This window comes from Streptomyces sp. NPDC047886 (assembly GCF_043204435.1).
Taxonomy (GTDB): domain Bacteria; phylum Actinomycetota; class Actinomycetes; order Streptomycetales; family Streptomycetaceae; genus Streptomyces.
In genome coordinates this window covers 715225-830567 of the sequence record NZ_JBIDCF010000002.1, presented here as the reverse complement: position 1 = coordinate 830567, position 115343 = coordinate 715225, and the positions used below count along the sequence as shown (strand labels likewise).

General features: G+C 72.0%; 103 protein-coding genes and 3 pseudogenes (1 of these 106 running past the window's edge). 65 read left to right on the top strand and 41 right to left on the bottom strand.

Annotation, left to right across the window (positions count from 1 at the left end):
* Positions 1-1112: the 3' portion of a diguanylate cyclase domain-containing protein gene (locus tag ACGF5U_RS09425; protein ID WP_392712237.1), read on the top strand. It extends 28 nt beyond the left edge of the window; the window shows 1112 of its 1140 coding nt (coding positions 29-1140); the start codon falls outside the window, past its left edge; the stop codon is at positions 1110-1112.
* A gap of 107 nt (positions 1113-1219) precedes the next feature.
* Positions 1220-2797: a histidine ammonia-lyase gene (hutH, locus tag ACGF5U_RS09420; RefSeq protein WP_392712638.1), complete on the top strand. Its 1578-nt coding sequence runs from the start codon at positions 1220-1222 to the stop codon at positions 2795-2797.
* 37 nt (positions 2798-2834) lie between these two features.
* Here hutH and ACGF5U_RS09415 read toward each other — a convergent pair whose 3' ends face one another.
* Complete coding sequence (locus ACGF5U_RS09415) at positions 2835-3164, bottom strand: hypothetical protein (RefSeq protein ID WP_392712238.1); 330 nt, start codon at positions 3162-3164, stop codon at positions 2835-2837.
* A 106-nt stretch (positions 3165-3270) separates the two neighbouring features.
* On the opposite strand from ACGF5U_RS09415, the gene ACGF5U_RS09410 reads away from it, so the two are divergent.
* Both ACGF5U_RS09410 and ACGF5U_RS09405 read left to right on the top strand, forming a co-directional pair.
* Positions 3271-3615, top strand: a complete 345-nt coding sequence (locus ACGF5U_RS09410) for a hypothetical protein (RefSeq protein ID WP_392712239.1) — start codon at positions 3271-3273, stop codon at positions 3613-3615.
* Between the two features lie 245 nt (positions 3616-3860).
* On the top strand, positions 3861-5135 hold the full coding sequence (locus tag ACGF5U_RS09405) for an Ig-like domain-containing protein (RefSeq protein WP_392712240.1): 1275 nt from the start codon (positions 3861-3863) through the stop codon (positions 5133-5135).
* 141 nt (positions 5136-5276) lie between these two features.
* Here ACGF5U_RS09405 and ACGF5U_RS09400 read toward each other — a convergent pair whose 3' ends face one another.
* Positions 5277-5807, bottom strand: coding sequence for a hypothetical protein (locus tag ACGF5U_RS09400; RefSeq protein ID WP_392712242.1), 531 nt, complete (start codon positions 5805-5807; stop codon positions 5277-5279).
* Between the two features lie 257 nt (positions 5808-6064).
* Here ACGF5U_RS09400 and ACGF5U_RS09395 point away from each other — a divergent pair, with 257 nt between their 5' ends.
* Positions 6065-6553, top strand: a complete 489-nt coding sequence (locus ACGF5U_RS09395) for a hypothetical protein (protein ID WP_392712244.1) — start codon at positions 6065-6067, stop codon at positions 6551-6553.
* A 217-nt stretch (positions 6554-6770) separates the two neighbouring features.
* On the opposite strand, the gene msrA is transcribed toward ACGF5U_RS09395, so the two are convergent.
* Positions 6771-7436, bottom strand: coding sequence for a peptide-methionine (S)-S-oxide reductase MsrA (msrA, locus tag ACGF5U_RS09390; protein WP_392712640.1), 666 nt, complete (start codon positions 7434-7436; stop codon positions 6771-6773).
* Positions 7437-7511: 75 nt separating this feature from the next.
* Complete coding sequence (locus tag ACGF5U_RS09385) at positions 7512-8645, bottom strand: hypothetical protein (RefSeq protein ID WP_392712246.1); 1134 nt, start codon at positions 8643-8645, stop codon at positions 7512-7514.
* 56 nt (positions 8646-8701) lie between these two features.
* Here ACGF5U_RS09385 and ACGF5U_RS09380 point away from each other — a divergent pair, with 56 nt between their 5' ends.
* Positions 8702-9856: a cystathionine gamma-synthase gene (locus ACGF5U_RS09380; RefSeq protein ID WP_392712248.1), complete on the top strand. Its 1155-nt coding sequence runs from the start codon at positions 8702-8704 to the stop codon at positions 9854-9856.
* A gap of 97 nt (positions 9857-9953) precedes the next feature.
* On the opposite strand, the gene ACGF5U_RS09375 is transcribed toward ACGF5U_RS09380, so the two are convergent.
* From ACGF5U_RS09375 to ACGF5U_RS09365, 3 genes are all read right to left on the bottom strand, one after another.
* A complete protein-coding gene (locus ACGF5U_RS09375; RefSeq protein ID WP_392712250.1) occupies positions 9954-10208 on the bottom strand; it encodes a hypothetical protein in 255 nt (84 codons plus the stop codon).
* On the bottom strand, positions 10205-10810 hold the full coding sequence (locus ACGF5U_RS09370) for a sigma factor-like helix-turn-helix DNA-binding protein (protein WP_392712252.1): 606 nt from the start codon (positions 10808-10810) through the stop codon (positions 10205-10207). The genes ACGF5U_RS09375 and ACGF5U_RS09370 overlap by 4 nt, the downstream gene beginning before the upstream one ends.
* 65 nt (positions 10811-10875) lie before the next feature.
* A complete protein-coding gene (locus ACGF5U_RS09365; protein ID WP_392712254.1) occupies positions 10876-11424 on the bottom strand; it encodes a MarR family winged helix-turn-helix transcriptional regulator in 549 nt (182 codons plus the stop codon).
* A gap of 123 nt (positions 11425-11547) precedes the next feature.
* Between ACGF5U_RS09365 and ilvA the strand changes: the two genes are divergently transcribed.
* The 3 genes from ilvA (at position 11548) to ACGF5U_RS09350 (ending at position 15011) form a co-directional block, all read left to right on the top strand.
* Entirely contained in the window at positions 11548-12786 is a 1239-nt protein-coding gene (ilvA, locus tag ACGF5U_RS09360; protein WP_392712255.1) for a threonine ammonia-lyase, read from the top strand.
* Between the two features lie 366 nt (positions 12787-13152).
* Entirely contained in the window at positions 13153-14151 is a 999-nt protein-coding gene (locus ACGF5U_RS09355; RefSeq protein WP_392712257.1) for an ATP-binding cassette domain-containing protein, read from the top strand.
* Between the two features lie 35 nt (positions 14152-14186).
* The gene (locus tag ACGF5U_RS09350) at positions 14187-15011 is read left to right on the top strand and encodes an ABC transporter permease (protein ID WP_392712642.1); all 825 of its coding nucleotides are present in this window, start codon (positions 14187-14189) and stop codon (positions 15009-15011) included.
* A gap of 153 nt (positions 15012-15164) precedes the next feature.
* Here ACGF5U_RS09350 and greA read toward each other — a convergent pair whose 3' ends face one another.
* Complete coding sequence (gene greA / locus ACGF5U_RS09345; RefSeq protein ID WP_392712259.1) at positions 15165-15662, bottom strand: transcription elongation factor GreA; 498 nt, start codon at positions 15660-15662, stop codon at positions 15165-15167.
* A gap of 250 nt (positions 15663-15912) precedes the next feature.
* Positions 15913-16320: a DUF4307 domain-containing protein gene (locus ACGF5U_RS09340; protein WP_392712644.1), complete on the bottom strand. Its 408-nt coding sequence runs from the start codon at positions 16318-16320 to the stop codon at positions 15913-15915.
* Positions 16321-16573: 253 nt separating this feature from the next.
* Between ACGF5U_RS09340 and mca the strand changes: the two genes are divergently transcribed.
* The 8 genes from mca to ACGF5U_RS09300 all read left to right on the top strand — a co-directional run bounded on the left by mca (position 16574) and on the right by ACGF5U_RS09300 (position 27816).
* Positions 16574-17434 (top strand): mycothiol conjugate amidase Mca, encoded by an 861-nt coding sequence (gene mca / locus ACGF5U_RS09335; protein ID WP_392712646.1) that lies wholly within the window; start codon positions 16574-16576, stop codon positions 17432-17434.
* Entirely contained in the window at positions 17427-17660 is a 234-nt protein-coding gene (locus ACGF5U_RS09330) for a hypothetical protein (RefSeq protein ID WP_392712261.1), read from the top strand. Before mca ends, ACGF5U_RS09330 begins: the two co-directional genes overlap by 8 nt.
* 149 nt (positions 17661-17809) lie before the next feature.
* A complete protein-coding gene (locus ACGF5U_RS09325; RefSeq protein ID WP_392712263.1) occupies positions 17810-19849 on the top strand; it encodes a thioredoxin domain-containing protein in 2040 nt (679 codons plus the stop codon).
* A gap of 306 nt (positions 19850-20155) precedes the next feature.
* The gene (locus ACGF5U_RS09320) at positions 20156-21364 is read left to right on the top strand and encodes a glycosyltransferase (protein ID WP_392712648.1); all 1209 of its coding nucleotides are present in this window, start codon (positions 20156-20158) and stop codon (positions 21362-21364) included.
* Positions 21361-22998, top strand: coding sequence for an ArnT family glycosyltransferase (locus ACGF5U_RS09315; RefSeq protein ID WP_392712264.1), 1638 nt, complete (start codon positions 21361-21363; stop codon positions 22996-22998). The genes ACGF5U_RS09320 and ACGF5U_RS09315 overlap by 4 nt, the downstream gene beginning before the upstream one ends.
* The gene (locus ACGF5U_RS09310) at positions 22995-24158 is read left to right on the top strand and encodes a glycosyltransferase (protein WP_392712265.1); all 1164 of its coding nucleotides are present in this window, start codon (positions 22995-22997) and stop codon (positions 24156-24158) included. The genes ACGF5U_RS09315 and ACGF5U_RS09310 overlap by 4 nt, the downstream gene beginning before the upstream one ends.
* A gap of 74 nt (positions 24159-24232) precedes the next feature.
* On the top strand, positions 24233-26614 hold the full coding sequence (locus ACGF5U_RS09305; RefSeq protein ID WP_392712649.1) for a galactose oxidase-like domain-containing protein: 2382 nt from the start codon (positions 24233-24235) through the stop codon (positions 26612-26614).
* 260 nt (positions 26615-26874) lie between these two features.
* Complete coding sequence (locus ACGF5U_RS09300; RefSeq protein WP_392818355.1) at positions 26875-27816, top strand: glycosyl hydrolase; 942 nt, start codon at positions 26875-26877, stop codon at positions 27814-27816.
* A gap of 11 nt (positions 27817-27827) precedes the next feature.
* Here the strand turns inward: ACGF5U_RS09300 and ACGF5U_RS09295 are convergent, their stop codons facing one another.
* Positions 27828-28406, bottom strand: a complete 579-nt coding sequence (locus ACGF5U_RS09295) for a TetR/AcrR family transcriptional regulator (protein WP_392712267.1) — start codon at positions 28404-28406, stop codon at positions 27828-27830.
* A gap of 42 nt (positions 28407-28448) precedes the next feature.
* Positions 28449-29138, bottom strand: coding sequence for a hemolysin III family protein (locus ACGF5U_RS09290; RefSeq protein WP_392712268.1), 690 nt, complete (start codon positions 29136-29138; stop codon positions 28449-28451).
* 195 nt (positions 29139-29333) lie between these two features.
* On the opposite strand from ACGF5U_RS09290, the gene ACGF5U_RS09285 reads away from it, so the two are divergent.
* On the top strand, positions 29334-31160 hold the full coding sequence (locus ACGF5U_RS09285; protein ID WP_392712269.1) for a phosphoenolpyruvate carboxykinase (GTP): 1827 nt from the start codon (positions 29334-29336) through the stop codon (positions 31158-31160).
* Positions 31161-31440: 280 nt separating this feature from the next.
* On the opposite strand, the gene ACGF5U_RS09280 is transcribed toward ACGF5U_RS09285, so the two are convergent.
* Complete coding sequence (locus ACGF5U_RS09280) at positions 31441-31833, bottom strand: hypothetical protein (RefSeq protein WP_392712270.1); 393 nt, start codon at positions 31831-31833, stop codon at positions 31441-31443.
* Positions 31834-31922: 89 nt separating this feature from the next.
* Positions 31923-33134, bottom strand: a complete 1212-nt coding sequence (locus tag ACGF5U_RS09275; RefSeq protein WP_392712272.1) for a pyridoxal phosphate-dependent aminotransferase — start codon at positions 33132-33134, stop codon at positions 31923-31925.
* A 109-nt stretch (positions 33135-33243) separates the two neighbouring features.
* Here ACGF5U_RS09275 and mptB point away from each other — a divergent pair, with 109 nt between their 5' ends.
* Positions 33244-34752: a polyprenol phosphomannose-dependent alpha 1,6 mannosyltransferase MptB gene (gene mptB, locus ACGF5U_RS09270; RefSeq protein WP_392712274.1), complete on the top strand. Its 1509-nt coding sequence runs from the start codon at positions 33244-33246 to the stop codon at positions 34750-34752.
* Positions 34753-34762: 10 nt separating this feature from the next.
* Here mptB and ACGF5U_RS09265 read toward each other — a convergent pair whose 3' ends face one another.
* Together ACGF5U_RS09265 and ACGF5U_RS09260 are read right to left on the bottom strand one after the other, a co-directional pair.
* On the bottom strand, positions 34763-36376 hold the full coding sequence (locus ACGF5U_RS09265) for an amidohydrolase family protein (RefSeq protein ID WP_392712276.1): 1614 nt from the start codon (positions 36374-36376) through the stop codon (positions 34763-34765).
* Positions 36377-36390: 14 nt separating this feature from the next.
* Positions 36391-37806 (bottom strand): amino acid deaminase, encoded by a 1416-nt coding sequence (locus ACGF5U_RS09260; protein WP_392712278.1) that lies wholly within the window; start codon positions 37804-37806, stop codon positions 36391-36393.
* A 122-nt stretch (positions 37807-37928) separates the two neighbouring features.
* On the opposite strand from ACGF5U_RS09260, the gene ACGF5U_RS09255 reads away from it, so the two are divergent.
* From ACGF5U_RS09255 to ACGF5U_RS09240, 4 genes are all read left to right on the top strand, one after another.
* Positions 37929-39011: a sugar kinase gene (locus tag ACGF5U_RS09255; protein ID WP_392712280.1), complete on the top strand. Its 1083-nt coding sequence runs from the start codon at positions 37929-37931 to the stop codon at positions 39009-39011.
* Positions 39008-39769, top strand: coding sequence for an IclR family transcriptional regulator (locus tag ACGF5U_RS09250; protein ID WP_392712282.1), 762 nt, complete (start codon positions 39008-39010; stop codon positions 39767-39769). Before ACGF5U_RS09255 ends, ACGF5U_RS09250 begins: the two co-directional genes overlap by 4 nt.
* Positions 39766-40254, top strand: coding sequence for a RidA family protein (locus ACGF5U_RS09245; RefSeq protein WP_392712284.1), 489 nt, complete (start codon positions 39766-39768; stop codon positions 40252-40254). The genes ACGF5U_RS09250 and ACGF5U_RS09245 overlap by 4 nt, the downstream gene beginning before the upstream one ends.
* A 177-nt stretch (positions 40255-40431) precedes the next feature.
* A complete protein-coding gene (locus ACGF5U_RS09240) occupies positions 40432-41646 on the top strand; it encodes a hypothetical protein (protein ID WP_392712285.1) in 1215 nt (404 codons plus the stop codon).
* 148 nt (positions 41647-41794) lie between these two features.
* Here the strand turns inward: ACGF5U_RS09240 and ACGF5U_RS09235 are convergent, their stop codons facing one another.
* The gene (locus tag ACGF5U_RS09235; RefSeq protein WP_392712286.1) at positions 41795-43138 is read right to left on the bottom strand and encodes a M14 family metallopeptidase; all 1344 of its coding nucleotides are present in this window, start codon (positions 43136-43138) and stop codon (positions 41795-41797) included.
* A 199-nt stretch (positions 43139-43337) separates the two neighbouring features.
* Here ACGF5U_RS09235 and ACGF5U_RS09230 point away from each other — a divergent pair, with 199 nt between their 5' ends.
* Positions 43338-44642, top strand: coding sequence for an Nramp family divalent metal transporter (locus tag ACGF5U_RS09230; RefSeq protein WP_392712289.1), 1305 nt, complete (start codon positions 43338-43340; stop codon positions 44640-44642).
* 40 nt (positions 44643-44682) lie between these two features.
* Here the strand turns inward: ACGF5U_RS09230 and ACGF5U_RS09225 are convergent, their stop codons facing one another.
* Complete coding sequence (locus tag ACGF5U_RS09225; RefSeq protein WP_392712290.1) at positions 44683-46398, bottom strand: chitinase; 1716 nt, start codon at positions 46396-46398, stop codon at positions 44683-44685.
* Between the two features lie 430 nt (positions 46399-46828).
* Between ACGF5U_RS09225 and ACGF5U_RS09220 the strand changes: the two genes are divergently transcribed.
* The 18 genes from ACGF5U_RS09220 (at position 46829) to ACGF5U_RS09135 (ending at position 64285) form a co-directional block, all read left to right on the top strand.
* Positions 46829-47698, top strand: coding sequence for a hypothetical protein (locus ACGF5U_RS09220; RefSeq protein WP_392712291.1), 870 nt, complete (start codon positions 46829-46831; stop codon positions 47696-47698).
* A 211-nt stretch (positions 47699-47909) separates the two neighbouring features.
* Positions 47910-48632 (top strand): Flp pilus assembly protein CpaB, encoded by a 723-nt coding sequence (gene cpaB, locus ACGF5U_RS09215; RefSeq protein WP_392712293.1) that lies wholly within the window; start codon positions 47910-47912, stop codon positions 48630-48632.
* Between the two features lie 7 nt (positions 48633-48639).
* Entirely contained in the window at positions 48640-49908 is a 1269-nt protein-coding gene (locus tag ACGF5U_RS09210) for a CpaE family protein (RefSeq protein WP_392712294.1), read from the top strand.
* 103 nt (positions 49909-50011) lie between these two features.
* The gene (locus ACGF5U_RS09205) at positions 50012-50374 is read left to right on the top strand and encodes a TadE/TadG family type IV pilus assembly protein (protein WP_392712297.1); all 363 of its coding nucleotides are present in this window, start codon (positions 50012-50014) and stop codon (positions 50372-50374) included.
* A gap of 2 nt (positions 50375-50376) precedes the next feature.
* Positions 50377-50853, top strand: a complete 477-nt coding sequence (locus ACGF5U_RS09200) for a TadE/TadG family type IV pilus assembly protein (RefSeq protein ID WP_392712298.1) — start codon at positions 50377-50379, stop codon at positions 50851-50853.
* Positions 50854-50906: 53 nt separating this feature from the next.
* A complete protein-coding gene (locus ACGF5U_RS09195) occupies positions 50907-52247 on the top strand; it encodes a CpaF family protein (RefSeq protein ID WP_392712300.1) in 1341 nt (446 codons plus the stop codon).
* Positions 52248-52454: 207 nt separating this feature from the next.
* Complete coding sequence (locus ACGF5U_RS09190) at positions 52455-53393, top strand: type II secretion system F family protein (RefSeq protein ID WP_392712302.1); 939 nt, start codon at positions 52455-52457, stop codon at positions 53391-53393.
* Between the two features lie 88 nt (positions 53394-53481).
* On the top strand, positions 53482-54369 hold the full coding sequence (locus tag ACGF5U_RS09185; protein WP_392712303.1) for a DUF5936 domain-containing protein: 888 nt from the start codon (positions 53482-53484) through the stop codon (positions 54367-54369).
* Between the two features lie 25 nt (positions 54370-54394).
* A complete protein-coding gene (locus tag ACGF5U_RS09180) occupies positions 54395-55864 on the top strand; it encodes a sensor histidine kinase (protein ID WP_392712650.1) in 1470 nt (489 codons plus the stop codon).
* Between the two features lie 52 nt (positions 55865-55916).
* Positions 55917-56816 carry a response regulator gene (locus ACGF5U_RS09175; RefSeq protein ID WP_392712305.1) on the top strand — a complete coding sequence of 300 codons (900 nt, stop codon included), beginning with the start codon at positions 55917-55919 and terminating at the stop codon, positions 56814-56816.
* Between the two features lie 182 nt (positions 56817-56998).
* On the top strand, positions 56999-57235 hold the full coding sequence (locus tag ACGF5U_RS09170) for a hypothetical protein (protein WP_392712652.1): 237 nt from the start codon (positions 56999-57001) through the stop codon (positions 57233-57235).
* Entirely contained in the window at positions 57232-57819 is a 588-nt protein-coding gene (locus ACGF5U_RS09165) for a pilus assembly protein TadG-related protein (RefSeq protein WP_392712654.1), read from the top strand. Before ACGF5U_RS09170 ends, ACGF5U_RS09165 begins: the two co-directional genes overlap by 4 nt.
* Positions 57820-57849: 30 nt before the next feature.
* On the top strand, positions 57850-58452 hold the full coding sequence (locus tag ACGF5U_RS09160) for a hypothetical protein (protein ID WP_392712306.1): 603 nt from the start codon (positions 57850-57852) through the stop codon (positions 58450-58452).
* Positions 58452-59126, top strand: a complete 675-nt coding sequence (locus ACGF5U_RS09155; protein WP_392712307.1) for an OmpA family protein — start codon at positions 58452-58454, stop codon at positions 59124-59126. The genes ACGF5U_RS09160 and ACGF5U_RS09155 overlap by 1 nt, the downstream gene beginning before the upstream one ends.
* Before the next feature lie 189 nt (positions 59127-59315).
* Positions 59316-61517: a Tox-REase-5 domain-containing protein gene (locus ACGF5U_RS09150; protein WP_392712308.1), complete on the top strand. Its 2202-nt coding sequence runs from the start codon at positions 59316-59318 to the stop codon at positions 61515-61517.
* Between the two features lie 31 nt (positions 61518-61548).
* Entirely contained in the window at positions 61549-62412 is an 864-nt protein-coding gene (locus ACGF5U_RS09145; protein ID WP_392712310.1) for a hypothetical protein, read from the top strand.
* Complete coding sequence (locus ACGF5U_RS09140) at positions 62409-62924, top strand: hypothetical protein (protein ID WP_392712312.1); 516 nt, start codon at positions 62409-62411, stop codon at positions 62922-62924. Before ACGF5U_RS09145 ends, ACGF5U_RS09140 begins: the two co-directional genes overlap by 4 nt.
* Positions 62925-62941: 17 nt before the next feature.
* On the top strand, positions 62942-64285 hold the full coding sequence (locus ACGF5U_RS09135; RefSeq protein WP_392712314.1) for a glycosyltransferase family 39 protein: 1344 nt from the start codon (positions 62942-62944) through the stop codon (positions 64283-64285).
* Positions 64286-64326: 41 nt separating this feature from the next.
* Here ACGF5U_RS09135 and ACGF5U_RS09130 read toward each other — a convergent pair whose 3' ends face one another.
* Positions 64327-65250 carry an ArsR/SmtB family transcription factor gene (locus ACGF5U_RS09130; protein WP_392712315.1) on the bottom strand — a complete coding sequence of 308 codons (924 nt, stop codon included), beginning with the start codon at positions 65248-65250 and terminating at the stop codon, positions 64327-64329.
* 288 nt (positions 65251-65538) lie between these two features.
* Between ACGF5U_RS09130 and ACGF5U_RS09125 the strand changes: the two genes are divergently transcribed.
* Positions 65539-65991, top strand: a complete 453-nt coding sequence (locus ACGF5U_RS09125; RefSeq protein ID WP_392712317.1) for a hypothetical protein — start codon at positions 65539-65541, stop codon at positions 65989-65991.
* A 153-nt stretch (positions 65992-66144) separates the two neighbouring features.
* On the opposite strand, the gene ACGF5U_RS09120 is transcribed toward ACGF5U_RS09125, so the two are convergent.
* The gene (locus tag ACGF5U_RS09120) at positions 66145-66597 is read right to left on the bottom strand and encodes a DUF192 domain-containing protein (RefSeq protein WP_392712319.1); all 453 of its coding nucleotides are present in this window, start codon (positions 66595-66597) and stop codon (positions 66145-66147) included.
* A 93-nt stretch (positions 66598-66690) separates the two neighbouring features.
* On the opposite strand from ACGF5U_RS09120, the gene ACGF5U_RS09115 reads away from it, so the two are divergent.
* Complete coding sequence (locus ACGF5U_RS09115) at positions 66691-67437, top strand: prepilin peptidase (protein WP_392712321.1); 747 nt, start codon at positions 66691-66693, stop codon at positions 67435-67437.
* Between the two features lie 253 nt (positions 67438-67690).
* On the top strand, positions 67691-69118 hold the full coding sequence (locus ACGF5U_RS09110) for a DUF2079 domain-containing protein (RefSeq protein WP_392712323.1): 1428 nt from the start codon (positions 67691-67693) through the stop codon (positions 69116-69118).
* Between the two features lie 361 nt (positions 69119-69479).
* Here ACGF5U_RS09110 and mgrA read toward each other — a convergent pair whose 3' ends face one another.
* Entirely contained in the window at positions 69480-70505 is a 1026-nt protein-coding gene (mgrA, locus tag ACGF5U_RS09105; RefSeq protein WP_392712655.1) for an L-glyceraldehyde 3-phosphate reductase, read from the bottom strand.
* A 200-nt stretch (positions 70506-70705) separates the two neighbouring features.
* Between mgrA and ACGF5U_RS09100 the strand changes: the two genes are divergently transcribed.
* The 5 genes from ACGF5U_RS09100 (at position 70706) to ACGF5U_RS09080 (ending at position 76488) form a co-directional block, all read left to right on the top strand.
* Complete coding sequence (locus ACGF5U_RS09100; protein ID WP_392712324.1) at positions 70706-71467, top strand: isoprenyl transferase; 762 nt, start codon at positions 70706-70708, stop codon at positions 71465-71467.
* Between the two features lie 381 nt (positions 71468-71848).
* Complete coding sequence (locus ACGF5U_RS09095; protein ID WP_392712326.1) at positions 71849-73171, top strand: PhoH family protein; 1323 nt, start codon at positions 71849-71851, stop codon at positions 73169-73171.
* 407 nt (positions 73172-73578) lie between these two features.
* A complete protein-coding gene (locus tag ACGF5U_RS09090) occupies positions 73579-74274 on the top strand; it encodes a transglycosylase SLT domain-containing protein (RefSeq protein WP_392712328.1) in 696 nt (231 codons plus the stop codon).
* A 109-nt stretch (positions 74275-74383) separates the two neighbouring features.
* Positions 74384-75751, top strand: a complete 1368-nt coding sequence (locus ACGF5U_RS09085; protein ID WP_392712330.1) for an AI-2E family transporter — start codon at positions 74384-74386, stop codon at positions 75749-75751.
* Positions 75748-76488 carry a hypothetical protein gene (locus ACGF5U_RS09080; RefSeq protein WP_392712332.1) on the top strand — a complete coding sequence of 247 codons (741 nt, stop codon included), beginning with the start codon at positions 75748-75750 and terminating at the stop codon, positions 76486-76488. The genes ACGF5U_RS09085 and ACGF5U_RS09080 overlap by 4 nt, the downstream gene beginning before the upstream one ends.
* 116 nt (positions 76489-76604) lie before the next feature.
* Here ACGF5U_RS09080 and ACGF5U_RS09075 read toward each other — a convergent pair whose 3' ends face one another.
* Positions 76605-77138, bottom strand: a complete 534-nt coding sequence (locus ACGF5U_RS09075; protein WP_392712333.1) for an alkyl hydroperoxide reductase — start codon at positions 77136-77138, stop codon at positions 76605-76607.
* A gap of 5 nt (positions 77139-77143) precedes the next feature.
* Positions 77144-77698 (bottom strand): peroxiredoxin, encoded by a 555-nt coding sequence (locus ACGF5U_RS09070; RefSeq protein ID WP_392712335.1) that lies wholly within the window; start codon positions 77696-77698, stop codon positions 77144-77146.
* Positions 77699-77828: 130 nt separating this feature from the next.
* Here ACGF5U_RS09070 and ACGF5U_RS09065 point away from each other — a divergent pair, with 130 nt between their 5' ends.
* Entirely contained in the window at positions 77829-78782 is a 954-nt protein-coding gene (locus ACGF5U_RS09065; protein ID WP_392712337.1) for a hydrogen peroxide-inducible genes activator, read from the top strand.
* A gap of 61 nt (positions 78783-78843) precedes the next feature.
* Here the strand turns inward: ACGF5U_RS09065 and ACGF5U_RS09060 are convergent, their stop codons facing one another.
* The 6 genes and pseudogenes from ACGF5U_RS09060 to ACGF5U_RS09035 form a co-directional block, all read right to left on the bottom strand.
* Entirely contained in the window at positions 78844-81177 is a 2334-nt protein-coding gene (locus tag ACGF5U_RS09060) for an FtsX-like permease family protein (RefSeq protein ID WP_392712339.1), read from the bottom strand.
* Positions 81174-81866, bottom strand: coding sequence for an ABC transporter ATP-binding protein (locus tag ACGF5U_RS09055; protein WP_392712341.1), 693 nt, complete (start codon positions 81864-81866; stop codon positions 81174-81176). The genes ACGF5U_RS09060 and ACGF5U_RS09055 overlap by 4 nt, the downstream gene beginning before the upstream one ends.
* Before the next feature lie 131 nt (positions 81867-81997).
* Positions 81998-82519: pseudogene (locus ACGF5U_RS09050) on the bottom strand (PadR family transcriptional regulator); the annotation flags it as partial.
* Between the two features lie 143 nt (positions 82520-82662).
* A complete protein-coding gene (locus ACGF5U_RS09045) occupies positions 82663-83622 on the bottom strand; it encodes an endonuclease/exonuclease/phosphatase family protein (RefSeq protein ID WP_392712342.1) in 960 nt (319 codons plus the stop codon).
* A gap of 200 nt (positions 83623-83822) precedes the next feature.
* Complete coding sequence (locus ACGF5U_RS09040) at positions 83823-84137, bottom strand: hypothetical protein (RefSeq protein WP_392712344.1); 315 nt, start codon at positions 84135-84137, stop codon at positions 83823-83825.
* On the bottom strand, positions 84083-85027 hold the full coding sequence (locus ACGF5U_RS09035; RefSeq protein ID WP_392712346.1) for an SPFH domain-containing protein: 945 nt from the start codon (positions 85025-85027) through the stop codon (positions 84083-84085). The genes ACGF5U_RS09040 and ACGF5U_RS09035 overlap by 55 nt, the downstream gene beginning before the upstream one ends.
* A 283-nt stretch (positions 85028-85310) precedes the next feature.
* On the opposite strand from ACGF5U_RS09035, the gene ACGF5U_RS09030 reads away from it, so the two are divergent.
* Positions 85311-87563 carry a transglycosylase domain-containing protein gene (locus tag ACGF5U_RS09030; RefSeq protein WP_392712347.1) on the top strand — a complete coding sequence of 751 codons (2253 nt, stop codon included), beginning with the start codon at positions 85311-85313 and terminating at the stop codon, positions 87561-87563.
* Positions 87564-87869: 306 nt separating this feature from the next.
* On the opposite strand, the gene ACGF5U_RS09025 is transcribed toward ACGF5U_RS09030, so the two are convergent.
* The 3 genes from ACGF5U_RS09025 to ACGF5U_RS09015 form a co-directional block, all read right to left on the bottom strand.
* A complete protein-coding gene (locus ACGF5U_RS09025; RefSeq protein ID WP_392712349.1) occupies positions 87870-89990 on the bottom strand; it encodes a SpoIIE family protein phosphatase in 2121 nt (706 codons plus the stop codon).
* A 236-nt stretch (positions 89991-90226) separates the two neighbouring features.
* A complete protein-coding gene (locus ACGF5U_RS09020) occupies positions 90227-91042 on the bottom strand; it encodes a DUF402 domain-containing protein (RefSeq protein ID WP_392712351.1) in 816 nt (271 codons plus the stop codon).
* A gap of 82 nt (positions 91043-91124) precedes the next feature.
* A complete protein-coding gene (locus ACGF5U_RS09015; protein ID WP_392712353.1) occupies positions 91125-92555 on the bottom strand; it encodes a class II fumarate hydratase in 1431 nt (476 codons plus the stop codon).
* 106 nt (positions 92556-92661) lie between these two features.
* Between ACGF5U_RS09015 and ACGF5U_RS09010 the strand changes: the two genes are divergently transcribed.
* On the top strand, positions 92662-94221 hold the full coding sequence (locus ACGF5U_RS09010; RefSeq protein ID WP_392712355.1) for a ricin-type beta-trefoil lectin domain protein: 1560 nt from the start codon (positions 92662-92664) through the stop codon (positions 94219-94221).
* Between the two features lie 142 nt (positions 94222-94363).
* Complete coding sequence (locus ACGF5U_RS09005; RefSeq protein WP_392712356.1) at positions 94364-94858, top strand: hypothetical protein; 495 nt, start codon at positions 94364-94366, stop codon at positions 94856-94858.
* A gap of 250 nt (positions 94859-95108) precedes the next feature.
* Here the strand turns inward: ACGF5U_RS09005 and ACGF5U_RS09000 are convergent, their stop codons facing one another.
* On the bottom strand, positions 95109-96785 hold the full coding sequence (locus ACGF5U_RS09000) for a fumarate hydratase (protein ID WP_392712358.1): 1677 nt from the start codon (positions 96783-96785) through the stop codon (positions 95109-95111).
* A gap of 302 nt (positions 96786-97087) precedes the next feature.
* On the opposite strand from ACGF5U_RS09000, the gene ACGF5U_RS08995 reads away from it, so the two are divergent.
* Both ACGF5U_RS08995 and ACGF5U_RS08990 read left to right on the top strand, forming a co-directional pair.
* A complete protein-coding gene (locus ACGF5U_RS08995; protein WP_392712360.1) occupies positions 97088-97777 on the top strand; it encodes a DUF1707 domain-containing protein in 690 nt (229 codons plus the stop codon).
* 224 nt (positions 97778-98001) lie between these two features.
* Complete coding sequence (locus ACGF5U_RS08990; RefSeq protein ID WP_392712362.1) at positions 98002-98376, top strand: WhiB family transcriptional regulator; 375 nt, start codon at positions 98002-98004, stop codon at positions 98374-98376.
* Positions 98377-98486: 110 nt separating this feature from the next.
* Here the strand turns inward: ACGF5U_RS08990 and glpX are convergent, their stop codons facing one another.
* Positions 98487-99518, bottom strand: coding sequence for a class II fructose-bisphosphatase (glpX, locus tag ACGF5U_RS08985; protein WP_392712364.1), 1032 nt, complete (start codon positions 99516-99518; stop codon positions 98487-98489).
* Between the two features lie 126 nt (positions 99519-99644).
* Here glpX and ACGF5U_RS08980 point away from each other — a divergent pair, with 126 nt between their 5' ends.
* Complete coding sequence (locus ACGF5U_RS08980) at positions 99645-100181, top strand: DUF4245 domain-containing protein (RefSeq protein ID WP_392712366.1); 537 nt, start codon at positions 99645-99647, stop codon at positions 100179-100181.
* A 158-nt stretch (positions 100182-100339) separates the two neighbouring features.
* On the opposite strand, the gene ACGF5U_RS08975 is transcribed toward ACGF5U_RS08980, so the two are convergent.
* On the bottom strand, positions 100340-101002 hold the full coding sequence (locus tag ACGF5U_RS08975) for a hypothetical protein (RefSeq protein ID WP_392712368.1): 663 nt from the start codon (positions 101000-101002) through the stop codon (positions 100340-100342).
* A 77-nt stretch (positions 101003-101079) separates the two neighbouring features.
* On the opposite strand from ACGF5U_RS08975, the gene ACGF5U_RS08970 reads away from it, so the two are divergent.
* Positions 101080-101370 carry a hypothetical protein gene (locus tag ACGF5U_RS08970; protein ID WP_392818352.1) on the top strand — a complete coding sequence of 97 codons (291 nt, stop codon included), beginning with the start codon at positions 101080-101082 and terminating at the stop codon, positions 101368-101370.
* A 97-nt stretch (positions 101371-101467) separates the two neighbouring features.
* On the opposite strand, the gene ACGF5U_RS08965 is transcribed toward ACGF5U_RS08970, so the two are convergent.
* The 4 genes and pseudogenes from ACGF5U_RS08965 to ACGF5U_RS08950 all read right to left on the bottom strand — a co-directional run.
* Positions 101468-102058, bottom strand: coding sequence for a malonic semialdehyde reductase (locus ACGF5U_RS08965; protein WP_392712372.1), 591 nt, complete (start codon positions 102056-102058; stop codon positions 101468-101470).
* A gap of 436 nt (positions 102059-102494) precedes the next feature.
* Entirely contained in the window at positions 102495-102752 is a 258-nt protein-coding gene (locus tag ACGF5U_RS08960; protein WP_392712374.1) for an exodeoxyribonuclease VII small subunit, read from the bottom strand.
* Positions 102753-102762: 10 nt separating this feature from the next.
* On the bottom strand, positions 102763-103992 hold the full coding sequence (gene xseA, locus ACGF5U_RS08955) for an exodeoxyribonuclease VII large subunit (protein WP_392712376.1): 1230 nt from the start codon (positions 103990-103992) through the stop codon (positions 102763-102765).
* Positions 103993-104039: 47 nt separating this feature from the next.
* A pseudogene (locus ACGF5U_RS08950) lies at positions 104040-104333 on the bottom strand (amino acid permease); the annotation flags it as partial.
* Between the two features lie 104 nt (positions 104334-104437).
* On the opposite strand from ACGF5U_RS08950, the gene ACGF5U_RS08945 reads away from it, so the two are divergent.
* Together ACGF5U_RS08945 and ppgK are read left to right on the top strand one after the other, a co-directional pair.
* Entirely contained in the window at positions 104438-105430 is a 993-nt protein-coding gene (locus ACGF5U_RS08945) for a 4-hydroxy-3-methylbut-2-enyl diphosphate reductase (RefSeq protein WP_392712378.1), read from the top strand.
* A 59-nt stretch (positions 105431-105489) separates the two neighbouring features.
* The gene (ppgK, locus tag ACGF5U_RS08940; protein ID WP_392712379.1) at positions 105490-106236 is read left to right on the top strand and encodes a polyphosphate--glucose phosphotransferase; all 747 of its coding nucleotides are present in this window, start codon (positions 105490-105492) and stop codon (positions 106234-106236) included.
* Between the two features lie 14 nt (positions 106237-106250).
* On the opposite strand, the gene ACGF5U_RS08935 is transcribed toward ppgK, so the two are convergent.
* Positions 106251-106937, bottom strand: a complete 687-nt coding sequence (locus ACGF5U_RS08935) for a DUF6542 domain-containing protein (RefSeq protein WP_392712380.1) — start codon at positions 106935-106937, stop codon at positions 106251-106253.
* A 163-nt stretch (positions 106938-107100) separates the two neighbouring features.
* On the opposite strand from ACGF5U_RS08935, the gene ychF reads away from it, so the two are divergent.
* Positions 107101-108189, top strand: coding sequence for a redox-regulated ATPase YchF (gene ychF / locus ACGF5U_RS08930; RefSeq protein WP_392712381.1), 1089 nt, complete (start codon positions 107101-107103; stop codon positions 108187-108189).
* A 108-nt stretch (positions 108190-108297) separates the two neighbouring features.
* Here the strand turns inward: ychF and ACGF5U_RS08925 are convergent, their stop codons facing one another.
* Both ACGF5U_RS08925 and ACGF5U_RS08920 read right to left on the bottom strand, forming a co-directional pair.
* The gene (locus ACGF5U_RS08925) at positions 108298-109416 is read right to left on the bottom strand and encodes a tyrosine-type recombinase/integrase (RefSeq protein WP_392712382.1); all 1119 of its coding nucleotides are present in this window, start codon (positions 109414-109416) and stop codon (positions 108298-108300) included.
* 24 nt (positions 109417-109440) lie between these two features.
* On the bottom strand, positions 109441-109941 hold the full coding sequence (locus tag ACGF5U_RS08920) for a helix-turn-helix transcriptional regulator (RefSeq protein ID WP_392712384.1): 501 nt from the start codon (positions 109939-109941) through the stop codon (positions 109441-109443).
* A 121-nt stretch (positions 109942-110062) separates the two neighbouring features.
* On the opposite strand from ACGF5U_RS08920, the gene ACGF5U_RS08915 reads away from it, so the two are divergent.
* The 4 genes and pseudogenes from ACGF5U_RS08915 to ACGF5U_RS08900 all read left to right on the top strand — a co-directional run bounded on the left by ACGF5U_RS08915 (position 110063) and on the right by ACGF5U_RS08900 (position 114323).
* Entirely contained in the window at positions 110063-110257 is a 195-nt protein-coding gene (locus tag ACGF5U_RS08915; protein ID WP_392712387.1) for a helix-turn-helix transcriptional regulator, read from the top strand.
* Positions 110258-110774: 517 nt separating this feature from the next.
* Entirely contained in the window at positions 110775-112028 is a 1254-nt protein-coding gene (locus ACGF5U_RS08910; protein ID WP_392712389.1) for a DUF3631 domain-containing protein, read from the top strand.
* A 315-nt stretch (positions 112029-112343) separates the two neighbouring features.
* A complete protein-coding gene (locus ACGF5U_RS08905; RefSeq protein WP_392712656.1) occupies positions 112344-112919 on the top strand; it encodes a hypothetical protein in 576 nt (191 codons plus the stop codon).
* Positions 112909-114323 (top strand): annotated as a pseudogene (locus ACGF5U_RS08900) (relaxase/mobilization nuclease domain-containing protein). The gene ACGF5U_RS08905 and the pseudogene ACGF5U_RS08900 overlap by 11 nt, the downstream one beginning before the upstream one ends.
* Positions 114324-115343 lie beyond the last annotated feature (1020 nt).

The window sequence follows — 115343 nt, the reverse complement described above, 5'->3', positions numbered from 1 at the left end:
TAGTGGCGTTGGCGCAGGCGATGGCCGCCGCGCACACGCCGCGTGAGTGCTGGCGCGCCGCCGCGCTGGGTGCGTGCGAGGCGCTCGGCGGCACGTTCGCGGCGCTGTCGGTCTGGCAGCGGGATCACGGCCGGCTCAAGGTCCTCGTGAACGCGGGCGCGCGGGCGCCGGACGAGGAGGAGTTCCCGGACTCCGAGACGTACCCCGTCCACCAGTTCTCCGAGATCACCGAGTTCCTGCACGAGCGGTGGGCCGGTGGCGGCGAGCCCAACGCCTGGGTCGAGACCGCCGAGGGGCCGGGCCCTGGCGACCACGGCTACAGCCACCGCCGCGCCGCCGCGCTGCGCCGGCGCGGGCGCGGCTGCTGTGTCGTCGCGCCGATCGTGCTGCACGGGCGGGCGTGGGGCGAGCTGTACGTCGCGCGCGCCGCCGGGGCGCCCGTCTTCGACCGGGGCGACGCGGACTTCGCGACCGTGCTCGCCTCGGTCGTCGCCGCCGGGATCGCCCAGACGGAACGGCTGGAGGAGGTGCGCAAGCTCGCCTTCACCGATCCGCTGACCGGCCTCGCCAACCGCAGGGCCGTCGACACCCGGCTGGACGAGGCCGTCGAACGGTTCCTGGCGGACGGGTCCGTCGTCAGCCTCGTCGTCTGCGACCTGAACGGCCTCAAGGAGGTCAACGACACGCACGGCCACGCCGTCGGCGACCGGCTCCTCGAACGGTTCGGCTCGGTGCTCTCCTGCTGCGGCGCGCGGCTGCCGGGCGCGCTCGCGGCGCGGCTCGGCGGCGACGAGTTCTGTCTCGTGTCGGTCGGCCCGGTCGCGGACGAGGTGGTGGCGGTCGCCGACGAACTGTGCGTACGGGCGGGAGAGCTGGAGCTGGGCGCGGGCGTGGCCTGCGGGGTCGCGTCGACCGGCGACCCGATCGGGCCGGTGCGGTCGGCCAGGCGGCTGTTCCGGCTCGCGGACGCGGCGCAGTACCGGGCGAAGGCGGCGCGGTCGGCGAAGCCCGTGGTGGCGGGGCGGGACGGGGCGGTGATCCGGCTGGCCGACGCCCCGCCGACGGCGTCGAGGGACCGCCGCCGGTTCCGGGACGCCCACCCGGGGGTGTGAGGCGTGGGGCGTGGGACGGGGTCACAGGGTGACCGGTCGGTAAGGGGCGCTTGTCCGGCGGGGTAGTGACACGTTGGGATTCAGTCCGTAGGGTGCTGAATATGGATATGCACACTGTCGTGGTGGGGACGTCCGGCACCTCCGCCCAGGACGTCATCGCCGTCGCCCGCGGCAACGCCCGCGTCGAGCTGTCCCAGGACGCCGTCGACGCCCTCACCCGCGCCCGCGAGATCGTCGACGCCCTCGCCGCCAAGCCCGAGCCGGTGTACGGCGTCTCCACCGGATTCGGGGCGCTCGCCACCCGGCACATCGGCCACGACCTGCGCGCCCAGCTTCAGCGCAACATCGTGCGGTCGCACGCCGCCGGCATGGGCCCGCGCGTCGAGCGCGAGGTCGTCCGCGCGCTGATGTTCCTGCGGCTCAAGACCGTCGCGTCCGGCCACACCGGCGTACGCCCCCAAGTCGCGCAGACCATGGCCGACGTACTCAACGCGGGCATCACGCCCGTCGTCCACGAGTACGGGTCGCTCGGCTGCTCCGGCGACCTGGCGCCGCTCTCGCACTGCGCGCTCGCCCTCATGGGCGAGGGCGACGCCGAGGGCCCCGACGGCACCGTCCGGCCCGCCGCCGAACTGCTCGCCGAGCACGGCATCGCCCCCGTCGAGCTCCGCGAGAAGGAGGGCCTCGCCCTCCTCAACGGCACCGACGGCATGCTCGGCATGCTGATCATGGCCCTGGACGACCTGGAGCAGCTGTACAAGTCGGCCGACATCACCGCCGCCCTCTCCCTGGAGGCCCTCCTCGGCACCGAGAAGGTCCTCGCCCCCGAACTCCACGCCATCCGCCCGCACCCCGGCCAGGCGGCGGCGGCCGCGAACATGCTCGCCGTGCTGAAGGGCTCCGAGCTGACCGGCCACTACCAGGAGGAGGCGGCGCCGCGCGTCCAGGACGCCTACTCGGTGCGCTGCGCCCCGCAGGTCGCGGGCGCGGGCCGTGACACGCTCGCCCACGCCCGGCTGGTCGCGGAGCGCGAACTCGCCGCCGCCGTGGACAACCCGGTGGTCCTTCCCGGCGGCACCTCCCACCCGGGCGAAGCCGGGAGCGCGGGAGGCCGGGTCGAGTCCAACGGCAACTTCCACGGCGCGCCCGTCGCGTACGCGCTGGACTTCCTCGCCATCGCCGCCGCCGACCTGGGCTCCATCGCCGAGCGCCGCACCGACCGGCTCCTCGACAAGCACCGCTCCCACGGCCTGCCGGCGTTCCTCGCCGACGACCCGGGCGTCGACTCCGGCCTGATGATCGCCCAGTACACGCAGGCCGCCCTGGTCAGCGAGCTGAAGCGACTGGCCGTCCCCGCGTCCGTCGACTCCATCCCGTCCTCCGCCATGCAGGAGGACCATGTCTCCATGGGCTGGTCGGCCGCGCGCAAGCTGCGCACCGCCGTCGGCAACCTGAACCGGATCATCGCGGTCGAGCTGTACGCCGCGACCCGCGCGATCGAACTGCGCCACGGCCTCACGCCGGCGCCCGCGTCCCGCGCCGCCGTCGACGCCCTGCGCGCCGCCGGCGTCCAGGGCCCCGGGCCGGACCGCTTCCTCGCACCCGACCTGGAGGCAGCGGACGCCTTCGTCCGCGAGGGCGGGCTCGTCGCGGCGGTCGAGCGGGTCACCGGCCCGCTGGCCTAGGCCACCTCCCGGGCGCCGACGACCGGGGCGCGTGCCGTCAGAGCGCGGCGCGCGCCCCGCGGCGTACCGCGAACGTCACCAGGCCCGCACCGAGGCCCAGGAGCGCCGTCCCGCCGACGAGATACGGGGTGGTGTCCATGCTGCCGGTGTCGGCGAGGACCAGGCCGCCCTGGCTCCCACCCCGGCCGCCATGGCTCCGGGTGTCGTTCGCCGGAGTCACGGTCGACGCGCTCGCCGACCCCTCCCGCGCTTCCTGAGGTACGGCCGGCTGATCACCGGTGGCGTTCGCCGATGGGACGAACCACAGCGCACACAGGAGCGTCCCGGCGGCGGTGGCGGTCAGCAGAGGGCGACGGGCGACGGACACAGATTCAGATCCCCTTGCGGAACCGAGAATTGGTGGCTGCGCCGATGCTAATGAACACAGCGGGTCGTGGGAAAGTCGCGCGGGCGAGGAGCTTACGCTCCGTCATATGAGCCCTTCTGAGACATCACGGTATGTACGGCTTCGCGTGGACGTGGTCGTGGAGGTGAGCGACAGGGACGAGCTGGCCGACGCCGCTCTGCGACGGATCGACGACGACGAGTTCATGCCCGACGAGGAGCGCGCGCACGCCAGGTCCGCCGTGCGCGAGGACGAAGCGGAAGCGCTGGCGTACCTCGTGGAGCCCGTCGACCTGCTCGGCGAGCTGCCCGGCGTCGAGCTGGTCCAGGCCTCCTGGACCAGCGAGCGCGGGGACTACCGCCCCGGCGTCGACGGCTGGGACCTGGAGGAGGACGAGGACCTGGAGGAGGAGGCGGCGGAAGCGGAGGACTGAGGTACGGCGGCAGGGCCGGGCGCACCGCGCCCGGCCGGAGTGTGACACCCTGCAGACCAGACCCAGGAGCGCCCGCGCGCCCGCGCGCGCGAGCGCTCCGGGGTCACCCCTGTGCCCGCCGCCCGACGGGAACCGGCGAAGCGTCCCAAGCGTCGATCAGTGGTGTTCCCCACATCCGGGTCCGTTATGGAACCGGACGGGGTGTCATGGGTGTTGTTGAGAGAGTTGGCAGGGAATCCGCGACCATGGAGAAGCGTGTGATGACGGACAGCAAGCGGCGCAGAGGTCTGATGGCCGCGTCCGCACTGCTCGGCGGCGTGCTGGTGCTCACAGCCTGCAACGACGGCGAGGCCAAGGGCGCCGGCGACAGCAGCGCCGACAGCTCGAAGCAGTCACAGGCCCAGGTCGACGAGGCGGCGGCGAAGGACGCCTCGGAGGCCCGAATAGAGATCTCGCCGAAGAACGGCGCCATCAACGCCAGCATCAACAACGACGCCAAGGTCACCGTCAGCGAGGGCACCCTCACGCAGGTCACCATGGCGTCGGCGGACGGCGCGGCCGTCAAGGGCGAGCTGGCCGCCGACGGCAAGAGCTGGCAGCCGACCGAGCAGCTGAAGCGCGCGACCACGTACAAGATCGCCGCGTCGGCCAAGGACTCCCAGGGCCGCGAGGCGCACGAGAACGCGTCCTTCACGACCGTCTCCCCGGCCAACAGCTTCATCGGCAACTTCACGCCCGAGGACGGCTCCACCGTCGGCGTCGGCATGCCGGTCTCGATCAACTTCAACAAGCCGATCACCGACCGCAAGGCCGTCCAGTCCGGCATCACGGTGTCGTCGAGCAGCGGCCAGGAGGTCGTCGGCCACTGGTTCAACTCGCAGCGCCTCGACTTCCGGCCCGACCAGTACTGGACCGAGGGCTCCACGGTCACGCTGAAGCTGGCGCTCGACGGCGTGGAGGGCACGAAGGGCGTCTTCGGCGTCCAGCAGAAGACCGTCACCTTCAAGATCGGCCGTAACCAGGTCTCCACCGTCGACGTCGCCACCAAGATGATGACGGTGACCCAGGACGGCAAGACGGTCAAGACGATCCCGATCTCCGCCGGCTCCCCGGAGAACCCGACCTACAACGGTCAGATGGTGATCTCCGAGAAGTTCAAGGAGACCCGGATGAACGGGGCGACCGTCGGCTTCACCGACGACGACGGCAAGGGCGAGTACGACATCAAGGACGTGCCGCACGCCATGCGGCTGTCCACGTCGGGCACCTTCATCCACGGCAACTACTGGGGCGCCGACTCCGTCTTCGGCAACGTCAACACCAGCCACGGCTGCGTGGGCCTCAACGACGTCAAGGGCGCCGGCGACCCGAACCAGGCCGCGGCCTGGTTCTACAACAACTCGCTGATCGGCGACGTGGTCATCGTCAAGAACTCCAAGGACAAGACCATCAAGCCGGACAACGGCCTCAACGGCTGGAACATGAACTGGTCGGAGTGGAAGGCCGGATCCGCGGTCTGACCCGCACCGCTCCGCCCGTACGCCCTGGACGGGAACAGCCGGCCCCCGAGCGAAACCGCTCGGGGGCCGGCTGCTTCACCGCGTCGCTGGTTCACCGCGTCGCTGTACACCGGGCGCCGTGCGCCCGCGGACGGGCGTCCGTCACTTGTACTCGATGCCCCACAGGTTGCTGCTCTTCTTGACCGGGGCGACGATGTTGGCCTTGTAGATCGTCTCGCTCTTGCAGCTGCCGCCCGCACCCGTGAAGACGCGGTACTTGTGGGCCGTGAAGCTCTTGGCCTCGTGCTGCATCATCAGCCGGCCACGGGTCTTGCCCGACTTGTTCTTCACGGTGGCCGAGTACGTCCAGGTGTCGGACTTCGACCAGCTCTTGCCGACCGCGACGCTGAACGACGCGGACGCCTTGGCGAAAATGACCCCGGCGTCGGCTCCCACGGTGGCGGTGCCGGTGGCGGTCCACGTACCGGTCTTGTTCTTCGAATAGCTGATGGTGACGCCCGGCTTGGCCCAGTCGCTGTGGACGTTGGTGTTCTTCCACACCGTCTTCTTGTTGGTGATCGAGTAGTACGTCCCCGTCTGGTCGCAGGCGGCGAACGCGGGCGCCGCCGTGCCGACGACGATGCCACCACTGACCACGACAGTCGCGAGCCCAGCACTGAGAGCGCGTCTCATGAATCGGTTTCCCCTCGTTGTTGGACAGCCGTTCGGCTGACCGGTCGAGCGGAAGACTGTCAGTCAGGTAGCCGGGTGTGCTAGGCAATTGAGGATCAATTGAGGCGGAAGCACCCCGTCCGGTGGGAGAAACGCGGGCACGCCGGGGCTCTTGGGACAATCGGCCGGACCCCACGAGCATGCCGGGAAGGCTCTCCCGGAGCGGCCGCCGGAAACGAGGATGCGCCGGCAGGCGGGTGACGGCTACAACGGCAGGCATGACCGTCTTCTTCTGCCGCGAGTGCGGCGGCGAACTGACGCCGGACCTGACGCCGCTGCCCACTGTTCCCGACCTGCCGGACGCCGTGGAACGGGACCAGGAGACACGCAGGGCGCCGTCCACCGTGCCGCGAGGGCGTTACGCGATCGAGCCCGACCCGTGGGGAGCGCCCTACGTGCCCCATCCGGATCAGGAGGACGGCGGGCCCGCCCAGTCGCGTGGCCCGTGGAGGTCTGATGAGGGGGTTCTCATGATCTCGGCGGGACCGCGCGACAACATCGTCATCGACCCCGAGGACGCGTCCGGCCTCGAACCGCTGCCCGGCTGGGAGAACAGCGACGGCTGCTGCGGTCCTTCCGGTGACCGCGGCCCCAACCGGGCCTGCCCTTGCGGAGCACGCGTCGCGACGCTCGCCGCGGACTGCTACGGCCCGTACGAACTGCATCTCGACGCGGTACGGGTATACGCGGTCGATCCGCACGCATGACGAGGCGGACAGGCTGGACGCCGTGCGCCGGGGCCGGTGGCACCGCCGTGCGGTCCACCGTCACGTCGACCGTCGCGCGACCGCAGCCGCAGCCGCAGCCGCAGCCGCTGCGGTCCGTCACTCGCGCAGGCGGGATCTGGGCGCGGAGGGCGCTGCTCACCGGATCGGGGCCGGCGAGCAGCGCGCTCAGCGCCGGCCTCGCGTCCGGCGAGAGGGCTCAGCCATCGGCCTTCGCGACGCCGATCGGGCAGGCCACGCCCGTGCCGCCGATGCCGCAGTAGCCGGCCGGGTTCTTGTCCAGGTACTGCTGGTGGTACGCCTCGGCCGGGTAGAACGGGCGGCCGTCCGCGGGGAGGATCTCGGTGGTGATCGTCCCGTACCCGGAGCCCGTCAGGACCTGCTGGTAGGCGCCGCGGGAGTCCTCGGCGGTGGCGGCCTGGGCGGGGGAGTGGGTGTAGACCGCCGAGCGGTACTGGGTGCCCACGTCGTTGCCCTGGCGGAAGCCCTGCGTAGGGTCGTGGGACTCCCAGAAGAGCTTGAGGAGCTTCTCGTACGAGACGGCCGCCGGGTCGAAGACCACCCGGACGACCTCCGTGTGACCCGTCAGGCCCGAGCAGACCTCCTCGTACGACGGGTTCTCGGTGTGGCCGCCCTGGTAGCCGACCAGGGTCGTCCAGACACCGTCGGTCTGCCAGAACTTCCGCTCGGCGCCCCAGAAGCAGCCGAGGCCGAAGTCGGCGACCTCCATGCCGTCCGGGTACGGGCCGGTGAGCGGGGTGCCGAGGACCGTGTGGCGGTCGGGCACGGTGAATCCGGGCTCCGGGCGGCCCTTCAGCGCCTGCTCGGGGGTGGGCAGCACGGGCGTACGGCCGAACAGCATGATCCGGTCTCCTTCGACGTGGCGGCACCGGGAACAACGTCCCGGCGCCCCCGCGCATTCCGGGTCACCTCGGCGGCGTCACCTCGGCAGCGTCGCCGGGTTCCCGCCGTTCGCCTCGTACCCGGCGACGGCCAGCGCACGGAACACCGCGTACTCGGCCGCCGGGTCCTCGCTCATCGTCCAGGGCAGCGCGCCGACGTGGCCGTCGACGTGCACGATCTGGTCCATCGCCTCGGACCAGCGCTGGGCGCCCACCAGGAAGTGCAGCAGCAGGTGCCGCACGTGCGCCAGCATCGGGTCGTCCGGGCGCGCGGCGTGCACCGCGAACAGGGCGCCCTCCATCGCCTTGGACACCACCTCGGTGCCGAAGAAGTCCCGAACCAGCGCCATGTCCGGCAGGTGCTCCCAGACCGCGAACAGCGGCAGCGCGGCGAGCAGCGAGCCCTGCGGCGCCCGCGCCGCGGCCGACGTCGCGAACCGGTCGGCGTCCGCCCGCGAACCGTGCCACTTCTCGCACCAGTAGTGCAGCGCCGCCAGGTGCGCGCCCATGTGCTGCGGCGCCCGGTCGATGATCTTCGCCCAGACCTGGTCGAACTGCTCGGGGCTGTAGCCCAGTCCCCGGGCGACGGCCAGCTCCACGATGTACGGCACGGGGTCGCCGGGGGCGAGCAGCGCCGCCTCGCCGCACACCGTACGGGCCTCCTCCAGGATGATCCGGAAGTCGTCGGCGCCGGCCGCCGACGAGCGCCACGCCTGCTGCACCAGGAACTCGGCGTGCACGGCCGCGCCGCCCGCGTCCTTCGGGGCCTCCGCCCGCCAGGCCCGCAGCCACGCGCCCGCCGGCCGCCCGCCCCCGGACCCGTCCTCCGCGGGCGCGCCCCGCTGCTGGAGCTCCAGCGACGCCGCGCCCGCGAACGCCTGCACCCGCTGCCAGCGGACCTCGCCGTCCTTGGGCGTTCCGGCCAGCAGCTGCGAGGCGGCCCGCCAGTCCTGGGTGCGCTGCACCACGTCCAGGACGTCCATCAGGTCCTGGTCGGGGCCGGGCATCCGGACGTCGAGCTGTTCCTGCCGTACGAATCCGTACGCCAGCGGGTCGGCGGCGTCCGGGGCACCCGGCTGGGCCAGCCGGATGCCCGAGCGGCGGCGCCGCATCCAGGGCGACAGGGCCATGGCGATCAGACCCACCGCGAACAGGAACACGAGAATCTCCATACCGCCATTGTTCCGGACGGCCCGGGGAACCCGTCGGCCGGACTACGCTCGCCCTCATGAGCGACCAGCACAGCCACCAGAATTTCGAGACCCGCGCCATCCACGCGGGCAACACCGCCGACCCGCTGACCGGCGCGGTCGTCCCGCCCATCTACCAGGTGTCCACGTACAAGCAGGACGGTGTGGGCGGCCTGCGCGGCGGTTACGAGTACAGCCGCAGCGCCAACCCGACGCGTACCGCGCTGGAGGAGAACCTCGCGGCGCTGGAGGGCGGCCGGCGCGGCCTCGCCTTCGCCTCCGGCCTCGCGGCCGAGGACTGCCTGCTGCGGGCGCTTCTCGCGCCCGGCGACCACGTCGTCATCCCGAACGACGCCTACGGAGGCACGTTCCGGCTGTTCGCGAAGGTCGTCGCCCGCTGGGGTGTGGAGTGGTCGGTCGCCGACACCTCCGACCCGGCGGCGGTCCGGGCGGCCCTCACCGACCGTACGAAGGTGATCTGGGTCGAGACGCCGTCGAACCCGCTCCTCGGCATCACCGACATCGCGGCGGTCGCCGATGTGGCGCGGACGGCGGGCGCGAAGCTGGTCGTCGACAACACCTTCGCGTCGCCGTACCTCCAGCAGCCGCTGGCGCTGGGCGCGGACGTGGTCGTGCACTCGCTGACCAAGTACATGGGCGGCCACTCCGATGTCGTCGGCGGCGCGCTGGTCACGGCCGACGAGGCGCTCGGCGAGGAACTGGCGTACCACCAGAACGCGATGGGCGCGGTGGCCGGTCCCTTCGACTCGTGGATCGTGCTGCGGGGCATCAAGACGCTCGCCGTCCGCATGGACCGGCACAGCGAGAACGCCTCCCGGGTGGCCGAGATGCTCACCTCGCACCCGAAGGTCACCCACGTCCTGTACCCGGGCCTCCCCGACCACCCGGGCCACGAGATCGCCGCGAAGCAGATGCGCGGTTTCGGCGGCATGATCTCCTTCCGGGTCGCGGGCGGCGAGGAGGCGGCGGTCGAGGTGTGCAACCGCGCCAAGCTGTTCACGCTGGGCGAGTCCCTCGGCGGCGTCGAGTCGCTCATCGAGCACCCGGGCCGGATGACGCACGCCAGCGTGGCGGGTTCGCTGCTGGAGGTCCCGGCGGACCTGGTGCGGCTGTCGGTCGGCATCGAGAACGTCGAGGACCTGCTGACGGACCTGCGCGAGGCACTCGGCTGACACCGCTCGGGCCGGTACGGGCCGGTACGGGCCGGTCGGAGCCGGCGGGGCCGGTCGGGCCGTACCGGTCGGCCGGTACCGCACGGCGGCGGGTCCCTCAGAACTCCTCGAAGCGCGGCGTCGTGGGTGGTGCGGGCTCCGGCCACGGGTCGGTGAGCGCCGCCCACACCACGAACGCCACCATCGACACGGTCAGCAGCGCCCACAGCACCAGGTGCCGGAGCCTGGCCCGGCGCAGGGCGCGCACGCCGTCGGCGACCGCCCGGGGCAGCAGGTCCGGCGGCACCCGTGGACGCGGGGCGTCCGCCAGCAGCCGCCGGACCTCGGCCGCCTTGCGGTCCTCGCCGTTCACGGCGTCACCGTCCGGGCGGCGGGCGCCGTCGGCGGGGCCGGCCGCGCGGGGGCGCTGCGCAGGGTGCTGACCGCCCGGGTGCACAGGGCGCGGACCCGGTCGGGCGGCAGCCCGAGCAGCGCCCCGACGTGCTCGTCGGGCAGTCCCTCGTACAGCCGGAGCACGACGATCAGCCGTTCCCGCGGCGGCAGCCGGGACAGCGGGCCGCCCCGGCCCCGGTGGTGGCGCCAGGCGGACCGGGCGAACCGGGCGGCCAGCTCCCGGCGGGCCATGGCGTACGGGTCGTCGGCGTTCCTCGCGTACCAGTGGGCGTATGTCGCGGCGAGGGCGGCGACCAGGAGCCGCTGGGCCCGCGGGTTGGCGCCGGGCGGCCTGGCCGGCTCGGTCGTCAGCAGCGTCGCGGCATGCAGCAGGCGGCCGCCGGTGCCCGCGACGAACGCCTCGAACTCGCGGACGTGGGCGCGGCCGGACGCGCGGGCGTGTTCCCGGTGGGGCGTGCGGTCGCCCTGGTACGCGCGGGCGTGTTCCCGGTGGGGCGTGCGGTCGCCCTGGTACGCGCGGTCGCTGCCGGCCGCTCGTCCACCTTCCCCGTGTGAGGCCACGTCCTCATATGAGGCCAGGGCCCGCGACCGGGTCAAGGGTCGTGACACCGGCCACGCTCACGCGGTCAGGAACCGGGCGCCGGCTCCGGGTGCGCGGGCGGCAGCAGGCCCTGCCGGGCGGACAGCGCCGAGTTGAAACGGGTCAGCAGCGTGCAGAACGACTCGCGCTCCTGCGGGGTCCAGCCCTCGGTCACCTCGGCCATCAGGTGGCGCCGCGACAGGCGGACCTCCTCAAGCCGGGCAAGGCCGCGCGGCGACAGCTGGAGCACGACCGCCCGGCCGTCCTCCGGATGCGACGTGCGCTTCACGAGGCCGGTGTCGACGAGCGGCGCGACCTGGCGTGTGACCGTGGACGAGTCGATGCCCATCCCGGCCGCCAGTGCCTTCACGCCCATCGGGCCTTCCTGGTCGAGCCGGTTGAGCAGCAGGTAGGCGGCCCGGTCCATGGAGTTGCGGAGCTGGCCGGTACCCCCGAGGCGGGTCTGTTCGGCGCGCCGCGCGAAGACGGCCACCTCGTGCTGGAGGGCGTCGAGGAGACCGGTGTCACCCGGGGGCTCGGGGGTCGCCCCCATGGAGACAGACGCAGTGGTCGTCATGTCCTGGGAAGTGGGCATGGCTGCGGGGCTCTCTCGTGCGGCGGTCGGTTGGTGGGGGACAGAGTACGCGGACTGTCCCGGGTCCGTACCGGCGCTGCGGGAACCGGATGGCACACATCATGAGCTGCGAGACTGGGTGTCATGAGCTTCCCCAGGCATGACCCCTTGCACCCCCTCATGCTGGACGACGTCAAGGGCGCGCAGAAGATGCTGTCCGGTGTCGCCCGCGCGACGCCGATGGAGGGCAGCAGGTTCCTGTCGCGGCTGGTGGGGGCGCCCGTGCTGTTCAAGTGCGAGAACCTGCAGCGCACCGGGTCCTTCAAGCTGCGCGGCGCGTACGTGCGGATCGCCGGGCTGCGGCCCGAGGAGCGGGCCGCCGGGGTCGTCGCCGCGTCCGCGGGCAACCACGCGCAGGGCGTCGCGCTCGCCTCGTCGCTGCTCGGGGTGCGCTCCACGGTGTTCATGCCGGTCGGCGCCCCGCTGCCGAAGGTGGCGGCGACGCGCGAGTACGGCGCCGAGGTGCGGCTGCACGGGCAGGTGGTGGACGAGGCGCTCGCCGCGGCGCAGAGCTACGCCCGCGAGACCGGCGCGGTGTTCATCCACCCCTTCGACCACCCGGACGTCATCGCGGGCCAGGGCACGGTCGGTCTGGAGATCCTCGAACAGTGCCCGGAGGTGCGGACGATCGTCGTCGGCATGGGCGGCGGCGGGCTGGCCGCGGGCATCGGGCTCGCGGTGAAGGCCCTTCGCCCGGACGTCAAGGTGGTCGGGGTGCAGGCGGAAGGCGCCGCCGCGTACCCGCCGTCGCTGGCCAACGGCCGCCCCATGTCCGTGGAGTGCGCGCCCACCATGGCGGACGGCATCAAGGTGGGCCGCCCGGGGGACGTGCCGTTCCGGATCGTCGCGGAGGTGGTGGACGAGGTCCACACCGTCTCGGAAGACGCCCTGTCGTCGGCGCTGCTGCTGTGCCTGGAGCGGGCCAAGCTGGTCGTGGAACCGGCGGGCGCCAGCCCCGTCGCCGCGCTGCTCAGCGCACCCGAGCGGTTCCAGGGGCCCGTCGTCGCCGTACTGTCCGGCGGCAACGTCGACCCGCTGCTGCTCCAGCGCATCCTGCGGCACGGCATGGCCGCGGCGGGCCGGTACCTGAGCCTGCGGCTGCGGCTGGCCGACCGGCCGGGGGCGCTCGCCGATCTGCTGGGCGTGCTGACCGTGGTGGACGCGAACGTCCTGGACGTGGGTCACGTCCGTACCGACCCGAGGCTGGGGCTCACGGAGGTGGAGGTGGACCTCCAGCTGGAGACCAAGGGCCCGGAACACTGCGACGAGGTCCGGGCGGCCCTGCGCGAGGCCGGCTACATGGTGATGCCGGCGGCCCCCTGACGGCCGGTGAGGCACCGGGGGGAGGGGGTGGGCGGCCGCGTCCGGGACGTGGAGGGCCGCCCGGCGCGGGGCTTGCGGGCTGCCAGACTGGCCGTCTGGCCGTCTGGCCGTCTGGCCGTCTGGCCGTCTGGCCGTCGGGCCGTCGGGCCGTCGGGCCGACGGGGCGTCTGGTCGTCTGGGCGTCTGGTCGTGCGTAATTCCCTTGAGAGTCGCGATGTATCGCGTTAGTCTGTGCGGTGTGTCACGTGCGTTGTCACGCTCGCCGAGCCCCTCGACAGCGGCGTCCCTAAGCTGTGGACAGCGAGCTTCGGGGAGCGAAACACGCAAAGTGACCCCAAGTCGCACTGTCAACCTGGGAGACCCCATATGCCAGGCGCCATTCACGCCGAAGGTCTGGTGAAGACCTTCGGCAAAGTAAGAGCTCTGGACGGCGTGGACCTCGATGTTCCCGAGGGCACGGTCCTGGGACTGCTCGGCCCGAACGGCGCCGGCAAGACCACCACCGTCCGCGTCCTCACCACGCTGCTCCAGCCCGACAGCGGCAGGGCGTTCGTCGCGGGCATCGACGTACTCAAGCACCCCAACGAGGTCCGCAGGTCCATCGGCCTGTCCGGCCAGTTCGCCGCCGTCGACGAGTACCTCACCGGCCGCGAGAACCTCCAGATGGTCGGCCAGCTGTACCAGATGTCCGGCAAGGCCGCGAAGATACGCGCGGGCGAACTGCTCGACCGGTTCAACCTCGCCGACGCCGCCGACCGCACCGCCAAGACGTACTCCGGCGGCATGCGCCGCCGTCTCGACCTGGCGGCCGCCCTCGTCGTCTCCCCGCCCGTGATGTTCATGGACGAGCCGACCACCGGCCTCGACCCGCGCAACCGGCAGCAGCTGTGGGACGTCATCCAGGAACTCGTCGCCGGCGGCACGACGCTGCTGCTGACCACGCAGTACCTGGAGGAGGCCGACCACCTGGCCCACGACATCTGCGTCGTCGACCACGGCAAGGTCATCGCCCGCGGCACGTCCGACGAGCTCAAGGCCCGCACCGGCGGCGAGCGCGTCGAGGTCGTGGTCCACGCCCCCGACGAGATCGCCCACGGGCGCGAGGTCCTCGCCGGGTTCGGCAAGGGCGAGGTCACCGTCGAAGAGCACATGCGCAAGCTGACCGTGCCGGTCACCGGCGGCGCCAAGCTGCTCGCCGAGGTGATCCGCGAACTGGACGCCAGGGGCGTCGAGATCGACGACATCGGCCTGCGCCGCCCGACCCTGGACGACGTCTTCATCTCGCTCACCGGCCACGCCGCCGAGATCGCCGATGAAGAGGACGGGGAGACCGGCCGTACGCCGCGCAAGGAGGCCGCGAAGTGAGTTCCACGAGCACCACCGTCAGCGAGGCCGCCCGGATCGCCGGGCCCAGACCGCGCGGCGGTGTCACCCAGTCGATCGCCGACTCGCTCGTCGTCGCCCGGCGCAACCTGATCCGGATGAGCCGGATCCCCGAAATGGTGATCTTCGGACTGATCCAGCCGATCATGTTCGTGGTGCTGTTCAGCTACGTCTTCGGCGGCTCCATGAACATCGGCGGGACCACGGACCCGTCCGTCTACCGGAACTTCCTCATGGCGGGCATCTTCGCCCAGACCGTCACCTTCGCCACGGCAGGCGCGGGCGCGGGCATCGCCGACGACATGCACAAGGGCCTCATCGACCGGTTCCGGTCGCTGCCCATGGCCCGGGGCGCGGTCCTCACCGGCCGTACGCTGGCCGACCTCGTACAGACCGCGCTGACGGTCGTCGTCCTCACGGTCGTCGCCCTGCTCGTCGGCTGGCGTATCCACGAGGGCATCCCCAAGGCGCTCGGCGCGTTCGCGCTGCTGCTCCTCCTCGGGTACGCGTTCTCCTGGATCGGCGCGCTGATCGGCCTGTCCGTGCGGACGCCGGAGGCCGCCACGTCCGGCGGGCTGATCTGGCTCTTCCCGGTGACGTTCATCTCGAACGCGTTCGTCGACTCCGGACGGATGACGCCCTGGCTGCGGCACATCGCCGAATGGAACCCGTTCAGCGCCACCGTGCAGGCGTGCCGCGAGCTCTTCGGGAACCCGGGCGTCTCGCAGTCCGACGCCTGGCCCATGCAGCACCCGGTGCTGGCCTCGATCATCTGGTCCCTGGTGATCATCGCGGTGTTCCGCACGCTGGCCGTGCGCAAGTACCGCTCGGCCGCCGCCTGAGCCGTCACCCGACCGCCAACCGACCGCCACCAGGGCGACCGCTCCGGCAGGAGAACCGCCGGCACGAGACCCCGGAGCACCGGCAGGAGGCACACGAAGGGCCGGGTCCGCGTTCACCGCGGCCCGGCCCTCCGCATGCGTACGTCGCGGGGCTCAGCCCTGGTACGGCTTGGCGTCGAGGATCTTGACCGAGGCCGTCTTGCCGTTCGGCAGCTCGTACGCGGCGTCCTCGCCGACCTTCTTGCCGTTCACACCGGAGCCGAGCGGCGACTGCGGCGAATAGGTCTCGATCGCCGAGCTCGCGTACTCGCGGGAGGCGAGCAGGAACGTCAGGGTGTCGTCCTCGTCGCCGTCGAAGGCGATCGTGACGACCATGCCGGGGGCCACCACACCGCTCGCCGCGGGCGCCTCGCCCACCTTCGCGTGTTCCAGGAGCTGGGTGAGCTGGCGGACGCGCAGCTCCTGCTTGCCCTGCTCCTCCTTGGCCGCGTGGTACCCGCCGTTCTCGCGCAGGTCGCCCTCCTCGCGCGCCGCCGCGATCTTGGCAGCGATCTCGGTTCGCGCGGGACCAGACAGGTACTCCAGCTCGGCCTTGAGCTGGTTGTACGCCTCCTGGGTGAGCCAGGTGACGTTGTCGCTGGTCTGGGTCACAGGTGCTCCTCGTCGGTGCTGGGAATACAAAGCATCGCCCTATCCAGAAGGATGCTGCCTTACTGGAAGGGCGAAACCACGAGCCTAACAATTCCGGGCGGGAAGGGGGAGGACGAATGTCACGGAACTTACGACTCCGCAGGTCAGCCGTTACCGGTAGGGCCGCGCACCGGACGTGTCGGCCGTCCGGGTGCCGGGGGCGCGGTCCCGGCGCGCGGTCCGGTGCGCGGTCCCGGCGGCGCCGGACGCGTCAGTCGGCGGTGCAGCCGAGCAGCTCGGCGGCGGTCGCCTTCTCGGTCGTACGGACCGTGACGACCTGGTCGATACGGTCCTGCCGCTGGTCGAACCTGACGTCCTTGCGGCCCACCTCGGCACCGCTCTCCGCGAGAGCGCGCAGGGTGCAGTACCCGGTGGCGGCGGTCTCCTTGCGGACCTCCAGATGCACCTGCACATGATCGGCGGCCGACACATCGAACTTGATCATCTCGGCGCTGATCCGCTGCCCGGCGATGTAGTCGTAGCCGAACCAGCCGACGAGGGCGATCAGCCCGGTACCCAGCACCGCGCCGACGACCTTGAGCCCGCGGTCGGTGCGCTCCTCCGCCGGCCGGCCGTAACGGCCCTCGGGCAGCCGCACGCCGCCCTCGGGGGCCCGCATGCCGCCCTCGGGAAGCGGCGCGTCGCCCTCCGGGAGCCGCGCGTCGGAGCCGTCGATGCCGCGGCCGCCTGCCCCGCTCATGCCCGTTCCTCTCGTACGCCGGACGACGGAATTTTCCGCGCGCCGATTCCGTCACTATAGAAGCCGCCCTCCAGCCCCCAGCCCTCCAGCCCCCAGATCTACGTCCTTCGGGACGGCCCGGATACATCGACCAATCAATGAGGACCGAGTCTTGACTGAGCAGCTGCGACTGATGGCCGTGCACGCCCACCCCGACGACGAGTCGAGCAAGGGCGCGGCGACGATGGCCAAGTATGTGTCCGAGGGGGTGGACGTGCTGGTCGTGACGTGCACGGGAGGCGAGCGCGGCTCCATCCTGAACCCCAAGCTCCAGGGCGACGCGTACATCGAGGAGAACATCCACGAGGTACGGCGCAAGGAGATGGACGAGGCCCGCGAGATCCTCGGCGTGCGCCAGGAGTGGCTCGGGTTCGTGGACTCCGGCCTGCCGGAGGGCGACCCGCTGCCGCCGCTTCCCCAGGGCTGCTTCGCCCTGGAGGACGTCGACAAGGCCGCCGGGCGCCTGGTGAAGGCGATCCGCGAGTTCCGTCCCCAGGTCATCACGACCTACGACGAGAACGGCGGCTACCCGCACCCGGACCACATCATGACCCACAAGATCACGATGGTGGCCTTCGATGGCGCGGCCGACGCCGAGAAGTACCCGGAGTCCGAGTTCGGCCCGGTCTGGCAGCCCCTGAAGGTCTACTACAACCAGGGCTTCAACCGTCCGCGCACCGTCGCCCTGCACGAGGCGCTGCTGGCGCGGGGCCTGGAGTCCCCGTACGGGGAGTGGCTGGAGCGCTGGAAGGAGTTCGAGCGCGCCCCGCGCACGCTGACCACGCACGTTCCGTGCGCCGACTTCTTCGAGACCCGTGACAAGGCGCTGATCGCGCACCGTACGCAGATCGATCCGGACGGTGGCTGGTTCCGCGTGCCGATGGAGATCCAGCAGGAGGTCTGGCCGACCGAGGACTACGAGCTCGCCAAGTCCCTGGTCGATACCTCCCTCCCCGAGAACGACCTCTTCGCGGGCATCCGCGACAATGCCTGACATGAGCGCACACCTGGCACTGACCCACCTCGTCCCGCTGGCCAAGGAGCTGGACGAGAACAAGGTGACCCCCGGCGTCCTCGGTTTCATCGTCTTCGCGGTCATGGCCGGGGCCGTCTGGCTGCTGATGAAGTCGATGAACCGGCATATGAACAAGGTCGACTTCGAGGAGGCCCCGGAGCCGTCCGCCGCGGCCGCCGCACCGGCGGCCCCCGCCAAGGAGTGACGGCCGATGACGCGGCCGCGCCGGTGACCGGCCGACTCCCGCGTCGGTGACCCACCGGCGGCCCGGTGACCCACCCGGTCACCGGACCGCCGGGCGGTACCGCTGTGTGCTGTCCGGCGCGCCAGGGGTACTGCGGCAGGATGGGCACCATGCCGAACCGACTCGCTCAGGCCACGTCCCCGTACCTCGCCCAGCACGCGGACAACCCCGTCGACTGGTGGCCATGGGAGGCCGGCGCGTTCGAAGAAGCCCGGCGGCGCGATGTCCCCGTGTTCCTGAGCGTCGGCTACAGCGCGTGCCACTGGTGCCACGTCATGGCACATGAGTCCTTCGAGGACGACGACACCGCCGCCTACATGAACGAGCACTTCGTGTCCGTCAAGGTGGACCGCGAGGAGCGGCCCGACGTGGACGCGGTCTACATGGAGGCCGTGCAGGCCGCCACGGGGCAGGGCGGCTGGCCGATGTCCGTCTTCATGACGCCGGACGGGGAGCCGTTCTACTTCGGCACGTACTTCCCGCCGGAGCCCCGCCATGGGATGCCGTCGTTCCGCCAGGTGCTCGAAGGCGTCGCCGCCGCCTGGTCCGACCGGCGCGACGAGGTCGGACAGGTCGCCGGGAACATCGTGCGGGAGCTGTCGGGACGGTCCCTCACACTGGACGCCATCGGGCCGGCCGCCGGGACCCCTGGCGAACAGGAGCTCGCGCAGGCGCTGCTCGGCCTGACCCGCGAGTACGACGAGCGGCACGGCGGCTTCGGCGGGGCGCCGAAGTTCCCGCCGTCCATGGCGGTCGAGTTCCTGCTGCGCCACCACGCCCGCACCGGCGCCGACGGCGCCCTCCAGATGGCCGCCGACACCTGTGAGGCGATGGCCCGCGGCGGCATCTACGACCAGCTCGGCGGCGGTTTCGCGCGCTACTCGGTGGACCGCGAGTGGGTGGTACCCCACTTCGAGAAGATGCTGTACGACAACGCGCTGCTGTGCCGGGTGTACGCCCGTCTGTGGCGGGCCACCGGCAGTGGGCTCGCGCGGCGCGTCGCCCTGGAGACGGCCGACTTCATGGTGCGTGAACTGCGTACTCCCGAGGGCGGGTTCGCCTCGGCGCTGGACGCCGACTCCGACGACGGTACGGGCAGGCACGTCGAGGGCGCGTACTACGTGTGGACGCCGGAGCAACTGCGCCTCGTCCTCGGGGACGACGACGCCTCGTACGCCGCGCAGTACTTCGGGGTCACCGACGAGGGCACTTTCGAGGAAGGCGCCTCCGTGCTGCAACTCCCGCAGGGCGCGGGCGTCGTGGACGCGGAGCGCGTCGGGCGCATTCGGGAGCGGCTGCTCGCCGCGCGCGACCTCCGGCCGAGGCCGGGCCGCGATGACAAGATCGTCGCCGCCTGGAACGGGCTCGCGATCGCCGCGCTGGCCGAGACCGGCGCCTACTTCGACCGTCCGGACCTCGTCGAACGGGCCACGGACGCCGCCGACCTGCTCGTACGGCTCCACATGGACGAGGGCGCGCGGCTGACGCGGACCTCCAAGGACGGCCGGGCGGGCGCCAACGCGGGGGTCCTGGAGGACTACGGCGATGTCGCCGAGGGGTTCCTCGCGCTGGCCGCTGTCACGGGCGAGGGTGCCTGGCTGGAGTTCGCCGGGTTCCTGCTCGACATCGTGCTGGACCAGTTCGCCGGGGCCGACGGTGCCCTGTACGACACGGCCCATGACGCCGAGCCGCTGATCCGCCGCCCGCAGGACCCCACGGACAACGCCGCGCCCTCCGGCTGGACCGCCGCCGCCGGGGCCCTGCTGTCGTACGCCGCCCACACCGGCTCCGAGGCCCACCGCACCGCGGCCGAGCGTGCCCTCGGGGTGGTGAAGGCGCTCGGGCCGCGCGCCCCCCGGTTCATCGGCTGGGGTCTCGCCACCGCCGAGGCGCTGCTCGACGGGCCCCGGGAGGTCGCCGTCGTGGGGGCGCGCGAGGACGCGGCGGCCCGTGAGCTGCACCGGACGGCGCTGCTCGGGACGGCGCCGGGAGCGGTCGTCGCGTTCGGGGAGCCGGACGGCGACGAGTTTCCGCTGCTCAGGGACCGGTCGTTGATCGACGGGCGCCCTGCGGCCTATGTCTGCCGCCACTTCGTGTGCGACGCTCCTACCACGGACGCGGAGGATCTTGCCGGGAAACTGTCCAACTGACCCCGGAAACAAGGTTTTTATCGGGACAGCTCCTGACTGTCACGATCTCCCTCTATTCTCATCGATCGAGGAGGGGACTTCCGGCCGCCATGGGGAGGCGGGCGCGGAGGCCGTTCGAAGGCGTCACCGGCCAGGGGGGTCCTGCCGCGAACGACCCGGACCCCGCCTCAGGGGAATGATCCGTGCCGCGGCTGGGCACGACCACGCGCTCGACCGGGTGCGGGCGCCGCCGCGGCGACAGGTCCGAGGGGGGACTTCGTGCTGTTATCGCTGCTCATCGCTGCCATATCGCTGGCTCTGTTCTGGATGGCCGCGTTCACGCTCTGGTGGCAGATGCATGCCTGGCGGACGCCGGAGACGCTCGCCGCCACCCGTTTCGAGAGCCCGCGCGGCGCCCAGGGGCTGTCGTTCTCGCTCCTGCTGCCGGCCCGCCATGAGCAACTCGTCCTGGAGCACACGATCGAGCGGCTCAGGGAGTCCGGCCACCGCGACTACGAGATCATCGTGATCGTCGGGCACGACGATCCGGAGACCGCCGAGGTCGCCGAACGGGCCGCGGCCCGCGACCCCGACCGGGTGCGGGTCGTCGTCGACACCCATGAGACGAAGAACAAGCCCAAGGCGCTGAACACGGCCCTGCCGTACTGCCGCGGCGACATCGTGGGCGTCTTCGACGCCGAGGACCAGGTCCACCCCGAGCTGCTCGCCCATGTCGACCACGCCTTCACCTCCACCGGCGCCGACGTCGTCCAGGGCGGCGTGCAGCTCATCAACTTCCACTCCAACTGGTACGCGCTGCGCAACTGCCTGGAGTACTTCTTCTGGTTCCGCAGCCGCCTCCACCTGCACGCCGCCAAGGGCTTCATCCCGCTCGGCGGCAACACCGTCTTCGTCCGCACGGACGTGCTGCGCGACGCGGGCGGCTGGGACCCGAACTGCCTCGCCGAGGACTGCGACCTCGGCGTCCGGCTGTCGTCGGCCGGCAAGCGGGTCGTCGTCGCCTACGACGCCGACATGGTCACCCGCGAGGAGACGCCCGGCTCCCTGATGGCCCTCCTCAAGCAGCGCACCCGCTGGAACCAGGGCTTCCTGCAGGTCTACCGGAAGGGAGACTGGCGGCGGCTGCCCACGCTGGGGCAGCGGATGCTGGCCCGCTACACCCTGATGACCCCGTTCATGCAGGCGTTCACCGGCGTCGTCATCCCGCTCAACGTGGCGGTCGCGCTGTTCCTCGACGTACCGATCGGGATCGCCGTCGTCACCTTCCTGCCGATGCTCACCGCCCTGGTCACCTTCGTCTTCGAGGTGGTCGGGCTGCACGACTTCGGCACGCAGTACGGGCTGCGGGTCCGGTTCGGCCACTACGTGAAGCTCATCGTGGGCGGGCCGTTCTACCAGCTGCTGCTGGCGGGCGCCGCCGTCCGCGCGGTGTGGCGGGAGCAGCGCGGCCGCAGCGACTGGGAGCTCACCAGCCATGTCGGCGCCCACCTCGTACGGGAGGAAGCCACCCCATGACGTCCACCCTCACCCCGCCCCGCGGCACCGCCACGGTCGCCGCGGCCGGGCGGCCCACCATCGTCGTGGGCGCCGCACCCGCGCCGTTCCGGTTCCGCTCCTCCCACCCCGACCAGCTCCTGTGCCTGGCGCTCCTCCTGGTCATCGCCGTCGTCCAGGCGGTCAACATCTCTGGCTTCCCGTCGTTCAGCGACGACGAGGGCACCTACCTCGCCCAGGCGTGGGCCGTGCAGCAGGGCGAGGGCCTCGCCCACTACGAGTACTGGTACGACCATCCGCCGCTCGGCTGGATACAGATAGCCCTGCTGAGCTGGCTGCCCGCTCTCCTCGCACCCGAGGCGATGACCGTGGGCGCCGTGCGCTCGGTGATGCTGAGCATCACGCTCGTCACCGCCGCCCTGCTGTACGTCCTGGCGCGCCGCCTCGCGCTGCCGCGCTGGACCGCCGCCCTCGCCGTCGTCCTGTTCGGGCTGTCGCCGCTCGCCGTCGAACTGCACCGGCAGATCTTCCTCGACAACATCGCCGTCGCCTGGATCATCGGTGCGTTCGTGCTCGCCGCCTCGCCCAGCCGTCATCTGTGGCACCACTTCGCGGCCGGTATCTGCGCGGCCGTCGCCGTGCTGTCGAAGGAGACGATGCTGCTGGCGCTGCCCGCGCTGCTGTTCACGATGTGGCGGCACAGCCACCGCGCCACCCGTAAGTTCGCCGTGACCGGGGCGCTGACCTCCTGCGTACTGATCGGCCTGCTGTACCCGCTGTTCGCGCTGCTCAACAATGAACTCCTGCCCGGCAGGGGGCATGTGTCGCTCTGGGACGGCGTCGTCTACCAGCTGTCGCGGCCCGGCTCCGGGTCGATCTTCACCGACGGCAGCGGCGCCAACAAGGTCCTCGACTCCTGGCTGTACTACGACCGGGTGCTGCCGCTCGCCGGACTGGCCGCCGCGCTGCTCCTCGCGGCCACCTACCGCTGGTCGGTGACGGCACGGGCGACGGCCGGGCCCGCGTTCGTCGTCGTGCTGCTCGGCTCCGTCGCCGCGTTCCGCACCTCCGGCTATCTGCCCGACATGTACATCATCCAGGCGCTGCCGTTCCTGGCCCTGTGCCTGGCCGCCGTCGCCGCGTCCGTCTGGGGCCTGCTCCAGCGGCGGCTGCACCGGGGCGTGGCCGTGCCCCTGTTCGGCGCCCTGCTGCTCGCGGGCGCCGCGTACACCGTGCCGCACTGGTACGAGGGCACGCGCGCCGCCATGACCGACGACCCCAACGCCCGGTTCCGCGCGGCCGCCGCCTGGCTCGACCCGGCCGCGGGGAACGTCACCGACCCGGCGAGCAAGCGCGTCCTCGTCGACGACTCCCTCTGGATGGACCTCGTCCACCAGGGCTACCGGCCCGGCACCGGCGCCATCTGGTTCTACAAGGCCGACCTCGACCCGGCCGTGTCCAGGGTCCTGGACGACGGCTGGCGCGACATCGACTACATCGTCTCCACCCCCACCGTCCGCCGTGACGCGAAGGACCTGCCCACCGTGGCCGACGTGCTGGAGCACTCCGAACCCGTCGCCACGTTCGGCGAGGGCGAGCAGCGCGTCGAGATCCGCCGCACGGTCCCCGACCGGACCGGCGGTGACGCCCGGTGACCAGCCCCCTCATCCGGGAGAGCGACCTCCATGTCGCCGCGCCGGCCGCCGTCACCGTCGTCGTGCCGACCTTCAACGAGGCCGGCAACGTACGCGAGCTGCTGGGCCGGCTCGCCGCGTCCACCGTCGGCCACCTGCCGTACGAGGTGGTCTTCGTGGACGACTCCACCGACGACACCCCCGACATCGTCCGCGAGGCCGCCCCCGACTTCCCGTTTCCCGTCACGCTCATCCACCGCGACGAACCCGTCGGCGGGCTCGGCGGCGCCGTCGTGGAGGGCCTGCGGGCCGCCGCGGCCGACTGGGTCGTCGTCATGGACGGCGACCTCCAGCACCCGCCCGAGCTGATCCCCGAGCTGATCGCCCGGGGCGAGGGCACCGGCGCCGACCTGGTCGTCGCCAGCCGCTACGCCAGGGGCGGCAGCCGCGCCGGACTCGCGGGCGGCTACCGCGTCCTCGTGTCCCGCGTGTCGACGCTGCTCACCAAGGCCCTGTTCCCGCGCCGCCTGGGCGGGGTCAGCGACCCGATGAGCGGCTTCTTCGCCGTCCGCAGGGCGGCCGTCGAGGCGGACGGGCTGCGGCCCCTCGGCTACAAGATCCTGCTGGAACTGGCGGTCCGCCGCCGCCCGGAGTCCATCACGGGCGTCGCCGAGGTCCCGTTCGCGTTCCAGGAGCGGTTCACCGGCCTGTCGAAGTCCTCACCCCGCGAAGGGCTCAGGTTCCTGCAGCACCTCGCGGGCCTGCGCACCGGCTCCGCCATGTCCCGGATGGTCGTCTTCGGGCTGATCGGACTGACCGGGTTCCTGCCCAACCTGGCCGCCCTGTACCTGCTGACCGGCGCCGGGCTGCACTACCTGCCTGCGGAGATCATCGCCAACCAGTTCGGCGTCACCTGGAACCTGCTGCTCACCGAGGCGCTGCTCTTCCACCGCGAACGCGGGCACCGCCACTGGGCGGACCGCTGGACCCGGTTCGCGCTGCTCGCCAACGCCGATCTGCTGCTGCGCATACCGCTGATCGCGCTGCTCGTGGCGTACCTCGGCATGACCGCCGTGCCCGCCACCGCCCTCGCACTCGTCGCGACGTTCGTCCTGCGCTTCGCCGCGACGCAGGCCCTGATCTACGTACCACGTCCACGCAAGAGGAGGCCCGCACCGTGACACCACAACCACGACACCGGCGCGTACGCACCCGGTGGCGGCGAGCGATCGCCGGCACCGCCCTCCTCGCGCTGATAAGCGGCGGCCTGTCGCTCACCACCGCCGAACGGGCCGAGGCCGGGGTGAACCTGCTGGTCAACCCGGGGTTCGAAACCCTCAAGCCGGAGGGCACGCCGCGCTGCTGGGACATCTACGGCTGGGGCGACAACGACCACGCCTTCCGTCTCACCGATGACGCGCACAGCGGTGGGAAGGCCATGGAGCTGACGCTGACCCGCAGGGCGGACGGCGACCACAAGGCCATGATGTACGAGACGCCGTCCTGCGCCCCCAACGTGACGCCGGGTCATCAGTACGACCTGTCCGTCTGGTACAAGTCGACCAGCCCCGACATCGCGGTGACGCTGTTCCGCCGGGACGCCCGGCAGGGCTGGGTGTACTGGACCGATGTGATGACGCCGCCGATGAGCGCCGGCTACCGGCGGGCCGAGGTGCGCACCCCGCCCGTACCACCGGGCACCGACCAGATCAGCTGGGGTGTCTCCCTGTACGGCACGGGCACGCTCACCACCGACGACTACACGATGGAGGACGCGACGCTGCCGGCGGCGGGGGAGGCGTGCACGGCCGGCAAGGCGTGCACGGAGGGCGCCTGGGAGGTGCTGCCGTTCCAGAACCCGGTCCGGTCCATGCACGCGGTCGTCCTCAGGACCGGGAAAGTGCTGCTGGTGGCCGGCTCGGGCAACGACCCCGAGCAGTTCGCCGCGGGTACGTTCGAGACCGCCGTGTACAACCCCGCCGACGGTTCGTTCAAGCGGATCCGTACGCCCATCGACCTGTTCTGCTCCGGCCATGTGCAGCTCGCCGACGGCAAGGTGCTGATCATGGGCGGCAACAAGGGCTACCCGTCCGACGACGGGAAGATCGGCTACCAGGGCTACAAGGACTCGTACCTGTTCGACCCGGAGACCGAGACCTACACCCGCACCAACGACATGAACGACGGCCACTGGTACCCGTCGGCGACCGTCCTCGGCAACGGTGACGTGATCTCGTTCGGCGGGCTCCGGGAGGACTCCACCGGCTCGGTCACCGCCGAGAGGTGGTCGGCCGCGCAGAACAAGTGGCTGCCGCTCGGCGAGGTCAACCAGACCTGGTCGTACTGGGGCCTGTACCCGTCGATGATCCTCATGCAGGACGGCCGGCTGTTCTACTCCGGCAGCCATGTCTTCGGCAACGGCACCCCCGGCACCGGCGCCTCGATCTACGACTACGGGGCCAACACCGTCACCGACGTCCCCGGTCTCCAGAACAAGGACGAGCGGGACCAGTCGGCGAGCGTGCTGCTGCCGCCGGCCCAGGACCAGCGCGTCCTGACCATCGGAGGCGGCAACAACGAGACCAACCCGGACGCCAACCGGCTCACCGACATCATCGACCTCAAGCAGCCCGACCCGTCCTACAAGCCGGGGCCGCTGCTGCCGCAGGGCACCCAGTCCGTGGGCGGGGCGCCCCGGGCGCCGCAGACCGGCGCGCAGGGCAAGATGTACGTCTCCGCGGTGCTGCTGCCCGACGGGAAGGTCTTCGAGACGGGCGGCGCCCTGCACAACCGGGCCGATCCCGTCTACGAGGCGTCCATGTTCGACCCGGCCACCGACAGCTGGCAGCCGGGCATGGCCACCGACCCGGCCGACCGCGGCTACCACTCGGCGTCGTTCCTGCTGCCCGACGGCCGGGTGATGTCGGTCGGCGACAACCCGGGCGACGGCTCGTTCACCGACAAGGTGTCCGTGTACACGCCGCCGTACCTGTTCAAGGGGGCGCGTCCGCAGATCACCTCGGTGATCGACAACCGCTGGAAGTACGGCGACACCCAGCGGATCACGGTGGACCGGCCCCTCGTGAAGGCCGAACTGATCCGTCCGGCTGCGGTCACCCACTCCTCGGACCCCAACCAGCGGTTCGTGGACCTGCCGATGACCGTGATCGACGACCGGACCATCGACCTGAACGTGACCAGCAACCCGAACATCGCGCCGCCCGGCTGGTACATGCTGTTCGGCGTCGACGCGGGCGGGGTGCCGTCGGTCGCGGAGTGGGTCCATGTGAGCGGCCCCACCGCTCTCGACGCGCCCGCCCCGCACGTCCACGACTTCGCCGGGGAGCTCGCCCAGGCCCCGAAGAAGCCGCGGCCCCAGCGGACGTCCGCGCCGGTGAGCACGACGATCTCCGGGTGCGACCGGCACTACGGCACGGCCGACGTGTGCGTGCCGACCGCGTTCCCCGAGCCGGTGAAGCCCACCACGCGTGCCCGCTGCGACTGGCTGGCCGCCCACGGCTACGGGCCGCTCAAGGTCAACGGCGAGGACGACCCGCTGCGCCTCGACCCGGACAGGGACGGCACCGCCTGCGGCAAGGGCGACGTCAAGGCGGGCAAGCCCGCCCAGCGCCCCTAGCCGCCGGGTAGCGCGCGCGGAAGGGCCGGCCCGGTTCACGGGGCCGGCCCTTCCGTCGTCCTGTGAGATGCGCCATGCGGCCGAGGGCCTCCACGAGGCCGGATAGTGGCCGCGAACCGGATGCGATCGCCGGGGAGGCCCCGAGATCTCTGGGCGCTACGCGGAAGGCTAGTAGCGATCTCTCATTGCCAGCAGGCGCGGGTCCCTCGAAGAATGGCCGCGCCGCACAGGACCGCGGCGACCGGTCAAGAGGGGTGAGCATGAGACGAAAGCTGGCGACGATCCCGGCGATGGCGGCCGTTATCCTCGGATTCATGGCCGCACCGTCCGCGGGTGCCGTCACCTCCCCTCCCCTGGGCGTCTACGTGGGCCCGGGGAAGACGGCCGTGGTGAACGACTTCCAGACCTGGCTCGGCCGGTCGCCGGTCGCCGCGACCGATTATGTGGACCCGTCCGAGAACACCCAGTGGAATCAGTACGCGATGACGTACTGGGGTGACTGGAAGCGGGCGGAAGCCGGTCGGCGGTTCGTGCTCGGACTGCCGCTGCTGCCCAAGGGCGGAAACTTCGCGGACGGGCTCAGCGGCAGGTACGACCGGCAGTTCCAGGACCTGGCCGACATGATGATCGAGAACGGTCTGGGCGATTCCGTCGTCCGCCTCGGATACGAGGGCAACAACAGGATCATCGGGCCCTGGCAGGGGACCGACGACCCGGCCGCCTATCGGGCGATGTTCCGTCGCGTCGTCACCCTCATGCGCGCGCGTGCCGGCGCGGCCTTCCAGTTCGACTACAACATGGCCGTCGGAGCCGCCGGCAAGGTCACGTCGTTCGAGACGCTGTACCCCGGCGACGCGTACGTCGACATCGTGGGGCTGAACATCTACGACGTGTGGTGGCAGCACCCGGGCGCCACGCCCGCCGAGCGGTGGAACCACACCCTCACCACCAGGATGGGCGTGAACGACTTCAAGGCGTTCGCCGCCGCGCACGACAAGCCGGTGTCGTACCCGGAGTGGGGCCTCTACCGGAAGGGCGACTCCTACGCGGGCGGAGGCGACTCGCCCTACTTCATCGACCGGATGGCAGAGCTGGTCCGGGACGCGAGGTACCAGGCGTACTTCAACCTCGACTGGGGTGGCGGGACGCTGGACGAGTTCCCCGAGGGCAAGGCGCGGTACAAGCTCCGCTTCGGGGGCTGACCCGCCGGCCCTCAGATCCGCAGGCCGCCCCTGAGGGTGTCCAGCGCGGTGTTCATGAGCGCGACGACGTCGTCGCGCCGGCCGCGTTCGGCCCAGTACAGGGTCACCTCGCGCATCGCGCCCGTGACGGCCGCCGTGAAGACCCGTACGGCCAGGTCGTCCTGGGCCCGCCCGGTACGGTCGGCGAGGACGCGGGCCAGCAGCACCGAGGTCTCCGACATCGTCTCGGTCATCCGGGCGCGCACGGCCGGGACCTCCGCCACGAGCCGGGCCCGCTGCGCCAGCTCCTCGGGCTCGGTGGCGAGGAGCCCGCGTACGGCCTCCGTGACGACGATCCGCAGGGACTCCAGCGGTTCCTCCCCCGGGGGCCGGGCGCGCAGGGCCGACTCCATCAGCGCGTCGTACTCGTCGGTGAGGACGATGTCCTCCTTCGTGGGGAAGTACCGCACGACCGTGCTGGGCGAGACCTCGGCGGCCTGCGCGATCTGCTCGATGGTGGTCGCCTCGTACCCCTGCTCCTCGACGAGCCGGTAGGTGGCGCGGCGGATGGCGACACGGGTCTTGAGCTTCTTGCGTCCGCGCAGGCCCATGGTGTTCAGCGGCTCGGCTCGGTTCGGGGGCTCATGAGCGGCTCATGAGTGCTGGTACGCGACGAGCGAGATGCCGATGTAGTGGACGACGAACGCGGCGAGCGTCAGCGAGTGGAACACCTCGTGGAAGCCGAACCAGCGCGGTGACGGGTTGGGCCGCTTGAGGCCGTACACGACCCCGCCCACGCTGTAGAGCAGGCCGCCGACGATCACCAGGACGAGGACCGCGATACCGCCCGTGCGCAGGAAGTCCGGCAGGAAGAAGACGGCCGCCCAGCCCATCGCGATGTAGCACGGGGTGTACAGCCAGCGGGGCGCGCCGACCCAGAACACCCGGAACGCGATCCCGGCCGCCGCGGCCGCCCAGACCGCCCACAGCAGCACCCGCCCGGTGGAGTCGGGGAGGAGGAGCAGCGTCAGAGGGGTATAGGTACCCGCGATGATGAGGAAGATGTTCGCGTGGTCGAGCCTCCGGAGGACCGCCGTGGCGCGCGGGCCCCAGGCGCCCCGGTGGTACAGGGCGCTCACGCCGAAGAGCAGGCAGGCGGTGAGCGCGTAGATGCCGCACGCGATCCGGCCGCGGGTGGAGTCCGCGAGCACGGTCAGCACGATGCCCGCGATCAGCGCGGCGGGGAACATGCCCGCGTGGAGCCACCCGCGCAGCCGTGGCTTGAGCGGTTGCGGAGCTATCTCGGTCACGGTCTCGGTCGCTTCGGACGCGGGCACAGTCATGACGGAATGCTACCTACGCACCCGTAAGTCACGGGATACGAGTGGCCATGCTCACGTGAGAAGCCCTCTGGACATATGCGCAATCCCGTCGGATGATCAAATGAGTGCGGTCGGCACCGGATGAGCACACAGGCAGCGTCCGGGTCGCAGCCCCCACGGGGCAACAACCACAAAACCCCTCAAAAAGGAGCAACCGTGGCGCGCGACAACGCGGCTCCCAGCACCACTGCCCCCACCGAGCACCAGGCCCTGATCACCTGGGTCGACGAGATCGCAGCGATCACGCAGCCGGACAACGTCGTCTGGTGTGACGGTTCCGAGGCCGAGTACGAGCGCCTGTGCGAGGAGCTCGTGGCCAAGGGCACGTTCAAGAAGCTGGACCCGACCCTGCGCCCGAACTCCTACTACGCGGCCTCCGACCCGTCCGACGTGGCACGTGTCGAGGACCGCACCTTCATCTGCTCCGAGAAGGAGGAGGACGCGGGCCCCACGAACCACTGGAAGGCCCCCGCCGAGATGCGGGAGATCTTCACCGGGGAGAACGGCGTCTTCCGCGGCTCCATGAAGGGCCGGACGATGTACGTCGTCCCCTTCTGCATGGGCCCCGTCGGCTCGCCGCTCTCCGCGATCGGCGTCGAGATCACCGACTCCGCGTACGTCGCGGTCTCCATGCGCACCATGACCCGCATGGGCCGGGACGTCCTGGACGAACTCGGCTCCGACGGCTTCTTCGTCAAGGCCGTCCACACGCTCGGCGCCCCGCTCGCCGAGGGCCAGGCCGACGTGCCGTGGCCCTGCAACACCACCAAGTACATCTCGCACTTCCCCGAGTCGCGCGAGATCTGGTCGTACGGCTCCGGCTACGGCGGCAACGCCCTGCTCGGCAAGAAGTGCTACGCCCTGCGCATCGCGTCCGTCATGGCGCGCGACGAGGGCTGGCTCGCCGAGCACATGCTCATCCTCAAGCTGACCCCGCCGCAGGGCGAGGCGAAGTACGTGGCCGCCGCCTTCCCGTCCGCGTGCGGCAAGACCAACCTCGCGATGCTGGAGCCGACCATCTCGGGCTGGACCGTCGAGACGATCGGCGACGACATCGCGTGGATGCGGTTCGGCGAGGACGGTCGGCTGTACGCGATCAACCCGGAGGCCGGCTTCTTCGGTGTCGCGCCGGGCACCGGCGAGCACACCAACGCCAACGCCATGAAGACCCTCTGGGGCAACGCCGTCTTCACCAACGTCGCGCTCACCGACGACGGCGACGTCTGGTGGGAGGGCATGACCGAGAAGGCGCCCGACCACCTGACGGACTGGAAGGGCAACGACTGGACGCCCGCGTCCGAGACGCCCGCCGCCCACCCCAACGCCCGCTTCACGGTGCCCGCGTCGCAGTGCCCGATCGTGGCGCCCGAGTGGGAGGACCCGAAGGGCGTGCCGATCTCGGCGATCCTGTTCGGCGGCCGCCGCGCCACGGCGGTCCCGCTGGTGACCGAGTCGTTCGACTGGCAGCACGGGGTCTTCCTCGGCGCCAACGTGGCCAGCGAGAAGACCGCCGCCGCCGAGGGCAAGGTCGGCGAGCTGCGCCGCGACCCGTTCGCCATGCTGCCGTTCTGCGGCTACAACATGGGCGACTACATGGCGCACTGGATCAAGGTCGGCAAGGACGCCGACCCGTCCAAGCTGCCGAAGATCTACTACGTGAACTGGTTCCGCAAGAACGAGGCGGGCTCGTTCGTCTGGCCGGGCTTCGGCGAGAACAGCCGCGTCCTGAAGTGGATCGTGGAGCGCCTGGAGGGCAGGGCCGAGGGCGTCGAGACCCCGATCGGCGTCCTGCCGACCCGGGAAGCCCTGGACACCGACGGTCTGGAGCTGCCGGAGGAGGACCTGGAGTTGCTGCTCAAGGTCGACACCGAGGTGTGGCGCGAGGAGGCCGCGCTGATCCCCGAGCACCTCAACACGTTCGGTGACCACACGCCGAAGGAGCTGTGGGACGAGTACCGCGCGCTGGTCTCCCGCCTGGGCTGACCGGGCCACCCGGACCCCGTGGCCGGTCCGCACGACATCGCCCTGACCTGTGGAGTCATCCCGGGCCGGCCGCGGTGAACGGCCCCCGGAGCGACAACGCCGTCGCTCCGGGGGCCTTTGCGTATCCGGGGGCCTTCGCGCACACGCGTACGCGCTGCGGGGCGCCGCGCACCAGGGACGCGGGTGGTGCGTGGTGGTGCGTGCCGGGTGGTGCGTGGTGGGCGTGCGTGGTGGGTGGCAACCCGGTCCGCGCGCTGGTGGCGGGCGCGGACCGGGGCCGTCAGGGGGCGCCGACGAGGCGGCTGTCGCCGAGGGCGGCGGTGTGGGCGTCCATGCGCTCGGCGGCCAGGATCGCGGCGGCCGTGTCGGCCCTGGAGGCCGCGACGACCAGGGCGCGCCCGGCGAGGGCGTGGGCCCGGCGGTGCAGGGCGGGGGTGTCCGCGCCGCTCAGGCCCGCGTGCCGGGCCGGCGGGGCGCCGCGCAGTCGCGCCACCTGGTGGGCGATGCGCTCGGCCGCGGTGTCGTCGCCGAGCTCGTCGGTGACGGCGAGGAGCGCGGACAGGTACCCGGCGAGCTGGATGTCCAGCTCCTCCTCACGGGAGCGGTGCGGGAACCGGGTCTGGTCGTCGTCGGCCATCCGGTGGACCGACTTGGTGCGGATCGGTTCGTACATGGGGGATGGCCTCCTGCTCTACGACAGGAGACCATCCTACCTTGGATTCTGTCTAAAGTTGAGTCGATCCCAAAAAGGGTGGCCGGGCGTCAGTGCTGGCCGTAGCCGTCGAGGAAGTTCCCGATCCGGGTCACCGCGTCCGCCAGGTCCTTGGCGTTCGGCAGCGTCACGATGCGGAAGTGGTCCGGCTCGTGCCAGTTGAAGCCCGTACCGTGCACGACCATGATCTTCTCGGCCCGCAGCAGGTCAAGGACCATCTGCCGGTCGTCCTTGATCTTGTAGACGGAGGGGTCGAGCCTCGGGAACAGGTACAGCGCGCCCTTCGGCTTCACGCAGGTCACACCCGGGATCCGGGTCAGCAGCTCGTACGCCGTGTCCCGCTGCTCCAGCAGCCGGCCGCCCGGCGCCACCAGCGCCTCGATCGATTGCCGGCCCTGCAGGGCGGCGGCGATGGCGTGCTGGGCGGGCATGTTGGCGCACAGCCGCATGTTCGCCAGGATCGTCAGACCCTCGACGTACGACGAGGCGTGCGCCTTCGGGCCGCAGACCGCCAGCCAGCCGCTGCGGTAGCCCGCGACCCGGTAGTTCTTCGACATGCCGTTGAAGGTGAGGCACAGCAGGTCCGGAGCGATCGCCGAGGTCGGCGTGTGCGTCGTGCCGTCGTAGAGGATCTTGTCGTAGATCTCGTCCGAGCAGACCACCAGATTGTGCCGGCGGGCGATCTCCGTGAGACCGCGCAGCATCTCGTCGTCGTACACCGCACCCGTCGGATTGTTCGGGTTGATGATCACGAGCGCCTTGGTCCGATCGGTGATCCTGCGCTCGATGTCGGCCAGGTCCGGCATCCAGTCGGCCTGCTCGTCGCACCGGTAGTGCACGGCCGTACCGCCGGCGAGGGCCACGGAGGCCGTCCACAGCGGATAGTCCGGCGCCGGCACGAGGACCTCGTCGCCGTCGTCCAGCAGCGCCTGCATGGCCATCTGGATCAGCTCCGAGACGCCGTTGCCGAGGTAGATGTCCTCGACGGAGAGCGGAATGCCCTTCGTCTCGTAGTGGCTCATCACCGCCCGCCGCGCCGACAGCAGCCCCTTCGCGTCCCCGTAGCCGTGCGACTCGCCGAGGTTGCGCAGCATGTCCTCGAGGATGGCGGGCGGGCACTCGAACCCGAACGCGGCCGGGTTGCCGGTGTTCAGCTTGAGGATGCGGTGGCCCGCCGCCTCCAGCCGCATCGCCTCATCGAGCACCGGGCCACGGATTTCGTAGCAGACGTTGGCGAGCTTCGTGGACTGGATGACCTGCATGTCCGCGAGCTTACGGCCGTGCCGGACGGGGCGCCTCGTGTTTTGTGCCACGTCATCCGTGCCGGGAGCCCGGCGGGGCGCCTGTGCCGGGGCCTTAGGGTGGCTCGTCATGTGGTCCTTGAGCGCTGTCGGATGCCGCCGCCTCGGGGCGGCCGGTTCGCTCGCGGTCGCCGCCGCGGGCTGGGGCGCCGGCGCCCTGCCCGCCCGCGACCCGTGGGGCCTGTGGGTGCCGCGCGGGTCCGGTGTGACGCTCGTGGCGACCGTCGTCGCCTACGCCGGCCTGACGCTGCTCGTCGCCGCCTGGTGGCGGTACGGGCGGCTGCTCGCCCGCCGGGACCCGGCCCCGGGCGGCGTACGGGAGGTGCTCGGCACGCTCCTCTGGTGGACCGCGCCGCTGCTGCTCGCCCCGCCGCTGTACAGCGCCGACGTGTACAGCTACATCGCGCAGGGCGCCATGGTCGTCGAAGGCCACGACGTCTACCGGGCCGGCCCCTCCGTGCTGGACCCGCACGGCATCGGCGGGGACGCCGCCGCGAGCGTCGGCGGCAACTGGACCGACACCCCGGCCCCGTACGGACCGGTGTTCCTGCTCCTGGCGCAGACCGTCACCCGGGTGACGGACGGGACGATCGTGCCGGCCGTGCTGGGCATGCGGCTGATCGCCCTCGGTGCGCTCGCCCTCATCGTCTGGGCCCTGCCCCGGCTGCCCCGGCCGGCCCGGTCGCCCCGGGGGAGCCGGGGGAACGGGGACAGGAACGGGAACGGGGACAGGGACGGGGACGGGAGCGGGGCGCTGTGGCTGGGTGCCCTCAACCCGCTGCTGTTGATCCACGTCGTCGGCGGCCTCCACAACGACGGGCTGATGGCCGGCCTCATGCTGGCCGGGGTCGTCCTCGCGCTGCGCGGCCGCCCGGTCGCCGGAGGCGCGCTCGTCGGCCTCGCCATGATGGTCAAGACACCGGCCGGGCTCGCCCTGCTGTTCATCGCCGTGGCGGTCGGCAGGGCCGCGAGCGGGCCCCTTCCGGCCCGCGTGGCGAAGGCCCTGGTGCCCGGGGCGGCCGCCGTCGCCGTCGCGGCCGGTGCGAGCCTGCTCGCCGGGACCGGGTTCGGCTGGCTCGGCACGCAGAGCGTCGCCGGAGCCATCCACACCGCGCTCTCCGCCACCAGCGACCTCGGCCTCGGGCTCGGCGAACTGCTCCACCTGCTGGCGGGCGTCGACCCGGGCCCGGTGAAGCGGGCGGTCCAGTCCCTCGGCCTGATGGCCGCGCTCGCGCTGGTCGCCCACCTCGCCGTACGGGCGGGGCGCGGACGCCTCGACCCGGCGCACGCGCTGGGCCTCGCCCTGCTCGCGCTGGTCGCCCTGTCGCCGATGGTGCAGCCCTGGTACCCGCTGTGGGGAGCGGTCGTGGTCGCCGCGACCGCGTGGGACGGCCGTGCCGGGCGGGTCGTCGCCGTGCTGTCGGCCGCCCTCGTGTACGAGACGGCGCCCACGGGGGCCACGCCCGCCTACGGCTTCGTCCTGGCGGGCGCGGTGTGCGCGGCCGGCGCGTACGCCCTGTCGCGCCCCGGCCGTACGCCGCTGGCGACGACGGGCACCCCGGAGCCCTCGCGCGGCTAGCCGCACACTCCTAGCGGGACACGACCCGGGACACGCCCCCCGCCACCGGCGTACGGCGTACCGCGCGTCCCGCCAGGACATCGGTGCGCCGGCCGTCGGCCATCACGAATCTCCCGTCGATCAGGACGTACGGGATGCCCGTCGGCAGGGTGCGCGGCGACGCGAAGGTGGCGCCGGCGGCGACCGTGTCCGGGTCGAACAGCACCAGGTCCGCGCGGTGGCCCACCGTCACCAGGCCCCGGTCCGGCAGCCGCAGCCGGGCGGCAGGGCGGCCGGTGAGGTGCGCGACGGCCTCCTCCAGCGACAGCGTGCCGAGCTCGCGCACGTACCGCCCGAGGTAGTGCGGGAACGTGCCGTAGGCCCGGGGGTGCGGCTTGTCGCCGTGCAGGATGCCGTCGGAGCCGCCCGTGTGGACCGGGTGCCGCATGATCGCCCGGACGTTCTCCTCGTGGCCGACGTGCTGGAGGACCGTCGGGCCGAGCCGGTCGGCGAGCAGCAGCCGGCGCGCCGTCGGCCAGTCCGGCACACGGCGGCCGACGAAGGCGGCGAGCGCCGGGTCGCCGACCCCGGAGACCTCGACGGTGTCCCATGCGACGGGCACGCCGTGGCAGCCGTCCGAACCGGTCACCTCCAGGTCGTGGCGGATCCGCTCGGCCGTCGCGTCGTCCCGCAGCCGGGCCAGGACCGCCTCGGGCCCTCCCTCGCTCGCCCAGCTCGGCAGCAGGGCGGCCAGCGTCGTGCAGCCCGGCGTGTACGGATAGGTGTCCAGGGTGATGTCGGCGCCCTGGCCGAGCGCCCGGTCGACGACGGCCAGCAGCTCCGCCGCCCGGCCCTCGTTGACGCCGAAGTTCAGCGTGGCGTGGGCCAGGTGCAGGGCGCAGCCCGCCTCGCGCGCGACGGCGACCATCTCCTCGTACGCGGCCAGGGCGCCCGCCCCGTACGAGCGGTGGTGCGGGCAGTAGTAGCCGCCGTACGCGGCGACCACCCGGCACAGCTCGGTGAGTTCGGCGTCGCTCGCGTACATGCCGGGCGTGTACGTCAGCCCCGACGACATGCCGACGGCACCCTGCTCCAGCCCCTCGGCGACGAGCCCGCGCATGTGCCGCAGCTCGCCGTCCGTGGCCGGCCGGTCGTCCCAGCCGACCGCGTAGGCCCGCACCGTGCCCTGCGGCACCAGATAGGCGGCGTTGACCGCGATGCCCTCCCCGCCGAACCCCCGGTCGAGCCGGTCCAGGTAGGCGCCGACGCTCCGCCAGTCGAAGGCGATGTCCGCGCCGTCGCCGTTCCAGCCGCTGATCGCCGTCCGCACGTCGGCGAGCGTGCGGTCGTCCACCGGCGCGTACGAGAGACCGTCCTGGCCCAGCACCTCCAGCGTCACGCCCTGCGCCGCCTTCGCCTCGTGCGCCGGGTCGCGCAGCAGGGCGAGGTCGCTGTGCGCGTGCATGTCGATGAACCCGGGGCAGAGGACGAGCCCGTGCGCGTCCAGCACGCGCCTGCCGGAGAGCGCGGGCTCGCCCGCCCGCCGGATCGCGGCGACACGGCCGCCGGTCACCCCCACGTCGGCGCGGTACGAGGGGCCCCCGGTGCCGTCGACCACGCGGGCGCCCCGGATGACGAGGTCCATGGCGGGCCCCGCGCCTAGAAGAACGTACGGATGTAGTCGACGACCGTGCCGTCCGCCTCCACCAGCGGGATCAGCGGCCACTTCTCGAACACCGTGCAGGGGTGCGCCAGGCCGAGGCCCACCCAGTCGCCGACCTCCAGCTCGGCGTCCTCGTCCAGGCGCAGCCAGGCGTGCTGGTCGGAGAGCGCCGTGACCGTGACGCCGGTCGCGGCCCTGACCGTGCCGTCCCGGTACGAGCGCACGGCCCGCGCCTCCGGCAGCCGCAGGTCGTAGGAGACGTCCCGCTTGCCCGCGTTGAGGAACGCCTCCCCCGGCGACGGCCGCGAGACGACCTGCGCCCACAGGCGGAACGCGGGCTGCAGGGCGCCCTCGTCGGGGACGCGGTTGAACGGCGTCAGCCTCTCGTAGTGCCCGTGGTCGTGCGACACGTACGCGCCCGAGCGGAGCAGCTTCAGGACCGGCGCCGACAGTTGGGGGATCTCCGCGAACACCTCGGCGACCAGGTCGAACCACTCGCTGCCGCCCGCGCTGACGATGATCTCGTCGGTGTCCGCGAAGCGCCCCGCCCTGTCGAGCTCGGCGGCGAGCCCGGTCAGCCGCCGCAGCCAGGTCCGCACGGTGTCCGGGGACGCGTCCGGCACCTGCGCCTCGTACCCGGCGATGCCGACCAGGCGCAGGGTGCCGGTCCGGGCGACGGCCTCGGCCACCGCCATGACGCCGGCGTCCGCGCGGACCCCGGTGCGCGCCCCCTCGCCCGCGCCGAGCTCGATGACGACGTCGAGCCGCCGGGACGCGCCCGCGTCGCTCAGGGCCAGGTCCATCAGTTCGGCACCGCGTACGGAGTCGACGTAGCAGACGAGGCGGAAGTCCGGGTCGGCGGCGAGCTCGTCGGCGATCCACCGCAGGGCCGCCGCGTCCACGAGCTCGTTCGCGAGGAAGATCCGCCGGATGCCGAACGCCCGGTAGACCCGCAGCTGGTGGGGGACGGCGGCGGTGATGCCCCAGGCGCCGTACTCCAGTTGGCGGGCGAACAGCTGCGGCGCCATCGTCGTCTTGCCGTGCGGCGCGAACGCGAGGCCGTGCCGCTCGGAGTAGCCCTCCAGGACCGCGAGGTTGTGCTCCAGCGACTCGGCGGACAGGGCGAGCACGGGCGTGGTGAAACCGCCGGTGAAGAGGTTCCGGCGCCGGGCCGCCAGCTCGCCGACCGTCAGCCCGTCCGCGTCCGGCGGCAGCCCCTTGAAGCGGTGGTCGATCCGCTCGTCCTCGAGGCGGGCGGCGAACCGTGCGGCTTCGGCGGCGGCGTCGCCCGCGGGTCCGGCGGCTGCGCCTGCGGCTGCGCCTGCGGCTGCGCCTGCGGCTGTGTCTGCGGCGGTGCGCGGGTCGGCTGCGCCTGCGGCTACGGCTGCGGCGGTGCGCGGGTCGGCGGCCATGGGCGGCTCCTCATCCACTGTTGCGCTCTGTGCAACGGTCATTGCGTATATCGCTCCGGGCTGTCTAACATCCGGGACGACACCGGGTCAATGGACCCCGTCGAGCGGGGAGGAGCCCCAGTGTGACCGGAACCGAAGCCGTCGACGTGGTCTGTCTCGGCGAGTCCATGGTCACCTTCCTGCCGTCGGCCCCCGGCCCCCTCGCCGACGTCCCGTCCTTCACCCGCGCCATCGGCGGCGCCGAGTCCAATGTCGCCTGCGCCCTCGCGGCCTGCGGCCACCGCACCCGCTGGGTCAGCCGTGTCGGCGCCGACGGCTTCGGCGACCACCTCGTGCGGGCCGTCGCCGCGTACGGGGTCGACGTGTCGGCGGTCGGCCGCGACCCGCACCGCCCGACGGGCGTCTACTTCCGCACCGGCGCCGACCGGGCGGCCCCCGGTCACGAGGCCGTCTACTACCGCACGGGCTCGGCCGCCTCCGCGATGTCCCCGGAGACCGTCCCGTACGCCGCGGTGAACCGGGCCCGCGTCCTCCACCTGTCCGGCATCACCGCCGCCCTGTCGGCCGGCTGCCTCGCCCTGATGCGGGACCTCACCACCCGCCGTCCCGGCAGGCCGCTCGTCTCCTTCGACGTCAACCACCGGCCCGCCCTGTGGCGTGACGCCACCGCCGCGCCCGTGCTCCTGGACCTGGCGCGCGGCGCCGACCTCGTGTTCGTCGGCGACGACGAGGCGCGCCAGGTGTGGGGCCTGCACGGGGCCCGCGCCGTCCGTGACGCGCTGCCCGAGCCGGAGGTCCTGGTCGTCAAGTACGGCCGGGGCGGGGCGGTCGCCTTCGACCGGGACACCGGGGGCCTCTGCGAGGACGTCACGGACACCGCGACGTTCGTCCCCGCGCCGCGCGTCGACGTCGTCGCCGCCTCGGGCGCGGGGGACGCCTTCGCCGCCGGGTTCCTCTCCGCCACCCTGCGGGGCCTGCCCGTACGGGACCGGCTGCGGCACGGCCACCTCATGGCAGCCGCCGCCCTCACCGCCCCCGGCGACCTGGGCGACGCCGGAGCCCTCCCCTCCGCCGTACACGCCGACCGGCTGGTCGCGCTGGACGACGCCGCGTGGGGGAGACTGCGTCTCGGCCCCGGTTGGGCCGCCCCCCGGGCCGGGGGCCGGGCCGAAGGCCGGGACGACGAGGAGGTACGCACCCCATGAGCCAGACCGTCGACCGCGCGCTGAGCATCCTGCCGCTGCTCGCGCAGGGGCCCGCCGACCTCGGGCAGGTCGCCGATCGGCTCGGCGTCCACAAGTCGACCGCGCTGCGGCTGCTCCGCACCCTCCACGAGCACGGCCTCGTCCACCGCCAGCAGGACCAGCGCTACCGGCTCGGCGCCCGGCTGTTCGCCCTCGCCCAGGAGGCCGTCGAGAACCTCGACGTCCGCGAGATCGCCCACCCCCATCTCGTCCGGCTCAACGAGGAGACCGGGCACACCGTGCACCTCGCCGTCCACGAGGAGGGCGAGGTCCTCTACATCGACAAGGTCGAGAGCCGCTACCCGGTGCGGATGTACTCGCGGATCGGCAAACCCGTCGCGATCACCGTCGCCGCCGTCGCGAAGCTCCTCCTCGCCGACCTCCCGGAAGCCGAGCGCCGCGCACTCGCCGCGAAGCTGGACTACCCCCTGTACACGGCCCGTTCGACCCCGAACGCCGCCGCCTTCCTGCAGGAGCTCGCGACCGTACGCCAACAGGGCTGGGCCACCGACCTCGGCGGCCACGAGGAGTCCATCAACTGCGTCGCCGCACCGATCCGGGGCGCCGACGGCCGCGTGGTCGCCGCCATGTCCGTGTCGGCGCCGAACGTCGTCGTCACCGCCGACGAACTCCTCGCCCTGCTGCCGCTGGTGCGCCGCACCGCCGACGCCGTCAGCGACGACTACTCCGGCACCACACCCCCGAAGGAAGCGCCATGACAACGAAGAGCGACAGCAGCAACGACGAGACGGGGAAGGCCGGCGGGACCGGGAAGCCCGCCGGGACTGTGAAGGCCGGCGGGACCGGGAAGACGGCGATCGTCCCGCCCACCCACACCGCGCCGCCCGCCCGCTTCTCACACGGCGTCCGCAAGGGCAGCATCCTCCAGGTCGCGGGACAGGTCGGCTTCCTGCCCGCCGTCGAGGGCGAACCGCCGACCGTCGCGGGCCCCACCCTGCGCGAGCAGGCCCTCCAGACCCTCGCCAACGTCGGGGCGGTCCTCACCGAGGGCGGCGCCGGCTGGGACGACGTGGTGATGATCCGCGTCTACCTCACCGACACGGACCACTTCGCCGAGCTGAACGAGATCTACGACGAGTGGTTCAAGGACCTGACCGCGCCGCCCGCCGCCCGGACGACCGTCTACGTCGGCCTGCCCGCCGGTCTGCTCGTCGAGATCGACGCGCTGGCGGTCCTCGACTGAGCCCGTCGAGGTACCGGCCCGCCGAGCAGCCGGCCCGGTGACGTACCAGCCCGGCGACGTACCAGCCCGGCGCTGGACAAGCCCGTCGAGGTACCGCCCGGCGCGGGACAAGTCCAGTGCGGAACAAGCCTGTTGCCGGGCGAGCCCGTTGTCACCCCCCGGAGCTAGAGTGCTGGGATGCGGGGAGAGGCATCCGACGACGGCAGGGTCTACCAGGCCCGGCGCGATCAGCAGATCACCCATCAGCGGCAGTACATCGTCAACGTCCACATGGAGCGCGGTGCGGACGCCGAGGCGTACCGGGGCCGGGCGGAGCAGATCATCACCGTGCTCCTGCACACCGTCGGGTCGCTGCAGGACCGCTGCACCGCGCTGGAGGAGCAGGCCGAGCGCGCCCGCTCGGAGGGGCGCGCCCAGGCGCTGTCCGAGATCCACGCCGACCTCCAGGCGTCGGAGCTCAGACTCATGCAGGTGCAGCGCCGGCTGCAGGAGGCCCAGCAGGACCGGGACACCGCCGAGCTGCTGCTGATCGAGGCCCGCCGGGAGGCCGAGGAGTTCCGCAGGGAGGCCGAGGAACTGCGCCGCCGTCAGGAACCGGCGGCCGCTGAGGAGCGGCCGGGCCGCGTGGCCGCGCCCGTGCTGGAGGACTACGACCGGCTGATGGCGACGGCCGACGCCGAACTGGCGGACCTGCGCGAGTCGCTGCGACGCCTCACGGGCGAGATGGCGCACCGTCTCGACACGGTGACGGGCGGCGGAGTCGTCGCCGGGGAGGTGCTGGACGGCGCGGCCGCGACCCCGCCCGCCGCCACCCCGTCGACGGCCGCGACCCCGCCCGCAGCGCCCCCGCCGACGGCCGCGACCCCGCGTTCCGCCCCGCGCCCGCCGCGTGCGGTCGTGGTGCCGGGACAGGCCCCGGTCGCCGGGGCCGTGCGGGATGTCCCGCAGGACCAGACCGCCGCCGGAGCGCCGGCCGCGGCGCACGCGTCGGCCGCCCCCGCCGGGCAGCGTGCCGGCAGGGCCCCCCAGGTCAAGGCCGCCGGGCTGCGGGCGACGCTGCTCGGCACGGTCCTCTCGCTCGTCCCGCTCCTCCTCTGCGGCGTCAGCATCCGGGTGCTGTTCGGCGGCGAGGGGCCGGGCCCCGCGGTGGTGTGGACCCTGGTCTACGTCGTGGTGTCGGTGCCACTGGCCTGGTTCGCCGGGCTGTTCGTCAAGTTCCTCGTCCTCACCATGAGCACCTGGGACGGGGAGCACGAGATCGGCGTCAAGATGGCGTTCCACCTCGTCTTCGGTGTCTCCGCCCTCCTGTACGCCCTCATCCTGCCCGCGAGCCTCGGCTCCTGGACGACCGCCGTGGCGCGGTTCGCCGTGGAGTGGCTCGGCCCCCTGTGAGGCGGGCCGTAAGGCAGGCCGTGCGGCGGGCCGTAAGTCAGGCCGTGAGGCGGGCCGTAACGCAGGGCGTGCGGCGGGCCGTGACCCGCGCTGACCGGCGCGGTACGGCGGGGAAGCCCGTACCGCGCCGGTCGGCGCGTCGTCGGGATCAGGCGCAGTACTGCTGCTCCTTGCCGATCGACCGGTACATGCAGTCCGCGTTCTCGATCAGCTGGAGTACCGCGTCGCGGTTGCGGCTCGTCTCGCGCTCGATCACCTCGTCGGGCGGGTAGAAGCCGCCTCCCGAGGAGCTGCGCGGGTACATCTCGAAGGTGTAGCCGAAGATCTTGTGCGCGCCCCACAGGTAGTCGTCGATCGACCCGTCCGTGATGTACAGGTCGCTCGACTGCTCCGGCTTGTAGCCGTTGCTCGCGGCCATCTTCTGGCCCACCGCCGCGAAGGCGTTGCGGTCGTCCTGCGTCATGCCCGGCGCCGTGTCGGCGTAGGTGTAGCCGAACGGCCAGAGGATCAGCTCGCTGTACGTGTGGAAGTCGACGCCCGCCTTGATCTGCTGCTTGCCGCCGATGACCCGGGAGCGGACGAAGTCGGCGACGACCTTCACCTCGGGCGCGGACTCGGGGGCGGAGCCCCGGTAGGTGTCGGAGCCGAAGGAGCCCGATGAGCCGCCGCAGCAGCCCCACTTGTAGTCCCAGTTGCGGTTCATGTCCGTACCGACGTACGAGGAGCCCGGGTTGGGCTGCCGGTTCTTGCGCCAGTTGCGGTACGAGCCGGAGGCGATGTCGTATTCGCCGCCGTCCGGGTTGAGGTCCGGCACGATCCACAGCTCGCGGCTGTTGACGGCGTTGGTGACGCGGGAGTCGGAGCCGTAGCCCGCGCCGAGCTCGCGCAGCAGGTAGAGGGCCATCTCCACGGTGAGGTGTTCGCGGGCGTGCTGGTGGTGGGTGAAGAGGACCTCGGGCTCGTTCTCGTCCGTCGCCACGTTGTCGCTGATCTTGATGGCGATGATGTCGCGGCCCTGGTACGACTTGCCGATGACGCGCTTGCTCATGATGTTCGGGTACTGCTGGAGGCGCTGGTTGATCTCCGCGTTCATCTCGGCGTAGTTGTGGTAGCGCGAGTCGGCTGGCGGGAAGTCGAGCGGTTCGACGGCCATCCCGTTCGTCCGCGCCGGAGGTGTGGGCAGGGCTTCCAGCCGGTAGCCGAGGGCGCGCAGCCGTTTGGCCTGCGCGGTGTCGGCGCTGACGACGACCGAGTGGCCGTCGGCCTCGTCGATGGCGACGCCGGTGGCGGCGAGGGCCGTCCGGTCGGCGGCGGTGGCCGGACCGTGGATCTCGTACTGCCGGATGACCTCGTCGGTGGTGGCGGCCGGGGCGGTCGAGGGTGCGGCGGGTGCGCTCGGGGTGGTCGCGGTGGCGGTGAGCGGTGCCGCGACGGCGAGCGCCAGTAAGGCCGTGAGGGTGGCGGACCTTCTGCCGCGTATGCGAAGTCGCATGCTGTCTCCTGAGTGGGGGGTACGGGGGGCGTCCCCGTGCGACGCAGGATGCGGCTCTGGCATGAGCGCGTCAAGAGTCGGGCTTTGGCCACGGCGCGGTCCATCCCGGCGGAGCGCCCCCTTGCGCGATCACCGCGCAGCCGCTTTCGTGACCCGGGTCACATCTGTTGATCGTGGGACGAGGGGAAGGCGGCCACGCATGGCAGACACCGCGGACACCACCCGGAGCGGCACGGGTTCGGGCAGAGCGGGGGAGACCCCCGTGCTCCGCAAGGCGAGTTGGCGGCACATCGGGCCCGGCATCGTCGTCGCGGCCACCGGCGTCGGGGCGGGCGACCTCGTCGCGACGCTCATCGCGGGCAGCAAGTTCGGATACACCCTCCTCTGGGCCGCCGTCATCGGCTGCCTCGTCAAGATCTCCCTCGCCGAGGCCGCCGGCCGCTGGCACCTGGCCACCGGACGCACCCTCTTCGACGGCTGGCGCAGCCTCGGCCCCTGGACGACCGTCTACTTCGCCGGATACGTCGTCGTCTGGGGCTTCGTCTACGGCGCCGCCGCCATGTCGTCCAGCGCGCTGCCGCTCGCCGCGCTGTTCCCGGGCTCCATGGACCTGAAGTGGTGGGCCATCGCGTGCGGCCTCGTGGGGCTGGTCTTCGTCTGGTTCAACCGGTACGCCGTCTTCGAGAAGGTCATGACCGTCCTCGTCGGCGTGATGTTCGTGGTCACCCTCTACCTCGCGGTCCGGGTCTCGCCCAACATCGGCGAGGCCGTCGCCGGTCTGGCGCCGGTCCTGCCGGACGGCTCGCTGATCTACACCCTCGGTCTGATCGGCGGCGTCGGCGGGACGATCACGCTCGCCGCGTACGGCTACTGGGTCAACGCCAAGGGGTGGACGGACGCGGGCTGGATGAAGGTCATGCGGCTCGACAACCGCGTCGCCTACCTCACCACCGGTGTCTTCGTCGTCGCGATGCTCTTCGTCGGCGCCGAGCTGCTGCACTCGTCGGGCGTCGCCCTCGCCGAGAGCGGCAAGGGCCTCCTGGGCCTCGGCGGCGTGCTGGAGAAGGAGTACGGGGCCGCCACCGCCAAGCTGTTCCTCATCGGCTTCTTCGCGGCGTCCTTCACCTCCCTCATCGGCGTCTGGCACGGCGTGAGCCTGATGTTCGCGGACTTCGTCAGCCGATTCCGGGGGAGCGGCGGGGGCGACGCGACGACGGTCGTGGCCCGCGAGAAGTCGCTGCCGTTCCGCGCGTACCTGCTCTGGCTGACCTTCCCGCCGATGGCGCTGCTCTTCCTGGACCAGCCGTTCGGGCTGGTGATCGTGTACGGCCTGATCGGCGCCTTCTTCATGCCGTTCCTGGCGCTGACCCTGGTGTGGCTCCTCAACTCCTCCCGTACGCCGCGCGAGTGGCGCAACGGCTGGCTGAGCAACGGCATGCTCGGCGCGGCGGGGCTGCTGTTCCTCGTGCTGTGCGTGCAGCAGGTACGCGAACTGCCCTGGTAGGGCCCGGTCACGGGCACCCACCAGGGCAGCGGGCCAGTGGCTACGGCAGGCCGTGGACGTGCGGTCCGACCGCGTTCGACCAGGCGTTGCCCGCGGTGGCGTCCCAGTTGGTGGACCAGGTCATCGCGCCACGCAGGGACGGGTAGGTCTTGGCGGGCTTGAAGGAGCCGCAGCCGGTGCCCCGCGTCAGGCAGTCCAGCGCGTTCTTCACGACGGACGGGTCGACATAGCCGCTGCCGGCGCCGCGCGGCGACGCGGGGACACCGAGACCGACCTGGGAGGGCGCGAGCCCGTTCTCCAGCTGGATGCAGGCGAGCGCGGTGAGGAAGTCCACCGACCCCTGCGCGTACACCCTGCCGTCGCAGCCCAGCATGGAGCCGCTGTTGTAGTACTGCATGTTGACCACCGTGAGGATGTCCTTCACGGCGAGCGCCGTCTTGAAGTACTCGGTGCCCGTGTTCTGCATGTCGATGGTCTGCGGCGCCATCGTCAGCACCATCTTGGGGCCCGCCTGCGCCGACAGCTGGCGCAGCGCCTTGGTCAGGTACGTGGAGTTGATGCCGTGCTCCAGGTCGATGTCGACCCCGCTGAAGCCGTACTCCCGCATCAGGGCGTACGCGCTGTTCGCGAACGCGGTGGCCGAGGCGTCGCTGTTGATGACGACGTTGCCCTTCTCGCCGCCCACGGAGATGATCACGGACTTGCCGGCCGCCTTCTTCGCGGCGATGTCGGCCTTGAAGTCCGCGACCGACGCGTAGCCGACGGCCGGGTCGAGGTTGAAGACGATCTGCCCGGGGGTGGCCGTCGAGTCCGCGAAGGAGACGGCGATGATGTCGTACTGCGCCTGGACGTCCCGCAGCTTCTGCACTTTGGCGCCGTTGTCGAAGTTCTGCCAGTAGCCGGTCACCGCGTGCTTCGGCACCGACGGGTCGGGGTCGGTACCGCCCGGCGCTGTCCTGCCGGTCACGGCGGCGGACCTCGCGGACTCGCCGGCCGCGTTGCCGGCCGAGACCTGGAAGCTGTACGAGGTGTTCGCCGCCAGCCCGCTCACGGTCGCCGACGTGCCGCTCACCGACTGGACCTTCGTACCGTCCCGGTAGACGTGGTAGCCGGTCGCGCCGGACACCGCGTTCCAGGTGAGCGCCACCGACGACGCGGTGACCGCGCCGGTGGTGAGGCCCGCGGGCGTCGGGGGCACCACGGGATCGGGGTCGCCGCCACCGCCGCCGTCCGGTCCGAAGACGGAGACGTCGTCCACGTGGTAGGCGGCCGTTCCGTACCAGCCGTGCGTGTAGACCGTCACCGACCTGGTGTTGGCGCCCGTGGTGAACGTGGTGGTCAGCTGCTTCCAGCCCGCCGAGTCCGGCGTCCAGGTCGAGACGTCGGTGGTGCCCGTGCCGCTCGCGCCCAGGTAGGCGTAGCCGCCCTGGACCCAGGCGCTCAGCCGGTAGGTGGAGCCCGGCTTCACGGCCACGGTCTGGGAGCACTTGGCGTTGTCGAGCCCGGCGGGCGTGGCCTTCAGCGCGGCGGTGCCGCTGCGGACGGGCGAGGAGACGGTGGCGCCGCTGCCGGCGGAGCAGGTCCAGCCGGTGAGCCCGGCCTCGAAGCCGGCGTTCTTGGCGACGTTGATGTCCTCGGCGGCCAGGGCGCTGCCCGAGCCGCCGGTCAGGGCGAGCCCGGAGCCGACGGCGAGGGCCAGGGCCGCGCCCAGCCATCTGCGGCCGCGGCGGACACCCGCGGATGTGGTGACGTCCACTTGCTGCCTCCGTGAGGGGTGGGGGTGAGGGGTGGGGAGGAGGGGATGGGGAGGAAGGAATGGGGAGAAGGGAATGGGGAGAAGGGGGTGGGGAGAAGGGGGGAAGGAGGGGGGTGGGAGGAGGTGCTTCAGGGAGCGGTGGCCACCGCGCTGCCGTGTCTGCCCCGTAAGCTGGTCCAGACCAATCGAGTTGTCAAGACCTCTGGCGGCGTACGGACCGGTACAGAAGTGAACGGAAGTCAACTCCTGCCGCATTCGCCCTGTTTGGCGGCGCGGAGAGCTCCCGCGTGCGCCCCATCGGGAAGTCCGAAAGCTGTTCTCCGGCACCTAAGTCGCCGATAAAGTGCGGGGACACGAGTGAGTGCACGGAGCAGCAGGTATCTGCGGTTCGCCGGGACCACCGGTGGCCGGAGCCGAACGGGGAACCAGCGTGCCGACCGCGATTGCCGTCACCAGTGCCGATCTGGTGCTACCACCGACCGACCACCAGACACCCACCGCCGCCCTGCTGCCGCACCCCGACGCCCAGCCCCTCGACGCCGCGCTCGCCGACATGCAGATCCTCGTCGAGCAGCACGGCCATGTCGTCGTCCTGTACCCGGCGTCCGTCCCGGCCGCCCATGTGCGCCGCCTCCACACCGTACGGGCGGTCCTGGAGAGCGACCGCATCGCCCTCGTCGCCCTCGACCTGCCGCCACTCGGCGTCGCCGTCCTCGTCCGCCAGCTCCGCCAGCTGTCGATCTGCGACTTCGGGCCCGGAACCGTCGCCTCCGCCGCCCGGCTGCTGTCCCACTACATCTACGCGGGCGCGCTGCTCAACACCGTCGCCCGGCTGGACAGGGTGCCGGTGAGCCTCAAGGCGCACGCCAAGTCCTGGGTGCCGGGCTCGCAGTTCGGCGTCCTCGCCAACCCGGCGCCCCAGCTCATCCGGATCGGCCAGGGCGACGCACTCGAAGGACCCGGGTTCGGTACGCGGCTGATCACCGCCAGGGGGCAGTTGCAGTCCCCGTGGGTGACCGAGACGCTGGCGCCCGCCTGGCGGGTGCAGGGCGTCGACGAGAGCGCCCTGCCGGCCGACTCGCCCGCCTGGTGGGGGACGTCCAAGCTGGTCGAGTTCGCCGCCTACCTGCCGGACATCTCGGTGCTCTACCAACTGGTCGCCTCGGTGCGCCGGGAGGTCTGCTCCTGGTGCGGCATCGACCTGATCGGCGACCGCTGCGGCTTCTGCGCGGCCCCGCTCGTACCACCCGAGCAGCAGCAGCGGCACGGCGCGCACGGACCCGGCGTACCGAACCGGTGAACGCCGCCGTCGCACGCCACGCCGCACACGCCGCGAAGCCGCCGCAGCCCCGGCCTCCCGCGCCGGCCGCCCGCCCGAGCCGTCCCGGCCCGTGTCGTCGTCCGATCCGTTCACGTCGTCAGAGCCGTCAGAGCAGTCCACGTCGTCAGAGCAGCCCACGTCGTCAGAGCAGTCCACGTCGTCCGAGTCGTCCCACGAGGTCGTGCCGCCCATGAATTCACGTCAGCGCCGCGGTGTCATTCTCCTTGTCCTGTCCGTCCTCTGCGCGCTCGCCGCGTTCGCCGGCGTGGTCACGGTGATCAGCGACGTCCAGGCGAAGGTCGGCCCCGAGGTGGACGCCTACCGCGTGAAAGCCGACGTGGCCGCGTACACCTCCCTCCAGCCGACCCAGTTCGAGAAGATCCGGATGCCCGAGCGGTGGCTCTCGCCGAACGCGGTCACCGACCTCGCCGTCGTCAAGGAGAAGATCGCGGTCACCGACCTCAAGAAGGGCTCGCTGCTCCAGAACGACATGATCGCCAGACGGCCCGCCCTGGAGAGCGGCCAGCAGGAGATCGCCATCATGATCGACGCCGCCACCGGCGTCGCCGGGAAGATCACCACCGGGGCCCTGGTGAACATCTTCGCCACCTTCGACGACGAGGGGCGCGGCAAGGACGCCGTCGCCGAGTCCCGGATCATCGTCGCCAACGCCCGGGTACTCGACGTCGGCAAGCTCACCCCGTTCGACCAGAAGCGGAACGAGAACCGGGGCATCGGCATCCGTGAGGCCGTGCCCATCACCTTCGCGCTCAGCACGGCCGACGCCCAGCGCGTCGCCTACGCGGAATCGTTCGCCAAGCACGTACGGCTGGCCCTGCTGCCCAAGGACAGCCCCACGGTGCTCCGGCCCGGCGAGGGCAGCTACACGCTCGACGAAGACAAGAACAAGTGAGGGCCGGATGACCACACGCATCCTCCCGGCCGTCGGGGACGCCGACGCCGCCCGTTCCGTCACCACGCTGCTCAGCCAGCTCCCCGACGCCGAACCCGCCGGCCCCGTCGGTGACTCCACCTCACTGCTCGACACCCTCGCGCGGCTCGCCGGCGAATCGCTGGACGAGCTCCCGGAGGTCGTCCTGGTCCATGAGCGGATCGGTCCGGTGCCCGCACTCGAACTCATCCGGGAGGTCGCCCTCCGCTTCCCTGCCGTCGGGGTCGTCCTCGTCACCGCCGACATGACGCCCGGCCTGTACTCGGCGGCGATGGACTCCGGCGCCCGGGGCCTGGTCGGGCTGCCCCTGTCGTACGAGGAACTCGCCCAGCGCGTCCAGTCGGCGGCCGCCTGGTCCGTCGGGGTCCGGCGCCACCTCGGCCAGGGCGGCGACGTCTTCACGGGACCCGGCGGCACGGTCGTCACGGTCAGCGGCGCGAAGGGCGGCGTCGGCACCACGGTCACCGCCGTCCAGCTGGCCCTCGCGGCGCGGGCGTCCGGCAGGACCGTGGCGCTCGCCGACCTCGACCTCCAGTCCGGCGACGTCGCCTCCTACCTGGACGTGCAGTTCCGGCGGTCCGTGGTGGACCTCGCCGCGATCCAGGACATCTCGCCGCGGGTGCTCCAGGACGCCCTGTACGCGCACGCCACCGGTATCGGCCTGCTGCTCGCCCCCGGGGACGGCGAACGCGGCGAGGAGGTCACCGACCGGTCGGTGCGCCAGATCGTCAGCGCCCTGCGCAACCGCTACGAGGTCGTCGTCGTGGACTGCGGCACGCAGATGAACGCCGCGAACGCCGCCGCCATCGAGATGGCCGACACCACCCTGCTCGTGGTGACACCCGACGTGGTGGCCGTGCGGGCCGCGAAACGCATGGTCAGGCTCTGGGACCGGCTGCAGATCCGTAAGGCCGAGGAGACCGTCACCGTCGTCAACCGGCACACGCGCAACACGGAGATCCAGCCGTCCCTGGTCGAGAAGATCACCGGCACACGGGTTTCACGCGTCGCCGTACCGGCGAACTTCAAAGAACTCCAGCCCGTGGTGGACGCGGGCCGGTTGCAGGACCTGGAGGCCAAGTCGACCGTCAAACAGGCTCTGTGGGGCCTCGCGGGGGAACTGGGTCTGGTGAGGACGCCCGAAGGAGGGGACAGGGGAGGCAAGGGCGACCGGCAGGGCCGGCTCCGCGGCGGTGACCGCGGAGCGGTCGGGCCGCGCCGCACACGTACCAGGTAGGACGCCGCGGTACCGGCCACACCTGTACCGACGTGGCATCCCGTACCGAGGTGACATGCCGTAGACGGCGAGAGACATGCGTACCGAGGGGGCGCGTTGAACCATGAGACAGCATCGCCTACGTGACGACCGAGGGCAGGCGGCGGTCGAGTTCACCGGAATGGTGCCGATCATCCTCGGCACGCTGGTCCTGCTCTGGCAGGCCGCGCTCGTCGGCTACACGTACGCGCTCGCGGGCAACGCCGCCGACGAGGGCGCGCGGGCCGGTACGGTCTCCGGCGCCGGGGCGTGCGCGGCGGCGGCCCAGCGGAACGTGGGCTCGGCATGGACCGCCACGACCGCGTGCGGCGAGGCGGGCGACGTGTACACGGCCAGGGTCCGGCTCGACGTACCCGTACTGTTCCCCGGGTTCACCGTCCCGGTCCCCGTCACCGGCCACGCGTCCGCCGCGAACGAGAGGGGCTGACGATGCCCACGCACCCCGCCCCCGCTACCGCCCGTGCGGCCGCGCGTGCGCACCGCGCCCGCGCCCGCGTCCGTACCGCCCGCGCGGCTGGCCTGCCGCACCGCACCCGCACCGCGCTCGCCGGTCCCGGCCGCCGGGAGGGCGGTCAGTCCGCCGTCGAGTACGTCGGCTGGATCACCGTGCTCCTCTTCGTCGCCCTCGCCGCGATCCAGCTCGGCATCGTCGCGTACGCGGTGCAGCAGGCGGGCACCGCGTCACGGGCGGCCGCCCGGGTCGCCTCGCAGGGCGGCGACGGCGGCGCGGCCGGCCGGAGCGCCGTCAGCGGCTGGCTCGCCGACGACGCGGACATCAGCGCCGTCGCCGACGGGGAGCGGGCACGGGGCAGCGCGAGCATAAGGATCCCGAGCCTCCTGCCCGTACTGGACTTCGGTACGGCACACCGGACCACCACCATGCCCGTGACCACATCCGCCGACTGACCGTTCCACGCAGCTGAGGGGAGCGGCGTGAGGAGAACCGTGGAGAGGAACCGATGAGCCTGCGGGCACGCATCACCAGCCCCGAGCCGGTGAACGGCAAGGGTGAGGAGAACCACCTCGTCGGGACATACCGGGTCAAGCTCCTGGAGGAGATCGACCTCGCCGAGATGTCCGCGCTGGCCGCCGCCGAGCGCCGCGCCCGCCTGGAACGCGTACTGGGCCACATCATCAGCCGCGAGGGCCCCGTACTGTCCTCCACCGAGCGCTCCCAGCTCATCCGCCGTGTCGTGGACGAGGCGCTCGGCCTCGGCATCCTCGAACCACTCCTGGAGGACGCCTCCATCAGCGAGATCATGGTGAACGGCCCCGAGCAGGTGTTCGTGGAGCGCCGGGGCCGGCTGGAGAAGCTGCCCATGCGGTTCTCCTCCACCGAGCAGCTGATGCAGACCATCGAACGGATCGTCTCCACCGTCAACCGCCGTGTGGACGAGTCGAATCCGATGGTCGACGCGCGGCTCCCGTCCGGCGAACGCGTCAACGTCATCATCCCGCCGCTCTCGCTCAGCGGCCCCGTTCTCACCATCCGCCGGTTCCCGCGCGCGTTCACGCTCCAGGAGATGGTCGCCCTCGGCTCGCTGGACGAGCACATGGTGATGCTGCTGGCCGGGCTCGTCCGCGCCAAGTTCAACGTGATCGTGTCCGGCGCCACCGGCACCGGCAAGACCACGCTCCTCAACGCCCTGTCGGGCCTGATCCCCGACGGCGAACGCATCGTCACCATCGAGGACTCCGCCGAACTCCAGCTCCAGCAGTCGCACGTGATCACCCTGGAGGCCCGTCCCGCCAACGTCGAGGGAAAGGGTCGCGTCACCATTCGCGACCTCGTCCGCAACTCCCTGCGCATGCGGCCCGACCGCATCATCGTCGGCGAGGTCCGCGGCGGCGAGACCCTCGACATGCTGCAGGCCATGTCCACCGGCCACGACGGGTCGCTCGCCACGGTGCACGCCAACAGCGCCGAGGACGCCCTGATGCGCCTGCAGACCCTCGGCTCCATGTCGGAGGTGGAGGTGCCGTTCGCGGCGATCAAGGACCAGATCAACAGCGCGGTCGACGTCATCGTCCAGCTCACCCGGCACGCCGACGGCGCCCGCAAGATCACCGAGATCGCGCTGGTGGACTCGCACGGCCGTGAGGAGTACCGGATCGTCACGGTCTGCCGCTTCCGGGCCCGCCCTATGACGGCCGACGGCCAGGTCCACGGCGAGTTCGAACACCACCCGGTGCCGCGCCGGGTCGCCGAGCGGCTCCACATGAAGAACGAACCCGTACCGCCCGCGTTCGGCGTCGCCCGATCCGAGGAACAGCTCGCCCTGCGAGGCACCACGCTCTGACCACCGGACCGCCCCAACGACCGCACCACCGGACCGCCCCAACGACCGAACCGACAGACCGCCCAAGCCCCGCACCACCGCACCACCGCACCACCGCACCACCGCACCACCGCATCGCCGCTTCGCTGAATCGCCGCCGCACCGACGACCGAACCGCCCGCCCGCTGGAAGACATCGCCCCCGCCCCCGACCGACACGGACAACGCCATGGACAATCTCCCGCTGCTGACCCTCGGGGTCACCCTGCTCGCCTGCCTCCTCGGCATCGTCGGCGTGCACAGCTACGCCGCGGGCAGGGCCCAGCGCCAGGCCATCGAGGCGCGCATCGCGCAGACCAGGCAGCTCGCCCTCACCGGTCGGCAGCGCCGGTTCGTCCGTGTCGACCGGGCCCTGCGCGCCACCCGCCTCGGCCGCAGGATCGACCGCAAGCTCGCCGTCACGGGCCTCGACATCAGCCCCGGCGAGTACGCGGTCTACGCGCTCCTCGCACTCCTCGGCGTCTACTTCACCGTCGGCGCCGTCTTCGCCCCGTTCTTCGGGGTCCTCGCCGCCCTGGTGAGCCTGTGGGGCGCCGACGCCTTCCTCAACTGGCAGCGCCAGAAGCGTACCGAGGCGTTCATCAACCAGCTCCCGGAGCTCACCCGCGTCCTCGCCAACGCCACGCAGGCCGGACTCTCCCTCCGTACCGCCATCGCCATGGCCGCCGACGAGCTGGACGACCCGGCGGGACAGGAGCTCCGCAAGGTCGCCGACCAGCTCGCCGTCGGCCACAGCCTGGACGACGCCCTCGGCGACCTCGCCGAACGGCTGCCCAGCCGGGAACTCGTCGTCCTCGTCTCCACCCTGGTCCTCTCCAATAGGGCCGGCGGCCAGGTCGTCACCTCCCTGCGCAACCTCACCGGCACCCTCGACGAACGCAAGGAGACCCGGCGTGAGGTCACCACCCTGCTCTCCCAGGTGAAGGTGACCGCCTTCGCGCTCCCGCTCCTCGGCCTCGGCTTCCTGCTGCTGATCAACGCCATGAGTCCGGGCGCCCTGGACAAGATGACGGGCTCGGCCGTCGGCCAGATCGGCTCGGTGATCGCCTTCGCCCTGTACGCCGTCGGGTTCTTCCTCATCCGCCGGCTGTCCCGCATCAGGGTCTGAGCGGCGCGGACCGAGCCGCACGGCGCGCGGACGCAGGACCGCACCGCACCACACCGCCAGGAGAGACGAGACAGGGGAGTTCACCACCATGGGTCTGCTGTACGCCGCCGTGATCGGCCTCTCCGTGTACGGGGTCTTCCACGGCGTCCGGCTGTACCGCGCGGACGCCCGTCTGCCCGGCGACCTCGCGCTCGCCCTGGAGGTCGGCGCCACCCGCACCACCGCCGTCGGGTCCGGCGTCGACCGGCTCGGTATGCGGTGGGCGCCCGCCGTGCTCCGGCTGATGGGCCCCAAGCGCGTCGACGCCCTGCGCCGCCGGCTCGACATGGCGGGCAACCCCGGCGGTCTCACCGTCGACCGGTACGCCGCCCGGCGCGCCGTCTACGGAGTCCTCGGCGTGCTGGCCGCGCTGGCCATGCTGGCCCGTGGCCAGGCCGTCGCCGCCGCCGTCGTCCTCCTCTACGGCCTCACCTGGACCGACGTCCTCCTGCGCATCGCCATCCGCCGCCGCAAGGACGACATCGAGCGCACCCTGCCCGACTTCCTCGACGTCCTCGCCGTGGTCGTCTCCGCCGGCCTCGGCTTCCGCCAGGCCCTGGAGCGGGTCGCGGAGAAGTACTCCGGCCCCTGGTCCGACGAACTGCGCATCACCCTGCGCCAGCTGGACATGGGCGTCAGCCGCCGCGACGCCTTCGACCAGCTCCGCAAGCGCAACGCGTCCGAGCAGGTGTCGATGTTCGTCACCGCCCTCCAGCAGGGCGAGGAACTCGGCGCGCCGATCGTGGACACGCTGATCCAGATCGCCAACGACATGCGCCGCACGGACGCGCAGAACGCCCGGCGCAGCGCCGCCAAGGCCGTACCGAAGACCACGCTCGTGGTCACGATGGTGATGCTCCCGGCCACGATGATCCTCATCACGCTGAGCTTCTACTACGGGTCCGGTGTCGACTTCGCGGACATCCTCGGCGGGTAGGGGAGGAGCCGTGACACCAGGACCGATGCGACCGCGCGGCGGTGGCGTTCCGCGCGCGCCGCGCCTCCGCCGCCTGCCGCGCCCGCCCCGCCTCCCGCGCCCGCCCCGCCTCCCGCGCCCGCTCCGCCTCCCGCGTGCGCCGTACGCGCGGCCCACCCTGACGGGCGGCGAGCCCGCGCCCACCGCCGCCGTCCCCACCGACGGGCGGCCCGGCCGTGTGCCCTCGCTCCCGCTCCAGGTCAACGCCCTCCAGGCGCTGTGCCGCCAGGTGTTCGGCTTCCGGCTGGCGATGATCGTGCTGGCGGCGCCGTTCGCCCTGGACGGCGCGGCCCCCGGCGTCGGCACCTGGCTGGTCGGCGCGGCGGTCCTGGTCACCTTCATGGTGTCGTACGTCCTGCTGCGCGACTGGGAGCGCTTCGGCCGCATCCTGCTGCGCCACCCGGCGGTGCTCACCGGCGACATGCTGTTCGGCGCCCTGCTGCTGGCCACGGCGTCACCCGAGTCGGTCCTCGCCTACGTCACCATCTGCACACCGCTGCTGGCCGGGCTGCTGTACGGCTGGCGCGGCGCCGCCTTCTTCGCCGTGCTCCAGTCGCTGCTGCTCCTCCTCGCCTACGGGGTGAGCACGAAGGTCCAGGTGGAGCCGGCGTCGCTGCTCTTCCCCGGACTGTGTGTCATCGCCGGGGCGGTCGGTTCGACCCTGCGCAACCTCATCCTCGGGTTCGGCGCGGCCAGCCAGGCCCTGACCGAGGCGCGTGCCCGGCTCGCCGTGAACGGCGCTGTGGAGGCCGAACGGGCCAGGCTCGCCCGCGAGATGCACGACTCCGTGGCCAAGACCCTTCACGGGCTCGCCCTCGCCGCCGACGGCCTCGCGGCGGGCGCCGACCGGATGGACCCGATGACCGTCAAGCACCAGGCGGAGCTGGTGGCCCGGTCCGCGCGGCGGGCGGCGGCGGAGTCCCGCGAGCTGCTGTCGGACCTGCGCCGGGAGTCCGGGTACGAGGGCGGGGTGGACATCACCGCCGAACTGGCCGCCCGCACCGCCGACTTCGAACGCCGCAACGGCCTGCGCGCCCGCTACCGCCCGCTGGGCGACACCGCGCCGCCCCCGGTCCCGCACGCCGTGGCCCGCCAGCTGCTGACCATCGCGTCGGAGGCGATGGAGAACGCCCACCGCCATGCCGGCGCCGCCTATGTGGACGTCTCCTCGGGCGTCGTCGGCGACGTCCTGCGGCTGAGCGTGTACGACGACGGGCGCGGCCTGCCCGCCGGCACCACCCTCGACGACCTGCGCCGCGCAGGGCACTTCGGGCTGGTCGGCATGGTGGAGCGCGCGGCGGCGATCGGCGCGCGCATCCGCGTCGGCCGCGGCCGGGCGACACGGGGCACCGAGGTCAGGCTCGAACTCCCGGTCAGGGCACTCCACCCGCCCGACACCGGGGCACTGCCGGGAATCCCCCGCCAGCCCCTGAGAACCACCACGCGCACGTCCTGAGCCCCAGCCACCGACCACGCACGAGCACCGACGACCCGAGAGGAGGCCGCACATGCCCGGCGACACCTGGCCCGACCCGCAGCACCTCCCGCAACACGTCCCGCAGCACCTCCCGCACCATGTCTCTCAGCACACATCGGCGCACCCCACACCGCTCAGTTCGGCCCCCCGTTCCACGCCGCCGCCGTCCGCCGAACCGCCGCCCCTGCCACCCGCCGCGCCACCGGCCCCGCCCCTGCGCGTGATCGTCGCGGACGACAACCCCGTCGTACGGGCGGGGCTGACCGTACTGCTGTCCGGACGCGAGGACATCGAGGTCGTCGCGGAGGCGTCCGACGGGCGCGAGGCATACGAGGCGGCGGTGCGCCACCGCCCGGACGTCGTCCTGCTGGACGTCAGGATGCCCGGACTCGACGGCCTCTCCGCGCTGCCGCACCTGGTGGGGCTGGCCCCGGTGCTGATGACCACGTACAGCCAGGAGTCCGACATCGTCCACGAGGCGCTCCGCCGGGGCGCGGGCGGCTATCTGGTCCACGGCGAGTTCACGGCGGACCAGCTCGTCGCGGCCGTACGGGACGTGCGCCAGGGCCGCGCCCACTTCACCCACACGGCGTCGAACGCGCTCCTGGCATCCGTAAGGGAACAGTCGATTGCTTCTGCAACGCCGACCGGGCCCCCGACTGTTGCCCGTCCGGAGCAATTTGTGGAAAGCCCTTCGCTTACGCAAGCAGATGTGGGACATTCGTTGCTGAGTCAACGAGAGGTGGAGGTGATGGACCTGATCGCGTCGGGAATGACCAATCAGCAGATCGCCGCCACCTGCTTCATCAGCCAGAAGACCGTGAAGAACCACATCAACCGGATCTTCGCCAAGCTGAACGCCGAGAGCCGGGGCCAGGCCATCGCGCTCTGGCACAGCCTGGGCAAAGGGGGACCCGCGAGCCATGGCTGACCACCGAATCCGGTCGAACAGCCGGACCCACCCGTCGAATTGGGCCCGCGCTTGGGTCCTGAGGCCCATGATGGGCACGGCTTCCCCGGCGTACGTTCCCGATGTCGTCAGCGAGACCGGCCGGACCGAAGCCGGCACCACGCACGGCACCGAAGACTCGTACGATCCCGGAGGGGACCGCCATGTCGGACAACGCACTCAAGGCCACGACGAAGGCCAAGGTGTACGTGAGCACCTGGGCGAAGACAACGGCCGGCGCGCTCAAGCGCCGCGGGGACAGGGGCCAGGGAGCCGTCGAGTACGTGGGCATCATCATCCTGGTGGGCGTGATCATCGCCGCGGTGGTGGGGTCGGGCGTGGGCGACACGATCGCCGCTGGCCTCCTTGCGCGGGTGACCGCGATCGTCGGCGGTGGCTGAGCGCCTCCACACACCCGCAGCGCGAGTCAGGGCAGGCTTCCCCCATCTATGTCGTGATGGTGGCGGGCCTGCTCTTTCTCGCGCTCGCGTTCTTCGCGGTCGGCCAGGCGGGCGCCACCCGTAACGGTGCGCAATCGGCGGCGGACGCCGCCGCACTGGCCGCAGCCAGGGAATCCAGGGACCAGTTCACGCTCGACGGTCTTGATCTCGACAGCCTGACCGACCTCTTCGACGGCGGGCTCATCGGCGACTTCAACGGATGCCAGGCGAGCCACTCGTACGCCGGCCAGAACAAGGCCGATGTCGTCGACTGCTTCCCGCTCGGCGACGGGCGCTGGGGCTTCAGGGTCGATGTCGTCTCACGGAACGCGGTGGGGGACACGGTCCTCCCCGGAACCGACGCACTGCACGCCGACGCCACGGCCACCGCCGTCGTCGTTCCGGCCTGCACCTTCGAGCCCGCCGACAAGAAGAACTCACCGTCGCCGGGCTCGCTGGACTGTGACGGCGTGGACCTGGACCTGGACCCGAACGACCTCCCGGACATGTCCGACCTGTTCAAGGTCCGGCTGGCCGAGGACTGACCGCGAAGGAACGCAAAGGGAATGGCACTCATGCGGAAGCGATACGGATCGGCCGCGCGCACCGCGGCCGCGGGTGTGACGGCCGCCGCGCTGGCTACTCTGCTCACGGCCTGCGGCGCCGACGGCGGGGGCACCGACGAGGGCGCGAAGCCACCGGAGAAGGCCGGCAGCGCTTCCTCGGCGTCGGCGGATCCGAGCCGGCCGACGCAGGACGGTCCTTCGGTGCCCGATACCAGCAGCACCCTGACCACGATCAACGGCAGCACCGGTTTCCAGATCGTCATTCACACGGCCGTCAGGGACCAGGGCGGCTTCCTGACCGTCACGGGAAGCCTGAAGAACACCTCTGACAAGATGCTGATCGCCCCGCCCCAATGGAGCGGCCAGGAGATCAATGTGAAGAAGACCGGACCGTCGTTCGCCGGCATCACGCTCTTGGACAAGACCGAGAAGAAGCGCTACTACGTCCTCCGCGACACCGATGGCTACCCGTTGACGACGACCGGGATCACCTCCGTGAAGGCCGGTGAGAGCATCGCCATGTTCGCCCAGTTCCCGGCGCCGCCCGCCGCGACGACACAGGTGGACATCCAGATTCCGCAGATGCCGGTCGCGACGATCGAGATCTCGTGATGCGCGCCCTCTCACCCTGCGCCCGCAGGACCCCCGCCCGCCGCCCCGCCGCCACCGTCGTCGCGGCCCTGGTGCTGCTGGCAGGCGCCCAGGTCACCGGGGCCGCCGGGGCGCGTGCCGATGAGACGCCGAGCACCCCGCCGGGTACCGAGTCGACGCTGCCACCACCCGAGATCGACGCTGAAGCGCCCGGCCTCAAGATGCGTGACGGTGCCACCCTCGCGCCCGCGAAGGTGCTGCCGATCATCTCGATCGTGGAGTCCGAGGGCGGCGAGGAGCGGCGTGAGGAGACCAGCTCGAACCTGAAGTTCGCGCTGCAGGCAGAGGTCCTCTTCGGCAAGGACAGCGCGAAGCTGACGCCCGATGCCAACAGCCGTATCGCCACGATCGCCGAGGAGATCAAGAAGCAGAACGCCAGCAAGGTGCGCATCTTCGGCTTCACCGACAACCTGGGCTCCTCCGCGCACGGTGACGTGCTGTCGAAGCAGCGGGCCGACGCCGTGCACCGGGTGCTGGCGCCGCTGCTGGCGTCGGACGGGATCACGTACGAGATCCGCGGGTACGGCGAACAGTTCCCGATCGCGGACAACAGCACCGAGGAAGGCCGCAAGAAGAACCGCCGGGTGGAGGTCTCCTTCCCGCGCGGCGAGGGCGGCGGCAGCACGCAAGGCTGACGCGGTGACGCCGTGACCCGGTGACTCGGTGACTCGGTGACTTGACGGTGTGACGCCGTTCCCGGGCCCGCCCTCCTTTTGGGCGGGCCTTGGGCGGTCCTTGGGCCCTGGGGCCCATGACCTCGGGTGCGAACCCGCCCTAGCTTCGGGAGCATGTCCACAACTAGGTCTCCGCGCGGGCGAGTTGAGATGCCGTCGGCGCTCCGGGCCGTGCTCGTGCTGGTGCGGGCGGTGTTCGCCGTCACGCTGGTCGGCGCCTTCGGGGTGCTGCTGCTGGCCGCGTCGCTGGGCGGAGTGGACGGGGAACTCCTCGGCTGGGTGCTGTACGGGGCACTGCCCGGTACAGCGGGGCTCCTGCTCGGCCGGAGGGCGGGGACCGGAGGTGTCTGGATCCTGCGGGGCCTGCTGGCCGTGCAGGGCTGGTTCATCGCCGGGGCCCTGGCGACCCTGGGCGGTGGCGACGGGCGCGGCGTGACCCAGCTGCTGATCCCCGTCGTGGTCGTCGTCCTGCTGTGCCGGCCCGCGTCGCGCGCCTGGTTCCGGCTGTCGTGGGAGCGTCGCGTCCCGCCCCGGCCGTTCCGGGTCGCCCGAATGATCAAGTGGCGTACGGAGGGCGGTCAGACGACCACCGAGTACGTGGGTCTCGTCCTGATCGTCGCGGCGATCATCGGCGCGCTCGTCGTGTCCGGCGTGGGCGGCCAGGTGGTGGGCGGGCTCCGGGCGGCGGTGTGCGCGGTCACCGGCGCCGCCTGCGGCTCAGGTCCGGGCGGCGGGGATCCAGGGAGCGTCGATCCGGGGAGCGTCGATTCGGGCGGTGTCCAGGCGGACGGGGACGTTCAGCGGGGAGACGGACCGCAGGACCAGGAAGGACCGCAGGATCAGGACGAACCCCAGGACCAGCGCACCGACGGCGACGGCGAAGGCACGACCGACGGCGACAACGGCGGCGGGGACGACCCCGACCACGGCGGCAACGGTGACAAGGACGACGAGAGCTGCACGTCCGGCATCGGCGCCTTCCTCTCCTGCGGCGCCCGCCAGGTCGGCGGCTTCTTCGAGGGCGTCGTCGTGGACGGTCTCTGGGGCGACATCACCGGCACCTTCGAGACGATCCTGCACCCCGTCAAGGCGTGGGAGGGCATCAAGGAGTACGGCGAGAGCCTCGGCCGGCAGTGGCTGGAGGACACCGCCGGCGCCGCCCGCAAGTGGGCGGACGGCGACTGGTTCGGAGCCCTGGTGGACTGGGGCGGCGCCTCGCTCGGCACCGGCATCACGGTCCTGGACGACGTCTTCGTCGGCGACGACGTCCGCGACATGTGGAACCGGGGCGACCAGGGCCAGGCGATCGGCACGGTCCTGTGGAACGTCGGCTCCCTGTTCATCCCGGGGTACGGCGAGGCCAAGCTCGTCGGGAAGCTCGGCACACTGGGCAAGCTCGGGAAACTCGGCGAGCTCGGTGAACTCGCCCAGAAGGCGTCCGAAGCCGCCGCCCGGGCCCGCAAGGCCGCCGACGCGGGCGACGTCGAGGCCGCCGAGGCCGCCGCCCGCGAGGCGCGCCGCCACGCGGACGAGGCCGCCGAGAAGGCGGGCGTGGGCGGCTGCACGTTCAGCGCCCCGCCCGCGCCCCGTCTGCGCGGCGTCCCGGGCGCCGGCACCGGGGTGGTCGCGGGCGCCGCGCCCGCCGCCGTACCCGTCCGGTTCCTCGCCGACCCGTGCGACGGCGACGACCCGGACAAGACGGAGGCCGCCCGGCAGGCCGACCGCGATGCCGACGCCGCCGAGCGGGCGGCGGCGGACGCCGAGCGCCGGCAGCAGGACAAGAACGGGCCCAAGGAGTGGCCGCCGCCCACGCCGGGCGACAAGAACGACCCCCGCAACTACACGCCGCCCGACTGGGCCGACGACCTGAACGACCCCCGGCTCGGCGACGCCGACGGTGGCGACGGCACCTGGCGCAGCCGCAATCGCAACCCCGAGCCGACCTGGGCCAACGAGGCATGGCTGCGCTACCAGGAGCAGATCAGCGGCAGCGTACGCGGCAAGGAGTACGTCGTACCGCACCCGGAGCCCGGACGGCGGCCCGTCGAGTTCGACGGCTGGGACAGTCGGCGGCAGACGTTCCTGGAGGCGAAGCTCGGCTATGAGAGCTACCTCGTCAAACAGGACGGCAAGCCGACGGCCCAGCTCACCGAGTCCGGCAAGGCGAAGTTCCTCGCGGAGGCACGCGGACAGGTCGCCGCGTCCGGTGGCCGGGCGATCGAGTGGCACTTCTCGGACCCGCTCGTCGCGCAGGCCGCCAGGATCGCGTTCCTGGACGCGGACCTGCCGGTCAAGGTGATTCACACACCGCAGAAACGCCCGATCTCCGGCCCCATGAAGCCGACTTCCTAGATGATGGGAAGGCGGAACGGGAGGAGAGGCAATGAAGCGGGTCGTACGGGGCTTCTGGGGGCCGCGGAAGGAGACGGTGGCCGAGCTCGCCGTCCGGTGGACGGAGCTGCTGACACGGCTGGGGGCGCTCGACGGCACGGTCTTCGGCCCCTGGCAAGGACTGCCGGCCCCGGGCGACGCACAAGGCGGACGGGGCGGACGGGGCGGACGGGGCGGACAGGGAGGACGGGGAGGACGGGGCGGACACGGAGGACAGGGCGGCACCGTACCGGTGGAGCAGGGGGCGATCGAGGCGTACCTGCGCCGTCAGGCCGGTACCGCCCCGGACGGCGACTGGGCGGACCGCACCGGCCACGCGATGTCCCTGTCCACGTCGCCGGGGAACCCCGCGCGGGTCAGTGTCACCGGCACCGGAGGCGGGGAGTCGGACCATCTCGCCATGAGCGTGGTGATCACCGTCACCACCCCGGACGGCAGCGATGCCGCTCCGCCGTACGCCGAAGCGCTCCGCGCCCTCGCCGAGACCTGGGACGTCGACTGGGGCGAGGTGACCGGCACGGCCCTGCAACTGGCGCTGGAGGACGCCGGACGCGCCCCGGGCGAGCCGTGCGTCGGCTGGGCGGGCTATCTGTCGGAGCGCCGTGCCGCCGCGCTCGCCGCAGCCACCGCCGCCCTGGAAAGCACCGACGCGGATCCCACGGCCCCCGATCCCACGGCCCCCGACCCCACCGCCCTCGTCCCCGGCCTCACCACCGCACGGACGGCCCACGGCGGGCTGCTGCTCGACGCGGGAGCCGGGGCGGAGGTGGACGACCTCGTGGCGTTCAACCGGTGGCTGCGCGCCACCGGCGCCCTGGAGCCGCTGCCGCGCCCGATGCGGCGGGCCAAGCTGTGACGGCGACGGGCACGCCGTTCGACGCCGACGACGGCGCGCGGGCGGTGCGGGACCTGCTGGCCCGCCCGGTGCCCGACGGCGGCGGCACGGAGTGGGAGCCCGGCTCCGACGAGTGGACCGGCAGCGTCGGCGCGGGCTTCCGGCTGGCACTGCTCTGGCGGAGCCGCCACTACTTCGGGGTGCCGGGGCCCGAGTGGGACGCCGCGCAGGACGAGGCGGAGGCGTATCTCGCCGAGCTCGTGGCCGTGTTGGGGAAGCGCTGGGGCCCCCACCGCGTGGTGAGCATGCGGCCGTACCTCTTCGGCAAGGTCAACGGCGACCCCATGCCGCCGCTCTTCGCCGAACTGGCCGCCTTCGACCTCTACGGCGACCTGCGCGTGTGGGGCCCGCTGGACACACCGCACGGGCCGCGCTGGGTCGGGGTGAGCGTCGCCCAGTGCGATGAGGACGCCCCGCACCTGATGGTGGGCGCGGTCAGTGCCCTACCGCTGACGTCGGCCGACGACGACTGATCGACATAATCGGGCGTATGTCCGCACCCGGCCCGGAAATCCCGTCATCACCACAGCCCCCACCACGGTCCTCGTCATCCCCGTCATCCCCGTCATCCCCGTCGTCCCAGCCCTCGTCCCAGCCCTCATCCCAGCCCTCGTCCCAGCCCTCATCCCAGCCCTCGTCCCAGCCCTCGTCCCGGCCCTCATCCCGGCCCCGGCGGCCCTCACCCCGGCCCTCATCACCCTCGGCACGCTTCGCTCCCGCCTTACCGCTGCGGTTCGCCGGGGCGGGCGCCGCGCCGGCGCTCTGGGGGTACGCGGCGGTACGGCTCGTGGGCCTGGGCGTGTTCCTGGTCGCGGCCGCCGTGGCCGGCGAGGACGCGTGGCACCGGCTGCGGGGCCGCTGGGACGCCGTCTGGTACGCGCGGATCGCCGAGCACGGGTATGGCTACGAGGTCCGGCTGCCGGACGGCGGCGTCCACGCCGACCTGGCGTTCTTCCCGCTGCTCCCGCTGCTGGAGCGGGGCCTGGCGACGGTCCTGCCGGTCGGGGTCGACACCGCCGGGCTGCTCGTCTCCTGGGCGGCCTCGCTCGCCGCCGCCTGGGGCGTCTACGCGGTGGGGGAGCGGTGCGCGGGACGGCGCGCCGGGGTGCTGCTGGCCGTGCTGTGGGGCGTGTACCCGACGGCGTTCGTACAGTCGATGGCGTACACGGAGACGCTGTTCACCGCGCTCGCCGCATGGTCCCTGTACGCGGTGCTGCGCGACCGGTGGGTGTGGGCCGGTGCCCTGTGCGCCGTGGCAGGGCTGACCCGGCCGTCGGCGGCCGCGCTGGTCGCGGCGCTCGGTCTCGCGGCCGTCGTGACGGTGGTGAAGGAGCGCCGGGCGCCGCTGCCGATGGTCGCAGGGGTGCTGCTCGCGCCGCTGGGCTGGCTGGCGTACGTCGTGTTCGTCGCCGTACGGGAGGGCAGCCCCACCGCCTACTTCGAGGTGCAGGCGGCCTGGGGCAACAGCATCGACGGCGGGGTGGCGCTCGCCCGGTTCGTGGGGGAGCAGCTGACCGGTCCCCATCCGCTCGCCGGGGTCGGGCTGCTCGCCGTGCTGGCGCTGCTCGGCTGGGTGGTGTGGCTGTGCGTACGGCAGCGCCAGCCGCTGCCGGTGCTGGCGTACGCCCTCGGGATCGTGGTCGTCTCGCTCGTCGGCGCCGCGTACTTCGGCTCCCGGCCCCGTCTGATCATGCCCGCGTTCCCGCTGCTGCTCCCGGCGGCGGTGGCGCTCGGGCGGCTGCGCGACCGGAACGCGGCCGTCGTCCTCGGGGTGCTCGCGCTCGCCTCCGCCGCGTACGGGGCGTTCACCCTGCTCGGTCCGGGTCCTCCGTGACCTCGGCGCCTCCGTGACCTCCGTATCCCCCGTTCCGGACGTCACCCGCAGGTGTCCAGCAGCCGTAGCGCGAACGGGGTCAGCCGGTGCTCCACCGCCCGCCCCTTGCGCTCCGTCGACACCAGCCCCAGGTCCCTCAGGGCCGACGCGTGCTGACTGGCCGTCGCGGGCGACACGTCCAGGCGCTCGGCGAGGTGCGTCGTACTGCACCCGCCGTCGAGGAGCAGCGGCAGCACTTGCGCCCGTGTCCGCCCGAGCAGCGAACCGAACAGCGGCGCGGCAGCCGGGCATGGCTTGCCCGCAGGCCGGCCGCGCCGCTCCTCGACGGGGTACAGCAGGACGGGCCGATCGGGCCGCCCCAGCAGCATCGTGTGGTCCTGGGGGCAGAAGTACGAGGGCTGGAGCACCAGGCCCTGCCCGGTCAGCCGCAGCGTGACGGGTGTCGGGTGCGGTGCGGTCAGGACGGTGCCGGACCAGTAGGCGCGGCCCCCCAGTTCGGTGAGGGACGCGGCGTAGCCGCCGTGCAGGATCAGCTGCCCGCGGCGGCGCAGGTCGTCGGCGATCGCGGCGTCGATGTGGTCCCGGTACGGGTGGATGGCGATCCGCTGGTACTGGCGCAGGAGACGGGCCGCGCGCCCGCGCCGCCCGATGCCACCGCTCCCGCTCCCGTCCCCGCCCCCGCTCCCGCTCCCGTCCCCGTTTCCGCCACGGCCGCCGCCCCCGCCCGTACGGGGCGTGTCGAGCGGGTCGTTCAGCGACAGCAGGCCCCCGAGCTGCCTGATCTCGTCCATCAGCCGGTGTTCCCCCAGCGACGCCAGCACCTTGCGCCGCCAGCGGTGCAGCGCGGGCAGCGTGGGCTGGGAGCCCTGGAGGCGCCCCAGGCTCAGAACGGTCTCGGGCCATAACGAGAAGCGCCGGAAGGTGATCTTCGTCAGGTCCTCGGCCGTGAAGACGATGCGCAACAAGACTGTTCCCCCGATCAGTCGTATGCGGTCTCATCCCGGTGAACGGATGAGACGGGCCCTTGGTCGTAGGGCCGACCCGGCGGTGACGCAGCCGGATCCCATCACGCGCGTACCCGTTTCCGTCCGGGCGGGAACACCTTTCGGCGACTGCCGAAAGGAGCCGCAACCATTCGGTGGCCGGCGAATGCGTGGCACCGACGGTCTTGAGCAGGACATGCTCAGAGCGTCGACCACGACACCCGGCAGCCCCGGCGGCCGGGACCGGAATCGATCATGGGGGAATCAGACGTGACTGCTCTGAATCGACGTCAGGGAAAGGCCGTCGCCGCCGGCATCCTCGCCGTGGCGGGTGTGCTGGGAACGGCGGGCGCCGCGAGCGCGGGCACGGCGGCTCCGGCCGCCGCGGGCGACACCGCGGCCGCCGCGCGCGCCGGTGTGGTGCAGGCGGAGGGGGCGAAGGCCGAGCGGGCGCAGGCGCGGGCGACCTACACGCGCACCATCTGGAAGCGGGTCAACCAGCGGGCGGCGGCCACCAACAAGTCCCGCCTCATGGGCACGCTCGGCCCCACGGCGCACGCGGTGCGGTGCTGGAAGGTCGGGCAGACCGTGAAGGCCGAGGGCTACACGAACAACGTGTGGATCTACGTCAAGAACAAGGCCAGCGGCAAGTGGGGCTACGCCAGCGCGATCTACTTCAAGGGCGACAAGTACGCGAACCTGCCGAAGAGCGCCAAGTGCTGAACGCCCGCCCGTAGGGCCCCGGCCCGGGGCGGCTCACCGGACGCGCCGGAGCGGACCACCGCCCCGGCGCGTCCCCTTGCCCCGCGCATCCGCGCCCCTCCCTCGTCACACCCCGCGCATCCGCCCGCCCCGGCGGGCCTCCAGGGCCCCGCATCAGGCGTTGATGACGAGCCGTACGCCCGGCTCTACGCCCCACTCCCGCATCGCCCCGGCCGCCGACTCCAGCACATGGCGGGCGCGGAGGCGTGGCATGCCCAGGCGCCCCGGCTTCATCGTCCGTACCGCCAGGACGTTCAACTCACGGTCCAGATAGGCCACGTCGATGGCGAAGCGCATGCCGAAGGTGTGCACGCTCCCGCACGGTGTCAGCAGCAGCGCCCCGTCGATCCCGTCCCGTCCGAGCAGGCCGCGCGCCCGGGTCCGGTAGGAGGCGGCGATCTCCACAGCCACCGTCGCCCGCCGTCCCGCAGCCACCGCCGCGTGCCCTTCCGCAGCGACCGCCGCGTGCTCTTCCAGGGCGACCGTCCTCGGCCCTTGCGCCGGTGCGTGCACGACCAGCGTGCCCGTGCCGTTCCGCCATGTCCGCCCCGGCTCCTGACTCCCCATGGCCCCGCACTCTAGGGTTTGGGCCCGGCCCGTGGGAGCCGTTGGGTCCCCGGGCCCATGACCGGCGGGCCGCGCTCTTCTAGGGTCTGCCGCGTGTACGCCGTGCTGATCGCCGCCGCCCTGTGGGGCGCCGCCACCGGGCTGCTGGTCCCGCGCGCCGCCCACCGGCTGTCCGTCGAGCCGGAGGAGCCGTGGCGCGACACCTGCCCGGCGGGCCACGCCTTCGTGGCGGGGCCGCGCGGCTGGCTCGGCCCTGCCCACTGCACCGCCTGCGCCCCGGCGCCGGGTCCCGCGTGGACGGCGCGCCTCGGCACGGCCCTGGTCACCGCCCTCGCGAGCGCCGCGCTCGCCGGGGCGACGGGCGCCCGGCCCGAACTGGCCGTGTGGCTGCTGCTGGCCCCGTTCGCCGTACTGCTCGCGGTGGTGGACCGCCGCGTGCACCGGCTGCCCGACCGGCTGACCCTGCCGCTCGCCGTCGCGGCGCCGGTGCTCCTCGGCGCGGCCGCGCTGCTGCCGGGCCACGCCGGGTCGTGGCCCCTCGCGCTGCTCGGCGGACTCGTACTGGGCGGCGCCTACTTCGTCCTGTTCCTGATCAACCCGAACGGCATGGGCTTCGGCGACGTCAAACTCGCCGTGCCGCTGGGTGTCGCGCTCGGCTGGTACGGCTGGGATGTCCTGTTCGTGGGCGCCTTCGCCGGGTTCCTGTTCGGCGCGGTGTACGGGTTCGGGCTGGTGGCGCTGCGACGCGCGAGCCGCCGGAGCGCGATCCCGTTCGGACCGTTCATGATCGGCGGCGCACTGCTCGGTCTGCTGCTCGGCGCACTGGCCGGGACGGCCTGACCGCCGACCGCCGGGCATGGCTCTACGATTCGGGCATATGCGAACGTCCCCGGACGAACCATCCATGGCGAGTGCACCCCCGACCACCTCCAGAACCCCACCCCATCCCCCTCACGCACCCCACCCTCCCCACCCTCCCCACCCACCCCACTCTCCCCACCCCGCCGTCTCCTCCCGGCTCACCCGCCCGCCCCGTATCCGCTTCCGAGCCCCCCACTCCCCGCCCCGGCTCCCCGAAGCGGCCGTTCCGTGGGTGTGGGCGGCCGGGCTCTGCGCGCTGTACGCGACCGTGGCGGTACGCCGCCACCTCCTCCTGCGCACCACCGGGTACGACCTCGGCATCTTCGAGCAGGCCGTACGCGCCTACGCCGAACTGCGCGCGCCCGTCGTCCCGTTGCGCGGCGAGGGCTTCAACCTCCTGGGCGACCACTTCCACCCGCTGCTCGCGGCGCTGGCGCCGCTCTACCGCGTCTGGCCCTCGCCGCTCTGCCTCCTGGTCGCCCAGTCCGCGCTGCTCGCCCTCGCGGTCGTCCCGCTCGCCCGCTGGGCCGCCCGGACGCTCGGCCGGGGGGCCGCCCATGTGGTCGCCGTCGGATACGGGCTGAGCTGGGGCATCGCGTCGGCGGCCGCGTTCGACTTCCACGAGGTGGCCCTCGCCGTACCGCTGCTCGCGTTCGCCCTGGAGGCGCTCGGGCACGGGAGGTGGCGCCGTGCGGTCGGCTGGGCGGCGCCGCTCCTCCTGGTCAAGGAGGACCTGGGGCTGACCCTGGCAGCCGTCGGGGTGTACATCGCCCTGAAAGGGCCGCGCCGGCTCGGCCTGGTCACGGCCGCCGTCGGACTGGCCGGCTCCCTCGTCGAGATCAAGCTCCTCCTGCCGGCGTTCCACCCGGGCGGCGGGTACGCGCACGGCGGCAACCTCTCCGACGGCCACGGCTCCCTGCTCGCGACGCTCGCCTTCGCGCCGCTCGACGCGCTGCGCCCAGACATCAAGGCCATGACGCTCGTCCTGGTCTTCGCGCCGTCCGCGCTGCTCGCCCTGCGCTCGCCCCTCTCGCTGATCGCGGTGCCGACCCTGGCCTGGCGGATGCTGTCGGACAACGGCTTCCACTGGGGAACGGCGTTCCACTACAGCGCCGTCCTCATGCCCGTCGTCGCCGCGGGCCTGATCGACGCCCTGGGGCGCTGGTACGAGGGCGGCCGTCCGCGCGACGGACTCGCCGCCCGCCACATCCGCGCGTCGCTCGCGACCGTGCTCGCGGTGACGGTGGTGATGCTGCCGTCCTTCCCCCTCGCCCAGCTGGCCCAACGGGCCACCTGGCGCACCACCCCGCACATCGAGGCGGCCCGCGCCCTGCTGGCCAGGATCCCGGACGGCGCCACGGTCGCCGCGTCGAACCGCCTCGCCCCGCAGCTGACCTCCCGCTGCACGGTCGTCGTCTTCCCGACCTTCCCCGTCGACGGGCGGCTGTACGAGTACGGCGAGAAGCGCCTGCCGCGCCCCACCGCCGACTGGATCGTCCACGACCGGCGGGCGCCCGAGGCGTGGCCCTACCCGAGCGGGCACTGGCCCTACCCCATCGAGCGGCAGGAGGCCGAGCTGGTCGCCGCGCAGAAGAAGTACGGCTATGAGCGCGTCGCTCACCGTGACGGGGTCACCCTGCTGCGGCGCACCCCTGAGTGACGGGCCCGTCCGGCGTCAACCGTGCGCCTCGGCGCCCGGGTCCCCCTTCGGGAGTACGGCCACGGGCGGGAACGGGGCGGGAACCGGCCCGGAACCAGCCCTTCCGGCCGTGCCGCGACGAGGTACTCCGTATTCGGAGCGTCGCGACGGCCTGTCGTGGCACACAGCACCACTTACGAAGGGTTATGGTGGAAACCCCCCCTCGGGCCGGTCCGTATCCCCCCCACGGACCGGCCCGTTTTCCTTTCCCGCCGGAACCCGTGCCGAACCCGGCCCCGACGACCGGGGCCCGACTCCCACCGGCCCCGCCCTCCCGGGGCCGGAGCGGCCGCGGGTTTCGCCGGTCGGGCTCGGTGCCGGCTCAGCTCCGGGCGGCCCAGATGTTGGTGCCGGCGGTGTCGACGGCGAAGGAGTCGATCTCCTTCAGCTCGTCCTCGGTGAGCCGGGGGCCGGCCAGCGCGGCGATGTTCTCCTCCAGCTGGCGCACGCTCGACGCGCCGATCAGCGCCGAGGTCATCCGCTCGTCCCGCAGCACCCACGTCAGCGCCAGCTGGGCCAGCGACTGGCCGCGGCGCCGGGCGATCTCGTCGAGGCCGTGCAGGCGCCGTACGACGTCCTCGGACAGCAGGTTCGGGTCCAGGGACTTGCCCTGGGAGGCACGCGAGCCCTCAGGGATGCCCTTCAGGTACTTGTCCGTCAGCAGCCCCTGGGCGAGCGGCGCGAAGGAGATGCAGCCCATGCCGGCCGCCTCCAGCGTGTCGAGGAGACCGTCCTCCTCCGTCCAGCGGTTGATCATCGAGTAGGACGGCTGGTGGATGAGGGCGGGGACCCCCATCTCCCGCAGCAGGCCCGCCGCCTCGGCGGTCTGCTCACTGCTGTACGAGGAGACCCCCGCGTACAGCGCCTTGCCCTGCCGCACGGCGGAGGCCAGCGCACCCATGGTCTCCTCGAGTGGGGTGTTCTGGTCGAAGCGGTGCGAGTAGAAGATGTCGACGTAGTCGACGCCCATCCGCTTCAGCGAGGCGTCGAGCGACGACAGCAGGTACTTCCGGGAGCCCCACTCGCCGTAGGGCCCGGGGTGCATCAGATATCCAGCCTTGGTCGAAATGACCAGTTCGTCACGGTAGGGTGTGAAGTCCTGCGCGAAGATCTTGCCGAAGTTCAGCTCGGCGGAACCGGGCGGCGGACCGTAGTTGTTCGCCAGGTCGAAGTGCGTCACACCGAGGTCGAACGCCCGCCGCAGGATCGCGCGCTGCGATTCCAGCGCCCTGTCGTCGCCGAAGTTGTGCCACAGGCCGAGCGAGATGGCGGGGAGCTTGAGCCCGCTGCGGCCGGTGCGGCGGTACTCCATGGAGTCGTACCGATCGTCGGCCGCGCGGTAGTGCATGGGGGATTCAGTCACGTCTCTCTCCCTATCACGGACTTGTGACAGACCAGGTTGGGCCGCCGTGACCCCCGCGCAGTAATGTGGCGGCTTCGGGGAAGGCCGCGGCGCTCATGAGGTCGAGCTGTGCCGCATCCCCCGGGGCCGGCGTCCGGCGCCCCTGTCGGGGCGGACAGGCCCGCACGAATCGAGAGGTGAGATCGGTGAACTTGCGCGACCTGGTGTACAGGCTCTACGCACGCCGGGTGGAGGGCCGCCTCGACCACGCCCAGGTGCCCAAGCACATCGGCGTCATCCTCGACGGGAACCGGCGCTGGGCCAAGGCGTCCGGCGGTACGCCCGAGCAGGGCCACAAGGCCGGCGCGAGCAAGATCATGGAGATGCTCGGCTGGTGCAGCGAGACGGACGTCGAGGTCGTCACGCTGTGGATGCTGTCCACGGACAACCTCAACCGCCCCGAGGAGCAGCTCGTCCCGCTGCTCGGCATCATCGAGGACGCCGTACGGACCCTGGCCGCCGACGGCCGCTGGCGCGTCCACCACGTCGGCACGCTCGACCTCCTGCCGGCCCGTACGCAGTCGGTCCTCAAGGAGGCCGAGGAGTCGACGCGCCACAACGACGGCATACTCGTCAACGTCGCCGTCGGCTACGGCGGCCGCCAGGAGATCGCCGACGCGGTGCGCTCGCTGCTCCTGGACCACGCCGAGAAGGGCACGAGCTTCGAGGAGCTCGCCGAGATCGTCGACATCGACGTCATCGCCGAGCACCTGTACACGCGCGGCCAGCCGGACCCGGACCTGGTGATCCGCACCAGCGGCGAACAGCGCCTGTCGGGCTTCATGCTGTGGCAGAGCGCCCACTCGGAGTACTACTTCTGCGAGGTCCACTGGCCGGCCTTCCGCAAGGTCGACTTCCTGCGCGCACTGCGCGACTACGCGGCGCGCCACCGGCGCTACGGCACCTGACCCGCCGCGCCCCGCCCTCCCCGTCGAGCGAGACAGACCGCCCCGGGCGCGAGCCGCCCGCCCCCTTCGGCGCGCATCCCACCGCCCCTCCTTCAGCGCGCATCCCGCAGCTCCCTCCAGCGCGCACCCCGACGCCCCGTCATATGCCATGGCATGGGCGCGGGTCTTCGCGGGAATACCCCTCTCAGAGTGAGCGGCACGGAGCCCGCTCGCCCGGGAGGCCCTTTGCACCAGGACGACCGTGCCGGACGTGTACGGGCGACGCGGAGGGCCGGTGTCCGGCCCGCGCATCGTGGCCAGACCCCGGCCCATCCCCCCGCGACGCCGTCGCAGTCGCACCCCGAGCTCATGCGCCTCTACTAGAGGGGGTCTGTCCTTACCGTGGTGACCAGCACTAAGCGCCGTCTGTCCGACCGGCGCACCTATGTTCTCGACACCAGCGTCCTGCTGGCCGACCCAGGCGCCATGTCCCGCTTCGACGAGCACGAGGTCGTGCTGCCGATCGTCGTGGTCACGGAGCTGGAGGCCAAGAGGCACCACCCCGAACTCGGCTACTTCGCCCGGCAGGCCCTGCGCCTGCTGGACGACCTCCGGGTGCGGTACGGCCGCCTCGACGCCCCGCTACCCGTCGGGGAGCTCGGCGGGACCCTGCGTGTGGAGCTCAACCACTCGGACCCCGGAGTGCTCCCGGCCGGCTACCGCGTCGGCGACAACGACTCGCGGATCCTGGCGGTGGCGCGCAACCTCCAGGCGGAGGGGTACGACGTCACCGTCGTCTCCAAGGACCTGCCGCTCCGCATCAAGGCGTCGTCCGTCGGCCTGCTGGCCGAGGAGTACCGCGCCGAGCTCGCCATCACCGACTCGGGCTGGACGGGCATGGCGGAGGTGCCGCTCTCCGCCGAGCAGGTGGACCTGTTGTACGGGGAGGAGACGCTGTACGTGCCGGAGGCCGCGGGGCTGCCGGTGCACACGGGTCTCGTCCTGCAGTCCGAGCGGGGCAAGGCGCTCGGCCGGATCACCGCGGAGGGCACCGTACGGCTGGTGCGCGGCGACCGGGAGGCGTTCGGCATCCGGGGGCGCAGCGCCGAGCAGCGCATCGCGCTGGATCTGCTCCTCGACCCGGACGTCGGCATCGTGTCGATGGGCGGCCGGGCCGGCACGGGCAAGTCGGCGCTCGCGCTGTGCGCGGGGCTCGAGGCGGTCCTGGAGCGGCGCCAGCACCAGAAGGTGATGGTCTTCCGGCCGCTGTACGCGGTCGGTGGGCAGGAGCTCGGCTATCTGCCGGGCACCGAGGCCGAGAAGATGAGCCCGTGGGCGCAGGCGGTGTTCGACACGCTGTCGGCGGTGGCGGGCCGGGAGGTCATCGAGGAGGTGCTGGGGCGGGGCATGCTGGAGGTGCTGCCGCTGACGCACATCCGGGGCCGCTCGCTCCATGACGCCTTCGTCATCGTGGATGAGGCGCAGTCCCTGGAACGCAATGTCCTGCTGACCGTGTTGTCCCGGATCGGGGCGAATTCCCGGGTTGTTCTCACCCATGACGTGGCACAGCGGGACAATCTGCGCGTCGGCCGGTACGACGGAGTCGTGGCGGTGGTCGAGAAGTTGAAGGGGCATCCGCTGTTCGCGCATGTCACGCTCACCCGCTCGGAGCGTTCGCAGATCGCGGCCCTGGTGACCGAAATGCTGGAGGACGGCCCGAACTGACCGGAAATAACGGGTGAATTCCGGCAGGGAGTTGGCGCCGCCCGGCAAAGCCCGAGAGCTTAGCCGGGCGGCGTCGGCATGCGCGCCCCTTTCGGCAAAACTCCTGTGGTGTACGGGGTGTGAGCTTTCACACGCAACGATTAATTGCCTTGCGGTGTCGGCTTCGGGCAGAGTCTTGCTTCCGTCAGGCCCCGCATACGGCACAGCCGCATCCTCAGCGATCCGCGGCACCACACAACTCAACACGCGTTCGCCGTATGCCGCCCGAAGAACCACGCGGCGCTCCCGCAGGGGAGTCGCAGCACCGGGCCCGTGTCCCTCGTGACCCAGTAAGTGGGGGGACCAGCGTCAGGGGCACGATCGCGCCCGCGAGGTCACCCGTGCGGGCGATGCTGGAAGGAAACCGTGTGAGCCGGATCTCGGTCCGGGGATTCGCGGTGGCGTCCGCCACCGCGGTCACCACTGTCGGCGCCGTCGTGGGCGTTGCCTCGGGCAACACCCAGTCGCAGGACGCGTTCGAGACGACCGCCGCAGACGCGACACTCCTGGCGGACATCCCCATGGGCCAGCAGGCCCAGGTACAGGTCGCCTCCCTCACGCAGCAGGCCGAGACGCAGGCCGCAGCGGCGGACGCGGCCGCCCAGAAGTCGGCCGAGGAGGCCGCCCGCCTCCAGGCCGCCAAGGACGCGCAGGCCAAGAAGGAAGCCGCCGAGGAGAAGGCCGAGCAGGAGCGCAAGGAACGCGAGGAGCGCGAGCGCGCCAGCCGCAACGCGGTCCGTGACGCGTCCAGCTTCGCCGCGCAGTCCTCGTACACCGTCGCCGAGGTCCAGGCGATGGCCCGCCAGATGGTCCCCGGCGACCAGTTCCAGTGCTTCAGCAACATCGTGGACCACGAGTCCAGCTGGAACTACCGGGCGACGAACCCGTCGTCGGGCGCGTACGGCCTCATGCAGGCGCTGCCCGGCTACAAGATGCAGTCCGCGGGTGCCGACTGGCAGACCAACCCCGCCACCCAGATCAAGTGGGGCCTGAACTACATGAACGACCGCTACGGCAGCCCGTGCGGTGCCTGGTCGTTCTGGCAGGCCAACAACTGGTACTGAGCAGCGCTCAACTCCGCGGAGCCCCTCACCGTCCTAGGGTGAGGGGCTCCGTGCGTGTACCGTCGGGTTCCGGAGCTCCGGGGGGAGTGGCGGGGGAAGAGAGAAGATCATGTCGAGAGTGCCAGGGTGGCTCGGCCGGCTGCGGGCCGGTCTCAGCCAGGTGGAGCGGAAGCTGGACGAGGCCAGGGCCAAGGCCGAGGCGGAGGCCAGAGCGCAGAACGAATCCGCCGCCGCGCTCCCTGGGCCCGGTGGCCCGCCCGCGGCCGTGACCCCGCCGGAACCGGACAGTGTGCCGGCCCCGCCCGCGTACGCCCCGGCCGTCGCCGCGCGCCCCGACCCGGTCGCCGCGATCCCCTGGGGCATGCGGGTCGCGGCGGAGGCGGGCTGGCGGCTGCTGGTCCTCGCCGGGACCGTCTGGGTGCTGATGAGGATCATCAGCGCGGTGCAGCTCGTGGTGCTCGCCTTCGTGGCCGCCCTGCTCATCACCGCGCTGCTCCAGCCGACGGTGGCCCGGCTCAAGAACCTGGGGCTGCCCCGCGGTTTCGCCACCGCCGTCACCGCCGTCCTCGGCTTCGTCATCATGGGGCTGGTCGGCTGGTTCGTGGTCTGGCAGGTCATGGACAACCTCGACAACCTCTCCGCCCGGGTCAGGGACGGTATCGAGGAGCTCAAGCGCTGGCTGCTGGACAGCCCGTTCCATGTGACCGAGCAGCAGATCAACGACATCGCCAAGAACCTCAGCGACACCATCGGCACCAACACCGAGCAGATCACCTCCGCCGGACTGACCGGCGTGACCGTGATGGTGGAGGTCCTGACCGGGATACTGCTCGCGATGTTCTCCACGCTCTTCCTCCTGTACGACGGGAAGAAGGTGTGGGAATGGTGGCTGAAGCTGGTGCCCGCGCAGGCCCGTCCGGGAGTCGCGGGCGCCGGGCCGCGCGCCTGGCGCACCCTGACCGCCTATGTGCGCGGCACGGTGATCGTGGCCCTGATCGACGCGATCTTCATCGGTCTCGGCATCTACTTCCTCGATGTGCCGCTGGCCGTCCCGCTCGCCGTGTTCATCTTCCTGTTCGCCTTCATCCCGCTCGTCGGAGCCGTGATCTCCGGCGCGCTGGCGGTGGTCGTCGCGCTGGTCACCAACGATGTGTTCACCGCCCTGATGGTGCTGGCGGTCGTCCTGGCCGTGCAGCAGATCGAGGGCCATGTGCTGCAGCCCTTCATCCTGGGCCGAGCCGTCCGGGTGCACCCGCTGGCCGTGGTCCTCGCGGTCGCGGGGGGCGGGCTGGTCGCCGGGATCGGCGGCGCCGTCGTGGCCGTACCGCTGGTGGCGGTGACCAACACGGTCGTCGGCTACCTGCACGCGTACAGCCAGGAGCAGGCCATGCGCCAGATGCCGCCGCCGCACGGCGCCACGGCGTACCAGGTCGCGCCGACACCGGCGCCGGGACCGCGCCCGGAGGACGGCGAGTGATATCCGAACCGGAGCTCATGGGCGACGACGGCGAACCCGTGCGCCCCGCCTCGCCCCAGGCGCGGGACCGCGACCGGGACGGAGCCGGCGGCCCGGACGACGTCCTGGACAGCGGGCGGAACCGGGAGCGCGCCCCGCGACCCGGGGGCGCGTGGCTGTGGGCGCTCGGTGGCGCGCTGGTCGCGTCGGCCCTGTGGGCGGGCGGACTCTACGCGTACCAGGGACGCGGCACCGACCTCGGCGGCTACCGCACGAGCGAGGACCTGTGCGAGGACGCGCGGCTGCCCGCGCTGCAGACGGCCCTGGGCAAGCGCGGTACGGACCCCTCCCGGTACGGGTCCCGGCACGCGGCGCTGGACACGACCCACTGCGGGCTCGCCTTCGGGGAGCCCGAGCCGCTGTTCGAGGTCGGTGTCCGCTACAGCCTGCACAAGGTGACGGATCCCGGCCCGGAGTTCGAGGCGCTGGAGAAGAGCTCGGAGGGGCCGTCGGCCGAGGTGCTGGCCGGAGTGGGCGAACAGGCGTACTTCGTCATGGACGGCCACGGTTACGCGACCCTGACGGTGCTCGACGGGCAGGCCGTCGTGGCGCTCGCCGTCAATGTGAGCGCCGAGGTCGACGAGTCGAACGGCGAGTGGGAGGGCGAGCTCGACCCGAAGGCCGTCGCCACCATGGCCGGCATCAAGGAGTTCATGGTCGAGGACGTCAGGACGCTGATGGCCGACCTCAAGAAGTGACCGTGTGACCCGCCGCGGACCACGGCGGGGAACCACCGGACGCGCAGCGCGGAAGGGCCCACCGGCAGCGTGCCGGTGGGCCCTTCCTTACCGTACGAACGGCGGCGCCTACGCGCTCACTCCGCGAGCACCGCTTCCGCGTCCAGGGTCGTGCCGACCGCCTGGATCACCGAGGCGATCTTGAACGCCTCCTGGATCGTCTCGCGGTCCACACCCGCCTTGCGGAGCACCTGCTCGTGCGAGTCGAGGCACTGGCCGCAGCCGTTGATCGCGGAGACCGCGAGCGACCACAGCTCGAAGTCGACCTTCTCCACGCCCGGGTTGCCGATGACGTTCATCCGCAGACCGGCGCGGATCGTGCCGTACTCCGGGTCGGAGAGCAGGTGGCGCGTGCGGTAGAACACGTTGTTCATCGCCATGATCGCGGCAGCGGACTTGGCCGCCGTGTACGCCTCGGGCTTCAGGTTCTCCCTGGCCTCCGGTTCCAGCTCCTTGAGCACCCTCGGCGAGCGCGAGGCGATCGCGCAGGCGAGGACGGTGCCCCACAGCTGCTGCTGCGGCAGCTCGCTGTTGCCGATGACCGAGCCGAGGTTCAGCTTCAGGTCCTTGGCGTAGTCCGGTATGGCGGACTTCAGTGCGTCGAGGGACATGTCGATCACTCGCCCGACAGGAGCTTGACCGGGTCGAGGGTGTCCTCGCCCTTGGTCCAGTTGCACGGGCACAGCTCGTCGGTCTGCAGGGCGTCCAGCACACGCAGGACTTCCTTGGGGTTACGGCCGACGGAACCGGCGGTCACCATGGCGAACTGGATCTCGTTGTTCGGGTCCACGATGAAGACGGCGCGCTGCGCGAAGCCGTCCGCGCCCTCGACGCCGCAGTCCCGCATGAGCTCGTGCTTGGAGTCGGCGAGCATCGGGAAGGGCAGGTCACGCAGGTCGGCGTGGTCCTTGCGCCAGGCGTGGTGGACGAACTCCGAGTCACCGGAGACACCGAGGATCTGGGCGTCGCGGTCGGCGAACTCGTCGTTCAGCTTGCCGAAGGCGGCGATCTCGGTGGGGCAGACGAAGGTGAAGTCCTTCGGCCAGAAGAACACCACGCGCCACTTGCCCTCGTAGGACTTGTGGTCGATCTGCTCGAACTCCTTGCCGCTCTCCAGCGACACACAGGCGGTCAGGTCATACGTGGGGAACTGGTCACCGACAGTGAGCACGCGCTCTCCTTCGAGCTGGGAAGTCCCTTTTGGGGTCTTCCGGGGGTTGGACGGTCGCCAGCATGGCACGGAGTGCATTGATCAGTGAAATAGCTAGACTGGGTCGCGTTGATCGAAGGTGGTTATCAGTGTGTCCGTATATAAGGGTAAGCAGCCCAGTCTGGCCCAGCTCCGGGCGTTCGCGGCCGTCGCCGAGCACCTGCACTTCCGGGACGCGGCCGCCGCGCTCGGTATGAGCCAGCCCGCTCTCTCGGGCGCGGTTTCGGCGCTCGAAGAGGCACTCGGTGTCCAACTCCTGGAGCGTACGACGCGCAAGGTGCTCCTCTCACCGGCGGGGGAGCGCCTCGCGGTGCGGGCCAGGGCCGTCCTGGACGCGGTGGGCGAGCTGATGGAGGAGGCCGAGGCCGCGCAGGCGCCCTTCACCGGGGTGCTCCGCCTCGGGGTCATCCCCACCGTCGCGCCGTATCTGCTGCCGACGGTGCTGCGCCTGGTCCACGACCGCTACCCGGACCTCGACCTCCAGGTCCACGAGGAGCAGACCTCGTCCCTGCTCGAAGGGCTCGCCGCCGGACGGCTCGACCTGCTGCTGCTCGCCGTTCCGCTGGGTGTGCCGGGCGTCACCGAACTGCCCCTGTTCGACGAGGACTTCGTCCTGGTCACGCCGGGGGACCACTGGCTCGGCGGCCGCGCCGACATCCCCCGTGACGCCCTGCGCGAACTGCACCTGCTGCTGCTGGACGAGGGCCACTGCCTGCGCGACCAGGCCCTCGACATCTGCCGGGAGGCCGGCCGCACCGACGGCGCCGACGTCACCACCACGGCGGCCGGGCTCTCCACGCTCGTCCAGCTCGTGGCGGGCGGGCTCGGCGTCACCCTGCTGCCCCGCACCGCCGTCACGGTCGAGACCGCGCGCAACGACCGGCTGACGACCGGCTGGTTCGCCGACCCCGCCCCCTCGCGGCGTATCGCGCTGGCGATGCGGACGGGCGCGGCGCGGCACGCCGAGTTCGAGGAGTTCGCACAGGCCCTGCGCGGCGCCCTCGCCACCCTCCCCGTGCGCGTCCTGCCCCCGCCGGCGGTCTGACCGGCGGGGCGGCCCCGCCGGCGGCCCTACCGGCGGGGCGGGAGACGGCCACGGCACCGGGCTACTCCGTACGCAGCCCCTCCGGGCGCATCACGCGCCACAGCAGCGGCAGGCTCAGCACCGTCACGGCGGCGATCAGCCCCGCCCCGACGCCGACCACGGGCAGGAACACCCACCAGTCCTCGACCCGTTTGCCGATCAGCCGCAGCAGCGCCGCGCCGAGACCGAGGCCGCCCGCGACGGCGAGGGCAAGTCCCACGGTGATCGGCACCGCGCTCTGCCACAGCACCGACCAGCCCAGCGTCGAACGGCGGGTGCCGAAGGCGACCAGCGCGGACAGCAGCCGCCTGCGCTCCCGCAGCTGCTCCAGCGTCGACACCAGCAGCGACGCCGCGATCAGCGTCATCGTCGCGGCCGCCGCGGCGAACACCCCCGTACGGACGCTGCTGTACTGCTGGTCCCGCTCGATGTTCTGGATCGTCCCGACCCGCATCAGCGGATCGAACCGCGCGGCCGCGTTCCGCGCGTGCTCGGCGGCGTCCGGTACGGCCGGGTCCAGCCGCACCATGGCCTTCACCACCGGGTCCTCCAGCGTGGCCGCGTCGATCGCGGCCGGTGTCGCGTAGATCCCGAACGGCATCCGCCCGATCGGATCGCGCCGCGCCTCCACCGTGCGGGCTTGGGCCGGGATACGCCACAGCACGGGCTTTCGGCCCTCGGACCGCAGGTCCACCACGGCGCCCGGGCGGGCCGTCTCGGCGAGATAGTCGTCGGGCGGACCCTCCCCGCCATGGGTCAGGGCGATGAAGACATCGCCGTCCCGGCACGACGGCAGCCGGCCCAGCTCGCGCAGCGACGCGCAGTCCCCGACCGTCAGCGCGGTCGTCGGGACGAAGCTCTCGCCCGCCCGCTGCCCGCCCGGCCGCCTGGCGCTCCCCTCGACGGTGCCGATCACGCCCTCGACGCCGTCAGCGGCCGCCAGCCGGTCGAGCAGCTCGCGGGCCGCCGCGCCGTTGTCGCGGGGCGTGCCCCACATCTCCAGTTGCGCCCGCGACTCGTCCATGTGCGTCGGCCGCATGAAGTCGGCCTGTACGGCTCCGAACAGCATCTGCAGGGCGATGGCCCCGGTCGCCGCCGCCACGATCCCGCTGACCGCGCGCGCCGCCGTACCGCTGCTCAACTGGAGCCTGCGGGTCGCCAGTTGCCAGGCGACGGGCCCCCCGCGCAGTCGCCGCACCGCCGCCTCCACCAGCCAGGGCAGCAGCGTGCAGACCCCGGTCAGCACCAGGACGGCACCGACCGCGATCCGGTACGTGTCCACCGAGGTGTCCGCCGGAGCGATCCGCGCGGCAGGCAGGAGCAGCGCCAGGCCCGCCGCCACCGGCAGCAGCCGCCACCACACCCGGCGGCGGCGCGGCGCCGCGCCGCGCACGACACCCAGCGGCTCCACGGTCAGCCCGCGCAGCGCGACCAGGGTCACCACGACCGCGCACAGCGGCACCGCCACCGCCACGAAGGCGACGAGCAGCGGGTCGGGCACCACGTCCGAGGTGAAGGCGTTGAGGTTCCACACCGTGACCCGGCCCGCGAACGGCCGCCCCGCCAGGAAGAACCCGGCGCCGGCCAGCAGGCCGAGCAGCGCGCCGGCCAGCGACTCGCCGGCCGCGATCCGCCGGGTCGTCGCGGTGTCGGCGCCGGCCAGCCGCAGCGCGGCGAGCCGCTGGTCGCGCTGCTCGCCACCGAACCGTACGGCGGTCGCCACGAACACGAGCACCGGCAGCAGCAGCACCACGCACGCCACCACGACGACCAGCAGCAGCACCGCGTCCAGCGGACGCGGGTCCGCCGCGGCACCGAACGCGTCGCCGCGCGAGGCGGCGAACGCGCCGTCCACGGACGGGTCGCCGGCGTAGGCGAAGAGCTCGCCGGGCCCGAGCAGTCCCGTGTCGCCGATGGTGCCCACCGTCTCGTACGGGAAACGGTCCTTCAGCAGGGCGCCGCCGGGCGAGGCCAGGAGCCGGGCCAGCGCGGGGGACACGACCATCTCCCCGGGTCCCGGCAGCTTCGCCAGGCCCGGCGGTACGGGGGTGTCGGGGCCTTCCGGGTGCAGGACGAGGCCATGGACCGTGACCCCGTGGAACAGCGTGTCCGTCTCCGTCCAGAGGAACGAGCGGTCGGAGCGCGGCGCGTCGTCCAGCGACACCTGCCGGGCGTCGGCGCGCCCCTCACGGGCCGACATCATGCCGGGCACCGAGGCGGCGACGAGCAGCAGTGCCACGCCCAGACCGATGCCCACCGCGGTGAGGGCCGTACGGAACCAGGTGCGGCGGCCTCCGGCGAACGCGAACCGGGCACCGAGCGCGAGGTCGCGGCCGACCGTGCGGGGCCCGGTCACACGGCACCCGCCAGATCGCGCACCCTGCCGTCCCGGACGGTGATCTCCCGGTCCGAGTACGCGGCCACCCGGGCCTCGTGGGTGACCAGGACGACCGCCGCGCCGGTGTCCCGGGCCGCGTCCGTGAGCAGCCGCATGACCAGCTCGCCGTTGAGGGAGTCCAGGGCGCCGGTCGGCTCGTCGGCGAAGACCACGCGCGGGGCCGTGACCAGCGCGCGGGCCACCGCCACCTGCTGGCCCTGTCCGCCCGAGACCTCACCGGGCCGCTTGCCCGCGATGTCCCGCGCCTCCAGCCGGTCGAGCCACTCCAGCGCCGTGGCCTCGGCCGCCCCGCGGCGCGCACCGCCCAGCCGCAGCGGCAGGGCCACGTTCTCCACGCACGTCAACTCGGGTACGAGGTGCCCGAACTGGAACACGAACCCGAAGTCCGTGCGGCGCAGTGTGCTGCGCCCGGCGTCGGACATCGAGGTCAGCTCGCGCCCGTCGTAGGTGATGGTTCCGTCGTCCGGTCGGACGATCCCGGCCAGGCAGTGCAGGAGGGTGGACTTGCCGGAGCCGGACGGGCCCATGACGGCGACGACCTCGCCGGCCCGGACGGCGAAGTCGACCCCGGTGAGCGCGGGCGTCGGCCCGTACGCCTTGTGGAGCTCCCGCGCCTGGAGCAGGGGTATGGAGGAGGGTGTGGTCACCGGCCCGTCCCCCCGGTCACCGGCCCGTCCCCCCCGGTCGCCCCGCCGGTCCCCCCGGGTGTCCCGCCGGTGCCTCCGGGTGTCCCGCCGGTGCTTCCGGGTGTCCCGCCGCCGGTCCTGCCTCCTCGTGTCGCGCCGACCGCCTCGGCGAGCTGATCGAGGCGTGCGGCGGTCAGTTCCAGCCAGCGCAGATCGGCTTCCAGATGGAACAGCGCGTGATCGCAGATGAGTTGGTCGGCGAGATCGCCGCCCGTCTTGCGTCGGGTCAGCTCGCGCATGAGGCGCAGGTGCTCGGCGCGCTGGGTGTCCAGCAGGTCGGCGGCGCCGCGCCCGGTGAGCAGGGCCAGGACGACCTTCGTGTACAGGGTCGACTGGAGGTAGGGCTCCGGCTTCTCGGGGCGGGCCAGCCACTGTGCGACATCGGTGATCCCGGCGTCCGTGATGGCGTACCGCTTGCGTTCGGGGCCTTCGCCCGGCTCGATGCCCTCGACCTCGACGAGCCCGTTCCGCAGGAGCCGGGACATGGTCGAGTAGACCTGGCCGTAGTGCAGCGGCCGGTCCTGGCCGAACTTCTCGTCGAAGGCGCGCTTGAGGTCGTAGCCGTGGCGCGGTCCGGACTCCAGCAGCCCGAGGAGGGTGTGACCGATTGACATGACGACCACTCTACCCGCTGTGTATACACCGCATGTATAGCTGGCGTGAAAGTGCCTGCGAAAGCTCCCCGGCATCGGTCATCGGTCATCGGTCATCGGTCATCGGCCATCGGTCATCGGCCATCGGGCATCGGTCTGAGCGGTCAGAACCTCACGTACGCAACGACCGGCAGATGGTCGCTCCCGGTGCGCGGCAGGGACCGGATCCGGGTGATCGTCGCACCCCGGGCCATGACGTGGTCGATCCGGGCCACCGGCGCCGACGCGGGCCAGCTGAAGGCGAAGTCGGCCGGAACGGGGTCCATGCGCGAGCCGACCGGGCCCAGCCCCCGGTCGTCCACCGTGCCGTTGAGGTCGCCGAGCAGCAGCAGCCGGTCCAGCTTCTCCGCCCCGATCGCCGCACCGAGCAGTGCGGCGCTCTGGTCCCGCCGTCCGGTGCCGAACCCGCCCCCGAGCCCGAGGCGCACGGACGGCAGGTGGGCGACCAGGACGGCGACCTCGCCGTGCGGGGTCGCGGCGGTCGCCCGCATCCCCCGGTTCCAGCCCGCGCCGACGCCGTCCGGGCGGATGTCCAGCTCCCGTACGTCGGACAGCGGGTGCCTGGACCAGAGCCCGACCGTGCCGTGCACCGCGTGGTGCGGGTAGTCCGCCGCGAGCGCGGCCGCGTAGGCGGGCAGGGCGGCGGGGGTCAGCTCCTCCAGGGCGATGAGGTCGGGGCGCGCCCGGGTCAGGGCCCGGACGGTGCCCGCCGGGTCGGGGTTCTCGTCGCTGACGTTGTGCTGCACGGCGACCAGGTCGTACGGGCCGGGCGCGTCCCCCGGCGGCAGGGCGGCGCCGAAGTGGCCGAGCCAGGCGACGACGGGCAGGACCAGGGCGAGCAGCGCCGTCGCCGAACGGCGCAGCAACGCGGCCGCCAGGAGGACGGGGACGGCGAGCCCCAGCCAGGGCAGAAACGTTTCGATGAGGCTGCCGGGCCGACCGGGCAGATCTGGCACGGTGCCGTGGAACACCACGAGCCAGGCGACCAGCACGGCGAGCGCGGCCAGGACGTGGCCGCGCCCCCAGGCCGACCGGCCGCGCCCGTCGGGGCCCCAGTCCCGCAACCGGCGCGGCCACCGCCGCCCACCCGCGGGGCCCGCCCCGCCCGCCGCCCGCGCGGCTGCCGGATCCTCCGCGCCCGGTGGCGCCGGTGGGTCCTGCGCCTCCGTAGCACCGGGCCGCGGTGTCGTACTGCTGTTCATATGAAAGGTCGACGCGCGGGGCCCGGGTCCCGGTTCCTCACCGTCCCCCGGGTGCGCGCGCGTCATCCGGGCGGCGGGCCTGCCGGCGGGTTCTTCGACGGGCCCGCCGACGGGTTCTTCGGCGGGTTCTTCGGTGGTCGTCCGCGTCGCGGCAGCGGGCCCGGCCCGGACGGCAGTCGGCCCGCCTCCGCGAGCGCCTTGCGCAGCAGGAACTCGATCTGGGAGTTGGCGCTGCGCAACTCGTCGGAGGCCCAGCGCGCCAGCGCCTCGTAGACCGACGGGTCGAGGCGCAGCAGCACCTGCTTGCGCTCGCGGCGTTCACTCACTGGTACAGCGTGCCCGTGTTCAGGACCGGTTGGGCCGAGCGGTCGCCGCACAGCACCACCATCAGGTTCGAGACCATCGCCGCCTTGCGCTCCGGGTCGAGTTCCACGATGTCCTGCTCCGCGATACGGGCGAGGGCCGCCTCGACCATACCGACCGCGCCGTCCACGATCTGGCGGCGCGCCGCCACGACGGCGCCCGCCTGCTGGCGCTGGAGCATCGCGGAGGCGATCTCCGGGGCGTACGCGAGATGGGTGAAGCGCGACTCGATGATGTGGACCCCGGCGGCCTCCACGCGCGCGTGCAGTTCGGCCGCGAGCTTCTCGGTGATCTCCTCGGCGTCGCCGCGCAGCGAGAGCCCGCCCTCGTCGTGCGCGTCGTACGGGTACTCGATCGCGATGTGCCGCACCGCGGCCTCGGTCTGCGTGGAGACGAACTCCAGGAAGTCGTCCACCTCGAACAGCGCCTGGGCGGTGTCCTCGACCTTCCACACGACGACGGCGGCGAGCTCGATCGGGTTGCCGTACGCGTCGTTGACCTTCAGGACGGCCGTCTCGTGGTTGCGCACCCGCGTCGATATCTTCTCCCGCGAGGTGAACGGGTTGACCCAGCGCAGCCCGTCCGTGCGGATCGTGCCCCGGTAGCGGCCGAAGAGCTGGACCACCCGGGCCTCGCCGGGCGCCACCATGTTGAGGCCGCTCATCGCGAGGAGCGCGGCGAACGCGCAGAGGACGCCGGAGACGATGAGGGTCACCTTCACGCCGGTGGTGCCGGCGGCCGCGCCCGCCACCACCAGGCAGACGCCGAGGGCGACGCCCACCAGGCCGAGCAGCAGGGCGAGTCCGCCGCCGATGCTGTTGGCGGTGAACTCGCGCACGGTCGGGCGCGGCATCTCGGGTGTTCCGGCCGTGTGGCCGGGGTTCTTCTCGCTGGTCACGGACATGAGGGTCCCCCGCTCCATGGTCACGCCGCCGATCGGCGGCGCTCTAGCAAAGTGATATCACTTTATAGGTCGCGGCAACCCTGCGCACCCCTCGTGAGTCGGTTCCTTTGGAACAGGTGCTCATTGTCACGTCCGGAAAAGACAGGATCCGTTGGTCTATGTCGGTTCCAGCGGGTTAGTTTGCTGAGCTGGTCAGGCCCGGACAGCGCGTCAGGACCCGGCCGTCATCGAGCAGCGAGCATCGAGCATCGAGCGAAGAAGCGAAGAGCGGAGCAACGAAGCGATGGGCCGAGCGGAAGCGCGACGGACCCCGCAGCGCGGAGAGCGCCGGGGGAAGGGCGGAGGCACGGGCATACGCCGCTTCTTCACCTGGAGGAAGCTGCTGGGCACGTTCTTCGTGACCTGCCTGCTCGCCATGGGCGGGCTGTACGTCCTGTATCTGATGGTGCCCGTCCCCGACGCCAACGCCGAAGCGACGATGCAGAGCAACATCTACCGCTACGCCAACGGCAAGATCCTCACCCGCACCGGCGAGATCAACCGGTCGATCGTCGGCCTGGAGAAGATCCCCGAGGACGTCCGGTACGCGTTCGTCGCCGCGGAGAACAAGACCTTCTACGAGGACGTCGGCGTCGACTTCAAGGGCACCGCCCGCGGCGCCTGGAACACCGTCACGGGCAAGGGCAGGCAGGGCGGCTCGACCATCACCCAGCAGTACGTCAAGAACTACTACCTGGACCAGAGTCAGACCGCCACCCGCAAGCTCAAGGAGCTGGTGATCGCGCTCAAGGTGGACCAGCGCAAGTCGAAGGACGAGATCCTCGCGGGCTACCTCAACACCAGCTACTACGGCCGGGGCGCGTACGGCATCCAGGCCGCCGCCCAGGCGTACTACGGTGTCGACGCGCCCAAGCTGACCGTCGCCCAGGGCGCCTACCTCGCCGCTCTCCTCCAGGCGCCCAACCAGTACGACTGGACGTCGGCCACGGCCACCGGCCGCAAGCTGGTGCGGGAGCGCTGGGACTACGTCCTGGACAACATGGCCGAGGAGAAGTGGCTCGACCCCGCCGCGCGCGCGAAGCTCACCTTCCCCGTACCGCAGGAGCCCAAGGCGGCACCCGGCATGGAGGGCCAGACCGGATACCTCGTGGAAGCCGCCAACCAGGAGCTGATGCGCCAGGGCGTCAGCGAGGAGGACATCAAGGCCGGCGGCTGGACGATCACCCTCAACATCGACGAGAAGCGGCAGAAGGAGCTCGTCGAGGCGGTCGACGAGCAGCTTGAGGACCAGCTCGACCGCAAGGGCGACACGGTGGACGCGACCGTCCAGGCCGGCGCCACCTCCGTCGACCCCAGGACCGGCCATGTCGTCGCCCTGTACGGCGGTGTCGGCGCCACCGAGCACTGGATGTCCAACGCCACCCGCCGCGACTACCAGCCCGCCTCCACGTTCAAGCCGCTCGTCTTCGCCTCCGCCCTGGAGAACCGCTCGGAGACCCAGGACGGCCGGTCGATCGGCGTCAACACCGTCTACGACGGCACCAGCAAGCGGCCCGTCAAGGGCAGCGACACCCCGTTCGCCCCGGAGAACGAGGACGACCGGAGCTACGGCCCCGTCACCGTCCAGCGCGCCATGAACAAGTCCATCAACTCGGTCTTCGCCCAGATGATCGTGGACGTCGGCCCCGGCAAGGTGAAGAAGACCGCCCTGGACCTCGGCATGCGGGACAGCGAGGCGTTCGTGGAGCGCCCCGCGATGTCGCTCGGCACCATGGGCGCGTCGACCTGGGACATGGCCGGCGTGTACGCGACGCTCGACAACCACGGCAAGAAGGTCACCCCGTCGATCGTGAAGTCGGCCGAGCACAAGGCGCGCACGCCCGAGCTCGAAGACCCCGTCGGGGGGCAGGTCCTCACCCGGGAGACCGCCGACACCGTCACCTCGGTCCTGACCGGCGTCGTCAGGAACGGCTCCGGCCACGAGGCCGACACGTCCGCCTACGCGGCCGCCGGCAAGACGGGAACGTCGGAGAACAACAAGTCGGCGTGGTTCGCCGGCTACACCCCCGAACTGGTCACCGTCGTCGCCCTCTTCGGCGAGGACACCGACAAGGGCACCCAGGTCACGCTCACCGGCACCGCCAACTCGGGCCGTGCCAACGGCGGCGGCTTCCCCGCCCGCATCTGGGCCGACTACACCCTGGACGCCCTCGGCGGCGGCTCCGACGCCGACTTCGACCTGGAGGTCACCGAGACGGCGGGCCCCGAACCGGATCCGTCGCCGTCGACCAGCCAGAGCCCCAGCGGTACGCCGAGCGGTACGCCCAGCGGCACACCGGACGGCACGTCGACCACCCCGACGACGACGCCGCCCACGCGGACGCCCACCAGGACGCCCCCGCCCGTCACCACGCCCACGCCCACCCCGACGCCGACCGGAACCCCGACAGGGCCGGTCGACGGCGACCCGGGCGGCACAGGCACCGGCGACGGCGCCACCGGCGACCAGAAACCCCTCCAGAACGTGACGGGGTGAGCCGAGGGGGGCCGGGCCCGAGCCGGGCCCGGCCCCCCTCCGCGCGCCGACGCGTACCGGGCCCCCGCACGGCCGACGGTGACCGGGCCGACCCCGGCCCGACGGTGACCGGCCCGACCGGACCCGGCCGGCGGTGACCCGGGCCCTCTCGCGGCAACGGGCCGACGGTGACCGGGCCCACCGGGCCGACGGTGACCCCGCCCACCGGGCCGACGGTGACCCCGGCCGACCGGGCCCGGCCCATGGGGCCGGCCCATGTGGCCGGCCCGGACCCGCGCCTTTTCGCGGCGACCCGGAGGCGGTCGCTCAGACCCGGGTGGGCAGCTCGAACCAGACCACCTTGCCGGTGGACAGCCGAGTCGCGCCCCAGCGGCGGGCCAGCCGGTTCACCAGGAACAGGCCGCGCCCGCCCTCGTCGGTGTCCCGCGCACGGCGCTGCCGGGGCAGCTGCGGCGAGTCGTCGCCCACCTCGCACCGCAGCACGTCCGTACGGAGCAGCCGCAGCGTCACGGGACGCTCCGCGTACCGCACGGCGTTGGTGACGACCTCGCTGATCAGCAGCTCCACCGAGTCCGTGAGCTCCTCCAGGTCCCAGCGGGCCAGCGCCCGCCGGGCCAGCCTGCGGGCCCGGCCGGGCGCCGCGTCCTCCGGCTCCAGGAACCAGTACGCGACATCGCTCGGCGCGATCCCGTCGAAGCGGGCGGCGAGCAGGGCGATGTCGTCGTCCCGGTCGCCGGGGCCGAGCATGTCGAGCACGTCGTCGCAGAGCGCCTCCAGCGGCGGCGAGTGGTCGGGGCCCGTCAACTGGGCCGTCGCGGCGAGCCGTTCCCGCAGCTGCTCTATCCCGGTCCACACGTCCCGCAGCCGCGACTCCACCAGACCGTCGGTGTACAGCAGCAGGGTGGCGCCCGCCGGTGCGTCCAGCTCGACCGCCTCGAAGTCCACGCCTCCGACACCGATCGGCGCGCCGGGCGGCACCCGCAGCACCTCGGCGCGGCCGCCGAGATGCAGCAGTATCGGCGGCGGGTGACCGGCGTTGGCGATGGTGATCCGGTGCGCGACCGGGTCGTACACCGCGTACATGCAGGTCGCCATGCGGTTCTCGCCGAGCCGCTGCGCCTGCTCGTCCAGGTGGTGCAGCACCTCCTGCGGCGGCAGGTCGAGCCCCGCGAGGGTCTGCGCGGTCGTCCGGAGCTGGCCCATGATCGCGGCGGACGTCATGGAGTGGCCCATGACGTCGCCCACGACCAGGGCGACCCGGCTGCCGGGCAGCGGGATCGCGTCGTACCAGTCGCCGCCGACCCGGGCCGTCTCGGCGGCCGGCAGATAGCGGGACGCGAGCTTCACCCCGGTCGGCTGCGGCAGGTTCTCCGGCAGCATCGTGCGCTGCAGCTCGTCGGCGATGTACGCCTCACGGCCGTACAGGACCGCCTTGTCGATACCGAGGGCGGTGTGCGTCGCCAGCTGCGCCGCCACCAGCAGGTCGTTCGGCTCGAACGCCGGCCGGTCGGGGCGGCGCAGGAACACGGCGGCGCCGATGACCCGGCGCCGGCCGCGCAGCGGCGCCAGGATCGCCCGGTGCCCGGACGGTACGGAACGGCCGTCGCCGAGGAGTTCGGGCAGCGCCGCACGGGCCGCCGCCGAGTCGCCGAACACCGGCCGTACGCCGCGCAGCACCTCGGCGAGGGCGCTCCCGGCCCGCACCTCGCACAGCTCGGCCGCGGGGCCCGCCTCCACGTCGGGGGCCACCACGGGACCGGTCACCAGACCGATGTCGGTGTCGTCCTCCGTTAAACGCAGCCGGTCCGTACGGCGCAGCCGCAGCACGAACGGGTCCACGGGCCGCTCGTCGCCGACCGGGAGCGGATCGCGCAGATAGACCAGGATCGCGTCCGAGAACGTCGGCACGGTCGCCCGGCACAGGCCCAGCACGATCTCGTCCAGGTCTATGCCGCGGGCGATCCGTCGCGTCGCGGCGCCGACGAACCGCAGCCGGTCGCCCTCGCGCCGCGCGGTGCCGACCGGGTCCTGGGGGCCCGGCCCCGCCTGCGACGGCACGGCGGCGACGGCGGACACCATCGACCCGGACCCGGCGGTTCCCGCCGCGCCTCCGGCTCCGGGACCCGCCGCGCCCGCTCCGGCACCCGGCACCGGCGCGCCGCCGCCCGGTACCGCTCCGGCCCGGGGCGCACCCCCGGCACCCGGTACCGCCCGCGGCGCTGCTCCCGGTACCGCCGGACCGCCGCCGTTGCCGGCCGCAGGGGTCGCGGCCCCCGCGGCGCAGCCGTGTCCGGACGCGGAGGCTGCGGGCACGGGAGCGGGCGGCGCGGCGGGCGCCTCGGGCGCCTGCTGCCGCGGCCGGGTGCGTTCCTGCGGCCGGGCAGCGACAGGCTGCCGGCCTTCGTGGGAGGTGGGATGCTCCGTCACGCGTGGGATTCCGTCCGTCCGGGCCGGTAGGGCGATGCAATCGCTCTGTCAGGCGCTATACCCGCTCTGGGGGCGGCGTCGACAAGGGATGACGGATCCGCGCACATATTGCGCACGGCTGCACCCCCTCGTTGATGACTTACGGTCAGTTTGTGCACACTGCTCAGTCGTTGTCGTCTCGCGGTGACTCGCGGAGGACGATCCTACGTTTGGACCCCAGGGGCGCATCAAGGGTCTCACGGAGCCGTGTGCGCCGGGGTGCGATCCCAGTCGGCCGGCAGCTCCGGCACCGCCCACCGGGGGTCGGGCCGCCAGTTCTCCCAGCCGTCCGCGAACGGCGCTCCCCAGGCCCGGACGACCTCCACGGCCGCCCGCCCGGCCTCCCGTACCCGCAGGGCCTGCGCGGGGTCCATGAGGCCGTTCCGCTGCGCCTGGGCGAACTCGTCCTCGTCCCGCCACAGCCAACTGCGGTCGGGGTAGACGGAGATGTCGAGGAAGTGGTCCTCGGAGTCGACACCGCCCGCCCATCGGGTGCGCGGCTCCTCCAGGTTGACGTACCAGCTGCGGAACGCCCAGCCCCGCTCCCAGAACAGCCATACCGACCACGGTTCGTCCGGCCGTGCGAGCTTCAGCACGCCCGTACCGGTCCAGCGGGTGCGGACGGTGGTGCGGGGCGCCGTGTAGCGGGTGGCGAGCGGCTCCTCGTGCACGGGGGTGCCGTCCGCGAGCACGGGCTTGACGCACTCCGTGCCCGGGGCCATCCACACGGCGAGCAGGTCGGCGGTGTCCTGGACGACGGTCACGGGCCGGCAGATGTGGACGTGGCCGCCGCCGTTGTCCCGGTACCGCCACAGGATCGGGTCTCCGGGCGCCCACCGCGCACCGGTGGTGCCGCCCTCGCCTCCACCATCCGTCCGGGTGTCCTCGCGCCCGCGCGCCCGGGTGTCCTCACGCCCGCCCGTCCGGGCGTCCCCCCGCCCGCCCGTACGGGCCTCGCGGCCGTCGGCCCTGCCTCCTGACGCCGCCTCCGCGCCTGTCGTCTCCGCTGTCATGCGCAGATCTTAGGGGGGTGCCGGGGCGGCCGCCGCGACCCGGATCACGCCTCCGGGGCGCCGCTACCGGCGACGTGGCAGGTCAGGGCCGGGTCATCCGCAGGACGTCGAGGGCGCGGTCAAGCTCCTCCACGGTCAGGTCGCCCCGTTCGACGTACCCGGACTCCAGAACGACCTCACGGATCGTCTTCCGCTCGGCGAGCGACCTCTTGGCGACCTTCGCCGCCTCCTCGTACCCGATGTACCGGTTCAGCGGTGTCACCACGGACGGTGACGACTCGGCGTACTCGCGGGCCCGCTCCACGTTCGCGGTGATGCCGTCGACGGTGCGGTCGGCGAGCAGCCGGGACGCGTTCGCGAGCAGCCGCACCGACTCCAGCAGGTTCCTGGCCATCACCGGGAGCATCACGTTCAGCTCGAAGTTCCCCGCGGCGCCGGCGGCCGCGACCGCGGCGTCGTTCCCCGTGACCTGGGCGGCGACCATCAGGACGGCCTCCGGGACGACCGGGTTGACCTTGCCCGGCATGATCGACGAGCCCGGCTGGAGGTCGGGCAGGTTGATCTCGGCCAGTCCGGTGCGCGGCCCCGACGCCATCCAGCGCAGATCGTTCGAGATCTTCGTGAGGCCGACCGCGATCGTCCGGAGTTGTCCGGACGTCTCCACGAGCCCGTCCCGCGCGCCCTGCGCCTCGAAGTGATCGCGCGCCTCCGTCAGCGGCAGGCCGGTGGCGTCGGCGACCTCGGCGATGACGGCGGCGGAGAAACCGGCCGGGGTGTTGATGCCGGTACCGACCGCCGTACCGCCCAGCGGCAGTTCCGCCAGACGCGGCAGCGAAGCCCGCAGCCGTTCGACGCCGTACCTGATCTGCGCGGCGTACCCGCCGAACTCCTGACCCAGCGTCACCGGTGTGGCGTCCATGAGATGCGTACGCCCCGACTTGACGACCTCCGAGAATTCGGCCGATTTCCGCTCCAGGGAGGAGGCCAGATGAGCCAGTGCGGGGATCAGGTCGCCGGTGACGGCGGCGGTCGCCGCGATGTGGATGGAGGACGGGAAGACGTCGTTGGACGACTGGGACGCGTTGACGTGGTCGTTGGGGTGGACGTCCCGGCCGAGCCGCTCGGTCGCCAGGGTGGCCAGCACCTCGTTGGTGTTCATGTTGGACGAGGTGCCGGACCCGGTCTGGAAGACGTCGACCGGGAAGTGGTCGTCCCAGCGGCCGTCGGCGACCTCGGCGGCCGCCTCCTGGATGGCCGCCGCGATGTCCGGGTCGAGGACGCCCAGGTCGGCGTTGACCTTCGCGGCCGCGGCCTTGACGCGGGCCAGCGCCTCGATGTGGGCGCGCTCCAGCCGCTGGCCGGAGACGGGGAAGTTCTCCACCGCCCGCTGGGTCTGGGCCCGCCACTTGGCGTGCGCGGGGACCCGCACCTCGCCCATGGAGTCGTGCTCGATCCGGAAGCCCTCGGTCCCGGCCCCGGGGGTGCTGTCGGGCGTGCCGCTCGCGTCGCTCATGGTGTCCAACCTCCTGGAAAAGATGAGCACTTGTCTTGTTCGGTCTATTCCCAAGTGCGCTACCGGCCAGTAAAAACCGTGGGTAACCCCACTTCCAGGAGGCGCAATGCTGCATCTGACGGGCGGGCACCCCCCGAACCCCCCGCGCACCGGACGGCGACTCGCCTGTACGGTCGCCACCGCCGCCGCCGTGCTCGCCGCCACCCTCGGTGGCGTCCCCGCCGTCACCGCCACCGCCACCGCCGCCGAGGCGCCCCGTACCGTCCAGTCCGTACCGCTGCCCGCCGAACTGGAGCGGATCCGCGCCGCCGAGGCCACCGCCCTGTACGGCAGCCCCGCCGAACGCCCGCTCGCCGAACGCAAGACCGGCCTGATCTCGCTCGGCGACAGCGAGATCTCCGGCGAGGGCGTCGGCACCTACGAACCCGGCACGGACGGCCCCGACAACTGGTGCCACCGCTCGCCCGACGCGGCCATCCACCGTACCGGCATCCCCGCCGACGTCACCTACAACGTCTCCTGCTCCGGCGGATCCACCGGCAACATCCGCATCGGCGGGTCGAAGCAGTACGCGGACGAACTCGTCCAGAGCGACAGCCTCGCCATCAAGGCCCGCAACACCCGCGTCAAGATGGTGCTCCTGGTCGCCGGAGCCAACGACGACCTCCAGTTCGGCCCCGTGATGACCGACTGCGTCACCCGCTACGTCCTCCTCCAGGGCCCGTGCGAGCCGAAGTACGCGCCCGGCTGGCAGAACCGCGTCGACGGCCTCGTCCCCAAGGTCGAGCAGACCGTCCGCGACCTGCGGACCGTGATGCGCGACGCCGGATACGCCGACGGCGACTACAAGCTCGTCGTGATGAGCTACCCCAGCCCGATCGGCCCGGACTTCCGCGACAACCCCGCCTTCCCCGGCAAACTGGCCTGCGGCGGCCTCGGCTACGACTCCGACACCGTCTGGGGCCGCAACACCGCCGTACCCGCGTTCGAACGCGGCGTCCGCAGGGCCGCCGCGAACACCGGCGCGACCTACCTGGACAACTCACGTCTCTTCCACGGCCACGAGGTGTGCATGGACGAGACCTGGGCCAGGGGCCTGTTCGTCGACGTGTCCAAGTTCCCCTGGGACGAGAACTCCGTACGGCAGTCCTTCCACCCCAACAAGGCCGGCCACGCCGCCTTCGCCTCCTGCCTGACCCAGCTGTACGCCTCCGGACTGCGGGAAGCCGGCTGCGTCGACCCCGCGTCCACCGGCAAGCCCGTACTGGTGCCCGGCGCGTGGAACGACAAGTTCACGCCACTGAAGAGCGCGGCCACCGGCACCTGCGTCGACGTCACCGCCGCCGTCACCCGCAACGGCACCGCCGTCGGCGGCTGGGACTGCCACGGCGGCCGCAACCAGGACTGGTGGTACGACACCCAGCGCGGCTCGCTCCACACCGCGCTCACCCACGACCGCTGCCTGGACGTCCAGGCGGCCCGCTACACACCGGGCACCGCGCTGATCCTCTGGAACTGCTCGGGCGCCGCCAACCAGAAGTTCGTCCGCCAGTCCGGCACGCTCCGCCCGGCCTCGGCGACGGACCTGTGCGTGACGCTCGCGGCCGCCAGGGATCCGCTGCGGCTCCAGCCCTGCGACGGCTCGGCGAAGCAGCGCTTCGCGTGAGAACGCCGTAGAGCGGGAAGGCCCCGGTCACCGAGGGGGTGACCGGGGCCTTCGCCGTGTCCGCGCGCGGGCGGGCGGACACGGGGCGACCGTCGGATAATGAGTAGGCGGAGGGGGGTCCCCACTCCACAGGAGGCAGGACATGTCCCGCGACTTCAGGAGGATGGGTGCGCTCGGCGTCGCCGCGGCCGCCGCCGTCGCCCTCGGCGCCGCCCCGGCCTCCACCGCCGCCGCCCAGCCCGCCGACCCCGACTTCACCCTCTACGCCAAGGAGATCCCCGGCGAGGAGGAGCCCACCGCGCCACCCGCCGTCGGCGAGACCTTCTCCTTCGCCGAGGACCTCTACCGCGCCAAGGGCGGGGAGAAGGCCGGCCGGTCCGGCGTGACCTGCACTGTGGTGCGCCAGGGCGAGCAGGGCGGTGACGTCCTGTGCGTGGGCACGTTCGTCCTGACCGGTGACCCGGCCGGGCAGCTCAGCGTGCAGACACTGACGTCGTACAGCCTGACGGACGAGGGGCCGTCCGCGTTCGACGTCGCCATCACCGGCGGAACCGGCGACTTCGCGGACGCGCGCGGCTACGTCCGGGGTGCCGGCGAGGGGGACTACCAGCGGCTGGACTTCCACCTCACCGACTAGCGGAGCACGGGCATGGGCCCGGCCCACGCGGGCCGTGACCCGTCGGTGTCCCGGGGCCCCGGCCCTCGCAGGGCCGCACCTTCGGCGGGCCGGACCCTCGGCGGGCCGGGGTTCGTCGGTGTCCCGGGCCGGGCGTCTCACGGGCCGTGACCCGTCGGTGTCCCGGGCCCCGGCGTCCCCGGACCGGGCGCTCACCGGACCGGGCCTTCGGCGGACCGGCCCGTTCGGCCCGCGACCCGCCCCGCCCGGGTCAGCCGAGGCCGGGACCGCGTACCGGGATCGACGTGAACGTCGGCGCGGGCGCCGGGTCCTTGAAGAAGTCGTTGCCCTTGTCGTCCACGACGATGAACGCCGGGAAGTCCTCGACCTCGATCTTCCAGACGGCCTCCATGCCGAGCTCCTCGTACTCGACGACCTCGACCTTCTTGATGCAGTCCTGCGCGAGGCGGGCCGCAGGACCGCCGATCGAGCCGAGGTAGAAGCCGCCGTGCGTGCCGCACGCGTCCGTCACCTGCTGCGAGCGGTTGCCCTTGGCGAGCATGACCTTCGAGCCGCCCGCCGCCTGGAACTGCTCGACGTACGAGTCCATGCGCCCGGCCGTCGTCGGTCCGAACGAACCGGAGGCGTACCCCTCGGGCGTCTTCGCGGGGCCCGCGTAGTACACCGGGTGGTCCTTCAGGTACTGCGGCATGTCCTCGCCCGCGTCGAGCCGCTCCTTGATCTTGGCGTGCGCGATGTCGCGCGCCACGACCAGCGGACCCGTCAGGGACAGCCGGGTCTTGACCGGGTACCTGGTCAACTCCGCGAGGATCTCGTCCATCGGCTGGTTCAGGTCGATCCTGACGACGTCCCCGTCCTGTTCCAGGTGCTCGTCCGTCGTGTCCGGCAGGAAGCGCGCCGGGTCGGTCTCCAACTGCTCCAGGAAGACGCCGTCGGCGGTGATCTTCGCGACGGCCTGGCGGTCGGCCGAGCAGGAGACGGCGATCGCGACCGGCAGCGACGCGCCGTGCCGCGGCAGCCGCACCACACGGACGTCGTGGCAGAAGTACTTGCCGCCGAACTGCGCGCCGATGCCGATCTTCTGCGTCAGCTCGAAGACCTTCTTCTCCAGCTCCTCGTCCCGGAAGCCGTGCCCCAGCTCCGAGCCCTCGGACGGCAGCTCGTCCAGGTAGTGCGCGGAGGCGTACTTCGCCGTCTTCAGCGCGAACTCGGCGCTCGTACCGCCGACGACGATGGCCAGGTGGTACGGCGGGCACGCGGCCGTACCGAGCGAACGGATCTTCTCCTCGAGGAACCTCATCATGGAGGTCTCGTTCAGGACGGCCTTCGTCTCCTGGTAGAGGAACGACTTGTTCGCGGAGCCGCCGCCCTTCGCCATGAACAGGAACTTGTACGCGCCGCCGTCGGTCGCGTACAGCTCGATCTGGGCGGGGAGGTTCGAGCCGGTGTTCTTCTCCTCCCACATGGTGAGCGGAGCCATCTGCGAGTAGCGCAGGTTCAGCCTGGTGTACGCGTCGTAGATGCCGCGCGAGAGGGCCTTCTCGTCCCCGCCCTGGGTGAGGACGTTCTGCCCGCGCTTGCCCATCACGATGGCGGTGCCCGTGTCCTGGCACATCGGCAGCACGCCCGCAGCCGCGATGTTGGCGTTCTTCAGCAGGTCCAGCGCCACGAACTTGTCGTTCGACGACGCCTCCGGGTCGTCGATGATCTTCCGGAGCTGGGCCAGGTGCGCGGGCCGCAGGTAGTGCTGGATGTCGTGGATCGCCTCTTCGGCGAGCTTGCGCAGCGCCTCCGGCTCGACCTTGAGGAACGTACGGCCGTCGGCCTCGAAGGTGGACACACCCTCCGAGGTCACCAGGCGGTAGGGCGTGGTGTCCTCTCCCAGCGGCAGAAGATCGGAGTACGCAAACTCTGGCATTACGGCCATTCCTCACTCGGCAGACAGCGGCGCGGCCTCCATTGGCGACGCGTCCACAAGCGTAGAGCGCGCGGCGGGGCCCGACCCTGTGAGGTAAGGCTCAGTTCCCGCGCGGCCCCCGCCCACCGCCGCGCGACCCCCGCCCACCGCCGCGCGACCCCCGCCTCCGCCGCGCGGCCCCCGGCCTCCGCCGCGTGTCCGCGCCTGCCGTGCGGTCGCGCTCAGGGCCGCGGCCAGGCTCGGGAAGCGGCCACCGCCACGTCATGTGAGCCTCTAGTCGCGATCTATCGCGTTTCGCTACGCTGAGGGGCGTGGACCTCGAAAAGCAGCCCGACGACGCACAGCCCGAGAAGCGCCCCGCGGTACGGCCGCAGGCGCCCGGCGCATCCCTTCGGGCCTCGGACGCCGACCGCGACCGGATCGCGGACATCCTGCGCGACGCCCTGGCCGAAGGGCGGATCGACGCCGACGAGCACGCGGAGCGGATCGACGCCGTGTACCGCGCCAAGACCGTCGGCGAACTCGAACCGCTCGTCCAGGACCTGCCCGCCGCCCGGACGGGGAGCGGGGAGCCGGCGCGGTCGTACGCCTACGGGCCCGACGAGCCGACGGGCCCCACCGAGAACCTGGTGGCCGTCTTCTCCAGCTCGACCCGCCGCGGCCGCTGGCGCATCGGCCGCAGGACCAGCGCGTTCTCCCTGTTCGGCAGCGTCGAGATCGACCTCACCGAGGCGGTCTTCGCCCAGCGCCTGACCACCATCAACGCCGCGTCGATCTTCGGCAACGTCGAGGTGCGCGTCCCGGAGAACATCACGCTGCGCGGCAGCGGCACCGGGGTCTTCGGCAACTTCGAGGTGGTGACCCTGGAGGCGAGCGACCCCGAGGCGCCCGTCGTCGTGGTCAACGGCTACGCGGTCTTCGGCAACGTCGAGGCCAAGCCGAAGCGGGGCAAGCGCATCGCCGACCTCCACGACAGGTTCCGCAAGCACCTCGGCGGCTGACTCGCCGGGCTCTTCGCGCGTCGGCGCCCGGCGGCCGTCGGCGTACCCGGGTGCCGAGGCCCCCGTGGGCGGTGTCAGCCGTCGCCGTCGGGCGTCGATTTTCGGCCGCGCGCCGGGCCCCGCCGTAGCGGCCCCGTGCCACGCAGTGCATAGGCGTGCGCACAGCGGGTAGGGCTTGCTGCATCGCCTCTCTCGCTCGCGTAAGCCGTCGTCAGGAGTAGACCGTGCTGCAACTGCCGCATCAGCCCCTCCCGGTCGCCGCCGTACCCTCTCAGCGCATTCCCCCGCGCGAGGACGAGGCCGGCCCCTGGCACACGGAGGCGGTGTGCCGCCGCGACGAAGCCGGACTGTTCTTCGCCCCCTCCAAGGAGCCGACGGCCGCGCGGCTGGCACGCGAGGAAGCGGCCAAGCGCGTCTGCGCCCGGTGCCCCGTGATGGTCGAGTGCCGCGAGCACGCGCTGCTCCAGCCCGAGCCGTACGGCGTGTGGGGCGGCCTCACCGCGGCCGAGCGCCGTGTCGTGCTGGCCCGTCGCCGGCGGCGCGAGGTCGAGCTCAAGAAGGCGGCCTCGACGGGCCCCCGGATCGCCGCCGCGGGCTGACCCCGCGCACCGGCCGCACGGCCCGTACGGGAAGGGGCGCCCCCATCCGCACATGGGGGCGCCCCTTTTCGTATGCCGTCCCGCGACCGTGGTCGCGGCCTACCGCGCGGTCACTTCGCGCGGTCGAAGTCGATCTGGCTGTACGCGCGCAGCTTGGACAGCCGGTGCGTGGAGTCGATCTGCCGGATCGTGCCGGACTTCGAGCGCATGACGAGCGACGACGTCGTCGCCGTCTCCGAGCGGTAGCGCACACCGCGCAGCAGCTCGCCGTCCGTGATGCCGGTCGCGACGAAGAACACGTTGTCGCCGCGGACCAGGTCGTCCGTGGAGAGCACCCGGTCCAGGTCGTGGCCCGCGTCGAGGGCGCGCTGCCGCTCCTCGGCGTCCTTCGGCCACAGCTTGCCCTGGATGACGCCGCCCAGGCACTTGATCGCGCAGGCACTGATGATGCCCTCGGGCGTGCCGCCGATGCCCATCAGCAGGTCCACGCCGGTGCCTTCGCGGACGGCCATGATCGAACCGGCGACGTCGCCGTCCGAGATGAACTTGATCCGGGCGCCGGTCTCGCGGATCTCCTTGACGATGCCCTCGTGACGGGGGCGGTCCAGGATGACGACGGTGACGTCCTCGGGTGCGGAGTTCTTCGCCTTGGCGACCCGGCGGATGTTCACGGACACGGGCGCGTCGATGTCGACGAAGTCCGCGGCCTCGGGGCCGGTGACCAGCTTGTCCATGTAGAACACGGCGGACGGGTCGAACATGGAGCCCCGGTCGGCGGCGGCGAGTACGGCGATCGCGTTGGGCATGCCCTTCGCGGTCAGCGTCGTACCGTCGATCGGGTCCACGGCGATGTCGCACTCGGCGCCGGTGCCGTCACCGACGCGCTCGCCGTTGAACAGCATGGGGGCCTCGTCCTTCTCCCCTTCGCCGATGACGACGACGCCGTTCATCGACACGGTGGAGACGAGGGTGCGCATGGCCCGTACGGCCGCGCCGTCCGCGCCGTTCTTGTCGCCGCGGCCCACCCAGCGGCCGGCCGCCATGGCGGCGGCCTCGGTGACCCGGACGAGTTCCAGGGCGAGGTTGCGGTCGGGGGCCTCGGGAGAGACTTCGAGCTCGGACGGCAGATGATGCTCGGTCATCGGAGCGCACCTTTCTGTACGGCGACGGCCGGTGGTGAAGAGGGTGCCTGGACTCTATCGGTACGTCGACAAATTGAGCAGAGGGGCCCACGTATGAGCGGGATGCCCTGATGCGACCATAGGGGCGTGGCAGGTATGCGAGGCAAGCAGACGGTACGCGGGATGTTCCAGTCGATGGCGGTCATCTGCGCCGCCGCCGGCGTGATCTATTTCTTCGTCCCGCACGACGACAAGGCGGACCCGATCCAGGCCGTCGACTACGGCGTGGAGCTGGTCACGGCGCAGCGCGCGGCGCCGTACCCGGTGCTGGCGCCGGAGAACCTCGCCGGGGAGTGGAAGGCGACGTCGGTCTCGTACAAGCGCCATGAGGCCGATGCCTGGCACCTCGGCTTCCTCACGCCGGACCGCGAGTACGTGGCGGTGGAGCAGTCGACGGCGCCGGAGGCCGACAAGTACATCGGCAAGGTCAGCCACGGTGCCGCGGACACGGGTGAGACCCGGAAGATCGACGGCCGGACCTGGCAGCGCTGGGAGGGTCCGAAGTACGACGCGCTCGTCCTCAAGGAGGCGGGCGTCACGACCGTGGTCACGGGCACCGCGCCCGAGAAGCAGCTCACCGAGATGGCGGCCGCGCTGACGTCGAAGGCCCCGAAGAAGGCCTGACCTTCCGGGCGCCGTCGGCACCGCCGCGGTCGGTGCCCCGCTCGGCCGCTCGGCCGCTCGGCCGCTCGGCTGCTCGGCCGTTGAGCTATTCGGCTGTTCGGCTCCTCGGCCGTCGGGCTCTTCGGCCGTTCGGCTCTTCGGCCCTTCGGCCGTTCGGTTCAGGGTTGGCCGGGCAGATACGGCCGGGTGTCCTCCGGCGGGACGGTGCCGCGCAGCAGCAGACCCAGGATCTGGAAGGGCGCCGGGGGAGCGGTGGCGACGATCCAGCCGTTGTGCGGACCGAGCCCGATGACCTGGTACCAGGCCCGCTCGGGGAGCTGGAAGCAGTTGGGGTCGGTGCGGTCGTGCACCGACCAGACCACGGCGTACACCCGAAGGTGGAAGAAGAACGGCAACGGGTGCGGAAGACCTGTGTCGGAACGATCCAGAACGTTCGAGATCGATCCGGCGTGTTCGATGGCGTTCGTGGACGTCCGGGGCGGCGGCAGCGGAACGCGCTGCTGACGCGGGATTCGCGCCTGTTTCTGCAGCTGTTTCAGCTGTGGCCAACGCATACGCCACTCACCGCGGATCCGCCTCTGCTGCGGGGGTGGATCGTCGGCCGTCAGGAGCTGGACGATCCTCAGCGTGACGTCCACCGACGGCAGGCGCTTGCCGTTCAGGGCCTCGCTGATCGTCGACTTCGACAGCATGCGCCCCGGCGGTACCTTCGACCGGTTCACCATGCTCTGCAGCGAGGGCGCGCCGCGCCTGCTGTGCAGCTCGTTCAGGTCCGTGGCGAACTGTTTGAGCGCGACGGCGTACGCCTCCGCATCGCTCATGTGCTTCGTCCTTCATGCGGATACGAAAGTGGGAGAGCATCGTAAACGCCAAGTGACGGGACTATCACACTGCGCATGTGAAAGGGTCCGTCCGATCCGGAACGGTCGGGTTCGTCTGCTGGGTGGGTGTGTCCGGCGGCGGGTTCGTTGTGCTGGACGGCATGAACGGTGACGACATGACTCCCGGCACCCGAGCCCCTCGCCCCGAAGAGCCCTCCAGCCGCCCGCCGGGCCGCACCGAACTCCTGGGGCTGGTCCTGCTGCTCGCTCTGGTCACAGGGGTCTACCTGGTCACGGGAGCCTCGAATTTCACGCTGATCATCGCGTCGGTGACCGGCCTGTACGGCCTGTGGCGGGCCCGCCGCTGAACGCCGACGGCCCCCGGCACCGCAGGGGGCGGTGCCGGGGGCCGGAGCGGCTGCCGGTCCGTGGGACGGCGGCGCGGGGCGCGGGGCGCGGGGCGCGTCAGACGGTCGTGACGACGTCCTCGTACGCCAGGCGCGGCGACCGCGGGTACCAGGCGTCGGCGCCCGGCCTGCCGATGTTGACGATCATCAGCGGGGTGTGGTCGCCGTCCAGGAACTCCTTCTGGACGCCCGCGAAGTCGAAGCCGGTCATCGGGCCGGCGGCGAGGCCGGCGGCGCGGACGCCCACGATGAAGTACGCGGCCTGGAGCGCGGCGTTCATGCCGGCGGCCGACTCGCGGGCCGGGCGCTCGGCGAAGAAGACGTCCTTCGCCTGCGGGAAGGCCGGGAACAGCGTGGGGAGCTCCTCGTGGAACTCGTTGTCCGCCGCGAGGATCGCGACGAGCGGCGCCGTGGCCGTCTTGGCCCGGTTGCCCTCGGCCATCAGCGGGACGAGCCGCTCGCGGGCCTCGGCGGAGCGCACGAGGACGATGCGCAGCGGCGTCTGGTTGAAGGCGGTCGGCCCGTACTTGACCAGGTCGTAGATCGCCTGAACCTGCTCCTCGGTCACCGGCTCGTCGGTGAACGTGTTGGCGGTGCGGGCCTCGCGGAAGAGGAGGTCCTGGGCGGCGGGGTCGAGAACGAGGGACATGCGTACCTTCCGGACATACGGGATGTGAAGCGGTGTCCTCACCGTACGACGGAGATAGGTTAATGTTCAACTAAATCGAGGCTGCGGTGGGCCACGTCACACTCGCTGTCCCAGCGGTGCTGTGCGTGGGCCGGTAGCGGCCGACCGGCTGTCGCCGGTCCCCATCCACGGGGTCCGACGCCACCCCCACGTCAAGCCCCCGCCTCGAGCCGCAGCGTCAAGCCCCCGCGTCGAGCCCCCGCGTCGAGCCCCCGCGTCGAGCCCCAGCGTCAAGCCTCCGCGTCGATCCCCCAGCGTCGATCCCAGCGTCGAGCCCCCGCGTCGAGCCTCCGCGTCGAGCCCCAGCGTCAAGCCCTGAGTGAAGCCTCCACGCCAAGCCCCGGGTGAAGCCTTCGCGTCGAGCCCCCGACTGAAGCCCCGCGTCAACCCCCCGTCGTCACGCCTCGCGTTCGTCGGCGGCGTGCTGCTCGGCCAGCGCGGCGTCCAGTCGGGCCCGCGCCCCCTCCAGCCAGTGGCGGCACACCCTGGCCAGCTCCTCGCCCCGCTCCCACAGGGCCAGCGACTCCTCCAGCGTCGTCCCGCCCGCCTCCAGCCGGCGCACGACCTCGATCAGCTCGTCGCGCGCCTGCTCGTACCCGATCGCCGTCCCGGCGGCTGTCGCCGCGTCCGTCGCGTCCGTCGTGTTGGCTGCCATGCGCTCCAGCCTAAGGGCCGGGTACGACATCGCCGGCGCTCACGCGCACCGTGAACTCGCCCTCCGCGACCCGGGCGCGCAGCTCCTCCGCGTCCGTCACGTCGCCGGGCGAGCGGACCACTGCGCCGTCCGTCCGCTGGAGCACCGCGTACCCCCGCTCCAGCGTCGCGGCGGGCGACAGGCCCACCACGCGCGCGTGGGTGTGCGCGACCTCCGAGTCGGCCCGGTCCAGCAGGTGCCCCAGCACCCGCCGGCTGCGCGCCAGCAGCGCGTCCACCTCCGCCCGCCGCTCCTCGACCATGCGCTGGGGGTGCTCCATCACGGGCCGGTGCAGCGCGTGCGCGAGGCCCCGCTCCTCCCGCTCCAGCAGCCCGCGTACGCACCGCAGTGCCCGGTCGCGCAGCGCACGGACCCGCTCCAGCTCCTCGCCCACGTCGGGGACGACCTTCTTCGCCGCGTCCGTCGGCGTGGCCGCCCGCAGGTCCGCCACCAGGTCCAGCAGCGGGGAGTCCGGTTCGTGCCCGATCGCCGACACCACCGGCGTCCGGCAGTCGGCGACCGCCCGTACGAGCTGCTCGTCCGAGAACGGCAGCAGATCCTCCACGCTGCCACCGCCCCGCGCCACGATGATCACGTCCACGTCCGGCAGCTCGTCCAGGTCCTTGACGGCCTGCACCACCTGCGGCACCGCGTGGACGCCCTGCACTGCCACGTTCCGCACGGCGAACCGGACGGCGGGCCAGCGCCGCCGCGCGACCTCCAGCACGTCCCGCTCCGCCGCCGACGCCCGCCCGCAGACCAGACCGATCAGCTGCGGCAGGAACGGCAACGGCTTCTTCCGGTCGGCCCCGAACAGCCCCTCCGCCGCCAGCGACCGCTTCAGCTGCTCCAGCCGGGCCAGCAGCTCCCCGATGCCGACCGGCCTTATCTCCGTGGCCCGCAGCGACAGCTGCCCGCGCGGCGCGTACCACTCAGGCTTGGCCAGCACCACGACGCGGGCGCCCTCGGACACGATGTCCGCGACCGTGTCGAACACCTGCCGGTAGCAGGTGACGCTCACCGAGATGTCGTACGACGGGTCGCGCAGCGTCATGAACACGACCCCGGCGCCCGGCCGCCGCGACAACTGGGTGATCTGCCCCTCCACCCACACGGCCCCGAGGCGGTCGATCCATCCCCCGATGAGCCGCGAGACCTCACCGACGGGCAGGGGAGCTTCCGCAGACGTAGAGAGAGCCATACGAGCGAGCGTACGCGCCGCCACCGACACTTCCCCGGCTCTCACCGGTCCGGCATCGCCATCCACCCGGCGACGAACCCCGGCGCCTCGCCGAGCCCCTTCCGCGCGTACGCGAAGACCGAGCCCGCGTGGGGTACCACCCGCACCATCTGGGCGTAGCCGTACGCGGTGAACGCCACGGCCACCGTCGCCATCGCGCCGAGCGTGCCGTACGCCCCGACGGGCGCCATGGGGGCGATGAACAACAGCCCGTACACGTCCAGACCTCGGAAGCCAGGTTCCGCCGCAGCCCCCCGTCCGCCGGGAGTCCCGCGCCCGCCCGCCGCCGATGCCGCCGGCACCGGCGATGGTGGTGCCGCTACCGGTACCGGCACCGGTCGTGCCGTCCATGGCACCCGGTCTGAGCTCCGTGGTGGATCTTCCGCCTGTTCCGCACGGCCTTACGATGGGGGGCATGACTCCTACGCCTCCTGCCCGCCGAGTCCTCCTCGCCGCTCCCCGTGGCTACTGCGCGGGCGTGGACCGTGCCGTGATCGCCGTGGAGAAGGCGCTGGAGCAGTACGGCGCCCCGATCTACGTCCGGCACGAGATCGTCCACAACAAGTACGTCGTGCAGACCCTGGAGAAGAAGGGCGCCATCTTCGTCGACGAGACGGCGGAGGTCCCCGAGGGGTCCATCGTGATGTTCTCGGCGCACGGCGTCGCGCCGACCGTCCACCAGGAGGCGGCGGAGCGGAAGCTTGCGACGATCGACGCGACCTGCCCGCTGGTCACCAAGGTGCACAAGGAGGCCGTCCGCTTCGCCAACGAGGACTACGACATCCTCCTCATCGGCCACGAGGGCCACGAGGAGGTCATCGGCACCTCCGGCGAGGCCCCGGACCACATCACGCTGGTCGACGGTCCGGGCGACGTCGAGAAGGTCGAGGTCCGCGACCCGTCCAAGGTGGTCTGGCTCTCCCAGACCACCCTCTCCGTGGACGAGACGATGGAGACCGTCGACGCCCTGAAGGAGAAGTTCCCGCAGCTCATCTCGCCGCCGAGCGACGACATCTGCTACGCCACGCAGAACCGCCAGCTCGCCGTGAAGCAGATGGGCGCCGAGGCCGACCTCGTCATCGTCGTCGGCTCCAAGAACTCCTCCAACTCGGTACGGCTCGTGGAGGTCGCCCTCGGAGCCGGCGCCCGGGACGCCCACCTCGTGGACTTCGCCGACGAGATCGACGAGGCGTGGCTCGACGGCGTCACGACGGTCGGGGTCACCTCCGGCGCCTCCGTGCCCGACGTTCTGGTCGAGGGTGTCCTCGAGTGGCTGTCGAAGCGCGGCTTCGAGGACGTCGAGATCGTGAAGGCCGCCGAGGAGTCGATCACGTTCTCGCTGCCGAAGGAGCTCCGGCGCGACCTGCGCGCCGAGGCCGCAGCCCTCTCGGGGCAGTGACGGCCCCTCCGCCCCTCCCGTGGCGGTGACTGTCAGCGCCGCCCCGTAACGTTGTGTCCATGAACGTCTTCGGAGTGGACATCGGCGGGTCGGGGATCAAGGGCGCTCCCGTGGACCTGGACCGCGGCGACCTGGCCGAGCCCCGCCACAAAGTACTGACCCCGCAGCCCGCGACGCCCTCGGACGTCGCGGGCTGCGTCGCGGAGGTCGTGGCGCATTTCGGCTGGTCGGGCCCGGTCGGCGTCACCTTCCCCGGTGTGGTGACGGGGTCGAAGATCCGTACGGCGGCGAACGTCGACAAGACCTGGATCGACGTGGACGCGGCCGCGCTGCTCGGCGACCGCCTGGGCGGCCTGCCCGTCACCGTCCTCAACGACGCCGACGCGGCGGGCATCGCCGAGATGACGTACGGCGCGGGACGGGACCGCAAGGGCACGGTGATCATGCTGACGTTCGGTACGGGCATCGGCAGCGCCGTCTTCACCGACGGCAGGCTCGTGCCCAACACCGAGCTCGGCCACCTGGAGCTGAACGGCAAGGAGGCCGAGAAGCAGGCATCGACCCGGGCCAAGGAGGACAAGGACCTCAGCTGGCAGGAGTGGGCGCACCGGGTGCGGAGGTACCTGGCCCATGTCGAGATGCTGTTCTCGCCGGAGCTGTTCATCGTCGGCGGCGGCGTCAGCCGCAAGGCGGACAAGTTCCTGCCGCTGATCAAGGGCGTCAGGGCGGAGATCGTCCCCGCGCAGCTCCAGAACAACGCGGGCATCGTGGGCGCGGCGATGGCCACGGCGTCGGCGTCACACTGACGCGGGCACCGGCCTCACGACCGCCGCTGGGCAGCCGAAGCGGCGGCAGCCGCAGCCGCCGCTTCGGCTGCCGCCGCGGCACGCTGCTGCCGCCGGCCCATCAGCCGTACCTTCCGTACGGAGGCGATGACGCCGGCGACCAGCGTCCCGCCGTACAGCCAGCCGGCGTGCACGGCGAGCGCGGTCACCACCGCCATGGCCTGGCCGCCGATGCCGCCCGTGCCGCCCGCGATGGGCACGACCCCGACGGCGAACGCGATGGGTACGCCGATCGGCGCCGTAACCAGGTCGGCGCCCCGGACCCACAGCGCGGTCAGGGCGCTGACCAGTAGGAACAGCACCCCGTACACGGCGGGGGAGCCGTCGAACAGCAGCCAGTCCACGCACCCGAGCAGAAACATCGCCGCCGCCGCGAACAGTCCGGCGCCGAGGCCGGTAAGACGGGCGGCGGGCAGCCGCCGCAGCGCCAGGACCACGGGCGGTACGGGCCGCCGCCCCGGCGCCGGCCGGGGGCGGCCACCCGGAGCGCTGCCCGCCCCACCACCCGCCCCGCCGGGCCCGGGCGCACCGGTCGCCCCACCGGGCGGGCGCCGGACGGGGCGGACCGCGGCGCCCTCGATCAGCTGCGCGGCCTGCGGCTGCGGCGCACCAGGCCGTACGCGCTGCGGACGACGAGGGGGACTGCTCCTGTGCTGCTCCACGGGGACAACGTAGGACGCAAAGGGGCAGGAGACGGGCATGGGACACGCCGTACGGCCGACGTCCCCGTGAACTTCGGCTCATCCCGGCCGTCGCTGCCCGCACCCGGCCGCCCGTAAACTGGTGGATCGGCCCACCATCCACACTTCTAGGGAAGTCGCCAACGTGTCGCTCACGATCGGAATCGTCGGTCTGCCGAATGTCGGCAAGTCGACCCTGTTCAACGCCCTGACCAAGAACGACGTGCTGGCGGCCAACTACCCGTTCGCCACGATCGAGCCGAACGTCGGCGTGGTCGGTGTCCCCGACGCCCGCCTGACGAAGCTGTCCGAGATCTTCGGCTCCCAGCGTGTCCTTCCCGCGACCGTCGACTTCGTCGACATCGCCGGCATCGTGCGCGGCGCGAGCGAGGGCGAGGGCCTGGGCAACAAGTTCCTGGCGAACATCCGCGAGTCGGACGCCATCTGCCAGGTCATCCGCGCCTTCAAGGACGAGAACGTCGTCCACGTCGACGGCAAGGTCTCGCCGAAGGACGACATTGAGACGATCAACACCGAGCTGATCCTCGCCGACCTCCAGACCATCGAGAAGGTCCTGCCGCGCCTCCAGAAGGAGTCCCGGATCAAGAAGGACATCGCCCCCAAGGTCGCGGCGGTCGAAGAGGCCAAGGAGATCCTGGAGCGCGGCGACACCCTCTTCTCGCAGGGCATCGTCCAGGGCAGCGAGCGCGCCGAGCTCCTGCACGACCTGCACCTCCTCACCACCAAGCCGTTCCTCTACGTCTTCAACGTGGACGAGGAGGAGCTGACGGACGAGGCGTTCAAGGACGAGCAGCGCGCCCTGGTCGCCCCGGCCGAGGCGATCTTCCTCAACGCCAAGCTGGAGGCCGACCTCGCCGAGCTGGACGAGGAGGACGCCATGGAACTCCTCCAGTCCGTCGGCGCCGAGGAGCCGGGCCTCGCCACCCTGGCCCGCGTGGGCTTCGACACCCTGGGCCTCCAGACCTACCTGACGGCCGGCCCCAAGGAATCCCGCGCTTGGACCATCAAGAAGGGCGCCACGGCCCCGGAGGCCGCGGGAGTCATCCACACCGACTTCCAGAAGGGCTTCATCAAGGCGGAGGTCATCTCCTTCGGCGACCTCGTCGCCACCGGCTCCGTAGCCGAAGCCCGAGCAGCCGGCAAGGCCCGCATGGAGGGCAAGGAGTACGTGATGCAGGACGGGGACGTGGTGGAGTTCCGCTTCAACGTCTAATACGTTCGGCGAAAGGCCGTCTGACCTGCGACGGAGCGGGTTGGGCGGCCTTCGTGGTCCGCACAGAGTCCGCAGCGGGCTGACTTTTGTCAGCGCGTGGGGGAGCGGCTACGCCGCTTCGTCGACCTGTGGCCGGGCATCGGCGGACTGGTCCGCGTACGCCTTGTCGACGGCGGCCCGGGTCCGCTCCTCGGAGTCGGGCCACAGGTGGGTGTAGATGTTCAGCGTCATGGCCGCGTTGGTGTGGCCGAGGCGCTCGGAGACGGTCTTCACTGACTCGCCGTGCTTGATCAGCAGGCTGGCGTAGTGATGCCGGAGGGCGTGGGGTCCGGTGCCCTTCGGTATGCCGGCCTTCGCACAGGCGGGCCGCCAGGACCCGTCCATGAAGTGCGTGTAGACCACGGGTCCGCCTTGCGGCGCCGTGAAGATCCAGCCCTCGGGCCCATTGGCGGGGAAGTCCCGCAGGTGGGCCTTCATCGCATCCACCGCCATGCGGGGGAGCGGGACCGTGCGGTGCGAGCGAGCGGTCTTGGGCGGGCAGACGTACACGCCGTGCTTGGTGGTCTGCTGGATCTGCTGCTCGACCGAGACGGTCGCGTGCAGCAGGTCAACGTGCCGGAGCTGGAGGCCGAACAACTCGCCGGGACGGAGCCCGGTGGCCGCGCCGAGCAGCACGAGGCCCTTGTAGCGGGCGGGCATCTCCTCGGACAGCGTCCGCACCTGCTCGACGGCCAGTGGCACGATCTTCTTCCGGGGCACCGAGGGCAGCTTCGCCTCGGCGCACGGGTTGTGAGGGATCATCCGGTCACGGACGGCCGCCCGGAAGACGGCGTTGACCGTGTTGAAGACCGTCCGTGAGGTGCTGGCGGCCAGCCCGTGCGTGGTGCTCAGGCTGGTGACCCAGCTCTGTACGTCGCCGGGCTTGATCGCGCCGAGTGCCCGCTTCTCCCAAGCCGGGTAGACGTAGCAGCGCAGGTGCTGGGCCACCGCCTTGGCCGTGGAAGGTCGGTGCGGCTGGATGGCCCGCCATTCCTCCGCGTAGTCCTTGAAGGGTTTCTTCGCCGACCGCGGGTCGACGTACTGACCGGTGACCAGGCTGGCCGTGACCTCGTCGATCCACCGTTGGGCGTCGATCTTGCGGTCGAAGTGGCGGGCGTGCTCCTTGCCGTCGAGGTCGCGGTAGCGAGCACGCCATTTGCCGTTGGGGCGCTTCTGGATGTTGGCCAAGTGGCCTCTCCTTCTTGTCGGTTGTCAGTAGTGGCCGCCGTCCTCGATGTCGCTGCTGAGCGTGCGAGCGTCGCGCTCGTCGCCCATGAGGCGGAGGCACTGCTCGTGGATCGCCCGCGAGCTGTCGGGATGGGCCTTGATGTGGTCGGCGATGGCGACCACGGCGTGGTGGAGACGGTCGCGCGCGTCTCGGGCCTCGTAGAACGCTTCGACGGCTTCCTGGACGAGCCGTCGGCTGTCGATGTCGAGCCCTTCCAGGGCCGGTGACATGAGCTCTTCGAGGGGGAGCTCGAAGACGCGGGAGAAGGCGAGGGCCTCGTCGAGGTTGATGCGCCGACGGGGGGTGCCGTTCTCGATGCGCCAGACCGCCGTCTGGTTCATCTTGACGCCGGCTCTGGTCACCCGCTCCGCCAGCTCGGTCGTGCTCCACCCTCTGACCTCGCGCTCCAGGGCGACGCGTGCGGCCACGTTTCCTTCGCTGTAGAGCAGCGGCACTTCGCCACCCTCGGGCTTGTCGCCTGCCATCGAACCTCCATCGTCACCGTCGCTATCCCAATTGAAACATGGGCTTCCCGATTTGGGTAACCGCCGATCCTGGGGTACAACTCTATGCAGATCGAATCGTCGCCTAGCCGAATGGGAATGCATGCGATACCTGACCACCACCGAGGTCGCCGAGCGCTACCGCACGGCCGAGAGCACCGTTCGCTACTGGCGCCACATCCAGAAGGGGCCGCGCGGCATCAAGATCGGCAAGCGGGTGCTCTACCCCGAGGCGGAGCTGCTGCGCTATGAGTGCACGCTGATCGAGGGCCAGGACGAGTGGGGTCTGGCCTCGTGAGCCGCCGACAGCCCCGGACACAGCAACGGCCCCCGGCGCGCCAACGCCGAGGGCCGGAGATTCCCCTGCACGCCGCCCATCCCTGAACGAACGAACCGGTGAGGGGCGGGACCTTGCCCGTCCCGTCCCTCACCTGAGAGGAACGTCTATGGAGGACCCTACGTCCCCCGCCACCTCGAACGCATCCGAGGTTGTCTGGCCCACCCCCGCGGTCCCCGGCCAGGGCATCCCCTGGCGCAACGGGGACCGAAGCGGGGACCGAACGGAGTCACGGTCCCCTGCTGTACCCGCCAGTGGCGATACTTCGACGGGTGCTCCGGTCGGGGACCGAAACACCCCCCGCGCGGAACATGCGCAGGTCAGTGCCCTGGGGACCGGTCCCGCAGGAGCGGAAGGCGGGGACCGGACGGAGACTTTCGGTCCCCTGGTCCCCGAACCCGGTCCCCGAATCCCGGGCGAGCACGCCGCTCTCCGAGCTGATGGTGAGGGCCACGGTCCCCACGCATCTGCGGGGACCGTGGTCCCTGACGGCGGATCGGGGACCGGGGACCGCGCCGGTACGAGCCACGAGACGGCCGATGAAGGAGCCTCGCTGCTTGATGACCTGCGTGCGGCGATCGGCCGGTACGTGGTGCTGCCGAGCGAGGAGGCCCTGACGGCGGTCACGCTGTGGGTGGCGGCCTCCCACACTCAGCCCGCCCTCCAGCACGCGCCGCGCCTGGCGGTGGTGGGCCCGACCAAGGGATGCGGTAAGTCCCGCGTCCTCGACGTACTCCACGAGACCGTGTACCAGCCGATGATGACGGTGAACACCTCGCCTGCGGTGGTCTTCCGCGTCATCGGCAAGAACCCGCCGACTCTGCTGGTGGACGAGGCCGACACCATCTTCGGCCCCAAGGCCGGCGACAAGGAGGACCTGCGCGGCCTGCTGAACGCCGGGCACCAGCGCAACCGCCCGGCCTGGCGAATCTCCGGCCCGGAACACAAGCCGACCGCGTTCCCGACCTTCGCCATGGCCGCGCTCGCCGGGATCGGCGACCTGCCGGACACGATCATGGACCGTGCCATCGTCCTCCGCATGCAGAAGCGCAAGCCCGGCGAGAAGATCGCTGCCTTCCGCTCCCGGTACTCCGTCCCGGAACTGAACGCGCTGCGCGACCGACTAACCGCGTGGCTGACCCCGCTGCGCGGGGCAGCGGAGCGGCTGGTGCCGCCGATGCCGGTCGAGGACCGGGCTGCGGACACCTGGGAGCCCCTGGTCATCGTCGCCGACCTGGCCGGCGGACACTGGCCCTCGCGGGCCCGCGCCGCCTGCCTGGCTATGACCCGCAACGAGGTGGTCCAGGACGAACAGACGACGCTGAAGACGCGGCTGCTGCGCGACGTCCGCCGCGTGTTCGAACAGGTGGGTCACAAGGAGGCTCTGCGCAGCCAGGACCTGCTCGCCGCCCTGCTCCAGGACGCCGAGGGGCCGTGGGCCGAGTACGGCACCAAGGGCCTGAACGCCTACCACCTGGCCAACCTGCTGCGCGACTTCGGCATCAGCCCGGCCAACCACCGTTTCGAGAACGGCCGGCAGGCCAAGGCGTACGCCCGCAACCAGTTCCTCGACGCCTGGGCCCGCTACTGCCCCGACCCCGCCCAACCGGCTCCCGCAGCCGGCGAGGCCGCGCTCGTACGGCCAACCCACGGCAAGCCGCCCGCCCCTCCGTCCGGGGCGCTGCCCATCGGCCCGCCCGGCGGGCCTGCCGGCCCCAGGCCCACGCGCTGACACCAGCTCCGTATCAGTCCGTCGCATCCGTCCCCGCGCAGGTCAGCGCGGGGACGGAGTTCCTTGCCGATACGGATCACTCCGTACCTGCGACCGCCTCCGTACCTGTCCTGACCAGCTACGGGACGGATGCAACGGACGTGACGAAGCCCCACCCCACACGATTGCCGGAGCACCACCATGCCCGAAACGAGTACCGACAACTCCCCCGCCCGCCGCCGCAAGGGATTCTTCGGCCTGACCCGCCGATCAGCAGCAAGCTGGAGCGAACGAGCCTCTAACGAGGCTTTGTCCGCGCTTGCCCCCGCCCCAGGGGTGGCGGAGGGGAAGGCCGAGCGCCAGGGGGCGCCCGAGCCGGAAGAGGGCATAGCCGAGACCAACTGCCCGCCCGCAGCCGACTCCGCTGCCCCGCACGCTCAGCCGCCGACCGATGTCCAGCCGCCCGCCGAGCAGCCCTCCTGGCGGGACCTCGACGCCCCCGTGCTGCCCGCGCTGATGAACCGCAAGCGCACCGTAGAGAAGCGCGACCAGGAGAAGACCATCCGCTTCACGCGGACCGCAGTCAGCCTGATCAGCGCCGCCGCTCACCAGCGCGGTCAGAAGTTCGCCGGATTCGTCGGGGACGCCGCCCTGGCCGTTGCCCTCGGCAAGGCAGGGATGGTCGGCAGCCCGGAGGACGACCCTCGCCGCCCGCTGATCGAGGCCGTCGAGGCACACACGGTCGCGCTGAACCGAGTCGGTGGCAACCTCAACCAGATCACAGCAGCCATCCACCGAGGAACGGTGCCCGAGCGTGCCGAGGCGGTGCTGGACCGCGTTGAGCAAGCCGCCGAAAGCAGCTACCGGCTGATCGACCAGCTCCTGGCGGAAGGCACCGCGCATGGTTCCTGACGTCTCCACCGGCTCCCACACCCGCGGACTGATCGTCTACCTCTTCGGCCCCGGCCGCCGAGACGAACACACCGACCCTCATATCGTCGCTGCCTGGGACATGGCCGGCGCCCCCGACCCCGGCCGCGACCCCGAGGCCACCTACACCCAGCTCGCCAAGCGCCTCGACCACCATGTCGACCTGCGTACCTGCGAGCTGGGCGGCAAGAAGCCACCTCAGCACGTCTGGCACTGCCCGGTCCGTACCGCGCCCGGCGACCGCTACCTCACCGACGCCGAGTGGGCCGAGGTCGCCCGCCGCATCGTTCACGCCGCCGGCATCGCCCCCGAAGGCGACGAGAAGGCATGCCGGTGGATCGCGGTGCGCCACGCCGACGACCACATCCACATCATGGCGACCACCGTCCGCGCCGACGGGCGCCGTCCCCGCACTCATCACGACGGACAGCGGGCCCAGGCGGAGTGCCGCAAGATCGAGGCCGAGTTCGGCCTGCGCCGCCTGAAGTCCGGTGACCTCACCGCGCCCCGCACTCCCACCGGCGCCGAACGTGCCAAGGCCGAGCGCCAGGGCCAGACGGTCACAGCACGGCATTGGCTGCGCGAGCAGGCGTACGCGGTCGCCGCCGCCGTGCGTAACGAAGCTGACTACTTCACCGTGCTGCAGTCCCTCGGCATCAAGGTCAAGACCCGCCTCGGCCCTGAGACCGGTGACGTGATCGGCTACAGCCTCGCCGCCCCTGGCGACACCAACGCGGCCGGCGAACCCGTCTGGTACGGCGGCTCTCCGCCACCCGCGCCGACCACCAGGCCGCCACTGCCCTGCGCAAGGCCGCCAAGGAACTCGCCTATGCCTCCAACGAGCCGGGCGGACTCGCCATCGCCCTGCTCTTCGCCACCGTCCACCTGGCCCGCGCCGCCGCCAAGTGGCACCAGCAGCGCGGCCACGAACAACAGGCCGCGGCGGCCGAAGAAGCCCTCCGCCACCTCCAGGCGGGCTACCAACAGGCCGCCCCACCCGTCCTGGCGGACCTTGCCCACCGCGCACCACGAGCCGCAACCGCCCGCCGCTTCGAGCAGGACGTTCGCGTGGCCCTCCCCGACCACGCCGACCGGGTCCTCGCCGACCCCGCTTGGGTCGCCCTGACCACAACCCTCGCCCACGCCGAGACCGCCGGCCACAACCCCCGACGCCTCCTGGCCGAGGTGGGCACCCAGCGAGAACTCGACAGCGCCGAGCACCCCGCCGAGGTCCTCAGCTGGCGCATCACCGCTCAGCCGAACCGGCGGACACAAGCGGCTCGCAGGCGAAGCACTGTCAGCGATACGTCGTCCATGTCCGCCACGTCAAACCGGCCAGCCACACCAGCGGCCATAAGGCCCGGAGATAGCGGTCGGCACCGCTGACCCCGGTCAGATGCCCTAGCCACAGGTCTTGGGGGCATTGGCCCTGCTGCCCCGCGCGTCAGGCTGCCTCGGCTTCGCTCGGCGCAGCGCGTACGCACTGCGCGGCCACCCGCCCGAGGCCCAATAGGTCACCGAGCCGCACCGTTGTCATGAGCCGCGTCCGGCATGGTTGCCTCGTGACGAACAGCCACGTTGTCACGTCTCGCGTGGCGACAGCGCGATGGCGCTGAGCCAGTCCGGCATCCGGCCCCCGCATCGCTTTGTCAGTGGCGGTGTCTACCGTGTGCGTGAGAGTCAGGCAGAGCGGACGGTGGCCGTATGGGCGGGGAACAGGGACTGGGCACGGTCGTCGAGGTGGCGTACGCGCTGGCGTGGGATCTGGAGGCTCGTGCGCCGTGGCGGCTCCTGACCGCCGAGGCGGCGCGTGAGCGTGATGCCGCGGGGCTGCCGTACGTCGTGGTGTACCAGATCCCGGGGCGGGAGGCCCCGCTGGAGGTCCGGCTGGTTTCCTGGCGGGACCACTACGTCGGCCTGTGGCTCTACGACAACCAGGGCCGTCGCACCGACGAGCTGGACCTGCGGCTGCTGGACGATCAGAGTCGGCTGCTCAGCCGACGTACGCGCAAGTGGCAGTACACCGGCCCTGAAATGGCGGAGTTCGATGACGAGTGCCCCCGCTCCTCCATGGAGCTGTTCCCAGACGGCAGGGGCTCGATTACGCAGGAGCCCAGAGGCGCGCGCGGGCGGAAACGCGTCACGGTGCCCAACGCCGCTATACGGCGTTGGCAGGTCCGCCCCCAGTTCGAAGACTGGCCGGTGGTCGCCGCCCTCTGGCGGAGGATGCCGGGACCGGTGGTCCTTCAGGCGGCGGCACTTGCCGCAGGCGCAGGCGCAGGCGCAGGCGCGGGGGGGGGGGGGCGCCGCCCCCCCCCCCCCCCCCCCCCCCGCCGCCGGGCCCCCCCCCCCCCCCCCCCCCCGGCCCCCCGCGGCCCGGGGGGGCCCCCCCCCGCGCCGGCCCCC

Bases quoted from the DNA above. Each gene is read 5' to 3' on its own strand.
- ACGF5U_RS09075 (WP_392712333.1), bottom strand. From the start codon at position 77,138: ATGTCCCTCGACGCACTGAAGTCCGCCATACCGGACTACGCCAAGGAC.
- ACGF5U_RS09200 (WP_392712298.1), top strand. From the start codon at position 50,377: ATGCCCACGCACCCCGCCCCCGCTACCGCCCGTGCGGCCGCGCGTGCG.
- ACGF5U_RS09005 (WP_392712356.1), top strand. From the start codon at position 94,364: ATGTCCCGCGACTTCAGGAGGATGGGTGCGCTCGGCGTCGCCGCGGCC.
- ACGF5U_RS09315 (WP_392712264.1), top strand. From the start codon at position 21,361: ATGACGTCCACCCTCACCCCGCCCCGCGGCACCGCCACGGTCGCCGCG.
- ACGF5U_RS09395 (WP_392712244.1), top strand. From the start codon at position 6,065: ATGACCGTCTTCTTCTGCCGCGAGTGCGGCGGCGAACTGACGCCGGAC.
- xseA (WP_392712376.1), bottom strand. From the start codon at position 103,992: ATGGCTCTCTCTACGTCTGCGGAAGCTCCCCTGCCCGTCGGTGAGGTC.
- mptB (WP_392712274.1), top strand. From the start codon at position 33,244: ATGTGGTCCTTGAGCGCTGTCGGATGCCGCCGCCTCGGGGCGGCCGGT.
- ACGF5U_RS09250 (WP_392712282.1), top strand. From the start codon at position 39,008: ATGAGCCAGACCGTCGACCGCGCGCTGAGCATCCTGCCGCTGCTCGCG.
- ACGF5U_RS09135 (WP_392712314.1), top strand. From the start codon at position 62,942: ATGTCCGCACCCGGCCCGGAAATCCCGTCATCACCACAGCCCCCACCA.
- ppgK (WP_392712379.1), top strand. From the start codon at position 105,490: ATGAACGTCTTCGGAGTGGACATCGGCGGGTCGGGGATCAAGGGCGCT.
- ACGF5U_RS09190 (WP_392712302.1), top strand. From the start codon at position 52,455: ATGGACAATCTCCCGCTGCTGACCCTCGGGGTCACCCTGCTCGCCTGC.
- ACGF5U_RS09000 (WP_392712358.1), bottom strand. From the start codon at position 96,785: ATGGCCGTAATGCCAGAGTTTGCGTACTCCGATCTTCTGCCGCTGGGA.
- ACGF5U_RS09330 (WP_392712261.1), top strand. From the start codon at position 17,427: ATGCCTGACATGAGCGCACACCTGGCACTGACCCACCTCGTCCCGCTG.
- ACGF5U_RS09085 (WP_392712330.1), top strand. From the start codon at position 74,384: ATGTCGAGAGTGCCAGGGTGGCTCGGCCGGCTGCGGGCCGGTCTCAGC.
- ACGF5U_RS09385 (WP_392712246.1), bottom strand. From the start codon at position 8,645: ATGGAGATTCTCGTGTTCCTGTTCGCGGTGGGTCTGATCGCCATGGCC.
- ACGF5U_RS09180 (WP_392712650.1), top strand. From the start codon at position 54,395: ATGCGACCGCGCGGCGGTGGCGTTCCGCGCGCGCCGCGCCTCCGCCGC.
- ACGF5U_RS08915 (WP_392712387.1), top strand. From the start codon at position 110,063: ATGCGATACCTGACCACCACCGAGGTCGCCGAGCGCTACCGCACGGCC.
- ACGF5U_RS09260 (WP_392712278.1), bottom strand. From the start codon at position 37,806: ATGGCCGCCGACCCGCGCACCGCCGCAGCCGTAGCCGCAGGCGCAGCC.
- ACGF5U_RS09290 (WP_392712268.1), bottom strand. From the start codon at position 29,138: ATGACTGTGCCCGCGTCCGAAGCGACCGAGACCGTGACCGAGATAGCT.
- cpaB (WP_392712293.1), top strand. From the start codon at position 47,910: ATGAATTCACGTCAGCGCCGCGGTGTCATTCTCCTTGTCCTGTCCGTC.
- ACGF5U_RS09340 (WP_392712644.1), bottom strand. From the start codon at position 16,320: ATGCGGGCCCCCGAGGGCGGCGTGCGGCTGCCCGAGGGCCGTTACGGC.
- ACGF5U_RS09195 (WP_392712300.1), top strand. From the start codon at position 50,907: ATGAGCCTGCGGGCACGCATCACCAGCCCCGAGCCGGTGAACGGCAAG.
- ilvA (WP_392712255.1), top strand. From the start codon at position 11,548: ATGAGCTTCCCCAGGCATGACCCCTTGCACCCCCTCATGCTGGACGAC.
- ACGF5U_RS08960 (WP_392712374.1), bottom strand. From the start codon at position 102,752: ATGGCAGCCAACACGACGGACGCGACGGACGCGGCGACAGCCGCCGGG.
- ACGF5U_RS09185 (WP_392712303.1), top strand. From the start codon at position 53,482: ATGGGTCTGCTGTACGCCGCCGTGATCGGCCTCTCCGTGTACGGGGTC.
- ACGF5U_RS09010 (WP_392712355.1), top strand. From the start codon at position 92,662: ATGCTGCATCTGACGGGCGGGCACCCCCCGAACCCCCCGCGCACCGGA.
- ACGF5U_RS09355 (WP_392712257.1), top strand. From the start codon at position 13,153: ATGCCAGGCGCCATTCACGCCGAAGGTCTGGTGAAGACCTTCGGCAAA.
- ACGF5U_RS09210 (WP_392712294.1), top strand. From the start codon at position 48,640: ATGACCACACGCATCCTCCCGGCCGTCGGGGACGCCGACGCCGCCCGT.
- ACGF5U_RS09245 (WP_392712284.1), top strand. From the start codon at position 39,766: ATGACAACGAAGAGCGACAGCAGCAACGACGAGACGGGGAAGGCCGGC.
- ACGF5U_RS09020 (WP_392712351.1), bottom strand. From the start codon at position 91,042: ATGACAGCGGAGACGACAGGCGCGGAGGCGGCGTCAGGAGGCAGGGCC.
- ACGF5U_RS09205 (WP_392712297.1), top strand. From the start codon at position 50,012: ATGAGACAGCATCGCCTACGTGACGACCGAGGGCAGGCGGCGGTCGAG.
- ACGF5U_RS08945 (WP_392712378.1), top strand. From the start codon at position 104,438: ATGGGGGGCATGACTCCTACGCCTCCTGCCCGCCGAGTCCTCCTCGCC.
- ACGF5U_RS09150 (WP_392712308.1), top strand. From the start codon at position 59,316: ATGCCGTCGGCGCTCCGGGCCGTGCTCGTGCTGGTGCGGGCGGTGTTC.
- ACGF5U_RS09365 (WP_392712254.1), bottom strand. From the start codon at position 11,424: ATGCCCACTTCCCAGGACATGACGACCACTGCGTCTGTCTCCATGGGG.
- ACGF5U_RS09170 (WP_392712652.1), top strand. From the start codon at position 56,999: ATGTCGGACAACGCACTCAAGGCCACGACGAAGGCCAAGGTGTACGTG.
- ACGF5U_RS09405 (WP_392712240.1), top strand. From the start codon at position 3,861: ATGGAGAAGCGTGTGATGACGGACAGCAAGCGGCGCAGAGGTCTGATG.
- ACGF5U_RS09275 (WP_392712272.1), bottom strand. From the start codon at position 33,134: ATGCAGGTCATCCAGTCCACGAAGCTCGCCAACGTCTGCTACGAAATC.
- ACGF5U_RS09295 (WP_392712267.1), bottom strand. From the start codon at position 28,406: ATGGGCCTGCGCGGACGCAAGAAGCTCAAGACCCGTGTCGCCATCCGC.
- mca (WP_392712646.1), top strand. From the start codon at position 16,574: ATGGCCGTGCACGCCCACCCCGACGACGAGTCGAGCAAGGGCGCGGCG.
- ACGF5U_RS08975 (WP_392712368.1), bottom strand. From the start codon at position 101,002: ATGAGCGATGCGGAGGCGTACGCCGTCGCGCTCAAACAGTTCGCCACG.
- ACGF5U_RS08920 (WP_392712384.1), bottom strand. From the start codon at position 109,941: ATGGCAGGCGACAAGCCCGAGGGTGGCGAAGTGCCGCTGCTCTACAGC.
- ACGF5U_RS09230 (WP_392712289.1), top strand. From the start codon at position 43,338: ATGGCAGACACCGCGGACACCACCCGGAGCGGCACGGGTTCGGGCAGA.
- ACGF5U_RS09120 (WP_392712319.1), bottom strand. From the start codon at position 66,597: ATGGGGAGTCAGGAGCCGGGGCGGACATGGCGGAACGGCACGGGCACG.
- ACGF5U_RS09410 (WP_392712239.1), top strand. From the start codon at position 3,271: ATGAGCCCTTCTGAGACATCACGGTATGTACGGCTTCGCGTGGACGTG.
- ACGF5U_RS09175 (WP_392712305.1), top strand. From the start codon at position 55,917: ATGCCCGGCGACACCTGGCCCGACCCGCAGCACCTCCCGCAACACGTC.
- ACGF5U_RS09280 (WP_392712270.1), bottom strand. From the start codon at position 31,833: ATGTACGAACCGATCCGCACCAAGTCGGTCCACCGGATGGCCGACGAC.
- ACGF5U_RS09300 (WP_392818355.1), top strand. From the start codon at position 26,875: ATGAGACGAAAGCTGGCGACGATCCCGGCGATGGCGGCCGTTATCCTC.
- ACGF5U_RS09400 (WP_392712242.1), bottom strand. From the start codon at position 5,807: ATGAGACGCGCTCTCAGTGCTGGGCTCGCGACTGTCGTGGTCAGTGGT.
- ACGF5U_RS09030 (WP_392712347.1), top strand. From the start codon at position 85,311: ATGGGCCGAGCGGAAGCGCGACGGACCCCGCAGCGCGGAGAGCGCCGG.
- ACGF5U_RS08965 (WP_392712372.1), bottom strand. From the start codon at position 102,058: ATGTCCCTCGTTCTCGACCCCGCCGCCCAGGACCTCCTCTTCCGCGAG.
- ACGF5U_RS09035 (WP_392712346.1), bottom strand. From the start codon at position 85,027: ATGTCCGTGACCAGCGAGAAGAACCCCGGCCACACGGCCGGAACACCC.
- ACGF5U_RS09235 (WP_392712286.1), bottom strand. From the start codon at position 43,138: ATGCGACTTCGCATACGCGGCAGAAGGTCCGCCACCCTCACGGCCTTA.
- ACGF5U_RS09325 (WP_392712263.1), top strand. From the start codon at position 17,810: ATGCCGAACCGACTCGCTCAGGCCACGTCCCCGTACCTCGCCCAGCAC.
- ACGF5U_RS09160 (WP_392712306.1), top strand. From the start codon at position 57,850: ATGCGGAAGCGATACGGATCGGCCGCGCGCACCGCGGCCGCGGGTGTG.
- ACGF5U_RS09015 (WP_392712353.1), bottom strand. From the start codon at position 92,555: ATGAGCGACGCGAGCGGCACGCCCGACAGCACCCCCGGGGCCGGGACC.
- mgrA (WP_392712655.1), bottom strand. From the start codon at position 70,505: ATGCACTACCGCGCGGCCGACGATCGGTACGACTCCATGGAGTACCGC.
- glpX (WP_392712364.1), bottom strand. From the start codon at position 99,518: ATGACCGAGCATCATCTGCCGTCCGAGCTCGAAGTCTCTCCCGAGGCC.
- ACGF5U_RS09380 (WP_392712248.1), top strand. From the start codon at position 8,702: ATGAGCGACCAGCACAGCCACCAGAATTTCGAGACCCGCGCCATCCAC.
- ACGF5U_RS09145 (WP_392712310.1), top strand. From the start codon at position 61,549: ATGAAGCGGGTCGTACGGGGCTTCTGGGGGCCGCGGAAGGAGACGGTG.
- ACGF5U_RS09320 (WP_392712648.1), top strand. From the start codon at position 20,156: ATGGCCGCGTTCACGCTCTGGTGGCAGATGCATGCCTGGCGGACGCCG.
- hutH (WP_392712638.1), top strand. From the start codon at position 1,220: ATGCACACTGTCGTGGTGGGGACGTCCGGCACCTCCGCCCAGGACGTC.
- ACGF5U_RS09240 (WP_392712285.1), top strand. From the start codon at position 40,432: ATGCGGGGAGAGGCATCCGACGACGGCAGGGTCTACCAGGCCCGGCGC.
- ACGF5U_RS09155 (WP_392712307.1), top strand. From the start codon at position 58,452: ATGCGCGCCCTCTCACCCTGCGCCCGCAGGACCCCCGCCCGCCGCCCC.
- ACGF5U_RS09265 (WP_392712276.1), bottom strand. From the start codon at position 36,376: ATGGACCTCGTCATCCGGGGCGCCCGCGTGGTCGACGGCACCGGGGGC.